This window comes from Crateriforma spongiae (genome assembly GCF_012290005.1).
Lineage (GTDB): Bacteria > Planctomycetota > Planctomycetia > Pirellulales > Pirellulaceae > Crateriforma > Crateriforma spongiae.
Genome location: NZ_JAAXMS010000001.1, coordinates 403,701 through 519,043 on the forward strand (window position 1 = coordinate 403,701; position 115,343 = coordinate 519,043).

The window sequence follows — 115,343 nt, forward strand, 5'->3', positions numbered from 1 at the left end:
GCCCGTCGGTCCACGCCGTCGGTTGACTGAGGGTGAACCCGATTGCCGGCCGGCACGTGGGGAAATTCCCGTCGTCTGGGCGTCGTTCGCGGGGCAAAAATCGGCAAAAACAAAGGAAAAATGAACTGGTCCGCTCAGTCAACTTGACATCGAGCGGACGGATTTCTTACGCCGCATTCTTGTGTTCCGTCGGATACGACGGACAAGAAATCAATATCGATGCGGTGAACCGATCGCACTCGAAGGGAGACAGGATGCTCCGTGGAACATTTGCGTCGGCACTGCTGATCTTGATGGTCAGTTCTGCCTGCGCCCAATCATCATTCGTTGCTCATCCCTGCCGCCATCAATCGGCGCAGAAATTGGCGGAAGTATTGCGCCCCTTGTTGCCGCCCCAGTCGGATGCACAAGTGGTTGTGGATTCGGAATCCAACCGTCTGCTGATCAGTGGATCGGAGGATGTTCAGCGAATCGTCCAGGAATTCATGCGCCGTGCGGACTTGCCGTCGTCACAAAAGACGTTGAATTCGACGTTGACCATGTCCCCAAAACCCTCGGCTCAGATCCAACCCATCGCAAAGAATCGATCGCCGCAAGAAGCCTCACAAAGCGTGTTTGTGTCGATTGAACGCGGGCGTTTGGAATCGGTACAGCAGGGCCTGATGCAGATCTTTGGATCCCAGATGCGTCCGTCACAGATCAACGACGGTGTGTCTTGGTTGCTGCAAACTCGCGACCCCCAGCAATCGATCACGCTCCAGTTCGACTTGGTCCGCAGTGGCGTCAAGATTTCGTCATCACCCGGGTTGGTACAACAAGCCGGACGTTTGGTTCAAAAGCTTGCGGAATCACCCGAACTGGATCGTCGAACTCAGGTCTTTCGCATTCGACGCGAAAACCATTCCAGTTTGCGTGAAACCGTCGATGCAATACGTCGCAACGCCGACCGGTCGCCAGTCGCCCCGGCTTCGGGTGATCAAAGTCGGTGGATGATGCCGGCGGGCGTGTGGGGAACGATTCGCCAAGTGGCATTCCAGAACGCACAAACGACACCTCATGGCAACGACGCGCAAGCGTCGGGGCAGTCAAACACCGACGATGCCGATGACGTGCTGCGTCAATTCGAAGGTGTCGAGATTGAATCGCTGCCCGACTTGGATGTGATCATCTTACGAGGCCGTGATCCCGATCTAAAACAATTGGCGGAGGTCATTTCACAACTGGAGCGGATCAGCCAGGAAACGCAGCCGGAAATCAAGGTCATCCCGCTGGCACATGCCTCCAGCGAATCGGTTGCGTCAGTGATCCTGCAGACAAGCCAAGACTTGACCAGCGGTCGGCAAGGCCGGGTATCGGTCACGCCGTTGGTGAAGCCCAACGCGTTGCTGTTGATCGGTTGGGGCGACGCGGTCAATGCGATCATGGACTTGACGCGTCAGTTGGACACGCCCGTTTCAGCCGATTCGCAGTCGGCCGTTTTTCGTATCCAGCACGCAACGGCGCAAACTGTCGGATCAACAATCGAAACGTTCTTGTCCGGGCGGGGCACGATGGGACCGGACGTCAGCATCGCGGTTGATCAACGAACCAATTCGCTGATCGTGTACGCGTCGCCACGCGATCTGCAGGAGGTCGCCAAATTGGTCAAAGACCTGGATCAACCGGGCGGTGACAGCGTGCTGCACACACGCGTGTTTCCGATCACCAATGCATTGGCCGCCGACATTGCGACGTTGTTGCAACAGGCGATCAACGAACAATCCAGCAACTTGGCATTGGAGGTACAGGACGATGGCGGCAAGCGGTTGATCCAATCGGGATCATTGGAACAGGTCAGCATCACACCGAACGTTCGAAATAACACTCTGATCATTGCTTCACCGATCAAGAATTTTCCGCTGTTGGAAGCCCTCATTCGCCAACTGGACATGCCATCGAGTGAAGTGCAACTGAAAATTTTTCAAATCGTCAATGGCGATGCGGCCAGCATGATCCAGACATTGCGGTCGTTGTTGCCGTCGCAAGTCGGCACGAATTCGGTGCCCCAGTTGTCCAGTGCTGAAGGAGAATCGTCATTGGCACCGCTGCGGTTTTCGGTGGATTTGCGTAGCAACAGCATCATTGCCACCGGCAGCGAAGGTGACCTGCGAATTGTTGAAGCTTTACTGTTGCGGCTGGATCAAGCCACCACGCAGCAACGCAAAAGCACGGTGATTCAATTGAAGAATGCGCCGGCCGTCGATGTGGCCGCATCGATCAATCAATACTTGCTGGAACAACGCCAAATCGAAAATGCGGTTCCGGGCGAACGTAATCCATTTCAGGAAATTGAACACGAAGTCATCGTTGTCCCCGAACCGATCGCCAACAAGTTGATTCTGGCAGCGACACCACGCTACTACGACGAAATCAAAGCGTTGATTGACAAGCTGGATGAACAACCGCCACAGGTTTTGATTCAAGTTCTGATCGCCGAAGTCGCTTTGAACAATATCAACGAATTTGGTGTTGAACTGGGCGTGCAAAGTGACGTCTTGTTTGACCGCAGCCTGTTGGGTGATCTGCTGACGACGACCAATTCGAACCAGTTTTCGACCCCCGGTGGTGTGACCACCGTGACCGAGGAAATCATCCAGGCGGCGACCAACGTTCCCGGTTTTTTGTTCAACGATACCAGCCCGCTTGGCAACAGCGGCAGTGCCAAATCGCTGCAATCGGCTGGTGTGGTCGGCGGACAAGGGATCTCCAACTTCGCGGTCGGGCGTGAAAGTTCCGAAGCCGGTTTCGGCGGCCTGGTGTTATCGGCCAGCAGCAGCAACGTCAGCGTGTTGCTGCGGGCGTTGGCTGAAACACGACAAGTTCGCGTGCTCAGTCGTCCGCAAATCCGAACGCTGGACAATCAACCCGCGTTCATCCAAGTCGGGCAACGCGTTCCGCGGATCATCGGTTCGACGGTGAACCAAAACGGGCAATCCAATTCGATCACATTGGAAAACGTTGGTTTGATTCTGGGAGTGACGCCCAGGGTCAGTCCAGACGACATGGTCGTTATGGAAATTGATGCCGAAAGGTCCAAGTTGGGCGAAGAAGCCGATGGTGTTCCCGTGGCCGTCGGCGCCGAAGGCACGGTGATTCGTTCGCCACCGATCGACACGATCACGGCGCAAGCAACCGTCAGCGCGGCCAATGGAGAAACGATCATCCTGGGCGGGCTGATTTCCGAGGACAAGCAATCGATTCGCCGCCGAGTGCCCTACCTGAGCGATATCCCTGTTTTGAAGCATCTGTTTAAATTTGATTCGGATCGCTGGTTTCGCTCGGAATTGTTGGTGATCCTGACGCCCCATGTGATTCGTTCCTCCGACGACAACGAACGTCTGAAGCAAGCGGAATTCGCGCGAATGAGTTGGTGCGAATGTGACGTGTACCGTGTGCATGGCGACATCCACATGTCTGGATTGCAATACAGCGACGTGTTGGATTCGGCACAACCGCCGACGGTGTATCCCGATCTGAATCCATCCGGATCACTGGAGGATGCGATCATTTCGGAAACCGTGATCTCTGATTCCGCGATCTCTGAAACAGCCGTTCCCGAATCCGGTGGTCAGATCCAGGATGCCGTTTTGCAAACACCGGACCTTCAGCCGGTTAACGTCGCGCCAATGGACCCGGATGCCTTTCGATTGGACCCCGCCGATGCTGGCGAGTTGCCCGAGCCGAATTACGAGGTGTTGCCATGAACCAGCAAATGAGACTGTCGGTTCAAACGTTCGCGGCGATCACCCTATGGATGGTCGGCGGCTGTACAACGATACAACCCGACTGGAAATGGCCGGACAAAGACAAGCCCGTGACTCCCGAAGTCGTGATGCCGATCTGGACCGATACGGTATTGCATCAGCCCGGCAAGCCGGGCGTTCGTGGATTCGGTGGACGAGTGTTCTTTTATGAACAGGAAGGCGCCGATCCGATCAAGGTCGATGGATCGCTGACCGTGTACGTCTTTGATGGCGAACAGTTGGATGTCCAGCAAGCCAAACCGCTTCGTAAGTTTGTCTTCACGCCTGAACAACTAGCCAAGCACCACAGCAAGTCAGACCTGGGCGATTCCTACAGCGTCTGGATCCCTTGGGAAAAGGTGGGTGGCCCCAGCAAGGCGTTGTCTTTGATCACGCGTTTCGACGGTCGCAACGGCGGGACGGCGATTTCTGATGCTTCGAACAAATTGTTGCCTGGAATCTCCCCCGCTTTGGCTAAGAAGTCGTCAGATCCGCCGAGCAACGCCCAATCCCCATCGCCCGTGCAACAGGTTTCATTCGAAACCGACACTGTCCAGGCGGCAGACGTTTCGGCAAACGGAAATGCAAACGCGTCGATGGACGATCGCGAAAGCAAGATGAAGACGTATTCGCTCGCCTTGCCCAGCCATTTTCAACGGCATTTGCGAAGCGGGGAAACGGGCCAGTCGGGCGAAAATCCGTCCACGACCGGCGGGCTACAGCGATTGCCGCCGGCCGGTTCTGGTTCGGCAATTCCCATGGCGACGCCCGTGGAAAACACGACTGACGAATCGGTCAACGCGACGGATCAATGGGAATCCCTGACGACGTCGCCGTCACGCGCAGTTGATTCTTTACCGTCGAAATACCCGGCTCGAAAAGCACCAGTGTTTCCGCCATCGACTTTTCAGATTCGGAAGCAACCAATCCGCGCAACGTGGCAGTCCGGCCTTGAACCGACACCTCGATCGGTGATGACGAAGCTAGGCGCACGGTCTGTTGAAGCCGAGACTGCAGAGGGCGAAGCGGCGCCATTCGCTGGTCGCTGACCGAAACCACTGGTTCCAAGACGACATTCAGCTTTGGCAAATACATTTGTCCGCGTCGCGGTGCGGTCAAGGGGCGATTGATGCGTGCCGATCGATCCGGTGGTGGTTGAATTCCCGCGGTTGAAGAAACGATTCGGCCCGATGTCCGGCCTTGTGTGCTGCCGACAAAACTTCCGCCCTCGGTCCGATCGGCCCCGACAAAGCTCGCGCGATCGCGGTTGTCACGCAGGAAACGTTCGGCACCGGTGATCTGACCCACCTCTTCCATCGCGACCGGCGAAGCCTGGCGTGTCAGTGGCTGTCCGAGTTCACGAGGTCGATTGAAAATCTGGGCATCGCAGACCGACATCGAGCCCAGCGAAATCATCAGGCTGGTCAATCCGATCGCGAACGAAGACCGTTCGGTCATGCGTTGTGCAGCCTTCATGTCCTGCTCGGTAAATCCAGGGTGAACTTATAACCACTTCATCGAAAACACACGGCACATCACCAGTTTAACCCGCTTTTTGCAGCGATGATCGCTTGTCGGTGTCTGCGGTGCATCGGTGGTGATAATCGCAACGACTTCAGGCGACGGTGATCCATACGTGTTGCATCATCCGATGCTGCCATCAGACCGTTGACCATCGCGACACACCACAAAATTCATCGACGTTGGCCACCACAATGATCCAGTTTCCGCCCGTATCGCCGACCGAATTTGGCAATCATGCCGGCGTGCCGAACCGCTTGTACCCATTATTCCGAAGGCCCGCTAAAGTAGTCTGGATCAGAATCGGGTTTCTGATCAACGGTCGGCGATCCCCAACGCTGCGAATGGACAGGCAGCGGTTTACACCGACGAAGTGTAAAGTGCCGGCATTCCGGTCATGTTTGTGATTCGGGCGAATGCCTGGCTGAACTACTTGTTTTAGACTGTTCGCGGTGTCCAGGCCTGTGGATTGACAACTCGAGACTTCGGCGTGCTGGATACGTTCATTCGGCATTGAAGATTGGCGTCGTGTTGTTACCGCGTCGCCTACGAACCACGAAAGTGCCCACCATCCAAGAAAGTGCCCACCAACCAAGAAAGTGACGGTGCAATGATTACTCCCTTGGAATCTCCTTCATCCAACGTGGTCGGATTTCAGCTGTCCGGCAAACTACACGACGAAGACTACAAGACCTTCGTGCCGCTGGTGGACGAACACATCGCGAAGAACGAAACGACGCGAATCCTGGCACAGTTTCATGATTTCAGTGGCTGGGATGCGCATGCACTATGGGATGACATCCGTTTTGCCACGACCCATTGCACGTCGATCGAAAAGATCGCCTTGGTCGGTGAAAAGCAGTGGGAAAAGTACATGGCAACGGTGTGTAAGCCGTTCACCATGGCAAAGATCCAGTATTTCGACCAAACAGAAATGGAATCGGCCTGGAATTGGCTCGCCGAATAGCAACCGTCGATCCAGTTGATTTCGTGGGGTGATGTGACGGACGCGTCCGGCGTTTTGTCGGTCGTTTCCAGTGTAAGTTTTTCCTTTTCTTTTTGCCCCGTCTGGTCACGTCGATGCTGGTTGATGGATTTGGACGCAAACATACCTCGTTGCGCATCAGCGTCACCGATCGGTGTAATCTGCGTTGCACCTATTGCATGCCGGCGGTGACGCCGAAGTATCAGGCCAAATCGCTGTTGTTGACCTACGAAGAAATCATCCGCTTCACTCGTGTGGCGGTTGATCTCGGTGTCAACGACGTCCGGGTGACCGGTGGCGAACCATTGGTACGAGCCGACTTGGATCGCTTGATCGCAATGTTGGCGCGGGTTTTGGATCCGTCGCGCATTTCGTTGACAACCAACGGCGTGTTGCTGCAGCAGCAGTTACCACGCTTGACCGAGGCAGGACTGCGTAGCGTTAATGTCAGCTTGGACGCTTTGGACGAGACATCATTCGAGCAGTCAACTCGACGCCGCGGGCTATCAATGGTGCTGGACAGCATTCGCGCGGCGGTCGATGCGGGAATGAAGGTGAAGGTCAACGCGATTGCCAAACGTGACTTCACAGAATCGCAACTGGCCGCCTTTGGACACTTTGCCAACCGCACGAAGTTACCAGTCCGGTTCATCGAGTACATGCCTTTGGATGCCGATGGAAATTGGGACGCAGACAACGTTCTGTCCGGTTCGGAAATCCTTCGTCGCTTGTCGGAGCACTTTGGTCCGCTGCGTCCCCTGCCCCGTCGCCAGGGTGCTCCGGCGGCCGATTACGAAATCGAATCGGGTGGCGGAACGATCGGAATCGTTGCGTCGGTGACCGAGCCATTTTGCCAAGCTTGCAATCGTATTCGCTTGACCGCCGACGGTAAAATTCGCAATTGCCTGTTCGGGGATGATAGTGGCGATGTGCGATCGCTGTTGCGTTCGGGAGCTAATGATCAAGCGATCGCAGATTTATTGAAGTCCGCTGTGGCGGCGAAAAAACGGGGCCACGGCAGCGACGATCTTGTCTTTGTGCGACCGTCCCGGCCGATGTATTCGATCGGCGGGTGACGTTGGTCAGCAAGCTCCGTTGGAAGGAGATCCGACGTTTCACTAATTCGAATCCGCCTGGACGTTGACGGGCGTGACGGCAGCCCGGAATAGCCCGCAGGTCCCTCGGGCGGTTTGGCAGGTGACCAACAAGAACGTCTGATCATCGACCGACATCAAGCAGCAATTCGTCGGTACGTCGGGAACCGGCAAGACGGCCAACTGTTCGCCATCGGGGCCGAACACATACACCCCCGCATCGTTGCCCTTGCCGGCCGTGGCATAGACGTTGCCGAACTGGTCGACGCACATGCCATCGATCCCACGGCGTCCCATTCCGAAATCATAAACGACCTTGCGATTATCCAGCGACCCGTCGCTTTTTCGATCAAACGACAACAATGTCCGGGCTCCCCCGTAATCATTGTTGTTATCAGCGACAAACAAGCGGCTTTCGTCATTGCTGAAGGCCAAGCCGTTGGGACGCTGGACCTGATCTGTCGCAAGAGTCACCTCGCCGTCTTCGACGCGATAAACACCTTCGTGATCCAGTTCGCGATCACTTTGGTCACCGTAACGTGGGTCGGTGAAATACAGCGCACCATCGGAGTCGATGATGACGTCATTGGGGCTATTGAATCGTTTGCCTTCGAAGCGATCAGCGATGACATCGACTTTGCCATCAAAGCTGACCTTCAGCAAAGCCCGGCGACCGCCGCCCTGGCAGGCATAGAAGTACGAAGAATCAATCGACGCTAAGCCGTTAACCCCCGGCAAGTCATCGATCAAGATGGATGTTTGGCCCGTTTGATGATTCCAATGCATGACGCGTCCGGCACGGACATCGGAAAACAGGATATCGCCGTCGGGGGTGACCGTCGGGCCTTCGGTGAACTTGCCTTCGCCCCAAAGCAGTTCCATCGATGGTGATTTACCAAAAAACGCTTCTTGATGACTGGCCGAAAATGCCAACGGGTCTCGCGGCATCGGTTCGGGATTGGGCATCTGGTCCAAGACCGATTGCAAACGAAGTCGCGTGGCGACTCGTTCGTCATCTTCCGTCCCCAGGTTGATCGGTGACTGTTCCAAGGGATCCTGTTCGACGTCAAAAAATTGACCGTCACCGTACAGCTTGTACCGATGGTCCCGGGCAAAACGAGCATGTGAAAACTGGTCCTTGTCCCAACCCGGACGCGGGTCGTAATGGCAAAAGATCCAGTCGCGCCGAGCGGTATCGTCGCCCCTCAAGATCGGCAGAAAACTGACGCCGTCGGTCCGTTTCAGCGATTCCGATTTGCCGGCAGCATCCAAGACCGTTGGTAAGAAATCCGTTGAGTCCACGAGGTGAGGCTTTTCGCCCGGTTGGATCACGCCGGACCAGCGTACGATCAACGGAACATGAGTTCCCGCGTCGGTGGTCAGTCCCTTGCCGCCACGGATCGGTCCGTTGTCCGTGTTCGACGTGATGCTTTGGTGTGTCCCGTTGTCGCTGTAAAAAATGATCAATGTCTGTTCGGCCAAACCGAGTTGGTCGATCTTGTCGACCACGCGACCGACGCATCGGTCGGTGTATTGCACCATGTCGGCGAAATAGTCGGTGCTATCATCATGACGTTTCGATGGGTCTTGCCAGTCGTTGCTGATCGGCGTCGGCGTCATCGGGCCGTGCGGCAATGCCATCGGATAGTACACAAAGAACGGTTGGTCATCCGATTGCTTGCGATCAATGAAATCACAGATGTAATCGACCCAAAGGTCCGGGCCATACTGGCCTGCCGTGTCGGTGCGCATCGCACCGTTTTGTTCAATGACGGGATCGGCGTACCGTGAACCTTTGTCTTCGGTGTGACCGTTGTGCCATAGGCTGTATTCGTCAAATCCGGCATCCTGGCCTCGCATGCCTGTGCCCCGTCGCATCGCGGCACCGGGATAGTCCGGCGGATCATAGCTGTACAACTGCCACTTGCCCGCGATGCAGGTTTGATAGCCCGCATCGCTCATGTAGTGACCGATCGTCTGGCTATTGCGATCCAGGATTCCAAACGCTTGCCAGTTGCGGTTGTTGTACAAACCGGTCATCAATTGGACGCGAGTATTCGTACACAGTGGCTGGGCATGAGCGTTGGAAAAACGAATACCCTGACCGGCCAGTTCATCCAGGTTGGGCGTTGCATAACTAGTGCCGCCGTACGAACCCAAGCACTCGACGCCCAGGTCGTCGGCCATGATGAGGACGATGTTGGGCCGTGCCGGACCGGCGGCATCTGCTGTCGCCGCAAAGAGAAGAAGCAAAGCCAAGCCGCGCAGGACCGCGGAGAACGGGCCATTGGGAATGCAGCGACGCAACACAGAAACTTTCATCAAGTCAAACCGATGTTGTGCAAGGAATGTTCGACCGCAATCGGGCGAAAGCGGGGCAACAGACTAGCACAAACCGGTGTTGACCGTGTCGTCTAGCGATGGCGCAGGCGTTCGGAGATATGAAGGCCACTACGCGGTGCATGCCCCTGGTGATGACCGCACCACGCAGGGTCTTGCAGGGCTTCGCAGAGTCTTGCAGGGCCGTGGGGGGGCTTCGCAGGGCCGGGGACCATTGTCGAATGATCCCGGCTGACGGACTTGTTCTGATCAGCGGGTGACCAGGAAACGATGGTTCATGATCTCGTGAACGTTGACCGGGAATCGGTCGCGATCGCGTGTCCCCAGCCATTGGCGATAATACTGTTCCAGTGCCGCGATCACGTCGTGGCGGTTCACGATGCCGACGAATTCCTCACCCTCGGCGATGATCAGATGCCGAAACGGATGATGAAGGAACATCGACGCCAGCGTGAACAGATCCACATCACGCGATACGCAGATAGGATGCTTTTGCATGATCGTCTGGGCATCGGTTCGCGGACAGGGATCACCGTAAAAGATTTCGTTGACCAAGTATTCCAGACAGGTTTGTTCGGTCACCAAGCCCAACAGGATCTTTCGATTTCCGTCGTCTCGTACAACCGGCGCGATGCACTGACGATGTTCCAACAGAAATGACGTGATTTCATCCAATCCCATATCCGGTCGGATGACACGGACGTTGGGCATCATTAGCGAAACCGCTGTGGGGGCGTTGGCGGGAACGGCACGTTCGGTATCACTGGCATGGGGCGCGAAGCTGGAACGGTTCATGGTGACCACTCCTGGAAGATTTTGGGGCGTTGCCGATGGACGTTGCACACATCCAGGTGCGACCATCGTGCCAGTCAGGCTGCACACTCTCTCGACGCGTCACCAAGTCGCTGGCGAATTCCCAATACCTTGCGAACACACGCGAATCGGGACCGTGCGTGTTGTTCGTTTTGGAAGACAGTTGGACCCGTGGTTACATTCGGCGCGCCCATGGTGCGTCCAGCAGGGCCAAATCCAACACGCTTGTGTGCGAAACCGCCCGTGTTGCGATGGCGGGACAACTCTGCTTGATCCGATGTTCCCGTCTTGGGCCGTCAGATCAGCAGATAGACCAAGCTCTGTGCGGCGACGATCCGCAACACCATGGTCAACGGATACACCGCGGCATAGGCGGTCGCGCAGGCATCATGGTCCGCTTGCGAACTGGCAAACGCCAGCGCCGGCGGGTCCGTCATGCTGCCGGCAAAGACGCCGCAAATCGTCAGATAGTTGATCTTCAGCAGTTTTCTTGCCAATGCACCGACACCAAGAAGCGGCAGCATCGTCACGAAGATTCCCGCCAGCATCCACTTCAGCCCGCTGGCCGTCAAAGCGATCGAAAAGAAAGTTTCGCCGGCCGACAGGCCCGCGCTGGCCAAGAACAGGATGATGCCCAATTCACGTAGCGATAGGTTGGCCGAATAGGGGATGTACCAAACCAGCCCGCCCAGGCGTCCGATCAAGCTGAAACTGATCGCGGCGATCAGCGGTCCGCCTGCCAAACCCAGCTTCACTGGAAACGGCAACCCAGGGATTTGGATCGGAATCATGCCCAGCAATACGCCGACAGCGATCCCCAGAAACACCGGGGCGAATTGCGTTTCGTTAATTGCTTTGACCGAATTGCCGAGCAGTTTGGAAACGCGATCGACCGCTTCTTCATCACCAACCAAGTGCGCGATATCGCCATAGTGAAAACGCGTCGATCCACGAGCGGTCATTTCCACCCCGCCCCGGCGAATCCGAGTCACCGAAACGGCGTACAAGTGGTCCAGTGACAAGTCACGAAGCGATTGGTTGATGACCGATGGCTCGGTGACGAATACCTTGCGAAAGCGAACATCGCTTTCTTGTTGAGTCAGGTCGACATCGACCGCGTGTCCGATCAAAGGTTCGAATCGGTTCAAATCGTTTTCGGTCCCCACGACCGAAACGATGTCGCCGGGATTCAAACGAGTTTCATCGTTGGCCACCAAAACCTCATCACGATCGGACGGACGGATGCGCGAAATCCGGACGCCGGTTTCTTCCACACCGGGAATTTCCCCGAATGGCATTGAAGACAAACGCTGATTGTCGACTTCGATACAGCGACGGTGGATCGCTTGAGTCTTGGAACTGTTTTCGGCATCCATTTGTCGGACTTCATCGTCCACCTTGACTTTGAACACCCGTCGCAAAATCAGCATGCTGGCGATGATTCCCGCGATGCCGCCGGGATAAGCCACCGCGTAAGCGGATGCCAGCGTTCCCACGTCCGCGCCTTCAATCCCGTTTTGTTCGATCAGTGAGTTGGCCGCTCCCTGTGCGGCACCCAGGGATGGTGTATTGGTCGTTGCACCGCTGAACAAACCCGGTGCGGCCAGCGGGATCAGGTCCAAAATGTAGTGAAACGCGATCACCAGCGACGCACCCAACACCACGATGCACAACGCCATCGCGTTTAGGACCAGGCCCTGATCACGCCACAGTTGGATGATCCCCGGTCCCAACTGTAATCCGATCGTGAAGACGAACAGTACAAGCCCGAATTCTTTGACGAAGTGGGCGATGTCGTGATCAATGGTGCCGCCGAAGTGGCCGACCACGATCCCGGCAAACAGCACGCCGGCCGATCCGATACCGATCCCGCGAAACGTGATGCCACCAATGCAGATGCCGATCATCGCGACGAACGACAGAATCAAAATGGCCGTAGCGATCGAAGACAAAATGCGGGCTCCACCGACAAGAATTCGCAAGCGAATCGGGATCGAGAAAGCGGCGATTGTAGTGATTCACGCGTGTGCGAAAATGGACCACCCCCGAACGCCGACGCCCGTTCGCCGGTGGGGACGGTTCTTTGCAGTTAGCCTGCCGCAATGGAAGATCCGACGCTGAAAAGCAATGGTTGACCGAACCTGGATTTTGCCGCGCTGCCGCAGCGAACGGCGTTTCGGTGCCCATGGTTGGTGATGAAGCGGTTAGGCTGGTCGAACTTGATGGCTTCTAATTCCGCTTTGATTCCCCGGTTTGTCGATGTTGGTCATGATTCGAAATCTGGCTTCGCTCCGCGCCACCGCCGCGCTGCTGTGCGGTTTTCTGTTTGCGGGAAATCTGTGGGCCGAACATCGGGTGCTGTTGCAGGGCGATGGGCGGTTGGTCATCGTCGAACCCGATGGCAGCCTATCCTGGCAGATGCCTTGGGGAGCGATCCACGACATTCATCGCTTGGAAAATGGACGGATTCTGACCCGTCGTGGGAAAGCCGAGGTCGTGGAAATCGATCCCGATTCACGCCAAGTCGTCTGGTCCTATGACTCCGCCGCGGCGAATGGCAACGCGGGAAAGCGTGTGGAAGTCCATGCGTTTGAGCGGCTGCCCGGTGGTCATACGATGATCGCCGAGTCGGGAACGGCGCGCATCGTCGAGGTGAATCGTGAAGGTGAAATCCAACGCGAAATTCCGTTGGTCGTCGATCATCCCAATGCCCACAGCGATACCCGACTGGTTCGCCGAACGCCCGACGACGATTACTTGGTCGCCCATGAAGCCGACGGCAAAGTCAGGCAGTATGACCGGGAAACCGGTGAAGTGGTTTGGGATTACTCGGTTCCTCTGTTCGGCAAACAGCCGGCCAAGGGACATGGCCCGGATGCGTTCGGCAACCGACTGTTCGCCGCGCTGCGTCTGCCCGACGGGAACACCTTGATCGCCACCGGAAACGGACACGGCGTCATCGAAGTCACGCCCGACAAGGAAATCGTCTGGGAATTGCACCAGGACGATTTACCCGGCATTCGCCTGGCCTGGGTCACCACGTTGGAAGTCCTGCCGAGTGGGCATTTGGTGATTGGCAATTGTCACGCAGGACCGGGCCAGCCGTTGTTGGTCCAGATCGACCGCGAAACTAAGGAAGTCGTTTGGACATTGGACCGTTTTGACGACTTCGGCAACGCGGTATCCAATTCGCAACTGCTGGACCTTGCCGGCCAAACGATTCGTTAAGCCGGTTGGGGCATCGCTCGAACCGGTGGAACATTTCGACGGGGCAAAGGCTATTGCCCGACACGACGCCATCGATGCGTTTGTGTGGTTCCGTCAGGACGACTGTGAATTTCGGTAAATGCGGAAGAATCGACCCGGTAAATGTATCCCAGATTTTGAAGTAGGCCTTGAGGAACCTGGATTCCTTTTCGCGGTCCAGCGGTGAACTCCATCGTGGCGATGCTGAATCGTTTGTCGTCGCCTGCTTTTTGCACAGAAATTGTGGCCCGGTGTGATTCGTCGACAGCGCCCTCGGCGTTGTAGCGTGTCAGCGTTTCGTGGTTGCCGTCGATCTGCTTGATGACCCAACCGCCGTTGCCCCGTTCCAAACGCCAGACGCCTTGAAGCTCAGCCAACAACTCGGGATCGGACTTCGCGGCTTCCGACTCTTCTGCAACGCTCGGCACGCGATCCAAGATCACGCGTTCATCCGGAATAGGTGTTTCATTCGCCAGACCGTCCGACTGTGACAGAATCAGCTTGTCGTCATCGAGTTCCATCTGCAAACGAAGCGTCATCGCTTGACCGCGATTGGTGACCCCGGTGGCCAACGTTTCGCACGTGTTTTCTGAGATCTCCGTAGGGCCATCCATGCGACCTTCGATGCCATGAAACCATGAGTGCAACCTGTTGGTCGGTTCTTCAACGCGAACAATCCCATGGGTCAGCAAAATCGCCTTTCCCTGCCCACCGATCTTGTAGCGCGTTGAGATGGAAACGAAGGATCCCATTCCGCCCTGTTCGACGATGACGGTCATCTTGCCGGCCGGACCACCGTTGGGCGTCACGTCGCCGGACCAAGTTCCCATGAACGGTGCGAGCGATTTCGCCAAGTCCACCTTGGAAGCCGTTTCCGCATGAAGGAAAGATGGAAGCAATAACAATGCCCAGGCAACGGTAAGGGCACAGGCGGTCAACTTTCGCATGACATTTCCTTGGTGATCCGGGTGAAGTACCTACTCGAACCATCGCGTCGGGGTCGATCCGACCTGCCGACACGCTGGTTCTAGTGGGTGGTTCTCGGTTGGCTTATGTTAGCTGCTTCCGCTGGCGCTATCAACGCAGCGTGGGGGGGGCGATAACTCCAACGGCAAGTTGCCAAATTCGACTGGCCCGAAGGAGGGCAAGCCAAGCGAAACTCTCCTCCATCCGTGTTGTGTGATCAGATAAAAAAATACCCTTCGGCCACCATGCGGTGCTGCCGGAGGGTATGAACGAAGAATGTGACGAATCCGGGGAAGGTACCGAAGTCGGTAACTCAGAAAGGAAGCTCCACGGTCTCTCTTGACGATCGAGTTCCCATAGCGCCCCAGACACCGTAAGCCGATGGTTGTCCGCCATACGCGGGAGGAGCGTTTTGATTGCCGGTGTCGATTCCTTCACTGATGAACTGAACCGCACCGTCTCCCATCACCACATGGCAACCGCCAGGGTGGCGACTGCTGGCCGATGATATCCCTTGCGAGGCATCGTTTCCTGCGAAGCAGTTAAACGAATTCGGTGGTTTGATCGTCTGGAACGACGTGTATTGAATTCGGCCATCGGCCCAACGGCCCCCTCGAATCTGGTTTCCGGTTCCCATGTTTCCGGCGAATGCGGAATTTGGAAGCCAAAACTCGGGGCGAAGCGGATCGACACCACCATTGCAATACGAGGGATCCGTCAATACATCCGTTCCCACATTCAAACGCAATTCGGAAATGATCTCGTTTTGCCCGACGGTAGTGGCGATCTCACCCATTGCAATGGTATTCGATAAGCCGTCCACGCAATCACGCATTCGGGTTCGGTGGCGTGACCAAAACATGCCGCGATTGCGTTCTTTTGCCAACGACGACCAACTGCTGCTTTCGCCTGTGCCACGCGATTTAATGTTAGCCCCAGACGAATTGATGTCGCCGCTTTGATAGACACCTCGTTCGTTTCTGCCGCCGGAGTGTACCAATTGGATGTTGTCACCCACGCAGAACGCAAAGTTGGATCTGCCAAGCGCGGGGCTGCCGACGCCTGTGTCACTCGGGCATCGAAGTGTCGAAACGTTCGTCATCCATGGCGGATAAGAGGTCCACCACGGACCAGGGCCCATCGCAGGGAAATCATATCCCGGATCCCATACTCCGTCTTGATTGCGGTCATAGGGATTGCTGATGGTGTCCCACAGTGGTTGCTGCTCAATAAAGGGAGTCAACGCAACAAGCCCACTGAGATACAACCGCTGCGTTACCCGAGAATCAGCGGTGTGAGTGTAGTGGCTTCCGCCCATTTGTTGCGGAAAGCTCTTGAATGTCGAATGGTAATTGTGAAGTGCAATTCCCATCTGTTTGAAATTATTGCTGCAAGCCATTCGCCGGGCGGCTTCGCGAGCGGATTGAACTGCTGGTAAAAGCAAGCCGACAAGCACCCCAATGATCGCAATGACGACCAACAATTCGACGAGCGTAAAACCGCTCCGGCGCAGAGAATTCCTCATGATGAACCCCTTATAAATTGGAAGATGTGTCAATGATCAGATGGGGCTATTGGTCCATCTCGGCGATGTTTCTGGCCTCTTCGGCAAGTTGTTCTTCGGTCAGATCCCCGGGGGCGACCGTTGCTTGTTCAGTGCTGCCACCAGAACAACCTAGGGAGAACAGCGTCAGCAGTGACAAGAGTACGAAGGCAGTAGCGGGTTTGAATGATGGCATCGAAACTCCGAATCAATGAGGAAAACGAAACAGGAACAATGGTGGTTCAGCAAAGTCGGTCTCGCATCTCTGGCGGGACGAAGTTGATCGGTTCGATCGGATGAAATGTCATTCAATAAGATTGGTGGGTTTTGATGAGGCTCTGCTGATCTTTGGACTCCCAGTGGGAACTCAAACCGCGCCATAGGGCGTTCAACGCCGGTGCCTCGGCCGAAACTAATTTCACCGCAACATGGCATTCGCCAGAGCGCGTACGCGAACGCGCCATCGAGTTTGACTGGTCGCCAATGAGGTGGACCTTTGACATGGTGCCTGTATCTTTGGGCGATGTTGGGGGGGCGTGCTGCCCTAACGGCAGGTTCTTCACTGTAAGGCAGCCAGGATGTGAATGCAGCTCAATCCATTGTCAAAATAATGGTAGAAATTTGTCGCACCCGCTTGACAAGGAGGCTTGTTGGCGCGCGGTCGTGGTGGCCGGGATGCGATGTCATCTGTCTGCAGGAACACGACGATTCTGCTGGCTCGTGACAGTCTTGCTGGTGCACGGGGGGATCTATCGCATACTGCTTTTGCGATGAAGACATAAAAAAAGCCGACGTCCTTCAAGACGTCGGCCACGCGATGTTGGCACATCGATATGTGTATGAGATGAGGGAGGTCGGGCTGAGATTACTTTGGATAAATCTGTTTCCAGTCATGCTTCATGTCGACCACGGTCCATCCTTGTTTGGGGGCGTCGTCCAAAGCCTTGTCCAATTTGCCGATTGCGGATTGGCGATCGTAGGCCCATTCACGATCGGCGTCCGTATGGTGCACGATCAGGCCGAAACTGGGCGAATGGTCCATGGTGGCGTACTGCAGCATTTGCCAATCCCCGTCGCTGTTGCCGGCGGCGAAAATGGGACGGCGTCCGATATGGGAGTGAATCCCGATGGGCTTGCCTTCTTTGTCATCGATAAAGTCGATATCGGACATGCGCAGGATCGCGGGCTTGCCGTCACGAAGCTGATACTTGGTTTTGATGCTGCTGCCGACCACTTGTTCCGGCGGAATGCCATAGGTTTCCATGGTCCAGGGACGCATGAAATCAATACCGCCGCCGGAGACGATAAAGGTTTTGAATCCGTTGGACCGCAGGTAGGTCAGCAATTCAAGCATCGGTTGATAGACCATGTCTTTGTAGAGGCGACCCGTCTTGGGGTGTTTGGCCGTCTGGATCCAATCATAGGCAAGAGCCTCAAATTCGGCCGACGTCATTCCGGCGTGAGTGGTGGCCATGATTTTCAGCAGGGACTCTTTACCACCGGCCATGACGGTCTTCATGTCGCCTTCGAGGACCGCTTGGAATGGCTGAGTGTGCTTCCAATCGGGATGCTTCGGAGCCATGGCTTTGACACGATCAAACGCAAAAGCCAATTGGAAGTAGAACGGCTGTTCCGACCACAGTGTTCCGTCGTTATCGAAGGTGGCGATGCGCAGGGCCGGTTCGACGAAATCGGTGCTATCAGGATCTGTCACTCGCTGAACAAAGCTCGTGATCGACGTTTTGGTGTCGGTGTCATTCCAGGACGGAAGCGGATCGTCAGCCGATACGGCATGAGGACCGATCGAACGGATCGCCACGACCAGGGCAAGGGCGATGTGCAATGGAGTCAATTTCATGGAAGTGATTGATCGCAAAAAGAGTGAGTTGTCGAGGCGAACCAGTTTACCCGAAAGAAGTTGCAAGCATCCAACAAAACAGGCCACCCAAGAACCGACGACCTGTTTGCTGGCGGACCATTGATGATCGGGTTCGGCCTTTCTGTCCCGATCTGTGTTTCAAAGGCGGCTTTGCTAAGTTAGCTCTGCGACGTATTCACAGACACGAGTATTGGCAAGGAAAGCCGATCAATGAGTCGTGTCTCATCAACGCTGGTGTACCAATCATCTCGCCAAGTGCATCATTGGCTTTGATAGCGACGGTGTGCGTCCAGAACGTGATGTCTGAATCGTTGTCGACACAAGGCCCGGGCCGAGTTGACTGCCTGCTGTGGTTTTTGTTTGCAGCACGCGAGGCTTTTCGAGTCAGATTCGGGTAACGGATTTAGGGCTCGAAAACGGGATGGATCCTTGGTGGACACAAAGTGTTCGGGGGTCACGCCCACTCGGTTCTTGGGCGGAAAGCCAACCACGATCAGCTTGCAGCATTAAACATCGCGCGGAGCTTGAAGGTTTAGACGCCGCTACAGCAAATGCTCGGTCGCAAGGTTGAGTGCCGTTTCGACGGGGATTTCTCTGTCGCTAGCCTTGCCGAAATCTTGTCACCGAGAATTCAGTAGGCCGAAACGAAAAAACGCCGCAAAGCACTTGGCTTTGCGACGTTTGTCGGAAAGTGGAGCTGAGGAGATTCGAACTCCCGACCTCTGCATTGCGAACGCAGCGCTCTCCCAGCTGAGCTACAACCCCGAATCAACTAATATTGTGCCGGATCGGCTTGTGGCGGTCCAGTGCCGGCGCGGCAAATCTAGCGGGCTTCTGGTTGAGTCCAGACCACCAGCAGTGTCTTGAACATGATTTTCAGGTCCAACCAGATCGACCAGGATCGGATGTATTGGTGGTCAAAGTGCACGCGTTTTTCCATCTTGTCGATGGTTTCCGTTTCACCGCGGCATCCGTTGACTTGCGCCAATCCTGTGATCCCCGGCTTGATCTTGTGTCGCAGCATGTAGCCGCGGATTTGGCCGCGGTATTGTTCGTTGTGCGCCGTGGCATGGGGACGCGGGCCGACCAGGGACATGCTGCCGTCGATGACATTGAACAATTGCGGCAATTCGTCCAGGCTGGTTTTCCGTAGGATCCCGCCCAGCGGCGTGATCCGAGGATCGTCTTTGGTGGCTTGCTTGACCACCGGGCCGTTGTCACAGGTCCGCATGCTGCGGAATTTCCAGACCAAGATTTCCTTGCCGTCCAAGCCGTATCGTTTTTGGCGAAAGAAGACCGGGCCTCGCGATGTCACTTTCACCGCAATCGCAATCAACGTCATGGGCACCGCGGCACATAGCAGCGCGGCACAGGCGACGGTGACATCGAACAGTCGTTTCGCGATGCCGTCGACACCGAACAGCGGGTTTTCAAAAACGCTGACCGCCGGAAGACCGCCCATGTTGGTCCAGCGGGAATGCAAGAGTTCAAACACAAAGAAGTCGGGCACGATGTAGACCGATGCCGTGGTATCGCTTAGCTGATCCAGAAGACCGCGGATTCGGGCTTCGGCCCGCATCGGCAACGTGATCAGGACGGTATCGATTTCGCCAGCCTTGGCTGCGGCGACCAATGCATCCAATCCGCCGTGAAGCGGGTGATCGGCCGACAGTGGTTGCTCCGATTCGGGACCGGATGCATCCATCGGCTTGGCGTCTTTGTCGGTGTCGTCCGGACGCACATGTTTTCGGTCGTCATAAAAGCCGACCATGCGAAAACCGATCGACGGATCTTGTTCTATGTTGTGTGCGGTGCGCAGCCCCAATTGATTGAAGCCGGCAATCGCCACACGCCGCACGCCGATCCCGCGACGGTTCATCGCGTTTTGCACCAACCGGATCGACATTCGAAAGAACCCGATCATTGACGGCGCGACGATGATCCATGCCAGGATCACCGAGCGAGCGAATTCTTGGCCGTAACGTGTTGCAAAGGCGATCATCGACATGACCAAGACGGTCAGCGTCCATGTCACCGCCAAGCCCGACATTTCGTTGTCGGCGGACCCCGATCCGAACTTGCGTTGCAGCCCCGTCAGCTGCGACAGCAGCAAAAACACGACGGTCGCGATCATCCCCGCAATGACGACCTTGTCATCGATGACACCCTTGACGGCCCACTTGACAAGTGCGGCAGACAAAACGATGGCGATCGCATCGAACGTCGGTTGTAGAAAATCCCACCAGTGACGGTGTGCCCGAATCGAACTCATCGAATGAAACCGGAGATTATTGGCTTGGGTCGAGTCAATGCACCGGAGATTCGGATGCGTCTGTAACAGATGCATCGAAACAGATGTTTCCCCCCGGCGACGCGCAACCCTAGCTTGCCTGTGGCGGCAACCAATCCAATCCCAGGTCCAACCACATGGCGCGGTGGGTCAATGCACCACTGCTGATTCGGTCCACGCCGGTCGCAGCGATTTCGCCGATCGTGTCGATCCTGACGTTCCCCGATGCTTCCAGCTGAACGGAAGGGTTCAACTGGTTACGCATCGCGACCGCCTGACGCAACTGGTCCAGGGTGAAGTTGTCGACCAGGACGATATCGGGGCCGGCCGGCAAGACTGCTTGCAACTGATCCAAGCGATCGACTTCGATTTCGACGATGTCGGGGGCTGGCAACTGGTTGATGCGTCCGGAGCGCCACTGCAGTGCTTTGCGCACCGCGTCAGCGGGATCCAGTGGCGTACCCGGACCGCCACCCAAAGCAAGGTGGTTGTCTTTGATCAAAAAACCGTCGAACAGTCCGGTGCGATGGTTTTGGCCGCCGCCCATTCGAACGGCGTACTTTTCCAGGCGACGCCATCCCGGTGTTGTCTTGCGTGTGTCATAAACTTTTGCGTGGTGGCCTTCGATGGCTTGGACAAATTCGCGGGTCTTGGTTGCGATCCCGCACAGCTTGCACAGGATGTTCAGGACGACGCGTTCGCTGGTCAACAAATCACGTGCGTTGCCTGACAACGTCACGATCTTTTGTCCTGGGACCAGCGGTTGTCCGTCTTTGATGTGACACTCGTGATCGATGTCGGCATCAAATTCATCCAAGATCCAGGGGACCAACACCATTCCGGCAGCGACCCCGGGGGCACGCGGGACGATGGAGCATTGACCGCATGTTTCTTCGCCGATCAGACAGACCGTGGTCCAGTCGACCGATCGGCCCAGATCCTCGGCGATTGCCAGTCGGACCAGTTGCCGCAGATCGTTTTCCATCGTCTCATCGGGCACGACCGCCGCGTACTCCGGTGCAACCGGTGGGTTTTTGCCTTCACCGGCGTCGGTTGGATTGCTGGGGGCGTCGTCGGACATCACGTCGGCCTGGTCGAATGGGGATCGGAGGGGGCGGCAGTTTGAAAGCTAGCAAATGCCCCAAAAATTTCGCGTGAAATACTTGCCGTATCGCGGGATGGTGAATCGAGAGTTCGTCGCTCAGGCGATACAATGATGCGACCGATTGGCGTCAGGGGCTTGCTTTGCGGACGGCAATTCGGCACTTGGCTACGGAGTGGGCATCGTGCGGCAGAATCATCTTGACGAATCGAACCGTGTTCGCGAAGTGGCGGAAGATCCGCTCGCGAATGAAAGCGTCATCGATGAAAAGATAACGCCTCCGCTGGCCACCGATCCGGTCCGCCGCCAATTGACCGTGATGCTGGTTTTGCTGGCGGCGACGTTGACCGCGGCCTGGTGCTTTCGACCGCAGTCCCCTGCCCCGGTTGGTGACACGTCCCGAGCGTCGAATGCGCCGGCTTGGCCGGACGAGAAAACCCAGCGAACGGGGCTGGTCATTGATTTAAACGAGGCGCCGCTGCGGGAGCTGAATTTGTTGCCGGGGGTCGGTCCCGTTCTGGCCGGCCGCATTTTGTCGGATCGTCAGGCTCGCGGGCCATTTTCCGATTTGAACGATCTGGCGCGGGTGTCCGGGATTGGTCCCAAGACAATTGAGCGGATTCGCCCCTATGCTGTCGCTCAGGCGGCGTCTGGTTCGGCAACTGCCGATTCTCCTGTGCCCGACGGCTTCGTCGCCGCCCATCCTTAGTTGTCATCGGTGATGGAACAACTTGCGGGTCAGCGGGTACGCTGGGCATCCCGTGGGTAGAGTTTTTCGGCGTTCGGCCGAAACGCTTCGTTGGGATTTTTGGGCCCTTCACGCCCGCACGCCCTGGTTCGATCCATTGCCGTCAATCCAAAGCGTCTGATGACCACTGATTCGTCGACCGATTCCACTGCCAAGCTGCCCCGCGCCGATTTCCATTTGGCGTGTCCTTTCCCGCCGGCCGGTGATCAACCGCAAGCGATCGAGAAGCTGACGCGAGGGTTTGAAAGTGGTCGAGATTCGCAGGTTCTGTTGGGAGCGACGGGCACGGGGAAGACTTACACCATGGCCAACGTGATTGCCAACGTCGGCCGGCCTGCGATCGTCTTGAGTCACAACAAAACGCTGGCGGCCCAGTTGTATGCCGAGTTCAAGGAGTTTTTTCCTGAGAACGCGGTCCACTACTTCGTCAGCTACTACGACTATTACCAACCCGAGGCCTACATCCCCCAACGTGACGTCTACATCGAAAAGGATGCGTCGATCAATGAGGAGATCGATCGTTTGCGGCTGGCGACGACCAGTTCGCTGGTCAGCCGCCGGGATGTTGTGATCGTCGCCTCGGTCAGCAGTATCTACGGCTTGGGTTCGCCGGAAGATTACAAGCAACTGATCGTGGGATTGCGTGTCGGTGAAAACACGCGACGCGATCATCTGCTGTTGAAGCTGGTCGACATCCAGTACGACCGCAACGACGTCGCCTTTGAACGTGGCAAGTTTCGAGTGCGGGGCGATTCGATCGAGCTGTGGCCCAGCTATGAAGAATTCGCCTATCGCATTGAAATGTGGGGCGATGAAATCGAAAAGATCAGCATCATCAAGCCAGTCAGCGGCGAAGTCATCAAGGTCGTTGATCAGCTTTATATCTATCCGGCCAAGCACTTTGTGATGCCGGAGGATCGCATTCAACGCGCATTGCGTGTGATTCGCGAAGAGCTGGCGCAACAGTTGGAGACGTTTCAAAAGCAGGGCAAGCTGTTGGAAGCCCAGCGGTTGTCAGCCCGGACCAAGTTCGATTTGGAAATGTTGGCCGAAGTTGGGCATTGCCCAGGGATCGAAAACTACAGCCGCCCGTTGTCGGGCAAGCCACCGGGGGCGACCCCCGATACGTTGTACGATTTCTTTCCCAAGGACTTCATCACCTTTATCGACGAATCGCACGTGACCGTTCCTCAAGTTCGGGCGATGTATGCCGGCGACCGCAGCCGCAAGTTGACGCTGGTGGATCACGGATTTCGGTTGCCCAGTGCGCTGGACAACCGGCCGCTGAAGTTCGAGGAATGGGAACAGCGGAATCACCAGATTTGTTTCGTCAGCGCGACGCCGGCCGAATATGAACTGGGGCGAACCCGCGGCGAGGTGGTCGAACAAATCATTCGGCCGACTGGATTGTTGGATCCGGTGGTCGAGGTGGTTTCCGCTCGCGGCCAGGTTGCTCATTTGTTGGAGGAAATTCGCGACCGAGCGGCCAAGAACGAACGTGTCTTGGTGACGGCGTTGACCAAACGCCTGGCCGAAGACCTTTCCACATTCTTGCAAGAACAGAACGTGCGGTGTCGATGGCTGCACAGTGAATTGAACGCGTTCGAACGCGTGGATTTGTTGCAGGAGCTTCGCAGCGGCGTGTTCGATTGTCTGGTCGGCGTGAACTTGTTGCGCGAAGGCTTGGATTTGCCCGAGGTTTCCTTGGTCGCGATTTTGGATGCCGACAAAGAAGGTTTCCTGCGCAGCGAGACATCGCTGGTTCAAACGATCGGTCGTGCCGCTCGGAATGCCAATTCAAAGGTCATTTTGTACGCCGACAAAGTCACCGAAGCGATGCAGCTTGCGATCGACGAAACGGAACGACGCCGCAAATTGCAGATCGAATACAACCGCGAGCATGGGATTGTCCCCAAGACCGTTTTGAAAACGATCCGGCCGGGAATCGAATCCGAAGCGGCCAAGCACCGCAGAACCACGGCGGCGGCCAAAGAGGAAGAAGAAGCCGTTTACATCACGATCGAGTATGTCGACGCGCTGGAGCAAGAGATGCTGGCGGCAGCGGAAGACTTGGAATTCGAGCGTGCCGCGGCGTTGCGGGATCGCGTGATGCAGCTGAAAGACAACATCGGAAAACCGCTGTCGGAGATCGAACAGGATTCGTCCGGTTCGGGCAATGTCGGACGTCAGCGGAAACGTCGCAAAGGTCAACGCCAAGGATCGGGCCGGACAAAGGTGCCGCGGCCCAAGCGTGGATGATGGTTTGCGAATCGTTCCAACCGATGCATCGCAGTGACGCATCGTTTGGATTTTCATCCCATTGGATTAACGACCGACCAAACGGAATTCGATCGCCGACGACAGGATGAATCCGTCGTCGGTGCCCAGTTGGCCGTTTTGATAGCTGGCCATGTCCGACAGGAACTCAAACTTCATCATCGGGCGTGCCGCAACGCCGAAGAAGCAAGCTTCGGTACGCAGGGCGACCGAATAGGTGGTCGTGAATTCATCGATCGTTTCGACCGGCCCGGCTGCGGGCGTGAAGGTGCCGTTCAGGTCATACAGCCCCAGGCCAAAATCGATCCAAAACGGACGGTGACCGAACATGGATTCGAATCCAGCGACGACTTTACCGCCCGTGTAGTCGTTTTCCAGGTTGGTGCCGGCGAAGTCTTGGTCGAAGGTCATTTGGCTGAATCCGCCACCGGCCGAAAGGTCGGCAAAGCTGAATTCCCACGTGTCACGCAGCAAACCTTCGTAGCCGAACAGGCTGGTATCGCCCGCGTCGCCGTAAAAGATCGAACCTTCGATGCTGGTGCGATAGCCGTCAAAGCGGTGATGACCACGCAGGCGGGCCAAGAACCCGTAGTCGTCTTGGTCATCGCTTGCCGCGCCGACTTCATAGGTCGGAAGGAACGGGGCCCAGCTGCCGACGGAGCCACTGATTTCGCTGCCATCGACGGCGGCGGCTTGGCGTACGTCGGCGCTGCAGCAGGCGATCGCGATCGCCAAGCCGGCCAACAGTTTGAATGTTTTCAGTTTCACGGCCCTGGGTTCTCCATGGACAGACAACGGATACGACGGGAGGTAAGTTCGCCATCGGCATCACGCTGACCAGAGCGACAAAAAATCCCGTACCCTCCGTTCAGGGCAGACGAATTGAGCGCCACCTGCATTGGCCACGAAAACGGTATCGGTCGCGGCGACTTTAGCGTTCGCGAAAGGAGGCTCAGCCGCACCGACTGGACGGACCGCTGGCAATAATCGAAGCCGCTAAGAAATCGGCGGCAAGGAGTTTCGATCCCGAGTGCTCAAGATCTGGGGGCGGGGCCGGTTCCGAGGAGTCAGGTGCGACTTAGGATGCTGGCGACCGCAGAGCCTTCCGACGTGTGGGCCAAACACAGAACGTCGCCATCGGGTGAACCGAAGGCATCGCCGCGGCCCGCGTCGGCCAACCAGCAGGCACCCGTCGCAATGGCAAACGATCCACTGGCCGCACCGGTGTGTCCGATCAATCGCATCGGCTGGATTCTGGGGCAATCCGCCAGATGGCCTTTCAGTGCATCGTTTTCTGCGCTGTCCATCGACGGATCACCCATCGCATGGCTGACCACGCCGCCGATGTCTGATTCGGTGCGACCCGCCTTAGACAAGGCCGCGTCGATGGCGTTGCGAATCGCCGTGGACGAACCACGCCCGGCTGATACGCAACGCTTGCTGGTGCGGGCACGCTGCTTCATGGAATCCGCTGGGCTGAACCGCGACGCGATTCCCGAGATACGGACGATCGGTTCGGCGTTGCGTTTGGCCATGCTGTCGGCGGTTTCCAGGGTGAAGGCGACACTGCCTTCGCCGCCGATGACCCCGGCGTTGCAGCGCAGCGGGTCACAGGGAAACGTCACCGCGGATTCCGGCGCAAAAGCGGGCAGATCGTGCCGGTACAACAAGCGGGTGGAATTGATTCGCGTCCCGGCAGCGCCACAGATGACCAAATCCGCGATGCCACGATTCAGACAAGACATCGATTCGATCACCGCCGCCGGTCCCGAGACATCCCCCAAGACCAAGGTATTGTTGGGGCCCTGGGCGTTGATCGCGATTCCGATTTGGCATGCCGGCATATTCGGCAGGTACTTCAGCATCCACAGCGGCATGATCCCTTTCATTGCCGAGCGGCCGAAATCGGCTTCGCGGATCTGACCGTCTTCGTCGCGGCAGTCTTCGACGGCCTTGATCATTTCGTTGGGCGAACCGTACAGCATTTCGCTGCCAAAGACGGTTGCCACACGATCCGACGCAATGTCACCGTCATCGTCGGCGGGCAACCGATCGGACCAACCTGAATCATCCATCGCCAATTGGGATGCCGCGAAAGCCGTTTGGATTTCGCGGCACATGACCTTCAACGCTTTTCGCGGACGCACGTATTGTTTGGCGTCAAAGCCGGTCACCGGGGCACCGATCCAGAACGGCTGTTGGGCCTGATCGGGCGTGGGTTTGGCACCGTCATCTTCACGTTCAATCAGAGACCGGATTCCGGAGCGTCCGGTGGTCAAACCGGTCCAAAAGTCCGACCGTCCCAGTCCGACCGGCGAAATGATTCCGATGCCGGTGATGAATACGTCAGACTGTGGCATAAACGAAAGCGGACGGCGGCGTGTTTGCGGCGGACGGGCGACGAGCAAGGATTCCGGCGACGGCACCGGCGGGCAACGGCGGGGATGCGATAGTCCAGCCGTTGGGCCCGATTATGGTTGCAGATGGGGCCGATGCCTAGGCAAGCCGTCGTTTAAACATCGACACTGCGGTCGTACAGACGCAGGGTTTTGCGGCGACGGGCTCCACCCCGTTCGATCGTGTTTCGCGACAGCGAATTAGATTCCAGCACCCAGCTGAACTCACCAATTTCGATGCCGTATTCCAATGCGTCTGGCAAAATTCGGGCCAGCGTCACCAGGCCCAGACCCCATTTTTGATAGGTCGGCAGGACGTTTGTGCTGATCACCCGCAATCGTTTGATGTTTTTTCGCTGGGTCAGCAGGCTGAGCCAGCCCAGTGGGAACAGCTTGCCGCCGATCCGCCGGATGATCGGGTTGTAATCCAGCAAACCGAAGCCGGCACCGACCGGTTCCCCGTCGATTTCAGCGATACTGGTCAATTCGGGCACGATCAGGTGTTTCAAGCCCGCGGCCTGATGATTGATCTCCGCTTCGCTCATCGGCACGTAGCCCCAGGTCCGCTGCAGCGACAGATTGTAGATTTCCAAAAAGGATCGGACGTCTTTGGCAAAACGTTTCCGATCCAAGGGACGACAGGCCACATCGAATCGATTGGTGGCTTCTTGAATGACGAATGCCAACTTGGGATCCAAGTCATTCAGTTCATCCATGTGGGCGTCGTAACAGAACATGTCTTGGCATTTGATAAAGCCGAACGCTTCGATCAAATCGCCATAGAAGGTCTGGTTGTAGGGAATCAAGAACGTCGGCGGCGTATCGAATCCGTCGACCAGCAGACCGCATTCATAATTCAGGCTCGGGTGCACCGGGCCGCGGACGTCGGTCAATCCTTTTTCTTTCAACCACCGGCAGGCCGCGGCCAACAGTGCGTCGCTGGCTTCTTGATCGTTCTCGCACTCATAGAAACCGAAAAATCCCAGCTTGTCGTCGTGGTAACGGTTGTGGGCATGGTTGGCGATGGCGACCACACGTCCGACCACGCGATCACCGCGGCGGGCCAGGAACGCTTGGGAATCGGCATCCAGATAAAACGGGTGAGGCTTGAAGTTCACCAGTTCTTTTCGCACCGACCACAGCGGCGGAACCCAATTCGGGTCGTTTTGGTACAGCCGTTTTTCCAGTGCCAAAAATTCTTTTCGGTCACGGCGGGATGTGACGGCGTCGCAGCGGATCGGTTGGGTCATGGATGGATTCGGTCGACGTGGATGCGATAGCGATACGTGGGCGAAATCAGGGCGGGAAACGCCACGAGGCGGCACGGTGACGGTTGGCCCGGCATCGGATTGGTCTAAACTTTCGGCCAAAACATAACAGACCCACCCCCGGACGTTTCAGCGGTGACTTCATCGACGCGACCAATCCTGCGCAGCCCCGCCAATCCCACCATTCGGCGTTTGGTGCGGCTTCGTGACAACCGCCGTCGCCGCCAAGCCGGACGATTTTTGATCGATGGTTGGCGTGAAACGGCGGCCGCGGTGCAGTCTGGACTATGCCCCGAAGCGATCTATGTTTCGGCGAATCAAGGATCTCGTTCGGGAAAACAGGCGGATGCCGCCGCCTCGGAGATGGTCTCCGCGACAGGCGAAGCGGCATGGTCCGATTGGCTGCCCGGCGACGAGTTTGACCAGGACGCTCGAACGGTCTTGAAGGCCACGCCGATCATCCAGCCGGTCAGTCCGGCGGTCATGAGCCGGATCAGTTACGGGCAGAACGCTCGCGGTGCGGTTGCCGAGTTTATGCAACCGGATTGGTCGCTGTCGCGTCTGGATCTTCCGGCCAGCCCGCTGCTGTTGGTGCTGGATTCGATCGAAAAGCCGGGGAACCTGGGGGCCGTTTTTCGATCCGCTGACGCGGCCGGGGTCGATGCGATCCTGATCACCGGCGATTCCGTCGATCCCTTCAACGCCAATGCGATCCGGTCCAGCTTGGGGACGCTGTTCACCGTGCCCGCCGCGGTGGCCGATCGTGACCAAGTCGCAGAATTTTTGAATTCGCGGAACATCGTCGCGTACGCGGCCCGGGTCGAAGGCGCCGAATTGTTGTGGGAATGCGATCTGACGGGGCCCGTGGCGGTCGTTTTGGGCAGCGAGGCGAAGGGGCTGGGGAGCCACTGGCGGTCATGCGGCGGGCGTCCGGTGCGCGGGATTCGGATCCCCATGTCTGGGAGTGCCGACAGTCTGAATTTGTCGATTTCAGCGGCTGTGATTGCATTTGAGGCCGCACGACGGCGTCAATCCGAATGACCAAACCCGCTGTGGCAATCAGCACCAAACTTCGCATCGACAGAATCGTTAATGTCGCGGTCGGGTGGTTCCGATAACACAAGCATCCGAGTCCGTCGCCGCGCCGACGCATGCCCAGTGGCCTGCTGACTTCGCGACCGATCGGGTTCAAGGTTTTTTGCGCCGGGGGGGTGCAGAGGCCAAGACGCTTCAATGCAAGGATGCGCAGGTGGGTGACCGTCGACTCCAAAGCGGCCAACGAAAGAATCCCGAAAACGTGCAACGATTCCGGCGCCGCCGGCGTCTGTTCGCGTTGTTGATGACTGCCGGGGTTTCTGCCACTGCCTGGATGCCAGCGGCCGTCGCACAGCAGCCGTCGGCCGCACCGATCCGCACGAATCCGTTTGTGCAGACACAGCCGATCCATCAAGCGGCCGTCCATCAAACGTCCGGCCGATCCGAATCCGCCGTGTTGCTCAAGCCGATGGGTTCCGTTGTCGGGCTGCGACCGATCGATGCGGCGTCGAAGCATCAGGCCGCATCTGCGCAGCTGTCAGTCCAGGCCCCGCAGCCGTCGCCCATCCGAACCAACCCGCTGCTGCGTTCGACCAACCTGGGCGCCCGTCAATTGCACGAGGTCACCGCAGGTGACGCTACGAAAGTCGACGCCGACAGTCGAGCCTACTTCAACCAACCACCGACTTTCGCCGGACACGTCGCTGCCGGTCAGGTGGTTGCACCGGAGTCTGTTGCGCCCAACGTCGATCGCATTCGCCAGACGGCCGCTGATACGGTCGTCGGTTCGGCACAGCCGTATTCGTTCTCTCTGGCGGATGTCCCCGAACGTTCCACCGATCCCGAGGTGAAAAGCGAATCATCGAATGGAGACATGGTCGCCGATGCCGATGACGCAGGCCGCATCGGTGAAGCGATCGAGTTTTCGCTGTCGGATTCGTCCGACGAAATGACAGTGGAGCCTGCCAAGGGACCGACAGACCAAGCGGATCAAGAATCGTCGACGATGCAGGCACGGCCCGCACTGAGCAAGGCCGGATTAGCGGCGGCACCAAGAATCGACTTGGCCGAAGTTCCGCCAATGACTTTGGACAGCAAGCCCGAACAAGTTGACGTACCGGAAGCGGTTGCTGAGCAGACCGAAACACCGGTCGCTTCCCAAGAACAGTTTGCTGATCCGGCATCGGTCAGCCCCGCGACCGGCCACGCCGGTCATACCGCTGACGCGCAGATGCGTGCCGACATGGACGTTTCAGATGCGCCCGAGGTGGATGAGACGCGCTCGTCGGTCGACACGGAAAGCTTGGCGGCGGAGCAACGCCAACTGCCCGCGCCACAGCCGATGGAACCGCCTGCGGCCCGACCAGAGGAAGCCACACCGCTGGCCGACCCGATGGAAGCCGAACCGGTTGTCGCGTCGGAAGTGCCCAAGGCTCCGACGAATCTAGATCCTGCCGTCCAATGGCGTCCGCCGGTTGCCGTTGCAGCGGCACCGGCATCGTTCCGGCCGGCATCCGATATTGACGCCAGCATTGTTCGCACGGCGCCGGACCCGATCCGGGTTGATCAGCAGTCGGACGACACCGCGGAGCAAGACGACACGGCGGATCCGTCCGAAAACGTCGCGGCCGACATTCCGACACCGATGCCGGAAGCCGAGTCAGTGGCGGAGACCGAAGCGATGACGGCCCAAACGCCCAAGCTGCCTCCGCTACCTCGCGGTCCCCAGACGCTTCACTGGAAAACACCCGTGCAAAAAGTTTCGGCTCGGTTGACCCCCGAGACCGGGGCGACTGATGCCGCCGAAGCCGCCCAGCAACTGCGGGCCACATCGGCAACGCCGTTGTACATGACACGTGCCCAGGTTCGGTCGCTGACCATCCGCGGCCAGCTGCACAAGGTCAGTGTCAACGACAAAGGCGTATGCCAGGCCGTCGCGGCAGGGCCCAGCCAAATCAAGTTGATCGGTGCCAGCAATGGTGTCACCCAAATGACCGTGTGGGCATCGCCAGTCGGCAGCGATTCGGTGGTCTCGCGTGAATTCGAAGTTCACGTGACTGCACCGGTTGAAGCTTCGCACGACCCGGCAAGTGAAAAAATGTCGGTGCTAAGCCAAGCGATTCGGCACGCCTTTCCGACCGCGGACGTGACGGTGCAACTGTTGGCTGATGAATTGATTGTCAGCGGACACTGCCCGAGCGAAGAAGCGGCCAAGAAAATCATTCGTATGGTTCGGAAGACTTGTTTGATTCCCGTCAGGGATGAATTGGTCGTCCGTTGATTGGTGTGGTTCGACGCGTCGAACCACACAACGTGTTTCCTTTCACCATCCTTAGTCTTTCCAGCCACGCGGTCAGCGCAGTAGCCGCGATTAAAGTCTACGAGGTTTGATCATGAAGATCCAAGCGATCCGCCAGGGCATCGGCCGCAGGCTTCGCCAGCTGGCAGCCCTTAGCAGCATCTTGATGCTGGGCGTTTCAGCCGAAGCGCAGCAGCCGGCCAGTGATGCTGGTCAAACCGGAACGACGACGGCGTCCAACGCCGGCGATTTGACCGGGGGCATCACATTTCACAACGGTCAGCTGATCAATGGCGGCCAAGCGTTTCAGGTCGTCGACCCGTCACAATTGGGACTGTTGAATTCGCAGGTTCGCAACGCCGGCGGTGACTCCGTCGAATCGTTGGTCGACCAGCGAATCGCCCAAGTCAGCAACTGCCAGAGCTGCCAAACCGGCGGCGTCTATCAAGGCGGTGGCAACTATGTGCCGGGTGTCGCATCGGGATTCAGCACCGCCTGTCCGACTTGCGAACCGTATCGGTACGGCTATGTCGACTTGCTGTACATGAAGCGTTTCGACGACAAACGATACACGCTTAGCCAAAACTACTTCGTCGGTGAATTCGATTGGGAACTGGCCCCACGAATCACCTTCGGTGCGGTACCCGATTGCGTTCACGGTTGGGAAGGCAGCTTCACCGGACCGCTGGAATGGGATCGTTCGGCTGGCATCACCGGAACCGGACTTTCGTCACTGTTCATTGCCGGGTTGCCAATCGCGTCGACCCAATTGAGTGCCTTCAACGACAACGCCGTCTATCAGCAACAAGACCAAGCATCGGAGTACTGGTCGTTCGAGGCCAGCCGCACGATCATGGGCTGGCAAGTTGCCAAAATCTTGTACGGGATTCGATACATCGATTTCCAAGACGGATACCGTTTCATTTCGCAAAACGGTGCGGGCGACGTCGGCGTGTTCCAAAGCAACACCGAGAACAAGTTGATCGGTGGCCAAGTCGGACTGGACATGTTCTATCCGGTTTGCAACCACGTCGTCGCCGACTTCCGCGGACGTGCCGGTGTATACGCCAACTTTGTTGACTTGGATTATCGTCTGCAGAATGCCGGTGCCACGGTTCTGTTCAACGGTGACGATGACGAAGACATCGCCGGTGTGTTCGAACTGGGGTCGGGCATCCGATTCAATCTGGGCGAAATGTTGTCGCTGCGTGCCGGATCGGAACTGTGGTACCTGACCGGGATCGCAACGGCCACCGAGCAGTTCAACCAAGTGGTCCGTCCCAACGACGGTCGCACGGTCCGGATCAATGACGACGTGGTCACTGTTGGTCTGACGTTGTCAGCCGAAGTCAAATATTGATCCCGGCTTTAATCGAACGGGCGTACGGCCGAATCGACCGCCCGACGGATGGTGAATCCGATCAACAAACAAGGCATCGCGGGTGAATCCCACGATGCCTTGTTTGCGTTTGATTGCGATGATGGGACGCCGAATCGCGGTCGACGGTGTCGCTAGATTGCTTCGATATGCAGGCTGCGTTTGCGACGTTCCTTGCGGCGGACGTCATCGATCAGGCCGGCAACTTCTTGGACCTTTTCGATGCCGATCATTTTTAGTTCGGGGTGGGTCCGATCGCTGCTGGTGATCACGATAGTGCCCACGCCCAGAGCGCGTTCGACCGGGCCTTGGCTGTAGCTGACATCGTCAATGTCGATGACTTCGATCCGGTCGGTACGTCGGGTCAGGATTCCGATCTGGTGGATGAACCGCTGGGTGGTCAGCTGGTAATGAAAGCCCAAGCGGCGGCTGGCGTACCACAGACCGACGATCACCCACAGCACCGCGATGATGCCCAGGGCAATGGGGAACGTCAGTTGGGGCATCATGATCGCGGCGATGATCAGGGCGACGGTCACGACGACCAATAGAAACCACGAGCCGATCATGGCTTTGGCGCTGTAGCCGCCGGCCCACAGTTCTTCCTCGTGCTCGAAATCGTCCAGGGATCCCTGTTTCGATTCCACTTCCCTGCGGAACTGGTCCGCCGGCGATTCTTGACGGGCCGGTTCGGAGGCTGCCGCGGCCGGAGCGGGATCGGCCGGAGGGGCACTGTCGGGCGATGATGCCTGCTCGGGGGCTGTCGGGGACGTGGATTCGTCGGGGCGGTTTTCGTCAGACATGCGATCGTTGGCTCTGGGGATGACGCGGTCGGTAACTATCGATGCGAATTTTGGCGGGCCTGGATTGCCGCGGGGGGCCCGATTCCATTCGCCCGGCTGCTCGCAACCTTGGGGCGAAGCCGATAATCTAACGAACTGGGACGCACGACGAAGCCCGACGTTGTGGGTCAAGATCGACGTTCAAACTTCTGCCAACGGATTGCCCATGCGTTGCCCGTTTTGTCACGTGGACAACGATCGCGTGGTGGACACGCGTTCGGTGGATGACGGTTACCAGGTGCGGCGAAAGCGAGTTTGCAGCAACTGTCACCGGCGATTCGTCACGCTGGAAACGATGCAGCAGTTGGGGGTTCGCGTGGTCAAACGCGAACAGACCCGCGAACCCTTCGATCGGGAAAAGATTCGCCGCGGGATCGAACGGGCGTGTTCGAAAAGGCCGATCACCAGTTCGCGAATCGAAAAATGCGTTCAGGGCATCGAAGCGGACATCTATGCGTCGTTCGATTCGGAGATCCCGGCTGAAAAAATAGGCGACATTGTTTTGGCGCACCTGGCCGATCTGGATCCGGTCGCGTTCATCCGTTTTGCCAGCGTGTATCGCGAATTTGACGATGCTGACGATTTTCTGCATGCCATTTCTGAGGTCATCGGCCAAGGCGTAGGAAGACCGGATTGAGCTTGTCCTTTCGGCCGAAGAAGGACTAAGAATCGATCCCGGATTTCGGATCGACCGCTGAGGCACACGTTTTGATGGCGTGTTGTCGTTCGGCGACGATCGGTGACCTAGGGTTGTGTGGACCGAGCCGCCGCCGGTGTCGGTTTGCTGACCGGTATCGTTGGCCGACCGCGACACGCATGCCCTTGGGCCGCGTGTTCTTTCTTCCCCCCCCAATCAATGGCAATCCGCAATGGTACGGACACGTTTTCTGATTCCAACGTTGTTGCTGGTGTCTTTGACCGTGATGGTTCCGGCCAGGTTTGTCCAAGCGCAAACGGGAAAACAGCGCGGCGCGACCTTTGGGGGATTGGCCGGCGCGATTGCCGGCGGAATCATCGGCGACCACAACGATGAAGCCGGTGCCGGTGCGGCGATCGGTGGTGTCGTGGGAGCGGTCGCGGGTGGAATCCTGGGCGACGCGGCCGACAAAGAACAGGCGGCTCGTCAGCAACAATACCTGTATCAACAACAGCAACAGCAGGTTGCCCGGACGGTCGGCGCGGTGTCGATCACCGACGTCATCAACATGACGCGCAGCGGCCTGGGCGATTCGGTCATCATCAACCAAATCCACAGCCGCGGCGTTCAACATCAAATTCAAGTGTCCGACATCATCGCGATGCACCAGCAAGGTGTTCGCGAAAGCGTGATCTCCGCGATGCAACAAGCCACTGTCGGCAGCCCCGCCGTCGTGCAGCCCGAACCGGCGCCGGTCGTGGTTCAGCAACCGACGGTGATTCATGAAACGCACGTCCTGCCGGCATACCCGGTTCGGCGCTACTACGGTCCACACTATTATTCGCCGCGGCCGTACCACTATCACCGCCCGCGTGGGACCAGTGTTCGCATCGGATTCTGATCCGATCCGCGATTGTCGTCCTTGCTGCTTCGCCGGCGGGTCCGTCGGTGACGGCTTGACCGCTCCGGAAGTCGCCCAGCACTATAGGTGCGTCATCGAATCGGGATTGACCGATTCGACGGCAACCGATCGGTTGCCGATTGTGCCCAGAAGTGCGAAGGACGCGGCTTGAGAATCTTATTGACCAACGATGATGGCGTTTTTGCGCCGGGGTTGGCGGCGTTGGAACAGCAGCTTCGGCATTTGGGCGAAGTCGTGATTGTGGCCCCCGCAACGGAACAAAGTGGGGTCGGCCATTCGATCACCTATCTGACGCCTTTGGTGTGCAAAGCGATTCATCGCGAAGGCCGGCACTGGGCGTGGGCGGTGGACGGTTCGCCGGCAGATTGTGTCAAGCTGGCGGTTGCCGAACTGCTGAAGGACAACCCGGTGGATCTGGTCGTCAGCGGGATCAACAGCGGCCTGAACGCGGGCATCAACGTTTTGTACAGCGGCACCGTGGCGGCGGCGATCGAAGGAGCGTTCTTTGGCATCACCAGCGTGGCGGTTTCGCTGGAGCACGACGACGACGCTGATTTTCAAAGCGCCGCGGTGATCGCACGGAACGTCATCGGTGGCATCGTCAAGCAGCCGCGTTCCCAGGGTGGGCTGTTCAACTTGAACGTCCCGACGGCGGCGACCGAAACGCCACGGGATGTGAAGATTGTTCCGATGGGCTTGGAGCAATACGGACGGACGTACGAAAAGCGGACGGATCCCGGCGGGCGCGGGTACTACTGGGCTCTGTGGTCGGAATCGGAAAGCCAGCCGCCGGAAATGACCGACGTCAGCCAATTGCGTGATGGCAATGTCACGCTGACGCCGCTGCATTTTGATCTGACCCGATCCGAGATGTTGGATCCGATGCGGGACTGGAATTTGAAGGGCTGATTTCCTTGCCCCTTTTCCGGCGGCGACGGGCGAGATACCCTTTTTCGCACTGTTTCTGACTGATTATTCCGCCGAAAGATCCCCGGGGAAACGACCGATGAGCGTCGCTTCGACTGACATTCAAACGCTGGCCGTCGACACGATTCGAACGCTCAGCATGGACGCCGTCCAAACCGCAAACAGCGGGCACCCGGGAACGCCGATGGCGCTTGCCCCGATCGCCTATCAGCTGTATCAGCACACGATGGACTACGACCCGGCCCAGCCGGCTTGGCCCAACCGCGATCGTTTCGTGCTGTCTTGCGGTCACGCTTCGATGTTGCTTTACAGCTCGCTGCATTTGATCGGCGTCAAAGCCCTGGACGACAACGGCCAGCCCACCGACCGACTGGCCGTCACCCTGGACGACATCAAGTCGTTTCGTCAGATCGGCAGCGTCTGCGCCGGTCACCCGGAATTCGGCGAAGCCGCCGGAATCGAAACCACCACCGGACCGCTGGGCGCTGGTGTCAGCAACAGCGTTGGCATGGCGATGGCCGCCAAGTGGTTGGCCGCGACCTACAACACCGATTCCGCCACACTGTTTGACTACAACACGTACGCCCTGTGCAGCGACGGGGACCTGATGGAAGGGGTCGCGTGCGAAGCGGCATCGGTGGCCGGCCACCTGAAGCTGGACAACCTGTGCTGGATCTACGATGACAACGGCATCACCATCGAAGGGGAAACCGATCTGGCATTCAGCGAAAACGTCGGTCAACGTTTCGAAGGCTTGGGATGGAACGTCGTCCACGTCGATGATGCCAACGACTTGGCGGCACTGGGCAAGGCGATCGATAACTTTAAGGCCTGTAACGACAAGCCGACGATCATCATCGTCAAAAGCATCATCGGTTACGGTGCACCCAACAAACAAAATACGCACGGTGCCCACGGCGCCCCGTTGGGTTGGGACGAAGTCGCACTGGCGAAGCAAAGCTATGGGTTCCCGCCGGAGGAAAAGTTCTACATTCCCGATGGTGTTCAGCAACACTTTGCCGAAGGTGTCGGTGAACGTGGAAAGAAGGCTTTCGATGCGTGGAACGAAATTTGGGCCAAGTACCAGAAAGACCACCCGGAAAAGGCGGCTGAGTTGACGGCCATGTTCGCCGGCAAGTTGCCCGAGGGCTGGGACAAAGACATCCCCGTGTTCCCGGCCGACGAAAAAGGCGATGCGACACGGAACAGCAGTGGAAAGGTTTTGAACGCCGTCGCCGCAAATATCCCGTTCATGATCGGCGGATCCGCCGACCTGGCACCCAGCAACAAGTCGGATCTGAAGTTCGACGGTGCTGGGAATTTCCAGTCCGGCAGCTACGGTGGACGCAACCTGCACTTCGGCATCCGCGAGCATGCGATGGCCGGAATCACCAACGGTTTGTCGCTGTCAGGATTGCGATCTTATGCCGCCACTTTCTTCGTCTTCTCGGATTACATGCGTGGCGGCATGCGTTTGTCGTCCATCATGCATCAACCGGTGATCTATATCCTGACGCATGATTCCATCGGTGTGGGGGAAGACGGTCCGACGCACCAACCGGTCGAACACCTTTCGGCTTGCCGCGCGATTCCCGGACTGTTGGTTTTCCGTCCCGGCGATTCCAACGAAGTTGCAGAGTGTTATCGCACCGCACTGTCGATCGATGATCACCCGTCCGCATTCGTGCTGTCGCGTCAAAACATGCCGACGTTGGATCGTGACGTCTACGCCGACGTCAGTGGGTGTGCCAAAGGTGGCTACGTTCTGTCGGATTGCGACGGCACACCCGACGTGATCCTGATGGGCAGCGGCAGTGAATTGAACTTGTGCGTGGATGCCGCCAAGACGCTGACCGAACAAGGCAAAAAGGTTCGCATCGTCAGCATGCCGTGCATGGATCTGTTCCAGGAACAGGACCAAAGTTACATCGACGAAGTGTTGCCGCCCGCTGTCACCAATCGCGTCGCCGTGGAAGCCGGGATTCGCATGAGCTGGGATCGATGGATCGGATCGGCTGGCAAATTCGTGGGGATGGAAAGCTACGGTGCCAGCGGTCCTTACGCGGCCGTCTATGAACATTTTGGCATCAATGCCGAAGCGGTCGTCAACGCCGCGTCGGCCTGATTTCGGTCCGTCGTTGTGCGGCACCGATAACGAACAATGACAAACGGCCTCGATCCAAGATCGAGGCCGTTTGGCGTTAACGGAGATGCTGTGGATTCACGCACATGTCATCCGCATTGAATTGTTTTGGCGTTGTGATCAGCTGGGCCAATCCGGGTCGGTGATCTGACGTACCATCTCGGCTAGTTCCGCTTGGGTGTCCAGCAAGCGATGCCATGCGCCGAGTTGCAGGTTCACGTCTTGCCCGGAATCGTCGTGCTTGGCCGATTCGATCAAGCGGTGCAGACGTTCTTGCAAGTAATCCAAGACTTCGCAGATCTGCGCTTTCTGGCCAGGGGACAAATCTTTGGGGACGTTGGGCAGTTCGCGAACCTGCATCATTTCCGCAGGGATCGGTGAATTGGTGCCCTGCAATTCCACCCGCATTGAACTGTCGGACGATCCCATTTCACGTTTGACGGTGGGACCATCGGTGCCCATGGCGGCCAAGCGTGCTGCGATTTGTTCTTCCGAACCCACCAGCATCAAGCTGCGGCCGACCGCGATCAGATCGCCATGGCGCAATATTTTCAACTGGCATTCAACACCGTTGACCTTTGTACCGTTGGTGCTGTCCAAATCCGTCAGCACCAAACGGTCGTTGTCACGTTGGATTTTCAGGTGACAGCGGCTGACCCTTTCGTCATTCAATTGAATGTCGTTGCCTTCTTCGCGACCAATCGTCATCGGCAGCTGTACTTCTTCGTACACCCGGCCGCGATCTGCGCCGTGAAGAATTTTGATCGTTACACCCGACATGGGTTGGACTCCAGGCTGGACGGCACGCTTGAATGGTGACGAGAAATGGTCCGAAGGTAGGCGATTTGGCTGCATCCTGGCGACCCGGACGTTGGAACAAGGCTTTTGATTATAGGTCAACGCGTCGCAGCTTGTTTATCCCCGCAACGGTTGGGCAGCCCTGCGGTCACCCTTTTGAGCATACTTGCCCGATTCGGTTGTCGACCGGACTGAATGTTCACCAAACCTTTCCCACGACAGCCTCTTAGCCTATTGGACTTGCGCGATAACGCATTTCAGGTACTCACTTTCCGGACAGGACGCCGCTACCGGGTGGTCGGGTGCGGCGCCGCGGGTTTGCAGCAGAATCAAATCACGGCGGCGGCGTTTTCCGACGTCCGTCAACATGTCGTGGAAATCGGCCACCGAAACTCGTCCCGAACAGCTGCACGTGACCAAAATGCCACCGGGAGGAAGCAAATCGAGCGCCAGTGCATTCAGGCGGGCGTAAGCACGCATCGCCGACGCGACTTGGTGCCTTGAGCCGGCGAACCGCGGCGGATCCAAAATGACCGCGTCGAATTGTTCAGACTCGCTGGCCAATTCCTTCAATGCATCAAAGCAGTCGGCTTGCCGAAAGGTGACGTTGGACAGCGAATTTCGCTCGACGTTTTCGGCGGCCTGCTGCAATGCCGCTTCACTGGAATCGATCCCCAAGACTTCAGCAGCGCCCGAAACGGCAGCGACCAGTCCGAAGCCGCCGTGGTAACAACAGACGTCCAAAACCCGTCGTCCTGTCAGATAGCGTGCCGCCTGGGCGTGGTTCAACGCTTGGTCCAAATAGCCGCCGGTTTTTTGGCCATGACGCAGGTCGACGCTCAGGTTCAGCCCGTTTTGTCGATATTGAACCGGCTCTGCGAAGGGATCCTCGGTTTCGCCTTCGTCGGCAGCCCAGCGTCCATTGAACCAGGTGTCGATCGGTTCGGTGCCTTCCAACCGCGCAGTTCGCTGGTCGACCTGTACTTTGATGGCTCGGCATCCCGTCGCCTGCATCAGATGATTGACGATCGTGTCACGAAAACGCCAGATTCCTGCGGCGGTGAATTGAACACTGAGACAATCGGCATAGCGGTCGACAATCAAACCGCTCAGCAAATCGCTTTCGCTGAAAACCAGCCGCTCCGCCTGGTCGTCACCCGCACGATGCTGGGAATCCAAACGCCGGCGATCGATCGCCGCATCGATCCGCTCGGCCCACAGTGAATCGTCCAACGAAAGATCGGGATCAAAGCTGTACAGACGAACCCGAAGCTTGCTGTCAGGGTTGGCCAGGCCCCGCGCCAGCCAGTTGCCATCATGGTCGGTCAGATCCACGATCTGGCCACAGGCGAACTCGGTATCCGCGGCCGCCAGGGCGTGGGCGTGGACCCAGGGGTGACGGGCGTAAAACGGAAAATGGCGATTGGGTTTGACGCGCAAGGCGACCGTGGATGCAGGCATGCGATGAAATGAGGCAGCAACGAGGTTTTTGAAGCGAAAATGGGGGTTTTAACAAGTCCGGGTGATTCAATTGCCCAGCCGCTTTGGACGTCTCGTCAGCGGCGCGAAAGGACGGCAAAATGACGGCAATCCTAATGTTTCAACACGCAATGATCCGATTCGGAAGTTCCCGGATAGCGATATCGGCGCCGCCGGCCCACGAGCATCAGGCCGGCGCCAACGCTGTGACGGACGTTCCCCGCTGATCGTTGGTCGACGAACCACGTCGAAACTTATTTTCGGCTTCAGATGCCTTCGTTGACCACCCGATACATTGGTGGAGAATTGCGACACCTCGAGACTTCGTAGAAAGGTCCAACCATGACTCATGTTGTTGCCGAACCGTGCAAAGGCTGTAAGTACACCGATTGTGTCGTCGTCTGCCCGGTGGAATGTTTCTACGAGGGTGACGACATGTTGTACATCCACCCAGAAGAATGCATTGACTGTGAAGCCTGTGTTCCGGAATGTCCGGTCGAGGCGATCTTCCACGAAGACAATCTTCCCGATGAGTGGAAGAGCTACTTGGAATTGAACGCCACCAAGTCGGAAGAGTGCGAAGTCATTACCGAAAAGAAAGCACCGCTGGCCGATCAGTGATCGGCACGTCGACAACGCCGACGGCCCGCGAGGGCATCGTCGCGGTGTTTGCTGGTCGGTGAACCCGACGACCATCGAAAGAAAGGCGGCCTGACCCAGGCCGCCTTTCGCGTTGCTTGTCAAAAATTGATCTCAGCAGCCATGTCGATACTGGACCGCACACCGTCCCGGATTGCCGCGGTGCAATTGGCGTCGCCAGTCTGTCGCGTCTGAGGGCTGAGAACGCCAGATGGCTACGAGGCCGCGGGCATGCTGACAAACGTTTTCCATGATTCGTACCGCGGATCATCGATCGGTCCCGACCAGAGTGGATGAAACCGCGGCTTCACCGGTTTGGTCAGCAGCTTCATGTTCGCTTGTTTGGGCGTTCGCCCACCTTTGCGACTGTTGCACCGAAGACAGCAGCATACAACGTTTTCCCACGTCGTCGGACCGCCGTGGGAACGAGGGACGACATGGTCCAAGCTTAATTTGTGTGTCGGTTCGTTCTTGCCACAGTATTGGCACCGGTGGTCGTCGCGCGTGAACAGGTTTTTGCGATTGAACCGAACGGTCTGTGCCGGCATTCGATCGAATCGCGTCAGCCGGACGATGCGTGGAACCATCAGTTCAAAACCGACGGCTTGAAGGTAATCTTCGCCGGCTTGCTTGTCGGTGGATGCCAATCGGCTAAGTTCGCACCAGCTGTCAAAGTCGTAGCTGACGAACTGTTCTTCGTCATTGCTGATGACTTCGGCGCACTGCCGGTAAAGAAGTGTCAACGCGCGACGCACGTTGACCACGCGAATGGCCATATAGAATCGGTTGAGTACCAACACGTTGGTGTCGAGCACACTGTGGGTCATCGTCGCCCTGCTCCATGCGAATGCTTGCTTGGTGAAAAGGCCGTGCGCCACGGCTGCCGCGAACCATCGGCGTCGTGGCTTCCCCGCACAACTTGTTTGCCAGTTTACCGGTTGCCGAAGCCGGCAACCATCAAATTGGGACGGTGGGAAAGGTGGACCCGTCAGCCCCGGCTCGGCTACGGTGCCGACGGGGGGAATTCCCGGGCCGCCCGCATAGGTCAGACGGATCCCGTGGTTTCCGGGTTCGTTTTGGCAAACAGTGGACGAACCAAACGAACAATAGGATGGCGGCAACGGGAGACAGTGTCGCACAATTTTGGCCGTAAGGCGGGGATGGCCACCGGACCGGAGTTTGCAGCCAGTAATTCCGGCGTCGCCGATTCGCGGAAAAGCGTTCGGCGATGCTGGATCAAATCGGCCGGTCTTCGATACGGTCTCGCCGTCGACATGCTCCATCACCAGACTTCAGATCAGCGAAGATTCACCAGATGATTTCGGAACTTTCACTGCTGGCAGCACCAGACACCGCATGGTGGCAGGCTCCGTGGATCGCGGCTTCCGGAGCAGCAGTGTTGGCGATCGGCATGGTGATCGCTGTGGCTCTAAGTTGGGCGTTGAATTTGATCGCACTGCCGGGCAATTGGATCGCCGTAGGCTTGATGGCGATATACGCTTGGTTGGGACCCGGTGACGGGCGTCTGGGGATGGGAGCGACGCCTGTGGTGTTGGCGTTTGTGTTGGCAGCGATCGGCGAGGGCTTGGAATTTTTGGCCGGTGCTGCGGGGGCCAGGCGTGCCGGGGCCAGTCGACGGGCAACGGTCTATGCGCTGGGCGGATCGATGCTGGGTGCGTTTTTGGGGGCGGTGGTCGGTTTGCCGATCCCCATCTTGGGCCCGGTCCTGGCGGCGTTGCTTTTCGGCGGCGCCGGTGCCACGGTCGGTGCGATCTACGCGGAAAAGACCGACGGTCGGCCCTGGCGTGAAAGCTGGTTGATCGGAAAGTCGGCGTTTTGGGGACGCACACTTGGGACCGCCGGCAAGGCGGGCGTGGGGGCTTTGATCGTGGTCGTGGCTTTCATCGCGGTGCTGGTCTAAGCGATCAGCAACGATTCAGCAACAAAGCAATCACGCCATCAATAGAAAACGCGAAATGATCAGGCAGTCCCGGTTACGGATTGCCTTCACCCGCATCGGCCTGGACCAAGGCTTCAACAGTGGCACGCAGGTTTTGGTCGCCAAAAAGGATTTTTCGAACGATTCCCTGACGGTCCAGGATCACGGTCATTGGTCGTCCACCCATTCCGAATTGACGGGCGACCGGACTGACCTTTACGGATTCATCGGCGTTCTGTTGCAGTGCCACGGTCGGCAATTCAAGCCCCGCCTGTGCCATCCATCCGCGCACATCATCGCCGGACGGATCCAGGTTCATGCCGACCACCGAAACGTCGTCGGGGAACTCCGATTCAAGTTTTTGTAGCGTCGGGATCAGCTGGAGCGAATCCTGAAAACGCGTGGACCAAAATGGCATCAAGACGACTTGCCCCTGCAACTGCTCCATGCGATCCACCGTTCCGTAAATCGAACGCAGGGGTACGTCGATGGGTTGGCCGATTTTTTCGGCCCGCGCGTCGCGTAGTTCCAAGGCCAGTTGAACGTCTTGCCCCATAGCGGATGTGTCATCGGCAAAACGCTGTTCCAAGATCTCGTAAGTGATGTCAGCCAATTCCGGCTGGTTGCCAGATTCGAACTGCAATGTGGTTCCGCATAGGTAACGGACCGACAACAAATCAGGAGCTTCACGCAGCAGCGTTTCCACGGCTTCGCGCCACCGCGTCGGATTGATCGTTTGCCCTTCAATGGCCTTGGCCACCAGTTGGTCGATCGCATCGAATTTCACGTTGCCCGCGTACTGTGCGGCCATGGCACTGACGTTCGGATCCGATGAAGCGCCGAACTTATCCAGAATCATCCGGCGGACTTCGTCGGATTCGGCGGGATGGTCCAGCTTGGCCAGCCACTGTCTCGCTTGGGCCATCGCGACGATGGCCATGACGTTTCGATCCGAAGTGATTTCGATCAATTCCCGGTTCAACTGGACCAGGTCATCAGCCGCCTGCTCATCACCATTTTGCAAACGTTCCAGGCCAAAGCCGATCAGCACCAGTTGGCTGTCCACTTTCAAATCATCGGATTCGGAGCGGACGTATTCGCTGGCCAGGTCTTCCAGTAACTCCGCCGATCGTAGGTCACCCAGCTGTGCCAAGTGTGATAGGCCCTGCAGTTCGGCGCGTTTACCCAGGGTCATTTGTTCGGGGGTTGCGTCGGGATGCGAGGCCAACCGCCTGGCCGCTTGCAACTTGGCATCGGCAATCTTCTTGGCCTGTGCCAGGCGTTCCTGTTGCGACGCGTCGCTTTGCATCGTCAACGCCATTTCCATCTCTCGGTCGGCAGTCGCCAACAGAACGGCCAGACGATCGGGGGAAAGGTTCGCCTTGAGCTGCTCCGTCGCCTGACTCGGCGGTGTAGCCAGTTCCAGCTCGGGTGGTTCGGCCAACTGATCCAACAAGTCACCGCCGCCTTGTTTGGTGGGCGAAGGTGCCATGGCCGTGTCTGAAATCGGCGCTGCGACCGGATTGTTATTGGGTTGGCCGGTGGGTGAAGGTCGACCGGCGAAATCCGATTCATCTTCTTGCGGCAGCGGGGGCGTTGGCTGACCATCGCTGTCGGCAACGTCGGTTTCGGACGATGAATTGCAGCCGGCCAGAATTGCCAGTCCCAGCAACGCGGCGGCCGCGAACGATCGTGGCAAGCGAAACGACGATGTGGGGGGCGCGACGAGGTGGTTCCACATTCTGAACAAATTAGTCATCCCAATGGACCCGCGAGGAATCGAAGATGGGACCTTCGACGCACGTTCGTTTGTAGTCCCAAGGTTGGTTTGGATCGTCCTGTCGAATTTTTGCAACGCAGGAAAAACAGATGCCGATGCCGCATGCCATGGGGGTTTCCATGCTGACCTGACAATCGACCTCGTGTTGATCACAGACTTCGGAAACTCGCTGCATCATGATTTCCGGTCCACACGTCACCACACGCGTTGTGCCGGAGTCCTGCAGCTCGGTCAATCGCATGGCCAAGACATCCGGCACCCGTCCGGTTTGTCCCGTCGAACCGTCGTCGGTGCAAACGGTGACTTCAAAGCCGGCTGTGCGAAACGCGTCGACCCCCGCCAACAAGTCAGCGGTTCGTGCCCCGTAAATAATTTCGACGTGTTTTGCCCAGCCATGGTCTCGGCCGAAATCGGTGGTCCCCATCGCTTCTTTTCCAAGCAACAGCATCGGAGTCTGGCCGATGCCGCCGGCCGTCATGATCAAGCGGTCACACGGGCGAGCGGCAAAGCCGTTGCCGAGCGGTCCCCAAACGTCCATCGGGGTTCCCACCGGTGCGGATGCCAAAGCGCGTGTTAACGTGCCTTTGCGGAGGTAGATCAGTTCGATGAACCGTGGGGAACCCGAATCGTCGTTGATGATGTCCCAAACGGCGAAGGCGCGTCCGATCAGCGGAGCGTCATGCTGGGCCATTCGGATCATCACAAACTGGCCAGGGATCACGGCCCTGGCAATCTCCGGTGCATCGATTCGGCACAGGAAAGTGTCCCGAGCGACGCAGCGATTGGTCACCAGCGGTGATCGCAATTGCACGAGGTTGTCGGCGTAGTGATCGGCGTGCAGCGAAGTCATGGCGTCATGCAAATCCGGAAAGGGAACAAATTTAGCGACGGCGACGTTTTTTGGTATTGGCGGCTTTCGGGCCGGTGGATCGGTTGCCAGCACGTTTCTTGGTGCCACGTTTTGCTGCGCGACCTTGGGAACCGGTGCGACTCGATCCGGATCGAGATACCGCCGATCGCTTGGCTGCCTTTTTCCGCGACGGCTTTTTGGAACGCTTGGCGGGCCGTCCCTCCGGTGCGTCGGCTGGTTCGGGCGCATCACCGCCAATGACAGCGCCGATTCGGCGATGCGACGACGGCAGGGGGAAAGATGAATCAGACCGCTCGTCTCGGCGTCTACGCTCAGGATCGGGCGTGCGTCCGGACCGTTTCGCGGCCGCTTTTTTGGCCGCCGGTCTCGTTGACTTGGATCGCGTGCCGTCGTTGCCGCTGCGCTGTCGCGGTTTCTTTCCACCCTTTCGCCGACCGGGACGCGTCGACGTGTCGTCATCGCCACCGGGTTGAACGGACGCGTACAGTTTGGCGACTTCGTCGTGCCGCAGCGCGCGATACGCTCCGGCGGGAACATCGCCCAGACGCAACGGGCCGATCGCGATCCGACGAAGCTTTTGAACCTTGTGGCCCAGCCTGGCAAGGATCCGGCGGATCTCTCGGTTCTTTCCTTCTCGCAGTACGATTTCCAATTCCGTGGATCGTCCCCGCGTCTTCAATAGCTTGGCACCCTCGACGCGGACCATCCCCTCCGCGATATGAATGCCGCGACGCATCTGTTTCATGGTTTCGCCGTCAACTTTGCCGGCGACGGTGACGCGATAGATCTTGCGAACACCGAACTTGGGGTGGGCCAATTGTTGGGCCAGATCGCCATCGTTGGTCAGCAGGATCAGGCCTTCGCTGTTGCGATCCAATCGGCCGACCGGAAAGACACGTTCGTCGGGTGGCACCAAGTCGATCACTCGGGGACGTCCCTGTGGGTCGCGGTTGGTCGTGACGACGCCGGTCGGTTTATGAACGGCATAATACACATGTCGTGACGGCCGGATCGGCGAATCGTCCACCAGGATGGTGTCCGACTTGGTGTCTGCCGTGCTGCCCAGTTGTGTCACGGTTTGCCCGTTGACGATGACCCGTCCCTCTTGAATCAAATCCTCGCATTGCCGACGGCTGCCGAACCCGGCGGCCGCCAAGATGCGTTGCAGCCGTTGCGGACCCGATGAGGCTGAATTCTGGGAGGGGCGTTTGGCTGATTTGGCGCGCTTGGGCATGCTTGTGTTATCCGCGGACGATTCAATGCAACGTGCCAACGTACCAAATAGCCGCCGATTTGTTAGGCCAACCCATCGCCCAGCGGTGCGTGCGGCAAACGCGTCATTCAGGGAAGGGATTGTCGAATCAGGTCCGCGCCGATCTTGCTGTCACGGTGTTCGTCGTCGATCGATTCATCAAAAAAGTGAAAGCGGGCTAGGTCGGCATCTCGGTCGTCGGATTCGGTAAGGCTCGCCAGCATGTCGTCCCATTGTGTTTGTTTGGATTGGGAAAGTCCGTGGTACCAAAGCACGTACTGGCTAAGTTCGCGTTCCCGCAGGACGACGTCGCCAAAAAACCGAGTCTGTTGCGACGCGTCCGCGACGCTCCATGCCGCCATTGCGATTGGTGGCAACGGGGATCCGGAAATTCCTAGCGACCAAAAAACATGTCCTTGGTCGGCTTCCCAAATTCCATTGGTCCAGTGTGGCGGTGCATCCAAAAACAAATGCACTTCGGCGACTTCGTTGCCCGGTCCGAACAGATGGGGCGATGTCGCCGCCAACAAACGCTCGGTGACCAATCCCATGGGCGTCGGTTGTTGGTCGTCGGCGGCATCGGGGTGGTCATGTCGCCATTGGGTCACGCTTTCACGATATTCGTCGCTGTCACGAACATACGATTCCAATGATCGACGCATGGCCTTGGGGTCCGATGCGAACTGTAACGCTTTGGCCTGTTGCGGGGTCAACTCAAGCTTTCGCTGCAGGCACTGGACCAGTTGATCACTGGCCTGTTCCGCGGTCGTTGGCCAAGCAAGCCGAGCCAACCGTGGTGCATCCGATGGCCGAATGTAATCGCGTTCCAACAGAAACTGAATCGCCATGGTAGCCAGCCAAGTCGGATCCGTTTGTGGGACAATCTGGTTGGTCGCCTCCGCGGTCCAAAGCGACAAGATCAAGGATCGTGCATCGTTCCGAAAGTCCCCGTTGAACCAAAGCATCACCTGGTCACGGCATGCGGCATCGTCGATTTGTTCTTCCAGCCAACCGCCGATCAGATCGGCCCAGGTGTCGAATGCTTCATAGCGTTGCTGCAGGTTGTCAGCGACGTCAACCGATCCGCGAAAACGCTCGAGGTAGGCGAAGTGGTCGCCCAGGGATGTCGCAAGGTGCTGGTAGTTTCCGTGACCACCGACGTCTTGCGGCATCGCGCCGGCAAAGTCACCGCTGAATCGATAGCCGTCGTCGGTGTATTCCAGCGGGCTATCAGGATACGCTTGGTGAAGCCGTCGCAGTTCCGCTTCGCCAATGTCTTTTAACGGTTGTCGTTTGGAATCGATTTCGTGAACGATGGTGATGTCGCGATGCATCGTGTCGCCGTTCGGGCGAAGACTCACCAGATACACTTTGCGCGAACATCCGGTGATCACAACGAACGCCAGGGCCAACCACGCGTAAAAGCATGCCGTTTGAACGGACGTTCTGCGACACAACATGGATGCCACCCTGGGTCACGCGGAATCAGGTCTGCATGATGGGACGGCTAGGTCGCAACGTGATCGGACCGTTCATTTGGACATCCAATCATGCGTCCACTGGTGCAGTATCGAATGACCGAGCGATGCACGGACCGGCGGACCGTACCGTTCCCCACGATTCCTTCAGTGTAGAGAATTCGGGCGCGGTGGCGGGAAAAACATCAGGCCGCCGGCCAATGGAAAGCCGAAATCAAAACGCGTTAGCGAAACCGTGCTTAGCGGCCCAGCCAGGGCATCAGATCAGGCACCAGGCGGTTGCGGACTGGTTCAGCCAGCGGCTTTTGATAGCTGGGCGGACGCGCGCCGGCATCAGAAGGTCCAATATCCGCTTGGGGATAGGGATCGTGGACGACCGCACTGGCCTGTTGCTGGCCGATTGGGCCGGCGGCGGGCAACCAACCACGGCCACGGCAGCCCAGCGAAACCAGGCAAACGGCGACACCTGCGATAAAGGCGACTTGGCGTTGGCTGGCGGTCATGGGGCGATCCTGACGGTGGCTTGGGAAGGTGCGGACTGCGTCGGCCGAATGCTGTGCCGTTGGGTTGCGTCGAAATTCACCCCCGCAACGGTCGTCCCGCTGCCGTTTCGGAGCGTACGAAGTTTTGGCTGTTGCCGCCAAGGTGAATCGTCGCTTCGGACAGACGATCCGTTCTTCATCATCGATCGGTTCCCCATTGGCTTTGCCACAGCCTTCCCCGCGGCAAATCGGTGGGATCGGTGAATCGGGATTCCGGTCAGACCGTTTCGTCGGGCAATCCCATTGCCAACAGCAGCGACGATTCGGTGGGCTCGACCTGACATTCCGCGCAAGACGCCGGAATCAGCAGGCTTTGCCCGGTCCGCAATTCCCGTTCTTCGTCACCGCATTGCAGCACCACCGTGCCGTGCGGAACGGTCAGGATGACGCATCGGCCGTTGCCACCGATCGGTCGCCGGCCGATGCTGAGTGCTCGCAGTGTGAACTTGTCGCACTGAACCAATGATTGCCAGCCTTCGGCCGAAGGGTCGACCGATGACGGTTTGGCCGGACCGGCCTGGTAGTCGGAAACCGCCAGCGATGGTTCGATGTGCAGCGGACGTGCGTTGCCTTGGGCGTCGACCCGGTTCCAATCAAACAGGCGAAACGTGGTGTCGCTGGATTGCTGGATTTCCGCAATGATCAGCCCTTCACCCAATGCGTGGACGGTGCCCGCGGGGATGAATACGCAGTCACCCGGGGTGGGATGAAACGAGTGCAGGACCTGTTCGGTTTGTCCGGCCTCGACTGCCTCGGCCAGTGTTTGCCGATCCACCCCCTCCTTTAGCCCGGCGTAAATCAGGCTTTCCGGCTCGGCCGCCACGACATACCAGGCTTCTGTTTTGCCCAGGTCCGGCGGATCCATTTGGCGGGCATACGCATCGTCCGGATGGACTTGGACCGAAAGAACGCGGTTGCAATCCAGGTACTTCAACAACAGCGGAAAACGCCCGCCGCTGGCACCGGTTTGCCCGACCTGTTTTTCCCAATCCGACCCCAACAGCCATTCGGGGCGTTCGGCCAGGATTTGCGCCAGCGATTGTCCCTTCAGCGGACCGGCGTCAACGATGCTCTGGTCATCACCGTGGTCAACGATTTCCCAGCTTTCGGCATAGTCCTGTTCAGGCCCCAGTGGTTTCCCCAGCATTTCGCCCAACCGACGGCCGCCCCATAACGTGCGTTTCAGTACGGGCGTGAAGGACAGCGGGTAGCCGTCGATGGATGGTTCGGCGGAAATACTCATGGAATTTGGTTCTGCGTCGTTGCGGTTCTGGAGGGTGAAAGCGGCGATACGGCCAAAGTTGCACAATCCCTACAAACGAAACGACCGGCCAGGCCCGTCGTCACTGGCTTGATTTTCGGGTCAGTTGGTACACTGGGGAAGCGGTCGAGCGATGATTTTAGATCTCCGCATGCCCCGATCTCGGGTCTGCGATTCGAATCGGCCCTTCCCCCTACGATGCGGTTTGGTCCGCATTGGTCATCCGCCCAAACTTTCCCCGCCCCAGCGATCGCTTCGTGGACCGAATCTCCACCCCCAACGACGACCTGTTCGAAAACTCCACGATGACTTTCGGAGAACATCTCCGTGAGTTGCAGCAGGCGTTGACCAAAGCGTGCATTTGGTTGGGAATCGGCGTGGCGATCGGGCTGTTCTTCGCCAACCAGGTGGTGGCCTACATCAAAACACCGCTGGAACAGGCGATCCATCAGTATCACGCCGAACGTGGAATGGCACTGCTGGGGGTCGAAGACACCAAGGCGGACGAGTTGAAGCCGCTTCGCGATGCCTTCGCCGCCGGTGCCTGGGTGGTGGAAGAAGTCGTTCCGGTTCCGGGCGACTTGCAGGATGCTCTTTCACAGTTGCGGTCAGAAGACACCACCGATGCGGATTCAGACACGTCCAACGACGCCGTCCCAGATCCAGAAGCCGGTGAGGCGGCAATTTCGCCCGATGCGATCGAACGTTTGGCGGAACTAGCCGACCAATCACCCCAGTTTCAATTGCGCAAGTCACAGACCAACGTCAGTTCGTTTGAAATGACCGAAGGTTTCATGATTTGGTTCAAAGCGGCGCTGGTGATTGGTGCGGTGGTTTCGTCGCCGTTCGTCTTCTATCACCTGTGGACTTTTGTCGCCGCGGGACTGCACGCGCACGAGCGACGTTACGTTTATTTGTACCTGCCGGTCAGTGTCGGACTTTTCGTCAGCGGCGTGTTGATGGCATTTTACGTGGTGCTGCAGTACGTGATCCATTTTCTGTTGCAGTTCAACGAAAGCATGGACGTGGCCTTTGAACCGCGGCTGAACTATTACGTCAGTTTTGTGTTGCTGTTGCCGCTGGGATTTGGCATCGCGTTTCAATTGCCGCTGGTCATGCTGTTTTTGCAGCGAATCGGTCTTTTGGAAACGGAGGCCTACACGAGCAGTTGGCGAGTCGCCGTGGTGGTCATCTTCGTGATTTCGATGTTGGTCACGCCGGCCGATTGGACCAGCATGGTTCTGTTGGCAATTCCGTTGCTGTTCCTTTATCTGCTGGGCATCGGCATGTGCATGTTCCTGCCACGTGGACGTGGTCTGGGCAGCGATGCCTACGACCCGGTGTCCTAAACGACCCGGTGTCCTAAACGACCCGGTGTCCTAACAAACGAACGGGTGTCCTAGCCAACGATCGGCGTCACCGATCTCTGCGACAGGCTTTGAGCAAGTTCGCGACGTCGAATCGTGCCCTTCATCGTCAACGATCCGTCGGCCTGTGTCGGTGGCGGCCAGACACGGAAAAACTGCTTGGGACGGGCGTAATTTGGAAGATCGCCCAGTGGTTCCAACAGGCTTTCAAGCGTCAACGAATCGTTCGGCTGATCGGTCACAATCCAGGCCACCAAGACGCCGTCTTCTTGACCCACCATGGCATGCCGGATCGGCGGGATCGATTCCAGTCGACGTTCCACATCAGTGGGTTGAATCTTGTGTCCGCAATCCAGAACGATCGCATCATCGCAGCGGCCTAGGATTTTCAATTGCCCCGACGTCGGGTCCACTGCAACAGCGTCACCGGTGTCCAGCCATCCATCGGGATCGATACGCAGGGCCGTCGCGGGGGCATCGTCGATGTAACCGGACATCACGGCGGGACCACGGACGAACAGTCGCCCGTCAATCACGCGATGCTGCCAGTGCCGGGTGACGGGGCCGACCAAACCAGGCCTTGCATCGGAGACCGTTGCGCTGGCGATCACCGGTCCGGTTTCCGTCAATCCGTATCCATGAATGACCGTCACGCCACGCTCGGTCCAGCGATGAAATGTCGCTTCGTCCAGACCCGCGCCGCCGCACCCCAGCACCCGCAAACGGCTTTGCCCATTGGAATCAGGGGCTTGGTTCAACCAGCGTTTGGCAAGGACCGGAACAAGGTTCACATGAGTCGGATGCACCGCCGCCGCCACGCGTTGCAAGCCTTCACCGCCACGGCTGATCGCCAGGGTGCAGCCACTGATCAGCCATGTGCCGACATCGCAGGTTCGTGCGTATGCATGACAGAACGGCAGCACCGTCAATCGCACATCATCGATACTATGCGGAACTGCTTCCAGTTTGTCCTGTGCATTGATCAGCAAGGCGCGATTCGACAGCCGGACACCCTGCGGCCGTGCTGTCGTGCCGCTGGTCCAAAGCACGACCGCGTCGTCATCTGCCGATGACGGACGGGAGGGATAGAGAGCTGCCGGCGGTGCGTCAACGCCGTCATGGCGGATCGGAACATCGCTCGATTCGACCCATTGCCCGGCGGCACGCCGGATCAGATCGTGGGCCATCGCCTGGGAAAGATGTCCGTCGATCGGAACATCGACGCGGCCGGTCCGCAAGCAAGCCATCCAGATCAGCAAATCACTCAGCGAATTAGTGCTGGTGTGGACGATGCGTTGTCCGCTGGCGATTCCGAAATTCTGATCCAACCAAGCGGCCACTCGGCCGGTCATGTTGTTCAGTTCAGACCAATTCAACGAAACAAGCCCCGAACCGGGCCCCGGATCATAGACCAGGGCGACGCGTCGGGGCTGTCGTTGAACATGGCCGGCAAACACCGTCCAAAAATGGTCTTGCACCATCAAACAATTGAAGTGAACCGGTATCGGTCGCCAGGTGTTTTTGATTCGGCACCCGGTTTGCCGAAGGGGCCGTAAAAAAACGCGGCCCGGCAGGTTCGGACCGCGTTGATTTTTTTGAATGTTGCTCGGGTGAGCCGATCAGGCGGTTGCGCCCATCGCTTGACGCAGCTTGGCACCGTTTCCGGCTTGACCAAAGCTGGTCATACGGGCGACACAGACTTCCTTCATCGCGGCGCGGGCCGGCTTCAGGTAGGCACGCGGATCGAATGCCGACGGATCTTCGCTGAAAACTTTGCGGATCGCGCCGGTGATGGCCATACGGCAATCGGTGTCGACATTGATCTTACGAACACCGCTCTTGATACCGCGTTGGATTTCTTCGACCGGCACGCCGTAGGTTTGCTTCATTTCCCCGCCGTACTTGTTGATGATGTCCTGCAATTCTTGCGGAACGCTGCTGCTGCCGTGCATCACCAGGTGAGTGTTGGGCAACTTGGCGTGGATTTCTTCAATCCGCTTCATCGCCAAAACTTCGCCGGTGGGTTTCTTGGTGAACTTGTACGCACCGTGGCTGGTGCCGATGGCAACGGCCAATGCGTCGACGTTGGTTTCTTCGACGAAGCGGGCGGCTTCCTCGGGATCGGTCAGCAATTGGTCACGGGACAGAGTGCCGACGGCGCCGTGTCCGTCTTCTTGTTCGCCGCCGCCGCTTTCCAGCGATCCCAGGCAACCCAATTCGCCTTCGACGCTGACGCCCTTGGCGTGAGCCAGCTTGACCACTTCGGCGGTGACTTTGACGTTGTAGTCATAGTCGGCCGGGGTCTTTCCGTCTTCTTCCAGCGATCCGTCCATCATGACGCTGGTGAATCCGTTTTCGATCGCCGACTGGCAGGTTTCCGGGCTGTTGCCGTGGTCCTGGTGCATGACGGTCGGGATGTGCGGATACAGCTCGGTGGCGGCCAGCATCAGGTGACGCAGGTAAGCGTCTTGGCTGTACGCCCGGGCACCGCGTGACGCCTGGATGATCACCGGCGAATCGGTTTCTTCGGCGGCCTCCATGATCGCCTGAATCTGTTCCATATTGTTGACGTTGAATGCGGCGACGCCATAGTCGTTTTCTGCGGCGTGGTCCAAAACAACACGAAGGGGCACCAGTGCCATGGGTCAAAGTCCTGTGGTTCGATTGTGCGGCGGTTAAGGAGACGAAGGCCGATTATCCGACAGTGCGGTTTTGAAGCAAGAGGCCGCGATCAAGTGTCCCACCGCCGCACGGTCGCACATGTCGGCCGAAAGTCGGGGGCGTTCGACCGGCTACCCGATTTGCCGGCGAACGTCAGGGTTGATCGCGTAAGGCCTGCTGACCGGCTTGAAGCGTGCGAACGATCGCGTCGACATCATACGTGCACCCGCCCCAAGTGCCGCCGCCGACCTGCTGTAACGCCGCCCACAGCCGGGTGTCATCGGGCACATCCGGGTCCACTAATAGCTCCGGATGGGGTGTACGCCGCCGCAATGCGTCCTCAACCGGAATGCCGTCGTGGGTCTGGACCAACTGGACGCTGCCCTGAAGCGTTCGGGTGTCGACTTTGATTTCGATCGTGTCACCGTCTCGGACCTTGCTGATCGGGCCACCCGCCAAGGCCTCAGGCCCGACGTGGCCGATGCACGCGCCCGTGCTGACCCCGGAGAACCTTGCGTCGGTGATCAGTGCGACATCTTTTCCGAAAGAAAGATATTTTAGCGCCGACGTGATCTGATAGGTCTCCTCCATTCCGCAGCCCAGCGGTCCGCGGCCGATCAGCACCATGACGTCTCCGGGGCGAATCTCCTGGACCGACGGATCGGCACTGTTGCCTTTGACCGCTGCGATCGCATCGCGTTCGGACGTGAACACGCGTGCGGGACCGCGTTTGTGATAAACGCCGTCTTGGACCACATCGGGGGCGATCGCCGTGGCTTTGATGACCGAGCCCTCCGGGCACAGGTTGCCTTCGGGAAAGCAAACGGTGCTGGTCAGTCCTCGGGCGGTCGCGCGGTTCGGCGGCATGATGACATCGTCGGGGGACACGCCGTCGGCTTCGACCAGACGCTCGCGGCACGCCTTGCGTCGATCGCTGGTATGCCAGCGGTCCAGGACCTCATCCCAGGTCAGTCCAGAAACGGTTCGAGCTTGGGATTTCAACAGGCCCAGTTCCCTCAGATGCCACGCCACTTCGGGCACGCCGCCGGCCAAGAAGAACCGAACGGTCGGATGTCCCACCGGTCCGTTGGGCAAACAATCCACCAAGCGGGTGACTTGGGCGTTGACGCGGCGGAAATCATCGGCGGTCGGGCGAGGCAAACCGGCCGCTGCGGCGATCGCCGGAATGTGCAGCAATAGATTCGTACTGCCCCCGACCGCCGCATGCATCAGCATGGCGTTTTCGATCGCGTCTTCGGTCAGACTGTCTGCCAGCGATAGGCCATCGCGTTTCATCGCCATCGCGGCATCCGCCGAATCGCGGCACATCTGAAGCCAAATTGGTTGGCCGCTCGGACACAACGCCGCGTGAGGGATGGTCATGCCAAGAGCTTCGGCGACCACTTGCGCGGTGGCGGCGGTTCCCAGGAATTGACAGCCGCCACCTGGTGTACCGCAGGCTCGACAGCCTTCCAGTGACGCCTGTTCCAGACTGATTTCGCCGCGAGCGTACCTCGCACCGATGGTTTGAACTTTTCCCGCGTCTTCGCCTTCGGTGGCCGGCAACGTGACGCCGCCGGGGACCAAAACGTTGTGCAGTTTTTTGGTCCCCGCCAGCGCCATCATCATGGCGGGCAACCCCTTGTCGCAGGTGGCAATGCCGATCACGCCCCGCCGACGAGGCAGCGATCGGATCAGCCGCCGCATCACCATCGCGGCATCGTTCCGATAGGGCAGCGAATCGAACATTCCCCGGGTGCCCTGGGATCGGCCGTCGCAGGGGTCGCTAACAAAGGCGGCAAACGGGACACCATCGGCCGAGGTGACTTGCTCCGCCGCCGCGGCGACCATCAGCCCGACTTCCCAGTGACCGGTGTGGTAGCCCAGTGCCAGGGGCGTGCCGTCCGGATTACGAACCCCGCCTTGGGTGCTGAGGATCAAATATTGGTCGCCCAAGACACGGCGTGGATCAAACCCCATGCCCACGCTTTGGGTCAGCCCGAAAAGGTCCCCGCTGCTCCATTGCCGAAGCATTTCGTCGGACAACGGCAGGCGACCGGTCGGGCCGGGGGCGTGCGTCAGAAGTGATTCACGGTCGGCGGGGCTGGCAAAGAAATCGGGCGTCGCGTCCGTCATGGTGGGGCTATCAAAGGAAAGGCGATGGAGAGACTGAAACGAGAGGCGAAACACCCCACGGAAGGCATCGAAAAAGTATTTTCGAAATTTGACCAGAAAGTTGGCGGGATCGGGCTTTGAACCGTGCTCTACCTTTCTGACCAATCTGCATGACGTGTCGATTGCCATTGCCGGCGATCGCGTTCGGAGGCGTCAACACGAGTTGACGGAGAAGTCGATGAACGACTGAGCGGCGTTTGCGGAAAGATGAGCGTCGGCCAAGGCATCGTTCAGTGTCTGCCATTTTGGGGCATCTTGGCGGGCCCTGGTCGTTGCCCGCCGAGGCCGTTGGTCTATCAGGTGATCGGGTGGACGAGACGGAAGTGATCAACGGCAACAGTAAGTTGGCTGGCAAACCAGGTGAGGGTTTGAAGCAGGATAGACAAAGTTAGCAAACGACGTGGGACGCGGGAGAAGCGTTCCAAGTCGGCCGGTGGCACAGTTGGCCGGCCCGGCGTGGACGAGTTGATCGTTTCGCCGGGCAGGTTCGGGTCGCGGCGAACGCGGTAGCGGCGGGGGCATCGCTCATCCGCTGGCAATCCATCGGTTCGATGGTCGCTCTTGGAACCGAGGAGCTGTCAGGCGGTTTGGGCCGCGTCGCAACGCGTTCGTCGCGATTCGACAAAACAGCCGAAGAAACGAAGAAGGGTGTGAGATAACGAAGGGGATGGGGTGAGCTGAACGTGGGTGTGGGTGCAGGCGGTCTGTGTACGGATCGTCAATACTTACCGTAGGTTCGGGGCGGATGCTATTCTGCGAAGACGGTTCGCATGTCGGCAGTTCGCTTAAGGTTCCTATGTCATCCCAGCCCAGTGACGATTTACTGGTCGATCGTTTCCGGAACGGAGACGAGCGGGCGGCTGATGATTTATACGAGCGGTACGCTCACCGGCTGATCGGGTTGATCGCCAGTCGGATGAATGAGCGTTTGAGGACGCGGACCGAGCCGGAAGATGTTCTGCAGTCGGTGCTCCGCAGCGTCTTCATGGGCGTCCGTTCGGGACAATACAATGCACCGGAGGGTGCGACGCTGTGGAATTTGATGTCGGTAATCGCGGTTCGTAAGGTCCGCAACCATTACCGCGCCATGCTGACGCAACGCCGCGGGGCCAAGGTTTTCTCGTTGGACGATCCCGAGAGCTGGGACGAAGCCATCGACGATGAATCCTTGCAGTTGTTCGAAACCAGCTTTCGCGAATTGATCGAACCTCTCCGTGCCGACGAACAACAAATTGTGACGCTGCGTTTGCAGATGCACACAGTGGAGGAGATTGCACAGATCATCGGACGAAGCCGACGTTCCGTTGAACGGATCTTGCAAAATTGTCGCTCGCGTCTGACTCAGCAGCTAAGCCAAGCGGATCGAAACGAAACAACGGAATGAGGTTCCGGCCTTCGCCCTTTTGAAAGGCGAACGCCAATGCCGCATCGCCCGTCGGGCGATGCCGGTCCGTGTTGATACCGATCGCTGCGTCTGACAAGCACCATCTGAAATTACAATCGTTCGATTCAACCGACGATTGCTCGGGGCTGGTTTTGCCGCGGGCAAGCACGCAACGTGATGGCCAACGGCGATGGTCCGGCCAATACGTTCAGCGATGCGTGTGCCCCCGCGATCACAAACCAATCAATGACGGATTTTTGATTCACGATACGGATTCAGCCGACATGATGATCGAAGCGAAAGATACCGACAGGCTCGAGGATGCCGTCGCAGCTTTCGAAACGGATTGGACGAACGATTCGATTGATCGAATCGCCGACGTGCTGAAACGTCACTCCCTTGGCGATGATTTGGCCGCCGCGACCGAATTGATCCGCGTCGACATCGAACGTCGATACGGCGCGGGAAACCCATTGGATTTGGCCGACTACCGGTCTGCGTTTCCCCGGCTTTGGCGACACCAGGAATTCGTGTCGCAGATTCATTTCGAAGATCGGCGGTCACGCAGCGTTGCCGGGATGCCGGACGATCCGACAAGGTATCAGGAGCAAACCGACCGTCGCATTGATGATGACGACCCGTCAAGCCGGCAAAGTCCAGGCGATGCTGCGGCATCGACGACGGGACCTTCGGAAGGTCTTCGCCTGAACCTGCGTCGGATCGGATACGAGATCGAAGCACGTTTGGGGCGCGGGGCGTTTAGCGAAGTCTACCTGGCGACGGAAAAGCACCTCGCCGGTCGTTTCGTGGTCTTGAAGATCGTTCGTGACGAGCGGAACGAATCTCAGCGATTGGCAACGCTGCAACACACGAACATCGTGCCCATCTTTTCGGTCCACCGTTTTGATGATTGCACCGTGTTGTGCATGCCCTATGCGGGAAGCTTGACGCTGCAAAAGTTTCTGTCCCAGTCGGACATGCCGGAGGATCGAAATGGCCAGTCGTTGATCGCGACACTGTGCAATCGCAGTGACGAAACGGTTCAGCGGTTCGATGCGGTTGGGACACCTTCGACCGCGACGATCACGCCACAGCAATATGTGAACGATTCTTTCCTGACGCCGCTGGATTGGGCCGCCGATCCAATGGTGGCCGACAAGCCGATCGCCGACCAGTCACCGCTGATTCGGCTGCAGCCAATGGGGCGAGCTGACTTAACGTTGTGGCTGTTTTCCAAGATTGTCGAAGCACTCGTTCACTCGCATGCCCGCGGGATTTTGCACAGCGATCTGAAGCCCGCCAATGTGTTGATCCGAAACGATGGTGAACCGGCGTTGCTGGACTTCAACCTTTCCCAATCGTTTCAAAATCATGGTTCCGCGATCGCCGGTGGTACCCTGCCCTACATGTCACCGGAAACCTATCGGCGGATGATGGGTTGCGATCTGGCCGCGGATCCTCGTGCCGATTTGTGGTCGGTCGGCGTGATGATGTACGAGTTTCTTTGCGGGCGTTTGCCGTTCAAGCCGCCGGAGTCGGCCGCCGCGATCGATTTGGAAGTCGGCGTGCAGCATCGCCGCGGTCCGGTGGTCTGGGATTCGTCGACAAAGGTCCCGCTGGGGCTGCGGTGCATTATCGAAAAATGCTTGGCCTTTGATCCGGCCGATCGTTATAGCGACAGCGAACAGTTGCTGACCGACCTGCGATCCCAAGCCACGGATCGCCCGTTGCAATTCGCAAGTGAACCCTTGCGCGGACGCTGTCACAAATGGTTTCGCCGGCATCCCAAGGCTGTATCGGGCGGCTCGGTTGCGACGTTGGCCGCGCTGACGGCGTTGATGTTGGTGCCTTTGGCTGTTCGATGGCGGAACCAATCGCTGGCACTCGAAGCAAAGTCGCAATTGGTTCAGTTTCAAGATTTGTCTGACCGCTTACTGGCCAGACAAATCGTCGATCCACAACGAACCGATCCGAACTACTTCAACGACCTGGTGCGTCCACTGACTGACCGTGGATTGTTGGTACCCGGTGAACCCACGCGGTGGATTCAAGCGGCGACCACCCGGGAAAGTCAGCTTCAACGAGGTCAGGTGCTGTTCCGGCATCTTGGGCATGCGGCGATCAATGCGGTGGAACGGCTGGACGATGTTCATGGCACCGACAACGCCACCGAAGCCGATGTTGCCCAATTGCAAACTCTGGTCCATGCGTTTCGGGAAACCATTCGGGCGACCGGCGGTGATCCGGATGAATCACGTGCGTACCGCTTCTTGCTGCAAGACCTGCAGCGTTTCACGGAACGTGATGACGTCGACACCAATGAAGATTCCGTCCCGCCGGAAAAGTTGGCGTACGTCAGCGACGACGAAGCGTACTTGGAGGCAGTGCGAGATTTAAAGGACCGGCACTACCGCGAGGCAATTGAATTGCTAACGATGCTTGCGGACAAACAGGCCATCGCATCGTCGTTGCGCTGGACCATGCTTGCGCGAGCCCAGCGAGGCCAACGCGAATTCAAAGACGCACTGCTGTCGTTCACGCAATCCATCGAACGGTCACCCGATTCACCACGTTTGTGGTACTTGCGTGGGCGATGCCAACAAAGCCTGAAAAGGTTCGCCAAAGCCGAATCGGACTACCACCGTGCGTTGCAGTTGGATCCGGCGTTTGTTTCGGCACGCTGGTCACACGCGCAGTGTCTGATGGCTTTGGGTCAGCCCGAAGAAGCCTTGCAGACGCTCAATACAGGGCTTCAGCATCGTCCCGAAAACTTGTCGTTGACGATCTTGCGAAGCCAAGTTCAACGTCAACTTGGGAACACCGACGCTTCCAAAGCCGACTATGCCAAGGCGATCGAGGGGACGCCGGAGAGTTTTGCCGAGTACCTGAATCGAGCCAAATATCGCCAAGGCGATGATTTGGAAGGCAAGTTGGCGGATTTGCTGGAGGCCAAGAAGTTGCGCGCGACTTCACCGGAGGTGCATTATCAGTTGGCAGCGGTCCATACAAAACTGGGTGACTTGGATGCCGCCATCGCATCACTGGACGAAGTCCGCCGGCTGAACCCCAGCGATGAACGTGCGATGGTCGATACCGGCGTATTGTTGGCACGCTCGCAAGAAACCGAGTCGGCGCTGCAAATGATGGATGCCGCACTTCAGCGGCCCAACAGCGGGCGAACGCTGTACCAGGCCGCGTGTATCTGTTCCCTGGTCGGTGACAACACACGCTATCAGCGAGGCGTGTCGCTATTGGCCAGTGCAATTCATTCCGGCTATGGCGTGGACCTGCTTCGCACAGATACCGACTTGGACGCCCTGCGACGTTTTCCCGGCTTTGCGGCCGTGGGGCGGACGGCCGAATTGGTACGTCGGACTCGATACAGCAATCGGAATCAGGGGCAAGACGAACAGGACGTTTGGGATATCACCGACTAGGCATACACAACAATTTTCGTTTTTTGTCCACACCGCAATCGCGGAATGAAAGGAACCACCCTTGCCCGCCCCTAATCGACGACGCCAGATTCAATCACAGTTGTTGGAATCGCGTCGAATGCTTGCCGCGTTCGGAACGCCGTGGCCTGATCCATCCAGCCTGTCCATCAGTTTTGCCCACGACGGTTCGGATATTCACGGGCAAGATAACGAAATCCATTCGCAACTTGACGCTTTGGCCGACCGCCAAGAGTGGCAAGAGTTGGCGCTGCGTGCTTTTCAAACCTGGTCATACGTCGCCGACATTAACGTCGCACTGACGAATGACGCGGGCGCCGACTTCGGAACGCCGGGATTGCAGCAAAATGATCCGCGGTTCGGTGAATTTCGAATCGGATCGATTCCACAGTCCGGCGCTCTAGCCAACACGTTGCCTTTCCAAGTGATGGCGGGAACGCTGTCGGGTGACTTGTTGCTAAACTCCGCCACGAATTTCGCCTATCACGATTGGGCCGGTGGCGCCGCGCCCGATCCCACGCCGCCGGAATCGCCACAACAGTTCGATCTGTTCAGCGTTTTCTTGCACGAAGCGGGCAATGCCCTGGGCATCGAAGACAATGACTTGACGTCGTCGGTCATGTTCCAAAACTACACCGTCCCCAAAGGGATTCTGACGGCCCAAGACATCGCCGATATCCAAGCATTATATGGCCAGCGGTCCGACGACTATGAATCCGCTGACAACGGATCGTTTTTGACGGCAAGCCTGATCGCGAATCCCGCCGGTTTTGATCCAGCAGGTCAGACCATCCGAGTGCGCGGAAGTCTAAAAGACGCGGCGGACGTCGACGTGTATCGGTACGTCCCTTTGTCGTTGTCTGGCGACGTGACGGTGACCCTGCAGGCTCGCGAAATCAGCTTGCTTCAAGGCAAGATTGAACTGCTGAACTTGACCGGAGGCATTTTGGCTTCGGCCGAAGCCGATTCTGTTTTTGACAATGATGTGTCATTGACCCTCGGCGGACTGTCCGCACAACAGCTGGCCTACATTCGTGTGACGGGAGCCGACGGCGATGTCTACAGTGCCGGTGATTATGACTTGGTCATCGATTACCGATCCGATACGGTTCAAGCATCGGACTTGGTGACACCCGCCTACGACAGTTTGGCCGAGCACCTGTGGCAAAACTTTGACTTGATCGATGACGAAGTCGGTGCGACCGATGTGATCGCCGACGCTCTGCCCTTGCCCGTGATGCCTGGCGGGATCCAAAGTCATCGCCAGGAAGTCCTTTCGTCGGTCGGCGGTACCAATAACAGTGGATCCACCGACGTCGATGTCTGGAAAGTGGCCGTACCGGCCAATGTTAGCGGCGCGATGCGGGTTCACCTGTCGCCGATCGGTGGTGATGCTGCGGCAGACTTGAAGATTCAAATTCTGGATGCCAGTGGCGCCACCGTCGGTGCGTCCGGACGCTTAGCAGCGGATGGTACTTGGACATTAGACGTCGACCAGCCCACACCGGGGGCCGAGTACTTTCTGCGGATTTCGGTGGATCCCAGTTCTGCCGTGGATGTCGGCAACTATGTCGCGTCGGCCGAATTCACACCGGCGTTTACCGACGCACACCAGATGTTCTCGCGGACGATCCAACCGGGCGAAGATGAATTCGTCCGCTGGAATTTGCGTGAATCGAAGATGTATCGTTTCGACTTGTCGGCAACGGCAGCATCCGACGATGCCGGTGTTCGACTGACCGTGTACGACGCATTCACCAAAGAAGTCGTTTTGGTTGTCGGGGCAACCGCGGGCGGTTCACGTTCCGTTCACGCGATGTTGGATTCTGGTGACTATATCCTGCGGTTTGCGGCGGTATCGCGCGGTGATGCTCCGGTGCAAGCGGTGGATGCGTCATTGTTCGTTCACGGCTTGTCCGATGATCAAGATCCCGGAAACGGATCCGATCCGGACGAAGGCGATTCAGACTACGATCCCTACTACTATTACGACGACTACGACTACGATTACGACTATTACTACTACTATTACGATCCGTTCGGGTACGACGACTACTACTCGTCCTATTCATCCAATTGAAGGGGGGCGATATGAGCGTGATGAATGGATCGGATGTGGGAGCGTCTGCTGGGCGTGATCGTCGCGGTGGATTTGCAGCAACCTTGCCACAGCATCAGGCTGTGGGGCTCGATCAGTTGATCCAACAACTATCGCAGCAGGCGGTTGCCAGGTATCGCACCCTGCAAGTCAACAGTGGCGACGCTTCGGCGGCTGCGTTGACAGCGACGGCCGTCCACCAGCATGCGTGTCGGAGGCTCCGAAGAGACGCCGAATGCACAACCGCCTTGAACGTTTGTGCCATTGAGCTGTTGAGGCAAGGACACGGACGACGTGCAACGGAACTGTTGCATTCATCTCCGGGATCGCTGCACCACGACGATCATTCGTTGTTGATCGTCGCATTGGCATCGTTGGCCGATGAGGATTTGGCGGCGGCTGAAACGATGCTGATTCGTTCCGTCGATTGCCAGCCCAACCAAGCAATGGCCTGGTTGATTCTGGCGCGGATTTACCGCGATCAGGGGAATGCCGATCGTGCGATTGCGTACTTCGAACGGGGGCTTTTACTGGATCCCGAACACGGCGATGCCGCCATCGATCTGGCGCGGCTGTATGTCGGACGACGGCAGGTTTCGGCGGCCATTTCGACGTTGCGTCCCGCCCTGGCGCGGCATCCTCGTTCGGCCGCATTGAATGAGACGTTTGCGGCGCTGCTGCTGCGACGTGCGGCATGGCTCCGCCGTTTGCGTCGGATCAATGCCGCAACGGAACTGTCAAAAAAGGCACTGCGGCATCTGCGAATCGCAGTTCAGTCACGACCCACCGCCGAATTGTGGGCACGGATCGGAACCGGTGAATTGAGGCGAGAAAACTTCACCGCCGCTCGTCAAGCATTCGAATCAGCGTTGGCACTGAACCCCGATTTTCGACCTGCGGCAACGCGACTGGCAACCTTGGATGTTGATCAAGGCAACATCGACGGAGCACGAAGCCAGTTTGACCGACTGGTACAGCAATCCGATTCGTCGGCGTTAGCACACTTTCGGTATTCTCGAATTCGGAAATTCAAACCAGACGATCAATCGAATCGCTATCTGACCGAATTGCGTCGGCGATTGGCAAAAGCAGACCAGCCGGTGGAACAAACCCAGTGGCTGTATACCATCGCGAAAGTTTGCGATGACTGCGGTGATTTTGATCAGGCCTGGGACGCATATCGACAAGCCAACCAGATCAAAATGCGTCGCATGCGTCCCGATGAATCAGGACGTATGGCTGGCATCGTTGATGATGCCATCGCGGCGTTTGATGCGGACACGTTTCAACATTTTGCTGGGATCGGACACGGTTCTCAGCAGCCGATCTTCATCGTCGGAATGCCGAGATCCGGGACCACTTTGACCGAACAGATCCTAAGCTGCCATTCACTGATCGATGGCGCCGGCGAATTGAAAGATCTGGAACGCCTGCGGTGCCGAATGTTTCGAGCTTGGCACCAACGAATGCAGTCATCGGGATCGTTCCGCGGGCCGGTTCGCGCGGTCAAGTATCACAACGGGTTGCCCTTTGCCCAGGCGGAAGACTTCAAACAGTTTCAGATGGACTACTTGGAACAACTGTCCGTTCATCAAGTTGATGGTCAGTACGTGACCGACAAAATGCCGACCAATTTCATGCATCTCGGTCTGGTCGCCCTCTGTTTTACAAACGCACGCATCATCCACTGTCGGCGAGATCCGATGGACATTCTGGCGTCATCGATGTGCCAGAATTTGACGCCGCCATTTTGTGATCCCGATACCTTGGCCGATTACTACATCCAATATCGTCGGATGATGGATCATTGGCGACGGGTCGTTCCCAACCGATTGGTCGAAGTCGACTACGAAAAACTGGCTTCGGACAGCGAAAGTCAGATTCGTCGTGTGTTCACCGAACTTGAAATCCCTTTCCAAGACGCTTGCTTACGATTTCATGAAAATGACCGATCGGTCCACACGCCGAGCAAATTCCAAGTACGCCAACCGATGTACGCAACATCGATCGGCAAATGGAAACGCTTTGAACGTCAATTGAAGCCGATCGCCGAACGTCTTCAGCAGGCATCGACGGATTGACGCCGATGCCGGCATACTAGTCGCGGCGGTTCAATAGAATGAACAGGTAATACGCCAGCGTCATGACCGATTGCAGGGTCGCCGCCACATAGGTCAGTGCCGCGGCGTTCAATACCTTCGACACGTACGGCAGTTCCGCTTCAGCGATCAAACGCTGGTCGACCAATTGTTGCTTCGCTCGCGCACTGGCATCGAATTCAACCGGCAAATTAATCAGCTGGAAAAATACCACGGCCGAAAACAGGGCCACACCGATCCACGCCAGTGGTTGTGATCCCAACCAGATGCCTCCGATCAGCATCCAAACCCCTGCACCACTGCCGAAGCTGGCTGCGGGAACCGCCAGATTGCGAATCACCAGCGGTGCGTACTGTCGGGCGTCTTGAAACGCGTGACCCGCCTCGTGGCAGGCGACGCCAAGGGCTGCCATGTTGCGTCCGTTGTAGACATCCGCCGACAATCGGACGACTTTGCCACGGGGATCGTAATGATCGCTCAGGTGACCGGGCACCATTTCGATCGGCACACCTTGCAGACCGCCGGAATCAAGCATGCGACGTGCCGCTTCGGCACCGCTCATTCGCGCCGGAACTTCGCTCATGCTGCTGAAGTTCGACTTGACTCGCCACTGGGCGTACAGACCCAAAAGAAACGGCGGCAAAACGAATAGGAAATACAGAAGCATCGGTTTTCAAGTTCCTTGCAGAACGGCTCAGGGCTGGGAGCGGCCAACATGGCAGCAAATGCAATTCAAACCAGTATTGAACGCAATTGGCGGACCAAAGGCTCGAGACTGCTGACCACCGGATCGACGATCATCCAAATTGTTATCGCTGGTGATCCTTCAGTGGTTCGTAGCGATTGTAGCGCTCTTGGCTAGAAAATGCTGCCGGGGGGTATGGTGGGCTCCCGGAATTTGTCCGCCAGTGCCGCTTTCCATTACCGTTGGTGGTCTTGCGATCAGTGAACGCCCGACGGGGCAACGGAAGTGTCAATTTGGTTTGACGCGGCGGGCCGGTCTGCCAGAACTCCCTGCAAGCGTTGCAGCGGCACCTGGGATTGGCCTTCCGCCTGAAGGTCGCGGACCAGCGTCTGAACGGACTCCAGCAAGCTCGATTCGGCATCCAACGGATCGACGGGATCGTCGCCTGAGATTGCCTCCGCCGCCGCCGATGAATCTTGGCGCTGGACATCGTTTTCACAAGCCGGCGTGTCCGTTTCCTCCGGAAGTTCAGCGAAGGTGGTCACACGATTACGCCCAGTGCGTTTGGAGTGATAGAGCGCCTGGTCGGCCTGATCTAGCATCGATTCCACCGAATCGGCTCCCAGTGCGTTGCAGGATACTCCCAAGCTTGCGGTGACCGACAACTGGTCAAAGGTCAGCGATTCGATGGCTTTGCGATAGCGTTGTGCGGCCAACTTTGCCCCCTCAATCGTCTCGAAAGGCATCGCGACACAGAATTCTTCGCCGCCGTAACGGCAAACCAAATCTGATCCCCGTGCCATTTCCAACAAGGCGGATGAAACCGCAATCAGAACCTCGTCGCCCACTGCATGCCCAAAGTTGTCATTGATCGATTTAAAGTGATCGACGTCGACCATCAGGCATCCGATCGAATGGCCATGTCGTTCGGCACCGGACCAGTGGGTTTCCATCTGCTCAAAGAACGAACGCCGATTCAAACAGCCGGTCATCGGATCACGAGTCGCCAGATATTCCAGTTGCTGGTTCTTCTGTTCCAGGCTGGTGACGTCGGCCAGTGAGATCATGTAGCCATGACACTGTTCGCCTTCGATGATACGACTGGCGTTAGGCTGCAAGATGCGTTCGTCTGAATCGCTGGGCGAAAGCCGCAGCAAGTCGGCACTCTCGCGGCCTCCCGATGCCATGGAATCCAACAATTGGGTGAACTTGGCGTCTTCTTTGATGACCCAAGGAAGGTCATCGATGTCTTTCCCAATTAGATCGTTGACTGCCGAGTCACAAAATTCAGCGAACGGTTGATTGGCCATACGAATGCGGCCATCCATATCCGCCACGACAATCCCTTCGGCCATTGTGTCCAACGCTGTGCGGACTCGTTCGGGGACCGCCCGTGATGGGTCCAAATGCCGAAAACATCGACGCAGCAAAAGCAGAAAGCCCAGCAAGTTTCCCAGCGTTGCAAGCAGCGTCACCTGAACCGACCGCAGACCAAAGAAGCCTAGCCAACCTTGGGCGACCAGGGGACGAAACGTGACCTGGACATCGGCAAAGTGCTCGTCGCCTTGGTAAACGGGAACTTCGATCTGCGTCGCGCCGGTTTCCACATCTCCACTGTCGGCCAACCAGTGCATCGGATGGCCCACGGTTTCTGCGATGACTTCGCCATTGTCGGCAACGCAAGCGGCCGACAAAACGTCCGAATCACGCTGGACCAGTGCCGCTAGCGTCACGGCGATCGCATCGGTCTGGTCACGACTGGCCATTTGCGAACACGTCACCGCCACCATTTCCGACAGTTCGGAACGCTGTCGTATGGCTTCGGCGGTTCGGTCACTGATGACACCGCACACTCGCAGCATCAGAAGGACCGTCGCGGTCCACATCGCCATCGCAAAGGCGATTCTGGTGGTGGTTCCAAAACGTTGCATCGGATTAGCGGCCCATTATCAATGCGGATGATCGGCGTGAAAGGTTCGGGCGATGTCGGCCAAGGATTCTTGGTCGGCCATCAAGTCCGAAGGGACGGCGACCGAGGTCAACATGGGAAGAGGATCAAAGCCGACCCAAATCGGCACCGAAGACATCAGTTTGGTCAGCAGGACGCTTCCACGCAGCAGCCAAGCCAATTCGGCGATCGAGAAGCCAGTGGCCACGACGACGGCAGCACCAACCACCATCTCGACATCGGCCGCCGCCGTTTCCCGCTTGGACTGTTGTTGATCCAATTGCGCGAAGACTTGTCGGCTATCGAAGTAAGGCTTCGCGTCGAATGAGCGATTGATAAAGATCGCTGGTTTGTTCGGTTCGTTGTCAGCTTTCGCCGCTTCACCCAGCAGGCCGATTGTGCCTGAAAAATCTTCTTCACCCTCCGCCGCCGCACCCGGTTGGCCGGATTGATGTGAAACCGCGGGAAGGTTGGGAATCGCTACCGCGGGGCCGGAAACCGTGCGTTGCAGGCCCTCCTCCCGCGTTTGGTTCGAACGACGTCGATCATTCAGTCCGGCTTGCTGGGCCGATTCGCGGTCTTGACCGAGCGATGGAAATGGGGGCGCCAAAGGCGTGACAGAGTTCTTCGACTGGCCCTGGCCCCGCAAAAGTGATTGTTCTTGCGACGTATCGTCCGTCTGGTCGCGTTTTTCAGATCGATCTCCCTTGGTCTCGCGACGTTCCGTCGGTTCAAGGCCAGCGGAAGGCTCCAACGCTGGTTCGAAGGCGGGGGATGCCGGCAAGCCGGGCGTCATGTTTCCCGGTGAAGCGTCCGCAAGCAGTGCTGGTGTGGACGTCGTCGGCGGCGATGGCGAAATCGGTGGAGCGGATTGATCGACTGCGTCGGTGGGGCTTTCTGCGGCCGATACAGAATCGATCAACGGATGGTCGTTGTCGGGCATCTCGCTGGCGGAGAACGAAATTAGGTCTGCCGGAAACCACCTTCCGCTGTCGAATTGAATCTCTTCTACATCGTGAACCGTTGTCACGTGTCCGGATACGGTGTCGGTCAACCGAAAGACACGGTCGACCTCGATCCAATCGGCGGTGAACTCCGCATGGTCTCGGGCGATCGTCCAGCGATCCCATCCGTCGCCGGAGAAAACAGCATCCACCAACTGTGATGTTGAATCCGACTGCAAGATGTCGTCATCGTCCGTTCCGATTGTGACATCGATGTCTTCTTGGGAAGATTCGTCCGACACGGCGGTCAGTCGCAAGTGTCCGGACCAATCTGCAAGTTCCTGCAAGCCAAAGATGGACAAGGATTCAAATTGGTCGCGTTGGACGATCCACCCTTCGCCGGACTGTCGCCTCGCACCGTCGACGGTCACTGCGTCTGGTAATCCGTTCAAGACAATGCTTTGCACCTGAGTTTCGTACGTGTCGTCCAGGTCAAGATGCCATTGTGTCTCCGAAAGACGTATCTGTCGGGACATGATGGTCGGTGCGGTGTCATTCAGATTCCATCCGGCCCAGTGAAATGCAAACTGATTGGGGGACAGGGCGTCGATGCGTCCGTGGTGGTAGGGATGCAAATCGGATTCGTTCAAACGAATTTCTTCGCCCATCGTGGTTCCATCACCACGATAAATTTGGGCGTAGAAGCCACTGTTGACGGTTTCGCCCCGGAAGTAAGCGATGACAAAGCCGTCTTTCGCAAAGGGGACGACTTCGGGGCGACCGTCAAAAGAGCCTTGAAAACCGTCGACCAAGATCCACGGCAGCACGTTTCCTTCTGCATCCAGTCGACCGATAGCAGGCCACGACTCATCGCCGATGATTGCTTCACCTGGAAGCACCCAAGATCCATCGCCAAGGATCGCGGTCGGTCCCTCGGGGGCAAAATCAGGGATGGCGAGTTCAATGGTTTCGTCTGCTCGGTCGCTCCAAGCAAGGAAAGCCGACCGTGTGGGCAACGTCGGTTGCGAGGTTGTGACGTCGCTACTGGTCCAGTCGGGATAAGAATTCCACGCGATCACATGATCCGCGGACGGGTGTGTCAATAGTTGCAAGTCACCCAGAAAGGCATTCGCGTCACCTTGCCCGATCATCTCGGCGCTGCCGATCGGTCGGCCATCGGCGGCAATGAATTGCCGATAGACGGTGGACGATGCATGGTCCAACCAGGCTGTCACGTACTGGTCTGCACCAGCGATAATCTGTGCTTCAATTCCGCCCCACGTGTCCGTTGATTGATACAGGCGTTCGGCGGCGCGTGTGGCCTGGCCGTCGCGTGTGAAGTGTTGTGAAAACAGTTCGGTCTCAGTCGCCCATGTCACAACGAACGTGCCATCGCCCTGTGGTGATTGCCGTAAAGAGGCGCCGTTGAGATGGATGTAGGCGGTGGAGGTGTTGGTAACGTCCAATTCGGCCAGCGTCATGACGGCACCGCCGGGCTTGCCGTCGGCCAGCGTTTGTCGAGCCTGCAAGTACCACGGGCCGTTCACCGAACCGTCGACGAAGACGGTGAGCAGTGTCCCATCGTCAAAGGTGATCACCGCGACGTCGGATACTTCGATTTGCCCCAAACCGGTGATGGTTGTTTCCGGTGATTTCAGCGGCGGTTGCGTGGATCTGGAATCAATCCGAACCGATTCGGCAAGTCCGGCACGATCACTGGTCCCGGCGTTTGCCAATTCAACGGGGATCTGAGGGACATTGGTCGACGTATCGGTCGATTCGATTTCAAAATCCCAACCGACATCGCCTGCACGGGGCAGTCGCGATTCCAATCGTTCCAATCTCGGCACGAACCGGTGACGTTGTGTCTTGATTTGTGTTCGTGGTCCCGACACGCGTCGCCCCCCGACACCGATGGCAAAGTGAACAGAAAAATCGGCCTAAGTTGTTTCGTGGGTGCCGCGGTGGGTACGCGTTCACCGACGAAACTTAGGTCAGACTTTCGCATGACGATGGACTCGCCGGTGCACTGTGACGCTGTCGGCCGATCCGTGATCGATCAATCCGTACAAAACGCATGATCGCTACCACAGTCATGGACCGTTGCGACGGGCTTGCGTCTGCAGATCGATGTTCGGGCATGCTCTGGGACGATTCAAAACGGACTTGATGGAATCAGCGGGGAGACCACGGAATTCGGGTGCGGCAAAAAGCCCCTGCAGTTGCATTGTGGTGACCATTGTCGCGTCTTGGCGTTGTAACTACGGTCGAAGTTGAGTTCGAATGCGGTTGGAACAAGACGCAATGCGATCGCAGTGGCGTCGTGTTTCGCCTAACAGTCTCACCGGGACCACGAACCACACACCTTCCTCCCGCCCAGTGTGTCCCTTGACGGAATCAGTCCGATGAAACGAATTCAAACCAATGGTCGCCCCGCCGGCGCGATCCAGAACTCTGCGTTCAACAACCAATGGACTGGCGCGAATGCATCGATCACGTGTGATCGTTTGATGCCCAGTCGGCAAGTGCTGGGGGAATGCACGATGGGTTGCGTATCTCGGCCGGAAACCCATCGCAAATCAGTTGAAGCAACCACACCACCGTGTTTGTTAAGTCGGCAACAGCACACGGTCATCGATCTGCAGGACATTCGTCGAATCGCCTTGATGGTGACACCGCAATGTGTGGGAACACCGATCGATCAAGCATGGGAGGCGGTGTCGACGATCCGCGCGATCATGCTGCAACAACCCGTCGCCATGACGGTTTCGATGCAAACGATCTTCGTCAAATCCGCCGAATTGATTCCGGCCATTCGTCGGCTGTTGGAATCCTATTTCATGGACACCATGCCAGCGACGACCTTCATCGTCCAGCCTCCTGCCGGCGGCCAAGCCCTGGCGATCGAAGCGTGGGCGCTGGGTGGCAAGGATGTTGAAGTTGATTTTCCAACGACTGACATCGTCACGGTCCAGTACAACGACATGCGGTGGATTCACGTGGGCGGAATCGTCGCTCCGGAACACTTCCATGAATCGGCCTACGCCGAAGCCGAGTTTGTCTTCGCTGATCTTGCCGGACGTCTGGATCGCATTGGTGCCACCATGGCTGATGTGCCGAGAGTCTGGTTGTATCAGGACCAGATCGTGGAATTGGAATCCGGCACCGAGCGTTATCGCGAACTCAATCGCGCACGAACGGACTTCTTCGATCAGCAGAACGCCGCCGGTTTCATGAAAATTGGTGATGCCGGCCAAGTCATCTATCCCGCAAGCACGGGAATCGGAATGACCGGTGGCGGGTTGACCATTTCTGCGTTGGGCTTGCAGACCGATCGCGATGACATCGTGATTCGTCCGTTGGAAAACCCGAGTCAGACTTCGGCATTCGATTACGACCAACGCTTTTCGTTGAAGAGCCCCAAGTTTGCTCGGGCCATGGCGATGTCAATTGATGACTACGTCACGACATGGGTTTCAGGAACGGCCAGCATCCTGGAATCGGAAAGCGTTCATCTTGGTGACGCTGAAAAACAGACCGAACAAACCATCGACAATATCCAGCGACTGATCAGTCCGGAAAACATGGAACGTCATGGTTTCCAAGGCGTTCATCCACAACTTGCGGATATCGCCAAGCTTCGTGTGTACGTCAAAAATCCTGAAGACAAACCCGTGTGTGAAGCGGTATGTCGTCGGCGGTTTGGCGATGTTCCGGCCATCTACGCGATTGCCGATGTGTGTCGGCCTGAACTGTTGGTCGAAATCGAAGGTGTGGCCTTCACCAAACGCCAACCGGATCCTGACCGGCACTGAATCCAATACTAGCGTCCATCGAAACACCGTCGTTTGACGCTTTGCATGGTTGCCCCTGAATTGAAAAGGCAATGGGAATGTCATGAGTACCGAATCGATCGTGTCGACCGACATCAGCCCGTTTCAAATTCGAACGAAACCAAGACGCAAGCGTCGGCCCGGACGATGGGCCCTGGTTGTCAGTCATTGGATGTATTCGACGATCGCGTTTCTTTTGGCTCTGGTGCTACTGTTCGTTTGGCTGCAGCGAAGTCCGCTTGATGTGGCGGCGCCCGTAAACCCGGCAGATCAATTCAGCGGTCCGAATCCAGCCGGGCCTGCTGGAAATGCGATCGTGCCCGCGGGATTTCTTAGCGAAGTCACCAAGGGTGGTGGAAAAGCGGATCGAAGCAACCAGAAGTCCTTGGCCCGGTCTTTACCGAAGACGTTGTTCGATGGCAAAACGCTCGATAAAAACGATTCCGAAGCCGCCGACGGTGCAACTGGAAATGCCAAGCCGGCAACAACGTTTGAAATCGTCAATCCGATCGATCGAATGATTCGTGCATCCTTGCAACAGCAAGGGATTCAACCGGCAAGCCGGTGCGATGATGCGACGTATTTGCGGCGAGTCTATTTGGATGTGCTGGGCACTTTGCCGACTTTGCCTGAGGTTCGTACATTCCTGAGCGATTCCGATCCCGAGAAACGATCCAAGCTTGTCGAAGCGGTTTTGCGGCGGCCTGAATATGTGGACTACGCGACCATGCGTTGGTGTGATCGCTTACGAGTGAAGGCAGAGTTTCCCATTAACCTTTGGCCCAATGCGGCCCAGGCCTACCACCATTGGATTCATCGGTCGATCGAAACGAATCAGCCGATGGACCGTTTTGCCCAGGAATTGTTGGTCGCATCGGGAAGCAATTTTCGGTCACCGCCGGCAAACTTCTATCGCGCATTGCAGGGGAACGAACCTGGCGATATTGCCACGGTGGTCGCGTTAACGTTCTTGTGTGAACGCCTTGATGAATGGCCGCAGGCGAAGCGAGAAGGATTCACACAGTTCTTCACCAAGGTCGGATACAAGCCGACAGGCGAATGGAAGGAAGAGATCGTCTATTTCGATTTGCATCAAGCCGACGGTGATTCGCCGCGGGATCTGGAAGCAGTTTTCCCAGATGGAAAGGCTGTGACAATTCCGCCCGATGTCGATCCGCGGTCGGTGTTCGCAGACTGGCTAACGGATCCACGAAACCCCGCTTTTGCAAAAGGGATCGCGAATCGACTTTGGGCACACTTGATGGGACGTGGGATCGTGGAACCGGTCGATCACTTCGGTTCCGATCATCCACCCAGCCATCCGGAGTTGCTGGATTGGCTTGCTAAAGAATTGATCGATTCCGGATATGACATCAAGCATTTGTATCGCTTGATTTTGAATAGTTCGGCCTACGGGCAGTCCTGTGTTCCCAAGGGCGATAGCCAGAAGGCCGAAAAGTGGTTTGCTTGTTACATTCCGCGTCGAATGGATGCTGAAGTTTTGATTGATGCAATCTGTCAAATCACCGGAACCACCGAAACCTACATGAGCATCATTCCGGAACCATATACGTTTCTGCCCAACGATCAACGGGCCATCAGTCTGCCGGACGGAAGCATCTCTAGCAGTTTTTTGGAAATGTTCGGCAGACCCGCTCGTGATACGGGAATGGCGTCGGAACGAAACAATCGCTTAACGGCCGCGCAGACTTTGCACCTGCTGAATTCGAATCACGTTCGTGACAAATTGAAGAAAGGGCCTGCGGCAGCAAAGTTGTACAAAGGGAAAACGCCGGCGCCGCAGCGTTTGAACCAGATTTATATGACAGTACTGTCGCGGCGACCCAGCGACGACGAGGTCATGCTTGGCGAACCCATGTGCCGTTCCGCCAGCAGTAGTCGTGATTTGATCTGGGCGTTGATCAACTGTGATGAGTTTCTGTTTCGGCATTAGTCATGCGGAATCCACCGGACGCCAGCACTGTGATGTCGTTGGTACAGAAAACAACCGTTCGAAAATGAAATGAAAGACTTGCCATGAATCGACATGATCATCGCTACGGTTTGGGGATGGGGCTGACACGTCGGCAGATGTTGCATTCGGGGGTTTTGAATTCTGCGGGATTCATGTTGGCGTCCAGGCTGTACGCTGCATCGGCCAGCGGTGGTGTGCTGCAGGAAAATGCCAAAGCCAAAGCGGTCATACAAGTCTGGCTTGCCGGTGGGCCGTCCCACACGGACACCTTTGATCCGAAGCCGGGTTTGGGTTCCGAATACACGGGGCCGCTAAGTGACGTTTGTGAAACCAACGTGCCGGGGATTCAGATCGGACAATCGTTACCCGAGTTGTCAAAGATTGCCGACAAGTATTCGCTGATCCGCAGCATGACCCATGGTCAGAATGGTCATGAAACAGCATCGTACCTGACGCAAACCGGACGTATGCCCGGGCGAATCGTGCATCCGGCGGCGGGTGCGGTGGTCAACGCCATGACCGATCAAAAGACCGATGGTGGATCATCGAGTTTGATTCCACCCTACGTCGTGCTGACCCGTCCGCAGGGTCGCTTCTCAGAAGCGGGTTTCTTGGGGATCAAATACAAGCCTTTCGCAACCGGCGGTGATCCGAATGCCCAGCGATTCGCGGTCGAAGGCATCGTTGCGCCGGACCTGAACGAAAATCGCCAGTTGCAGCGTCGGGAACTGCTGAGCCAGTTGAATTCGTTGCCCGATCGAATTCAACATTCGACCACGTTGGCGTCGGCAGCCGAATCACGCGATCAAGCCTATGACATGATCCTTGGTGATACCGGCAAGGTGTTTGATCTGAACCAGGAATCGGATGAAGTTCGTCAACGCTATGGTCGCACACGATTCGGTCAATCGTGTTTGGCCGCCCGACGTTTGGTGGAAAACGGATCCAAGTTTGTCACCATCAACGACGGCGGATGGGATACCCACAAAGACCACTTCGGTGTGATGCGACGAAAACTTCCCGATCTGGATCGCGGCTTGTCCGCACTGATCAATGACTTGGATCAACGTGGCATGTTGGATAGCACCATTGTGTGGTGTATCGGAGAGTTTGGCCGGACACCCAAGGTTGCGATGGAATCACCGTGGAACGGCGGGCGACACCATTTCGGCGCCGTGTTTTCCACTCTGGTGGCCGGTGGCGGATTTGTGGGCGGCCAAGTTTTGGGGCAGTCCGATGCCAAGGGCGAAACCGTTGCCGATCGTCCGGTGTATCCGACGGATCTGATCGGAACGATGTACGAATTACTGGGGATCGATCCAGAGGCGACCCTGCCGCATCCCCTGGGATACCCGGTTCGCATCACACCGGGACAAGACGAAGGATTGGATTCGGGAGGCCGGCTTGATGAACTTGTATAGCATTTCCCGCGGATGGGGATTCACTTTGGCCGTCGTCTGGATGGCATCGGCGACGGCGCAGCCGATCCCCAAGAAGCCCCATTTGGCTTACGTCTTTCCGGCCGGCTGCCAACGAGGCCAGACTTGTGAAGTTGTGGTCGGCGGCCAGTACCTGAAGTCCATTGAATCCGCCGCCATCACCGGTGAGGGCGTCACGGTGGAGGTCGTCAGCTACTATCAGCCTTTGACCGATGGCCAATTCAATAGTCTGCGTCGAACCCTGGACACCATTCGCGATCGACTGACCAAGCAACGAGAAGCGAAAGGGTTGAAAGGGAAGCCGCCGGAAGAAGAGGTGATCAAAGAAGCTGGTTTTACTGACGAACAGTTGGAGCAGATGGAACTGTATCGTCAACGTCGGCGTGATCCGCGACGACAACCGAATGAGCAACTAGACGAGCAGATTCGTTTGAAGGTCACCGTGGCGGAGAATGCGGACGTCGGAAAACGACAATTGCGGCTGGCAAAAGATCCGTTGGTGTCCGACCCGATCTGGTTTCATATCGATCGGTATACGGAAGTGGTCGAACATGAGCCCAATGACGACGATCCCGAATACTTGTCTCGGTCGACACCGCTGACCATCAACGGCCAGATCTTCCCTGGCGATCGTGATCGGTTTTCGTTTGACGTTCGCCGTGGTCAGCATCTGGTCATCAAGGCATCCGTTCGCGACGTGATCCCCTACTTGGCCGATGCCGTGCCCGGCTGGTTTCAAGCGGTCATGGATCTACGAGATTCTGATGGAAACGAAGTCGCGTATTCCGATTCGTTTTTCTTTCATCAAGACCCGGTGATCATGCATCGCGTTAGTCGTGACGACACCTACACCCTGACGATTCGGGATTCGGTGTACCGGGGACGGGAAGACTTTGTTTATCGAGTCACGGTGGGCGAAATACCTTTCGTCACCGACTATTTTCCGTTGGGGGCCACAGCTGATTCGGAAGTCACCGTTCGTCTGCGTGGGTGGAATCTGACCAACACGACGGCGACGATCAAAACCAAATCACGACGAAACATCGATGGTCCGCAAATATTCACCGTGCGGCAGAATGATGGAACGAAGGTTTCGTTGCCGCTGCGTGTCGATCTTTGGCCGGACGTCGACGAAGCTGAATCGAACGATTCGCCGGATGAAGCACAGCCCATAAAGCTGCGTACGGCAATCAACGGTCGGATTGATCGGCCCGGGGACATCGATCTTTACCGGTTGCCCGGTGGCGGACGCATTACCGCCGAAGTGTATGCCAGGCGATTAGGATCGCCGTTGGATTCGGTGCTTTCCGTGCTGGACGCCGACGGGAATGTGCTTGCGTTTGCTGATGATTTCGAAGACCGTTCACATGGCCTTTTGACCCACCAGGCGGATTCGCATTTGGAAGTTTCGCTGCCCGCCGGTGGGCCCTACTACCTGCGGTTGATGGACACCCAGCGCAATGGTGGCCCCGAGTATGCCTATCGGTTATGCCTGCGAGCGCCCGAGTCGAGCTTCCAATTGCGAGTGACGCCCGGCACGATTGCCGCGCGACCAGGCCAAGTGGTCCCTATCGACGTGCACGTCATGCGAACCGATGGGTTCGATCAACCGATTCAGTTGCAACTGGTGGACCCGCCCGAGGGTTTAGTCTTGAACGGCGGGATTGTCCCGCCAGGTTTGGACCGCGTGACGGCAACGTTGACGATGCCAGCCAAGCCCGATGCTAAATCCGCCTCGCTGCACATGAAGGGGATTGCGGCACGTCGCGGTCGCGGGCGAACAAACGTCGAATCCGTTGCGGTCGCTTGCGAAGATAGAATGCAGGCGTTCATTTGGCATCATTTGATTCCGTTGGATCAATGGAGCCTGGTGATGACCGGAAAACGTACAGGTTGGATCCCATTCCGTGTTCAGGTGCCACCGGGCCAGCCGATTCCGTTGCTGGCAAGTGGCAAGGTGACTGTTCCCGCAGTCATGCAACAGAAAAATGTACAGCCATCCCAAATTAATCTAGAACCAGTCGATGCACCGGAGGGTATTGCGGCTTCGCTGGTCGATACCGGTCAAGGTCGCCTGGGTTTGGAAATCGATACCACGGCCTGCGATTTGAGCGATGGTGACGCCGGCAACTTGGTCTTTCGGGTCATTCGTGAAATCATGCCACCGAAGACCGAAGCCAACCCGAATCCAAAGATGCGACGCCAAGACATCGGACTTTACCCTGCTCTGCCGTTTGAAATTTCGAAGTCTCGAGCGCGACCCCAACGGCGCGTTGCATCGCGAAACTGATCCATGTGGCGGTCTCGTGACAAAACCGCCAAGACGTCCGGGGGGGCATCTGCCGGCGGCCTGTCAGCAGACGCATGGGGGAAGACCGGGCTACAATGCGAACCAAATTCATTCATCTTGGTTCGTTCGGTTGGTGTTGGCGAATGCTTGGTTGGATTCAATGTCCCCGGTCTGGTGGGGGCCGACTGCGATTCGTGATCTTGGTCGCTTGGCTGGCTTGTCTCGCTTGCCTTGGCGTCTGTTCGGCTGATGATTCAGCGGAAATTCGAGTCTGGCGGGATCAAACCGGTCGCTTTGAAACGAAGGCTATCCTGGTAGAAATCAGGGACGGACGTGTCAAGTTGCGGAAACCGGACGGACGCGTTGTTTGGCCACCGCTTAGTCTGCTAAGTCAACCGGACCAAGACTACGTCGCCAAATGGCAGCAGGCCCAAGAGGCCTCCGACATCTTTGCCGGCGGTGTGATGGAAGGTGATTCACCGGGGCCCGAGGCCGAAGCGACAGCGACAGCGTGGAAACCGGGCGACGAGCCGGTTTCCGTACAGTCTGGGCGGTTGCTGACGGTCCAACCGATGCCACGCCCGAAATTGAGCGAAGCAGACCCACGCTCGGTTTCGATGTCTTCACCACAGGCCGGCCTGACGGTGTTGCCGACCATCGCCGGACTTGCCGATGGAAACATCCCATACTTGCTGGACCCAAAGGGAAGGTTGTCCCTTTTGCGAGTCCAACAGGGCACGTGGGACAAAACAAAATTCTCTCAGGCCGTCTTGGTTGATCACGAGGTCAATCGGGCGAATCCGACCACGCGGTGGGAAGAACCACTTCACTTTTTCAACGCGAACCCGAATCACGGCTTGATCTTGGGCAGGGCCGACGTGGGCAGTTGGGGTGCCACCGGGCAAATGGTGATGCTGCGGTTGGACGGTTCGGGGCAACTGAGTGAATTGCTGCGTTGGTATCCAGAACCTGAGTCCATGGAATCCAAGCCGCGGGTTCGGCAAGTCGAGTTCATCGATGCGGAAATTGTTTTGGCTCGCGTCGGTGACATCGTCCGCGTCTACGACTGGAATGAACGACGCGAAATTTGGCGATTGCCGATTAGTGGCTGGCATCGACCAGCACTAAGTCCCGGCGGTCGATATTTTGCAGCCCAGATTCGTGACGAGATCGCGTTGTTTGAATCCAAGACCGGAAATCAATTGGGCGTGATCAAACGCGACGATGCGGATCCAATTGATTTGGTGTTTCACCCAACGGGATTAAGACTGGCTGCGGTCGGCGGACGCGAAATCGACATCTATGATTTAGCGGATGCGGGCAACGATCGAAGTTTCAGTTTGACCGAACCGATCGACACGTTTTACAGCGATCCCAGTTGGACGGACGAATCACATTTGTTGGTTGGCGGCACTCGGTTGGTGGATACAGACCTCGGACGACAGGTTTGGCAATACGACCTTGGGGGTCGTGGCAACGATAACCGTGCGTTTCAGTCAGGTTTGTTTCGTGGCGTGATCGGCGGTCGAGGCGGTCTGATTGTCTTTCGTCACGCCATTCCCCATGCAACGGTTGCCAAAGCCAAGGCGTCGGTCGACTGGTCGGACATCCAGGTGCTGGGCCCCGGCGATCCGGTGCGTTTGGAGATCAGCGTTTCGGGTCCAACGAACCGATCGAAGGTCGCTGAATTGATGCAAGCCGCGATTGCCAAAGCGGGATGGAAGTTATCGGACACCGCTGACAGCGTGGTGCGTTTCGCAAACTATCGAACCGACGAGCGAACGCATCGATTTCGTTCGGGGCCGTTGAAAGACCAGGAGTTGCCGTATCGCCCGTACGCCACGGTCGTGGACGTGGAAGTCGGCGGGGAAGTCGTCTATCGGGTGGCCGATGTTGGACGAGTGCCGGATGATTTTAAGGTGAGTTTGGATGAAACGCTGAAAGACGCGATCGAACGACAAACGGTGCCGACCTATCGGATGATCGAACGTCTGGATTTGCCGCCGCACATCATCCAGCCCGAATTCCAGCATGGCCTGGGGAAGTCGACCTTGGACGCCGAAGGATTCGTCGATGCGACCGACTTTGTTTCCGGTCTTGTCCAGGCACCTCCGCGTGGTCGCTAAATCGCGACGATGCAGCTAATGCGTGGCAAGCGGACTGAAGCCATCAGTCGCGAGACCCAGGGACGATCTGTAGCGTGATTTCCTCGTCGCCTCGCTGAACGACCATTTCAACAGTCTCACCAATCTTCAATGCTTCGATGGCATAGGTGTAGTCGTATAAGTTTTCGATCGTGCGACCGGCCAGTTTGACAATAATATCGCCACCTTGGACGCCCGCTTTGTCGGCCGGGCCGTCGGTTCCGACGCCACTGAGCTTGACTCCTTTGATGTCGCCCGACGCATAGTCCGGGATGGTGCCCAGATAGGCTGTCAAACGGGCTCTGGGAACCTCTTTCGTTTGTTCGCCTTCATCCAAACGGAATTCCGGTGCGGCATCGGAAACCAAAAATCCACGCGTCAGCAAGCCGAACAGTTGCGCGATATCCGACAGTCCCTCGTAGTTCAATTTGCTCGCAACGTCACGCGGCGTGTGATAGTCCGAGTGGGCACCGGTAAAGCCCGAAAGAATCGGTACGTTTCGTGTGACAAAGGCGGATGCGTCGGTCGGCAGACGTGTGCTGGTTCGGTCCAATTTCAACGTCAAGCCGACGGGGATGTTTCGCCGCTGGACCTCGGCTTCAAAACCGGGAGACGATCCGATGCCCTGAATGATCAGGCTTTCACGCAAACGCCCCACCATATCCAAGTTCAGATAGACCGCGATGCTGTCACGCAGCGAATCCTGGTCGGCATGGGCACCGTGGGCATGCGCGACGTCCACGGTCGTGGAGGTATTCGATTTCGCATGTTCGCCGTGGGGGGCATGTGCGGGTGCATGGTCCGTGTGTGGATCATGTGTATCGGGTGATTCGTACAGATCGGCATAAGCCGAAACAAACGCTTGCGAACCGAACAGCCCCAGTTCTTCGCCGCTCCACGCGGCAATCAACAGCTCACGTTTAGCGTCCAGCTTGCCGCTTCGTTTTTGCGAGGCGAGGTACTGAGCGATTTCCAAGATGGCCGCAACGCCGCTGGCATTGTCGTCGGCCCCAAAGTGAATTTGATCTTCATCATCGCCTGTGGCCAAGCTGTTTCCGGCACCGCCACGACCGAGGTGATCGATGTGGGCTCCCAAAACAACCACAGGGGCTCCCGCGTGGTCGGGGGAATCGGTCGCCAGTCGTGCAATGACATTGCGCCCCGTTCCGGTGGATCGTTTGATGCCGATCTTGGCACTGACTTTAACGCCTTCCAGTGCGTAACCCATCTGCATTGATCCGTCGTCCAGTGCCGTCTGAGCAGCATTCAAGTCTTTACCGGCGCGATCAAACCAAGATGCGGCTATACGGTTGCTGATGCTTGTCACGGCGATGCTGACGCCAGCTTGTGACGCGCTGGAGTCAAAGCGAATCAGGTCGCGTTTCACCTTGCTGTTTGGTCCGGCCACAAAGATCACGCCTTTGGCGCCACGGTCTCGAGCCACGGACGCTTTTCTTTGTGGTGCGCTGTAACGTGCCAATTGCTGTCGTCGATCCGCCGAGATGTTTTGGGGCATGTCACGCAGGATCATCACCCATTTATCATTCACATCCAGATGGACATAGCTGTCGTATTCCTCCACACCGTCGCTGCCAGGAACGGTCATGCCGTAGCCCGCAAAAACAACGTCACCGACATCGAAAGACCCGGTGCCGGAGAAACCAAGAGGCGTCCAGTCTTCGCCCAGACGCAGGGCGTCCTGCTGTTTAGCGGACATTATATTTTCGTCCGTCAATTCGGACCCGGCAGGGAAATCGAAGGACTGGAAAAACGTTCCATCTTCACCGGCCGGTTCGAAACCCAAGTGTTGAAGATAGGCTGCGACGTAGGCAGTGGCTTTTTTTTCACCGATGGTCCCCGTCAAACGACCTTCAAGTTCCGGACGCGTCAAATAATCGACGTGACGGCCCGCGTCGGCTGGTTGAAATTCACCTGATGTGGCGTTGATGTTTTGCCGTGCGGTTGCCACGTCGGATTCAAAGGCTTCGTCATCGCCAGAAACTTTGTTCTTTGTCAGTCCCAGGCGTCGTCGTGCTTCCGCATCATTCCAATTCGCCATGAAGATTTGAGACTGGTTGCCTGACGCACGATTGTTGGTCCAGGCGATGCGGTCTCCGCCGGGCAAGAAGACGGGAAGCCCATCAAAACCGTCGGCATCCGTGACACGCACAGGGTCGCCGTTGCCGTCGGCACGCACCAAGTAAAGCTCGAAGTTGCCGAAGCCGTGTTTGTTTGTCGTGAAAACAAGGTAGTCACCGCTGGGGTGGTAAAACGGTGCCCAGCTCATCACGCCCAAGTCGGTTAGGCGTTGCACATCGGTGCCGTCGGTCCGCATGGTGTAAATCTCGGCCGTCGCACCGTCTTCACCGAACCGTCGCCAGCAGATGCGTTGGCCATCGGGCGAAAAGAAGGGACCGCCGTCATAACCAGGGACATCGGTCAGCCGTCGGACATTCGTTCCGTCGGCATCCATGATGTACAGCTCCATCATGACCGAAGGATCGGTTTCGAACCGCTGTTGCTGTGTGTCGGTCAATTCATTCTGGAAAGCCGATCGGTTGGAGGCAAAAACAATTTGACTGCCATCGGGGCTGAAGCTTGCTTCGGCGTCGTAGCCGAGTTCATGCGTCAGGCGAGTGTACTTTCCATTGGTTGAGTCCCAAATGTACAGTTCGAAATTGGGGTCATAGTCCCAAGAGTATCGGCGGCTTTTCCCCGACGCACGAAAGTCCAATTCGGCCTGTTGTTTCTCTTGGGCTTCCGGATCGTCGTGCGTGCTGGCGAACAGGACTTGTTTGCCGTCAGGATGGATCCAGGCACAGGTGGTTTTTCCAATGCCGGGAGAAACCCTTTCGATATCCCCCGTTCCCAGATCCATCCAGTAAATCTGATAGAAAGGGTTTTTCGGATCACGTTCGCTTTGGAACACCATCTTGGAGGCGTCAGGACTGAAGTAGCCTTCCCCCGCACGACGGCCTTCAAAAGTGATTTGACGCGTTTTGCCCATCAGTGGCGCGTCTTCATCGTTTCCGACGGACGCAGGTCCCTCAGCCGACGCTTTCGCGATTAGCAAGGCCGTTGCGAACGTGACAAAAAGGTGCAGTCGTCGTTTCATGTCGAAAGCGAATATTCAAAATGGGTGTCTAGAAAGTCCGTGTTTCGCGACGTGCATGGCACGACAGAACTGGGACGATTCGTCCGGCATGGCTTCGCGAATTCGTTGGGGCGAAGGTACCGATCACGGACTGATCGCAGCTTCAACAGACATTCAGCCTGATTGACGCGTCAGTGATCAACCGTCGGCCAAACCGTGTGCACCACGCAGCCGAATCATGCCGTCACTCCAGCGGCGAAACAGTTCGGCACGTTCACCGGAATCGTTAAACACACGGGTGTCACTGATTTTGGCACGCAAGTCTTCGCGGACAAGGCCGAACAAGTCATGATAAATTGCTTCGGCGTCCGTCGGGTCATCGGCGGCCGTTTGACGGAATTGGACGGATTCCGGATTAACCCTGGCAGTCGCCTCGAACCGAAAGATCTGTTGCCAGCCGGGACGCTGGACCGCGATCAAACGCACTGACCGCAGCTTGGCCGTGGTTCCGAAATACCCGTGCTCGGTCAGATGTCGGCGGATCGACAACTCCATCTCTCGATCGCCGCACCAGTCGTCCCATCGCTGTCGAATTTGTCGAATGAAGTGGAGCATGTCTCCACTATTGTGATGCCGGCAAGTCGAAGTCGCCGGTCAGATCGCGCCAGACACAGTGGATGTGGTTTGCCGGATTGCCAACCGCGTCGGATTGGGTGTTCACAAACTCGATCAGGAAACTCTTGCCCTGAACACGGTAGTAGTGGCCGATGCCCGGTTCAGTGGCCCCCGCCCACGCAAAGTGGATTTGGTTCCAACCGTTTTCGGCAATCGCGTCACGACGTGTCACCGCAACGGGGTCGGGGACCACATCGATATAGGTGTCAACCAAACGCTGCAGGATCTGTTGTTGGTCGGCATCAAGTTTTTGATAACGAATGCCTTCGGGGGCGGTGACGTCCGCTTGCGCCTCGCCGGCGAAACGAATTTCCGAGAGAGCTTCTTCAGCGATGATCGCTTCGGACCTCTGGGCATCGCTGAGCGAATTGACCAGATCGAACCCCAACTGTTCTTCGTCACGCAGAATCCGCGTCCCTTTGTGCAGGGTGACACTTGGGTCGTCCACCTCGTTCATCAAGGTCGCAGGATTTGATGCCATGAATTGTGGCGTGCTATCGACGATCCTGCCCCCACGGCACACGAAGTTCAAGGAAAGGTGATGGCCTTCGAAGCTCAGGCCCCACGGTTTCTGGTCGTCGGGCTGGCCGAACACCGTGACGTAGTATTTCATCGGGTCGCGTTTCCAATTGCCACCATCGCCTTCCAAGACATGAAGCACTTGTTCCATGCTTCGGATTTGATCCGCCTTTCGATAGCCGATTTCGCTAAGTGCGGCACGCAATAGACGCAGGGCGCCGGTGCGTTGGGCTTCGGTCATGTCCCCCAGCATCAAACCCTTGCGTGTCTTCATCGGGATGAAGTGCCATTGGACTCGGCGTTCATCGTCGAAGGGGATGACCGCTTGAGAGGACTGTTCTTTGTCCAGTGTCGACAGAAACGCCTTGGCATGCTGATGCATTTGGACGCCGGGCGGATCGCCGACCTTTAGGCCGGACATCACCGACAGTCCGATCAGACACATTGCGAGAATTGCAAGCGGAAAACGTTTCATGCTCGTGGCGGGGGGTAATGAAATGAGCGGGAGGGGAAACTTGACGATGTGCAAGTTTAGCCAATCCGCTCGCCGCCCGCCGGGCTTTGGCCCGGGACCGCTTTGCCAATCCTGAGGTTCAGCCGAAAAGCAGATCGTCGGTGGGTTTGGATTCTTCCAGCCCACTTTCACGTCGAAGCCCGAGCTTTTGCATTGCCAACAGTGACAGATACGCGGGGTTCAGCAACACGTATCGACGCCACAAACGCCCCGGTTCCTTGGTCAGTCGGTAAAACCATTCCAGGCCACGGTCCTGCATCCACCGCGGTGCCTGGTCCAGCATTCCGGCGTGAAAGGCGAACGCCGCACCGACCGCGATCAGTGGCATGCCCAGGCGATCTCGCATCTCGTAAGCGAAGATTTCTTGTCGTGGGCATCCCAAGCCGACAAAGCACATCTGGGCCCCGCTGTCGCGAATCTCATTCACCAAGTCGTCTCGTTCCTCAGGTGAAATCTGACGAAATCGTGAGGCGCGGATTCCGGCGATCCGTAATCCATCGAATTTTTCGGTCAGGTTGTCTGCGAACTGCTTCAGCATCTCTTCTGTGGCACCGAACAGAAAGACCGAAACATCTTCCTTGGCCGCTGCCGCACACAGACGCAGAGTCAATTCTGGGCCATAGACACGATCTGGAAGGCTGAGCCCGTGAAGCGAATTCAATGCCCAGCGAACCGGTTGGCCGTCGGGGCAGACAAGATCAAAACGGTTCAGTCGATATCGATGGGTCTTGTCCTGGACACCGGTCATCACGCCGTGGACTGCCAACGCGGTCACCGACATCGGCTGTCGCCGTTTGGCGGATTCGATCACACGGGCGACGGCGGCTTCGTAATCTATGGCGTTGACTTCGATGCCCAGAACGCTTTTCTTGCCAAGGTCGATCATGGTGTCGTTGCCGCGTCCACAACGCGGTCCGGTACGGGGGAATGAAACTCGCTGGATTTGTGCTGTTTTAAGTCAGCTTGCGTGATCGCCGAAACCGTCTCCGGTGCAAGTGAGTGCAACTGGTCGATCATTCTGCGGACTTCGAAGCGGCCTTTCAGACTTTCCAAAGCCCAGCGGACGAATCGAATTTTGTCGTCGCGTGCCATCGACATGCCCGGCAAATAGCTCAGGTCGTCGGCGTCTTCATGCCCGAAAAAATCCGGTGGGTGCAACAACAACGAAATCGACGTTCCGGTCAGCGTTGCCAAACGCACAACCGACGAAAAATACATCTTGGCCGCGGTGACCGAAAAACTGGCCAGGTAACACAGATAGCTCATGTGGATCGGTAGACGCGTCAACGGCATGACGGATACAGGGATCTCCCAAAACTCGGGTGCACTATTTTGCAACCGATGTGGGCGGTTGGGCTTTAGCATCGACCCGAATCCACCGTACAGCTGTTTGGCTTTGTCCTTCTGTTGGCCTTTCAAACCCGTTTTCAGCATGAAGAACCAACGGGCGATCGGTGCGACCGATGTGGGGAAGGATGACGCGTCGTACAGGTAACCCCGTTCTTGTAAGACGTTCAGAACTTCGGGAGGACAGCTGAAACCGGGGCCGCGAAATCCGTACGGTCGGATGCCCAGCAGATTGATGATTCGTTGCTCGGTAGTTGCGATCTCTTCTTCGATCTGATCCGGGGGCATCGTGTGCATCCACGGCAAATGATTCAGGGAATGATTGGCCGGTTCCCACTGAATCGAATCGAACCGCCGAATCGCGTCGCAGTCCGCCTCGTCCGTCAAGTCACGACCGACAAGGAAGACCGTCAGCGGCAGGCTCAGTTCGCCCAGGACATCGACGATTCGGTCGACCGCCATGGGCAGATAACTTGGACGTTTCGTCCAATCATCGCGGCCGGCGGCCCGCAGATAGGCCCAGCGGTTGTCCAGATCCAGTGATAGGCTTGCGACGGGGCGATTCATGGTTGGGGTACCGCCAATTTTGCCGTCATTCGCGAACGCAATTCGGGGTCTGGCAGTCGCCACGGGTCGGCCTTCAACGCATGGATCGCGCGGATCGCACCGGAGGCCGCCCAATGCGGCGTTCGTTCACGCACCGATCGGAATGCCGCCTGACGCATGGCGTTCCAGGCCACGTCATCGGTGTCGAAGTACCGGTCCATCGCCGACGCAATGCTGGCGTCCTGCAAGGGATCGAAACGCCATCCGTTGACGTCGTCTTGCACCAAGGTGGTTACCGCCTGTGCATAAACGCTGCCGATGACCGGAACGCCCGCATGGAACGCTTCGTTGACCACCAGCAACCATTCATCGGCAAGGGTCGGCGAGATCACCGCGTCATGAACTGCCAGTGTCTTTCGAAGCTCGGTCGACGCGACGTTGCCGATCAGGTGGAGCTGCAGATTGTCTGGCGTGACCATCGATTCCAGCGCATCACGCTTGGGGCCTTCGCCGGCAAACGTCAATTCGATGTGCCGATTGGGATTCTGGCGGCAGTACGCGACCAGTTGTTCCGCCAGCGGGACGACGCCCTTTCGGTCACTCAATTGGCCGATGCACAACAGCTTGCCCAACTGACGCCCGCCATCCGATGCTGTCCTGTGGGGCGGATCGACCGCGAACACGCGATCGTCGGCGGCGTAGGGCAACGGAAAGAGTTTCGGCCCTGGTACCAACAAGCGATCTCGCAGATAGCGAAGGCACGATGGTCCGTTGTACGTGACCGCGTCGGCTTGACGGATCAGTCGACGACGCAGTACCCGTCGCATCCATCCGCGTCCCTGTTCGGAATGTTCCGACATGTAGGTGCATAGGATCAGCTTTGCATCGGGGTTTTTTCGACAGTACTGCGCGGCGCCGACGCTGCGGGCGCCCAATTCCAGTGACATCACGATATCGGGCTTTAGCCGGCGAAGCTGAGCCTGGGTGTCGGTGGGAAAGTGCACGTAAAGGTCGTCAACGAAACCGGAGGTGTGCTTCCACGGTCGCCGGAGCATGAAGTTCTTTTGAACGTTGACGTTCAGCCCCGACCAATCCAATTGAAAGTCGCGATTCGGTTCGATCGGCGTGCTGAGCAAGACGTGAAATTCACGAACCGATGCTGCGATCGCTTGCAGCACACGCACTTGATAAAGAGGGATGTAGTGCGTCATGAAGACGACCCGCACATCCAACGGTTGATCGACTGAATCGCCCAAAGTGTTTGACACCCGGGGATCCACGGTTGATGGCCGGTCCATGGAAGGATTGGTGTCCATGTGACGGGACGACGAGGCATCGCCGTCGACGCGATCCCTGTCGTCTTGCGTGTCCACTACCGACTACCTCGTCCCAAGATCGGAACGGTGACGGTTTGGGCGATCAGGCGAAGGTCACCCAGCAGTCCGGTGCGATCGACGTAGCGGAGGTCCATCCGCATCCAGTCGTCAAACGTCTCGGCGGCTTCCTTATCGACTTGCCAGTAACAGGTCATGCCCGGTTTGACGTCCAGGCGGCGGCGATGCCAGTGGCTGCAGGCACGGCTTTCATGCCAGGGCAGCGGTCGCGGTCCGACCAGCGACATGTCACCCTTCAGCACGTTCCATAGCTGCGGTAGTTCGTCGATGCAGGTGACACGAAACAGGTGGCCCACACTTGTCACACGGGGATCCCGTTCGATTTTGAAGGCTGGTCCGTCGCGATGGCTTTGTTCGCGAAGCGCCGCCTGTTGGCTTTCGGCGTCCACGATCATCGTACGCAATTTGTAGATCGTAAAAGGCCGTCCGCGATAGCCTTCGCGGGTTTGCGTGAACATCGCCGGACCGGGGCTGGTCAGCTTGACCGCCGCCATGGAGCCCAGAATGATCGGCCCGGTCATAATGAGTCCCACCGAAGCGCCGATCACATCGACGGATCGTTTGAGGGCCGATTGAATCGTCTTGCCCGAAGTCATCGGTGATTCCGTCGACACTTCCACCGGGCCGGCATCGGTTTCCGGAGACCATTGGCGGGTGGTCGGTGTTTCGCCGCGGCGATCGCCATCGCCGGGGTAATCGTCGTCGCTGTCGAAGCCTTCGGGGTCGTGGACCCGCAACGACAGTCGGACATCCAATTGGACGCCATCGAACAGGCGGGTCAGGCGGTCCAAGCAAGCACGGCCGCCCATTTCCGGCGTGTCGACCAAAAGCACGCCGAACTGGTTGCGGTTCAACTGGCCGATTTGATCGGTGATCCGCAGGTTGCGGTTTAACAAACGAATCAATTTCCGGCGGTTGTTCGACCGATCGGCTTCGGCCGTCAATTCCACGTTCAGCAAGCAGAACGGGATGGAACGCCGGGTGGCGCGAATTCGTTCGCGAGTCAATTCGTGATTGAACTGCTGTCGCGTCAGAACGCTTTCACCGTTGCGTCCGCGTCGGACTCGCCGATCGGACCAATACTGAATCAAAGCACCTAGCACTTCGGGACGTCCTTCTGTTGCGGGAATAACGCGGTCGAAGTTGACCCGTCGCGGCCTTCAGCCGTTGGCAAGAAATTCTGGATATTCTCGGGCATCGTCATGGTGATCCGAAGCGAAACCGTCGTTCGATTCCGCTGGTTTCCTGTCATCGAGGCAAGTTTGATTCGGTAGCGGAATGAGAGTTCGTGTTGCTTGCCCCGCTCGTGACCAAGTCGCGTGATTGGGCGACATGCTCCGCATCAATTTGATTTGCCCCATTTGTCCAGCTTGGTGCCGCCACGTCGCCGTGGATCGGATCGATACGAGATTCTGGCCCCGCAAACTCAAGATCAACGGACCGGCCTGTTGCATCGCCTGTGTCACGCAGGAACGCTTGCAGCAGCCCCAGCGACAGGCCCAGAAATGCACCGACGATGGCCAACAGTGCACGGGACGGCGACGATTTTTTCAGGTTCAGCGAAGCGTCTTGGACGATCGAAACGTCCGAAAGGTTTTCGCGGTCCAAGTCGTGGGTGATTCGTGCTTCGTCATAGCGGCGAGTGTGTTCCAGATAATCCCGCTCGGCGATCTTGGCTTCCCAAGCCAACTCGTTCAGCCGGGCCGAATCGCGGTTGAGCCGTTCGACGTCCTCGCGGATTTGCGTCAATTCGGATTCCAAGGCCGCGTGCTTGGCCTTCAGCCCAGCGGCCTTGGCGATCGCGGCGGTATGGGCGGTTTGCAAATCCTGAAAGACCGGATTGATGGCTTCGCGGCTGACCTCGCGACCCTTTTCTTCGCCGTCGACGATTTTCGAATTGGCTTCCATCTTTTCCTTCAGCATCCGGTACCGCGGATGGCTGGGCATGATTTTGGCCAGTTCGTCGTTCTGCTGGACCTGCAGGTCATACAGTTGCGTGCGCATGTCGTCGGCCGACTTGCTGGCGACGCCGCTGGTCTTTTCGACGGGAATCCACTGGTCGACCGTGTCCAGCTGTTTGGCCAGTTCGATCACCGTCCGCTCGGCTTCGGCCAGCTGGCCGGACGTTTCGTCCATGGCGACTTCCACGTTGACGAAGCGTTCGCTGAGTGTCTTTTCGGCGGTGTCGGGATTTAGCCATCCCAGTTCGTTTTTGGCCGCCTGCAGATTCTGTTGCGCTTTGGCCGCTTTTTCGCGACTGTTCTGGACCTGTTGTTCAAAGAATTCAAACGACCCGGTCGCCCGGTGGGCTTCAACGTGATAGAGGGCGTATTGATCCATCGCAGCTTGGGCGATTTGTTGGGCGACAATGGGATCGCTGAACTTCGCCCCGACGCTGACGGTGTACGCATCCCGCGGCATGCTGATCTGCAGCGATTCGTGAACCTTTCGAACGGCGTTTTCCAAGTCGACCTGGGCCTGGCACTGCTCCGCTGTCATGTCGCCCCAGGTTCCGCCGCCTTTGCTGGGCATCGCGCCACGCAGGCGAGCGATCGAACGGTCGATCCAGGTCCGAGGCTGCAGCAGGGTGTCCGCCCCAAGCTGCTGGACGATGCGTTCGGCGATTTCACGGCTGCCCAGCATCTCGGCAATGCTGACGACTTCTGAAGTTCGGCTTTCTTGAAGCGACACGCCCGCCGACGGGTTGGCCGTGGGGTCAACGTTCAAAGCCATGCGGCCCAGACGCACATACATCAGCCCGTCACTGCGGTATTGGTTGGGCCAGGCCAACAGCATGGCGACCACGGCGGCGGTGACGACCGTGGCGACCAGGATGACTGAAATCAAGTGGCGGCGGACCGAGCCGATCAGGTCGGCCACGCTCAATGACGCCCAGGAGTTGTTTTGGCGGCGATTCACGTTCACTTACGACGGGATTTTGGGGGAAACGGGGAAAAGATGGCCACCATGCCCTGCGAATTTCACGGGATCGTCGTTGCTGTGGCGATCGTCGCCGTCACGGTCGAACGTTTCGCTTTGCTAATCGAGTCGGCCAAGGACAAACGCGGTGTTTTCCCCGATGGACCGTTGCCGCCCACCTGGAATCCCGACGGCCGGGGGCGTCGCGGATTCACCATGCGACGATGAACAGCCGGAATCCAGGGGGACTGCGGTGGTCCGCAGAAATGACGACGTTTTTCGTGTTGGCAAACAAAACTGCGACAAAAAACCCGGAAAACTCGTTGCCCAGATTACCAAGTCATCGTGATCGTTCCATTTGAAAAAAGCGATGTACAGCTATTTTGTAGTTGCGAGGGGATGGTTTGTAACGAATCCCATCCGAAATTTTCGGGCGTTGCCGAATCCCTGCCCTACACTGCCTTTTCTGGTCCCATCTGGTCCATTAGCCATCGGCCGATGTGGTCCGTTGGAGGTGAACAGGGCGGCAGGCCGCAGTTTTCGTGTCGGCCAGGGATGCCGATGTTGCCGAACTGTGCGGTCCCCGGGCCAGGTTCTGGGCCACGTCCCGAAATGTCCACGCATTTGGGGGTGATCGATCCCCAGCGGGAAGTCTGCCAGCCCAGTCGCCCTTCGGCGGGGCAAAGTTCGGAACCGTTCAGAAATTGAGTCTGGTGTTTGGCCGTCTGGCGGCAAGGAAAGACGAAAGGTGATAGAAACCGGCGCCCGGTGTCACCGTGAAGGGTTTCGGTCGTCTTGTCGTGTCGACCGGCTTTTCGGCAGAACCGGGTTTCAAGAGAAGCGAGGACAGTTTTGGCACTGCAACGGGTTTTGGAGCCGGAGATCGGTGAGTCGGCCGAAGATGCGAATCTTTATCATGCGATGGACCATACCGCCGTCAATCAGCAATTCGTCGACGATCTGTTCAGCGGCGGTCCGGTCGGGCCCCGAGTGATCGACTTGGGCTGTGGCCCGGGCGAAATTCCAATCTTGATTTGTCGCAATGCCGACAAGCTGGGCGTGGATGTGGAGGTCATGGGAATTGATAGCGATGTGGACATGTTGGACATCGCCAAACGCGAACTCGAAATTGAAGGCGTCATCGATCGCGTCACCTTGCAGCATGCCGACATCAAAGACCTGGCCTGTCTCGAAGACGGTCTGGTTCACACCGCGGTTTCAAACACGGTGGCGCATCATTTGGCCGAGCCGCAGTTGTTATTGGCGGCGGCAAAGCGATTGGCTGGCGATGCTGGCCGTGTGTTCGTGCGTGACTTGTACCGTCCCGAGGACGAGGCGACTGTGGAAGCGTTGATTCGTGCCCACGCGGACGGTGAACCGCCGTCGGCCCAGCAGTTGTACCGCCAGTCGCTGCACGCGGCATTGACGCTTGAAGAAGTCCGGGCAATCGTCGACGATTTGGGGATGGACGCCGCGTCAGTGAAAATGACCAGCGACCGACACTGGACTTTGGATTGGCGCGGGACGGCATGAAAGAATACTTGGATTTGCTTCGTGACGTCTTGGACAATGGGAACGATCGAACGGACCGTACGGGGGTGGGCACCCGCGGCGTGTTCGGACGTCAGGTTCGCTTCGATTTGGCTGACGGGTTTCCGTTATTGACGACCAAGAAGCTGCATCTCAGGTCAATTATCTACGAACTCCTCTGGTTCCTGCGGGGCGACACCAACACGCGGTGGTTGAACGAACACGGCGTTTCGATCTGGGACGAATGGGCCGACGAAAACGGTGATTTGGGCCCGGTGTATGGTCATCAGTGGCGATGTTGGCCGGCGGCTGACGGGCAGACCGTTGACCAGATCGCTTGGGTCCAAAACGAGATTCGCAACAATCCGTATTCCCGTCGGCTGATCGTTTCGGCTTGGAACGTTGGGGAGGTGTCGCAAATGGCGCTACCGCCTTGTCACTTGCTGTTCCAATTCTATGTGGAGGCGGATCGCCTTTCGTGTCAGCTGTATCAGCGTAGTGCGGACTTGTTTCTGGGCGTTCCGTTTAACATCGCAAGCTACAGCTTGCTGTTGTTGATGATGGCTCGCGTGACCGGGTTACAGCCGGGAGAGTTTGTGCACACCTTCGGCGATCTGCATCTGTATCAAAATCACTTCGATCAGGCGCGTTTGCAATTGGAACGTCAGCCGCGCCCACGGCCTCGCATGGAATTGAAATCGCATCCGGCGTCGATCGACGAGTTTCAATTCGAAGATTTCTGCCTGAGCGATTATGACCCCCATCCGCACATCAAGGCCCCGGTGGCGGTTTGATGGGGGCGAACGAAGCAGCCGATGTCCGGTCAGGCGATGCAAGGGAAGCGGGCGACGCGGTCCGGCGCCGGATCGCCGTGGTGGCGGCAACGCCCGACGGGGTGATCGGATCCGGCGGCGACCTGCCGTGGCGGCTTCGCCGTGACCTTCAACGGTTCAAACGCACGACGATGGGTGGGGTTTTGGTCATGGGACGTAAGACGTTCGATTCAATCGGGCGTCCCTTGCCCGGTCGCCAGACCGTCGTGATCACCGCCCAGCCAGATTGGTCGGCCCCTGGGGTGGCGGTCGCTCCGGGGCCCAGCGAAGCGTTGCGGCAGGCGGATCAGCTGGTCGCGCCCGGTGATTCCAAAGGCGGTCCAGGACTGGAGGATGATTCACGACGCCGTCCCGTTTTTGTGGTCGGGGGCGCGACGATCTACCAGGCTTTGCTGCCCGAGTGCGATGAATTGTGGTTGACCACCGTACTTTCAAGAATCAGCGGGGACGTTCATCTGTCGGTGGACCGATCGCAGTGGCGTGCGGTGGAAACCGTCCGGTATCCTGCCAGCGTCGATGATCAGATGCCCACCGAATTTCATCGCTTGGTCCGCCGCTAGCGGGGCCGAAAGCCGGGGGATGGCCAAAATCGGAGGGGTTAAAGAAGCCATCGGGAAAATTCCTGGAATTTTGAGGACTCGTCCCCATTGAGCAAAAATGGGACCAGCCGCTATAAAGCTGGATTCTTGGCGGACGGGAATGTCGGGTTCCGATGGACGGATGCCCCATTTCCCGCGAAGTGCCGATTCGTCGCCTCACGCCGTCCCCCCACGTAAGGTCAACCCAGGAGCCGTGTTATGCCCCGTTTGATGGGCGTTGACATCCCGAACGATAAGCAAATCCAGTACTCGCTGACGTACCTTTACGGCGTCGGATTCAATTCCGCACGTGAGGTCTGCGAAAAGCTGGGCATTGATCCGACGCTTCCCGCCAGTGATCTGGATGACGAGCAGCTGAGCCGTATTTCGGCGTTGTTGGAACGTGACTACGTGGTCGAAGGACCGTTGCGTCGTCAGGTCGCCCAGAACATCGGACGCTTGCGAGAGATCAAGAGTTACCGTGGCATGCGTCACCGACTGAGTCTGCCGGTGCGTGGCCAACGAACGAAGACCAACGCTCGAACCCGTAAGGGGCCGCGTAAAACGGTCGCCGGAAAGAAGGGCGTCAAGGACCTTCGGTAATTGTCCCTGGATTGTCGGTCGCTGGTGTTCAAAGGGACGGCGTTCCGCCCCCTTTCGTACCGTCGATTGTGATGAATCAGCGGCAACTTGGCGAACAATGGCCCGAAACGCAGCGTGTCGGGTGCCCTGGGGGGGCGTCCAATTCCGATTAGGTTGCGACAGGCGGGTTTGCCGATTTCTCCGTCAGGGCTTCGGCGATGAGGCCAATGACGGAGCAGCCATTTCCGGCCAGCCGACCATTTGTATGCCGACCGGAATTTGTGCGGCGATTGCCATGGAAGTTGTCGTCGGTTCAGGGCAATTGAGCCCTTGGCGATGGACGGATTGGCCGGTCGAGTGAACGGTTTACAGTCGACTCGGCGAGCAAGCACACGAACAAGCAAACAAATAAGAAATCGAATCGAAGCGAGTCTTGCGTCACCGGCCGTCAGTTGATTGGCGGTTTGGTCCAGAGCCTTTCGATTCCTGTTAACGAACATCCCGAAATTTAGACATCCGATTTTTGTCGATTGAGGCCGAGTGATGGCAAAGACAAACAAAAAGAAGCGAGTCCGACGCAACGTCAGCAATGGCATCGCGCACGTCAACGCGACGTTCAACAATACGACGGTGACCATCACCGATCCCAAGGGGGACACGTTGTGCTGGGCGAGTGCCGGAACCAGTGGGTTCAAAGGCAGCCGCAAGAGCACGCCGTTCGCCGGTCAGTGTGCCGCCCAACAGGCCGCAGAAAAGGCCACGAAGTTCGGCATGCGTGACGTCGAGGTTCGTGTCAAAGGCCCGGGAAGCGGACGCGAAAGCGCGATCACCGCGTTGCAGGCTGCTGGGCTGAATGTCAAGCAAATCGAAGACGTGACGCCCATCCCGCACAACGGATGCCGTCCCCGCAAGAAACGCCGCGTCTGATCCGATAGACCGCGGCTGGCTGTGGTTCCGCAATCCGAGATTGTCTGCCGATTCGCATCGAACGGATGCCGGTCGGACGCTTCGGTGGATCGGAACGCCCGATTTCGGCTTCTTCCATTTGGATATCCCGATGATCGGAAACCGCAGCGTGGGTTGGATCGCATTTTGGGCAGCCTGACTGGTTGCTCACCGCACCAACGGCCCGCCACGTGTCACAGCGTTGATCGCGAAAGATCATGAAAAGACGGTCGGTCCGGGTGGCCACCGAATTGACCCGTCTTCCCGTTCCCTTCGCCGAATTCACCAAACATTCCAGAGAGTCAAATCACCTATGTCGATGCACATCCGTTGGCGTGGTATGGAATTGCCCAGCAACGTCGAAGTCGATCGTGACACCCTGTCGGCGACCTACGGCAAATTCACTGCCGAGCCGTTCGAGCGTGGGTTCGGTGCCAGCGTTGGAAATAGCCTGCGACGGGTTTTGTTGAGCAGCCTGATGGGCAGCGCCGTTACGCAGATCAAAATCCGTGGCGCGCAGCACGAGTTCACGAGCATTCCCGGTGTGTTGGAAGACATCACCGAGATCGTTCTGAACGTCAAAAGCTTGATCGTCCGCAACCACACCGAATCGACTCGAGTCATCACGGTTGAACGCAGCACCGCTGGTGTGATCACCGGTGCCGACATCGAAACCGATTCGGAAGTCGACATCATCAACAAAGATCACGTGTTGGCGACGCTGACCGAAGACGCTCCGTTCATGATGGAAATGGTCGTCGAAAATGGTCGCGGCTATGTTCCCAGCAGTGAACACAGCAGCATCGATCATGAAATCGGCATCATTCCGATTGACGCCGTCTTCAGCCCGATCACCCGAGTCCGCTATGAAGTGGAAGAAACTCGTGTCGGTCAAAAGACCAACTTCGACAAGCTGAACTTGGAAATCTGGACCGACGGCACGGTTTCGCCCGAAATGTCGCTGATCGAAGCGGCGAAAATCCTGCGGAAACACCTCAACCCGTTCGTGCAGTATCGCGAATTGGGACCCAGTATCTTCAGCGCCGCCCGCGGCGGTGCCGGATCGCCCGAGGCCCAGTTGGAAGCCAAGCTGAACATGACGCTGGCCGACCTGCGGCTTTCGGTCCGAGCGAACAATTGCTTGGAAAGCGAAAACATTGCGACGGTTCGCGACCTGGTTCAGCGGACCGAAGATTCCCTGTTGGAAGTGCGTAACTTTGGCGACACGACTTTGAACGAAGTCCGCGAAAAGTTGGCGCAGTACGGACTGCATTTGGGAATGAGGGTTCCCAGCCAACCGCTGTTTTAGTCACACTGGTCCAACGATCACTCATTGAAAGCTTTATTACGGATTCACTGAAATGCGTCACCGCCGAAAAGGTCGCGTTCTGGGTCGGGCTCCCAGCCACCGCAAAGCATTGCTGAAAAACTTGGTCAGCGCCCTGTTTCTGACCGAACGGGATGCAACGTACGACGACAATGCGCCGAAGAACCCTGGCCAAATTGTGACCACGCTGCACAAGGCCAAGGAAATGCGCCCGTTGGTCGAAAAGTGCATCACGATCGCGAAGAAGTCGATCCCGCACGCTGAAGAAGCCGAGAAGTATGCGACCGATGCCGATCGTGGCACGGATGCTTACAAGCAATGGCGCAAGAGCGACGATTGGCAAAAGTGGGCTGCCGCACGTGCCCCCGTGGTCGCCGCACAGCGCCGCGTTTTGCAGTTGATCGGCGACCGTCAAGCGGTGGCGATCCTGTTCGACACGATTGCACCACGCTATGTCGATCGCCCCGGTGGCTACACTCGAATCGTCCGTCTGGCAACGCCTCGCTTGGGCGACGCTGGTTTGCGTGCGGTTCTGCAGTTGGTCGGTGAAGACGAACGTCGTAATCGTCGCGCCGAACGACCGGCGTTTGAATCGGACGTGCCGGAAGATGATTCCAACAACGGCCCCGAAGCCAGCGGTGACGACGCGGACAAGAAAGAAGAAACCGTTGCGGCCGGCGACGCTAGCTGACACGACGCTGCGATAGCACCGCCAGTCAGCGGTATCAACACAAGCCGGGTTGCGATTTTACAAGATCGCATCTCGGCTTTTTTCGTGGCTAATTTTGGTCCTGAGTTCCACCGCTGCGGTGGCAACGGATTGGGAAGATCAGATGCGGCGTCCCTGGCTGCGACGCCAGGCGCGAATCTGTTTTTCGACGCCGATCGCTTCGGTCAATGCTGACCAGGTTGCGGCGACCGTCGCCAAGGCTTGTGCCGGTTTCGTATCGCCCGCGACGCAAGCGTGAATCGAGGCATCAAGAGCGTCGTAGTAGGCACAACCTTGAATCAGCTGAGTGGTCGGACGAACGATCGCCGACGACAGCTGGTCACGCCGAATTTGCTGATAGGGATCCGGTAGCGATTCGCCACCGTCGATTGAGTCTGCAATCCGAGTGACGTCCAAGCCGGCCAATTGATTGCGGACCGAGCCAATCCCTTCACCACCGGCCAGCCATTGCAGGAACTGCTTCGCTGATTTTGATTGCCGGCACGACTTCGGCAGGATCCCCAACGAAGTCCACGGTGAAAGCAGGGTCGGGCCGACATCGGATGAAACTGTCTGGTCACCCTCAGACTGCATCGAATCGGATACCGTCGACGGCAGTGGTCGCAGGTCCAATGACGAAGTATCACCCGCCGACGCCGGCAGAACTCCGATTCCACCATCCAAGGTTCCCTCGGCGATCGCCGTTCCGATTTCGCGGGCCGTCAGCGTCGGCTTGGCGTAATGCTGGGCCGCCGCTTTCATCGATTCGAGCGCCGCGGTACAGACGTCGCTATCGATAGTCGGCTGAAAGGTTTCGCGATCAAACAACCAGTTGGCTTCCACGGTTCCTGCGATCCGACGCAGATAACTCTCACCGCATTGGCCACGGCCGATTGGTTCGGCAACCCGGTTGGCGTGCTGTGACGCGTAATCGGAAAAGGCATCCCAGTTTTCAATCGGTTCGGTTGCGACGTCGACCATCAGCACCGGAACGTCGCTGCCCAAGGGGACCGCAAAATCACTCGCCGCATAGCTGGCCGCTCCGACCCGAAGCGAAGTCAGTACGGGGCCTAACGACTCATTCAGGTTCGCTTGCCAAGCGTCCTGAATTTCGCTGATCAAGTCGCCGGCATACAGATCGGCAACACACAACAATGGCACCACCAAAACGTCGGCACGACGCGATGCCGCCAAAACGGTGGGGCCCAATTCCGTGATCGATTGTTCGTCGCGACGAACCCATTGAACCTTTAATGGGACCTCAGCGACCGCACCCCAATTCCGCTGCAACACCTCCGATGGATCATCGTGGCCGACCCAAACGACACGCAGCGGGACATCGGTTCGGACCGAGGACGCCGTGTCGGAGCTTGTTTCGTCAGGTTCGGAGCATCCCGTCACTGCGACCGCGCCCAACCCCAAGCCCCCGGTGACGAAAGCCCGGCGCGAAACACATGATTCGGGGCGTCGGCGGGCATTCGATCGGTTCGGCATGACGAAAGATTCGGAGTTTTGAAACAGTGGGATCAACACGACGTAGGGCACGAGGCGTGGCAGCGGGGCTGCAACAAACACACCAGCAACAAATGCGAAGCGACGAGTGAAGCATCTGCCATCCATCGCGAAGGATAGTCGCAGTCAGACCCTGGCCTGACGACTTTCGTCGCGCGGCGTCTGCTAAGCGAGTCGATACGCATTATATTGCGGACCAGTTCGACGCATCGGGCACGGAAGATCCATGTTTGTCAGGAAGATCGACGTTCGCCGGCGTCCTTTTCAAACCGCACTACGAATCATCACAGCATCATGGCTTTCTATCTTGGAATTGACGTCGGGACGAGTGGCACCAAGACCTTGTTGGTCGACGAGGCGGGCAATGTCGTCGCCGAAAGTGATGCGTCGTATCCCTTGGAACAGCCCCGACCGGGTTGGACCCAACAGGACCCGGACGATTGGTGGAAAGCAACGGTGAAGACGGTTCGTGCGGTGATCAAGAAAAGCAAGGTCGCCGCGTCGGATGTCAAAGCCATTGGTTTGAGCGGCCAGATGCACGGCAGTGTCTTTCTGGACAAAGACGACAATGTGATTCGGCCCGCTCTGTTGTGGAACGACCAACGCACGGCAGCGGAATGTGATGAGATCACTGAAAATGCGGGCGGGCGATCTGCTTTGATCAAAATGGTGGCGAATCCGGCATTGACCGGTTTTCAAGCCCCCAAAATCCTGTGGATGCGAAACAACGAGAAGCGAAATTTCGCCAAGTTGGCCAAGGTTTTACTGCCCAAGGACGAGATCCGACGCCGGTTGATAGGTGATTACGTCACCGAAGTCAGTGATGCCAGTGGCACCCTGCTATTGGATGTGGTGCGGCGAAACTGGTCAAAGAAGTTATTGGGCAAACTGGATTTAGACCCGGATCTGTTGCCTCGCGTGGTCGAAAGCGAAGAGGTTACCGGACAGTTGACTTCCGAAGCTGCCAAGGCCCTTGGTTTGACCACGGATTGCAAAGTGGTCGGTGGCGCGGGCGATTGCGCGGCCGGTGCGGTTGGAAACGGGGTGGTGAAAAAGGGCGTGCTTAGTACGTCCATTGGCACCAGTGGTGTCATGTTTGTGCACAGCGATGAACCGCAGTACGACGCGGCCGGTCGGCTGCACACGTTTTGTCATGCGGTGCGTGGCAAATGGCACATGATGGGCGTCAATTTGACCAGCGGCGGTTCGTTGCAGTGGTGGGTCGAAAATGTCATTCAAGGACTAGCCGGTGTCAGCGGAAAGGACGTCTACAAAGCGGTCACCGAAGAAGCCAAGAAGATCGATGCGGGCAGCGAAGGCTTGGTGTTTCTGCCGTACTTGAATGGCGAGCGTACGCCTCACGCGGATCCTGATGTTCGCGGATCGTTTGTCGGTCTGGGGATGAACCACAATCGTGGTGCGATGACGCGTGCCGTGATGGAGGGAATCACGTTCGCGTTGCGTGACAGTTTGGAAATCATTGAGTCGCTGGACGTGCCTGTCCGCCAAATTCGCGTTTCTGGTGGCGGCAGCAAGAATCCGTTCTGGCGTCAGATGCAAGCGGATGTCTTTGGTCGCAAGGTCACCACGCTGAAGGTCGAACAGGGGCCGGCGTATGGTGTGGCACTGCTGGCAATGGTCGGTGATGGTCTGCACCGCAACATCGAATCCGCGTGCAAAGCCAATATCTTGGTCGCCGAAGAAACGAAAGCGGATCGCGCAGCCGCCAAGCGATACAACGCTCTGTTTCCCGTTCATCGCGACCTTTACGGTCAGTTAAAAGAATCGACTCAAGCGTTGGCTGAGTATCGCGAAACGTTTCTGTAGGCCTCGGCTGTAATCATTACCGTCGCCCTAACCCGCATTGTCGGAATCCCGACCGAGCGCTTGTCAGGTATTTGGCAACAGAATTCGTTGCCAGACCAAGTTCAGTGACCGATGGACTGATAGCTGGTTATCCATACCCAATGCATCGGTTTTGAAATCACTGTTATGACTTCCGGTCTTGATCCCGTCATCGCACAGGTGCTGCAGGCTCGTCAGGCATCGACGAACCAGCAGGTCGCTACCGCGGTTGCCGCAAAGCAACTGGATGCGACGAAGCAGACCGGCGATGCGATCAACCAAATGCTGGAAACCATTGCGACGGCACAAAAACAGATCGCCCAGGGTTATCTGGACGTGAAGGTTTGATGCCGCCGGTGTGCGTCGCGTTGTCTTCGTAGACGCGGTTCAGTGAGCCAGTCTTGAGTAGGCGGACAGGCCTTATTGAGTTTAGTAACCGGACCTGTAAGCGAGGAACGAACCGGCGAAAAACGCGGTCTTTCGCTCACGCGTCCGGTTGCCATTGGTCGCAAAAATCCCGTAAGCCAGCCTAATAGTCGCTGCGTGAAAAGTAGACGCAGCCGATCGTCAGCATGACCAGTGTGAAAGCCGCACAGCTGACCACCGGTCGAACAATCGGGTATCGCACGACCTGTTCGTCATCGCGATTGGGCCCACCCGGTATTTCTGCGGTATCGCTGCCGCCGATGATCGCTGCGACGGTTCCGCCCAATTCGCCGGTCTGTGGAATGATCGTTCGCAGGGGAGTGATCACGTAGCGGTCGACCAGACGCCACGTCGACATGTCCGGCCGAACAGCTTTGGTGCTCTGCATGGTCCGCAAGTCGATCCATTCCAGTCGATCAATGTGGTGTGAAAGAATGACCTGATTGGGTTGGTCAGTACGGCTGATTGATACCACTTCGCGAAACGGAAGCGTTTGTGTTTTGAATGTTGGCTCGTCTCCGGCGAAGTCGACTTCGATCACCCCCGCCTGTGCGTCGGCGTTCACAAAGGCGAATCGATGACCGTCGTTATTTTGGGTTTCCAAACCGATGACTTTGACTAAGTCCCACTCGGATTCCAGACCGTGTGTAGGTTGGGCTTCGATCGGCCTCAAATCGCGGCTATCAAAGAACTGCAATGGCTCGTTTAGGCGAGAAACCAGCAAGACGTCACCACTAATCGCGATCCGGGCATTGGCGGACGCTTCACCGTCGGCTTCAGTGGACGCGACCAGATCCCAAGGGCCGTCGGTTGAATCACTGGGGTTTGCCAGTTGGAAAATGCGGCCCGCGCTGATCAGCCATAGGGATCGGCCGTCATCGGCGACGGCGAACTCGCTGGGGCTGGCGACACTTGCTTTGGCGGGAATGATGGACTGAAAGCGTTCGGTTCCCGCACCCTGCATCGACAACAGCTTGGATAGCCAGTTGGTCATGGACGATTCGGCTTCCGCGTCGTCGGTTGCCTCTGCCTGGTCGTCAACAATGGCATCGATATCAGCGACGAACAGGTCGCCCATGTTCTTGGCGTACAGGTGCCCTGCCCGATCCGATTGAAGATCCACGGTGGAAACGGGCAGCCGAGCCAAGCGTTCCGGTTCCCAATCATTGCGGCGGCGAAAGACCAGCAAGTCCAGTGTGCCAGCGCCGAACGCATTGAACCGACCACCACTGATTCTGGCCGATGCGATCGTCCCTTCATCCATCGATACCGGTGACAGCACCCGATCGCGCCCCATTGCCTGGCTTTCCACGATGTCGACCCATTGATTGGAATCGTTATCGAAACGCTGAAGGCCTTGCCCCCGGGTTTTCACGATGATGTCATCCCGGTCCACCGTCACCGCGATCACTTCGTCAGGACGGCGGACCAGTCCGTCAAACAGTCCACCGACGAAACCGACCACGAACACGATCGCCCCGAACATGCAGGTCACACCAATCGACAAGATGGGAGATCGCCAACGCAATCCGGCCAACACCGACACACTGTAAAAGACCGAAAACAGAAACACGCTGACCGGAATGCACCACAGCAGACGTGCATTCCAGATATCCAAACGCATGCCCGCGATCAACCACAAGCCGATGACTAGTTGGACCACGCAAAGAAAGACAAACGCACAGCCGCCCAGGAACTTCGTCAAAAAAAGCATCGGGCGGCTGATCGGTTTGCTAAGCAGCAAGTGAAGGCTGCCCGGTTGCAGTAGGTCCGGAATCAATGATGCGGTTACCAAGATTCCCAGGAAGACCAAGACGAAACCCAGAAGCAAGTTGATCAGCTGGGGCAAAACAAATTGGTTGATCAACGCCTTGAACTGGCGCTGGTCAATGGTGAAAGACGCGGGGAAATCAAAACCCGCGTACGTCATCAAGATGGATTGGGCGGATCTGGCTTCAAAGACGCCCGGCAAGGCCGTTTCCAAACGCAGTCGGGCCACCCGTCTGCGTTCGGATTCTGTCCAATCGTCGGGTTCGGATTGCTGGCGTTTGATCAATTCGAAGGGGGCCAGCAAATCCTGCCAGGCGACCGGATCATACCAAGACGGATCGTCCAACAAATCGTTGAACGCATCGGCAAAATCGCTTAGCGGGATGCGAACCTCGCTGCCTTCGCCCACCTGACGAAGTTGGTCCTTCAATTCGTCTGGCAATGCATTGGCAATCTTTGCGACGGCCTGTCCGGTCTGTTCGGGCTGGACCAAACCGGTGGCCAACATCGCCTTCAGCTTCGTGCCGGCTGCAAAGTCCTGCCAGCGAAAATCGGTGGTCAGGTCTTCTCGGTATCCGATCGGCGCCAAAGCGAGCAACAGCAGCCAGATGGCGACAAACGCACACCACAACACACGTGACGCCAATGCCGCGTGGAATGAGTCGATCAGAATGGCGGTATACGCTGAAAAGCGGAATGATCGCACCGTTTGGGCTTCCTTTGTCAGTCTTGCGTATCCACACGTCCGACCAATCGCAAGAACGTGTCTTCCAGACTGGGACGATGGGTGGTCAATTCCAACAACCGGATATCGCGGGACCGCAGCCAGTCGACCAATGCGTTGCTGCCATCGTTGCGGTCAACCAACACCGCCAAGCGACAGACCGCGTCGTCTTTCTCCGGTGTAACGTCTTGAGTGTTGAAGCCGGCTTGGCCAAGTGAATCGTTCAAGCGTTGGCAGACTGCGGCAAAATCTGTTTTGTGCGTCGGTGCCTCAGCACCGTCTTGGTAATCCGCCAAACTGACACGCAGATGCAGGGACACATGCGATCCGTCAGCGTCACCACGCAATTCGTCAATGGTGCCAATGCCCTTCACTTCACCGCCCGCCATGATCGCGACACGGCTGCAGACCAATTCGACTTCCTGCAGGATGTGGCTGTTCAAGAAAATTGTTTTTCCGTCATCTCGCAATCGTTCGATCACGCGGCGGACTTCGTTGCGTCCAACGGGGTCCAGCCCGTCGGTCGGTTCATCCAAGATCAGCAGATCGGGATTGTGCATCAAAGCCTGGGCCAGGCCGAGTCGCTGATACATTCCTTTGCTGAACCGGCGGACCGATTCGCGGCTGCGGTTTTCCAGCCCGACCAGCTTCAAAAGAGATTCGCGACGCTGCTGAATCTGGGCTCCCGTCATCCCACTTAGCCGACCGTAATACCACAACGCCGTGCGTGCCGTATGGTGGCGGTCGATTCGCAACGATTCCGGCAGGTAGCCGACGCGGCGGCGGGCGGAAAAGGAATGCACGGGGATGCCGAACAGCTCCGCGGTGCCACCGCTGGGCTGGATGATGCCCAGCAGTGTCTTGATCAACGTCGTTTTGCCGGCGCCGTTGGGGCCCAGCAATCCAAAAACTTCGCCCGCATACGCCTGCAAGGTGACACCACGCAGGGCTTTCACCGGCGTGCGACGCATCACGGAACCGCCGCGATACGATTTCTGCAAATTGGTGACTCGGACGATCGCTGTTCCGGAGGCGCTGGCTGCATCAAAAGCAAGACCGGGCGCATCATTCTGAGATTGGATGTCGATCCTTGGAACGGCCGTGTCGTCGCCCGGCGTCGTTGCTGTCACCAGATATTCCTTTGCGTGAAGTATCGTGACAGACTATCGCACAGCCTCCCGCCTTGTCAGCCGCCGGCCAGCGGTGGCCGTGCGGAGCGACAAAAAACGCCCCAAAGAGTGCCGGCCCGCGGGGGCTTTTTTCGATTCGGAGGCTAAACGCTCAGGTAGCGAAACAGCAGATAAACCAGCGTCAATGCGGACGTCGTCATCAAACCCGCCGCCAGCCAGCGATGCTGAGGCTGCTGCCAACTGGGACGTTCGTAATCGTTTTCGTACAAGTTTCGAAAACGTTCACGCTGATGTTCCGATTCGAACACGCCGTCGTCGATCAGTTCCAACAATCCGAACTGGATCGAGTACTCCATCACCCCATAGATCAGGTGACGGTGGTCGAGCTCGTTGACGCCGACACCTTCGAAGTACCACAACTGGCTGCCGAAGGAGTCGTCAGTTTCAGGGTGATCGTCGATGCACCGCAAATGCACGATTTCGCTACGTGCGGTGCAATATCGCCCACGCATGAGAGCGCGGATGCTGTCTTTTTTAACTTGGCGGACAATCCGTTCGGCAATTTGTCCGCTTCCGAGATCGGCACTCATCCTCGAAGGCTCCATGACGTTACGGGGTTTAAGGCCGCCTAAACACATTATTACGGGGTGGCTGTCCCCAGTCACCGCCGATTTTGCAAATTTGGTGCCTTACGCGCGAAGAATTCTGGAATTCCCGCGTGTGCACGCGTGCACGTGTGTACGGTTGGGCCGTGCTGACACCGAAGTCGGGTGCGCCAAAACAAAGCCAAACGTCAGACGTCCCCACCCACATGTCGGTTGGCGGACCGATGTTGTCGGCGAGGGGACAACACTAAAATCGTCACTCTGGCGCGTGATCTCAAGAACCGAACCCAATTTCCAGCGAGGAACCTGTTGCTTGAGCGTCGATCCCTGAAAGGCCCCGTGGTCCTTGGCGTCGTGATGATCGTGTTGGTGATCATCTTGGCGGCAATGTGGGTGGTGGGAAACATCTTGGGCGCGACCGGTACGCCGGTGTCGCCGACGATGTTTTGGGCGATGTTGGCGACCGGCGGCGTCTTGCTGACATTCGTTCTGGCTGGCGTGATCACCTACCTGACGCTGACGGTCAAAGCATTCAATTTGAATCGCCGTCAGTCGAACTTCATTGATTCGGTGACTCATGAACTAAAGAGTCCCCTGGCGTCTCTGAAGCTGTATCTACAGACGATGACGCGGCGGGCGGTCGATGCCGATCAACAACAGCATTTTCATCGCACGATGCTGGAAGACGTCGAACGCCTCGATTCGCTGATCAATCACTTGCTGGATGCGGCCAGGATTGAGCGAGGTGTCGAACCACAGCCGCCGGCAACCGTTCGTTTGGATCAGCTGTTGGATCAGTTGGCCCAGGCCGCCTGCCTGCGGTATCGCACCGACCCCGGCGTCGTGTCGGTGCGGTCAAACCAAGTCACGGTCAACAGCCAATTGATTCAGCTGGAGATCCTGTTTCGCAATCTGATCGACAATGCGGTCAAGTATGCCGGCGACCCACCGGAGGTCGTGGTCACGGTGTCGACCCAGAACCAAAAAGACGTGATCGTTCGTGTCGCTGATAACGGATGCGGAATTCCGATGGATCAGCGTCGCAAGGTTTTTGGACGCTTCGTTCGGCTTGGCAATGAACTTGAACGCAGCAAGCCGGGAACCGGCTTGGGGTTGTATTTGGTTCGTAACGTCGCGAAGACGCTAGGTGGTGTCGTTCGGGTGAACGATCGCACCGGGGGCGGAACCGAATTTGAAGTCTTGTTGCGGTCCGTCTTGCAGCATGAACAGTCACGATCCAGCGACGATACCGAATCGCCACCGTCGTCACCGCTGGATTTTTCCACAGGCGAAAGTCCGATGAAGCTGCCGACCAATCAGTTCGATCAAAAGGGCGACGGCCAAGAAAACATCAAGCCTGACGAATCGACGGTTCCCCTGACCAAGCCTGGCGGGCCCAGCGGCGGATGAAGCATCGGTCGCAATCGATCCCGCATGCCACGTTGATCCGCTTTTGCAATCCGATCAACAATCGCGTTTGTTTTTCATTTTCACTGATCTCTTTTCATTCACTGATTCATGCGTTTCCACATCCTGGTCGTCGAAGACGAAAAGCATTTGGCTGTCGGGATCAAGTACAACCTTGAAGCAGACAGCTATCGCGTCACCATTGCCGAAGACGGCCAAACGGCGCTGCGGATCATGGAATCGGTCGGCGACAGCGTTGACTTGGTGATCTTGGATTTGATGCTGCCAGGGATGAGTGGCTATACGGTTTGTGAACGCTTGCGGAGTGCCGGTCGCACCTTGCCGATCTTGATGCTGTCGGCTCGAACGTTGGCGGAGGATCGTACACGTGGATTCGACGTCGGTGCGAATCAGTACATGAGCAAGCCGTTTGAGCTGGATGAACTGCTCAGCCGCGTCAAAAACCTGCTGCACACCGGCAACGGCCACCATGTCACCGAGGCACCTAAGCCGCCGCCGCCCGCTTTGCGACAGATCGAATTCGGCCACGTACAAGTTGATTTTGACACGCACGAGTGCCGCGCGGGTGATCGCGATGTTCGCATGACATCCAAAGAGCTTCGGCTGCTGCGTTATTTTGTCGAAAATCCCAACCGAGTCATTAGCAGGGCCGAATTGTTGTCCGAGGTCTGGGAGATGAATGGCAATCTGCAGACGCGAGCGGTCGATCAATTCATCGCGAGACTTCGAAAAATCATCGAAGTCGACAGCGGAAACCCGGTTCATTTGTTGACGGTCCGCGACGCCGGCTATCGCTTCGTGCTGAATCCCGAAGGCAAGGACGAAGCAGAAGGCGGCTAGATTGATCGGCGGGTCTTGCCGGCGCATAAAAAAAGCTCCCGGAAAGCATGAGGTCCTAGGGGGGCGGAGGACAACGCGCTTGGTTCCGGGAGCCGGTGGTTCGTTGTTCGAGGGTCGTCAGCATCCATGCTTCGGTACCGCCCGAACGTCACGGGAAAATCGCACCCTCAACGACCTCCACTCGTCCGTGAGATCAAGCCGTTGAACGTCCGCAGCTAGCCCCGGTATTTCACGTGGCAGCCGGTGCAGGACCGTTTGATTTGCTCGTGCGTCGTGCGGGCGACTTCATTTGTCGCCCCCAACGATGTGCGGAAGATAGGCGGCAGCAATTCGTCGGGTCAAGGTAGATTTTGGACTTCACGAAAAACGCATTCTGTTTTTCGTGATGCGACGATTTCGCCCGGTCGATCCGCCAAGATCAGACTGCCGCCAGGCCTTCGGCGATGGCAACCGGGGCGTCACCATGGGCGGCTGTTTCGTTCGCCAATTTTGCGGCCAGGTTTGCCAAATCTACCAACGTCTGGTCCGGGGAAGATTCCACCACGCCGATCGCCACGGGGTGTCGGTGTTGGTCGTCGGTGGTTCCCAGACGTAAGGACTGTGCGGCGTTACAGACCTGTTTGCCGCGAGCCAGAGCGGTGGCCTGATCCGCCGACGGCATGACCAACAGAATCGTGTGATCGTCGTACCCACCGATTTCGTCCACGTTACGACTACTGGCGCGAACGACCTGCAGCAGCGAACGCATTTTCAGCGGCGATGCCTTGCCCGACAAGCGAATGGCCAAGACCTGAGTTCCGGCCGTCATCGCCCCGCCACGACGTTGCTGGGATAGCTTGGTTTCCAAGTCATCGATGGCCGGCAGCGACGCGACCACGCCGGTGGTCGGTTTGGGCGGTGTGATGGTTGCGGATTCCGCTTTGCTGGTCGCTTGGGCGTTTGCCGGGGTCGCGTTCACCGATGTGGATGTCGGATTGCCACCGGTGATTGCTTCCGCCCCGGCAATTGCCGATGCAGATGAAACGGGCGTTGTGCTGGGGGTGCCGTTGGGATTCGAGGTATCGGACGCGTTCGGCTTTGGACCAAAACCGGTGGGATGGTTCATCGGACGCGGTGTTTTCTGCTGCATCCAATGGCCACAGTTGCGACCGTTTTCCTTGGAGTGATACAACGCTTCGTCGGCACGCTGAAGCCACTGCTGTGTTGTTTCGCCTGGTTCCAGGAATGCAACGCCCAGACAGCTGGTGACCCGCAGGCATTGGTCTTCGAAGATGATTTCCCGCTCGCCGATGGCGGTTCGTGCCTGTTCAAGTATGACCAGCGATTCATCGCGGTCTTGGTTGTCGATCACGATTGCAAATTCTTCGCCGCCGAAACGTGCGACGGTTCCAAACGGCTTCAGCCGGGCGTTCAGAATTGCCGCAGTGTGACGCAGCACTTCATCACCGGCCCGGTGGCCATAGATGTCATTGACCCGCTTGAAGTGATCAAGGTCGATCAGACCCAGTGCCGCGGAACACTTGGCTCCATTCAAATGGTGTTGGGCCAGCGTTTCGTCGAACACACGGCGGTTGGCCAGCATGGTCAGTGGGTCGGTTTGCGCCCGCTTTTCCGCGGTTTCCAGCTGAGCGGATTGCTCTTGAATACGGCGTTGTGCGGAGTTCAGCTGATGCTGCATCTGTTCATTGGCTTCAATCAATTCGTTCACCGAATCGATGATGTCCTGGGGCGTGGCCGAGTCTTGTCGGCCAAGCAAGGAGTGATTGACCGCTTGGACACGGCTTTGGTGTGCGTCGACATCGGCTGCCATCGTGGTGGCGAATCCGCGCAGACGTTCAGCGATTTCCGCCAACCGCCGGGTGGTTTGTTCATTCGTCGACGCGGAATGAGAAGAACGGCCCTTGGATTGGCCGCTCGGATCGTTGTGCGATGGATGGGATTCGTATTCCGAAGGGGGCGATGGCATGATCGAGCGATGCAACGCATGCATCAGCCAGCCGACGACGGCCCCGCCGCAGCCGCAGGTGACGGCAACCAAAATGTCCAGCCCGATGTTGTTCATTATTCGTTTGTCCCATCCACATGTGGTGGCGTCGGCAACTGACGTCGGCCTGATTCGAAACCACCGATGCCCCGTCCGTGGTTAGCGTTGCGATGCCATTTGACGACACTGGCACACATCAAATGTGCGTAGTCGCCCGGCCGTCACAGAGGCCAGCCGTCGCGTGCCGCGGTCACGGATCTGTTGTGGATATAGGTCGCGATCCGGCGAGAGTCAAAACAGTGGTGGGCCACTATCACCGCATGCTTGTGGCGGGATCAGCACCGACATTGAGGCAAAACGGATGAATTTCCGGAAATCCGGACTGGATTTCGGCCATTGGGCCCTGAATTGCTGTTGATTCGGCAAGTGGGGTATTGGCGATATTAGCGGTGACACCAAGTTGCGCCGTTCGCGCGGTGCAACCCTTCGCAGAATCGAAGAAATTCCATTCCGGCGAAACGGTCGCGCCGACCCCGTGGGGAATAGTTGGTTAGTGGTCGACAAGAATCGGGATTGTCGCGAGTCGCAGATTTGGTGCTGACCCCATCGGAATGGTCCAACCGCCAGGTTCCACCGACAAGATTTGCACCAACGGACAAACGTAAGAGGTCGGTTGATGAATCAGAACAATGAAACCGAATTGGCTGTGGCCGCGCTGGCCGCATTGGCCGAGAGCTCGGTATCAGAACTGCGGTTTTTGCGCGTCGATGAAAGCGAAAATTCGCTTCATCTGACCGGGCGTGTGAAGTCTTTCTATCACAAGCAACTGGCGCAAGAATTGGTTCGCCCGCTGGCCGATGGACGCCAAGTGGTCAACCACGTCAATGTCTGTCATCAACCCATGTCGGCTGCGTCCTGAACCGTCCGCTGCTACGGTGCCGACGCCGATCAACGCCGTCGTTTCACGCGGCGGAACATCGGATTTAGCCGAGTCTGTTTCTTCGGCGCTTGCTCGACCGGCTTGGCCGTTTCGACTTGGGGTGACGCGTCATAGCCTTCGATTTGATCGCGAATCAGCTCTCGATTGATTCGCTGCTCGATACTGGTCAGCATCTCTCCCTCACCAGGGACGACGAACGTGAACGCAATGCCGTCGCGTCCCATTCGTCCGGTCCGGCCGACACGGTGAACGTAGTCGTCGCTGTCTTGTGGAAGATCGTAGTTGATGATGTGAGAGATTGTGGAGATATCGATCCCACGGCCGACGACGTCCGTCGCGACCAAGATCCGCAAGTTACCGTCACGCAATTTCTGCAGCACGCGATCGCGTTCCCGCTGTTGCATGTCACCGTGCATGCTGCCGCATTTGTCGAAATCACGGCTCAACTGCCGGTACAGTCGGTCGGTGCCACGTTTGGTCCGACAAAAGATGATCGCCTGCTCGGGATCTTCACGCTTCAGCAAGCGACGCAAGAGTTCACCTTTCTGGTCCTGGGCGACCGTGAAGTAACGCTGTTCGATCGTTTCGACGGCGACTTCTTTCTGGCAACAATCGATGATTTGAGGATCGATCATGTACGATTTGGCCAAACGCTGGACCGCCGGCGGCAATGTCGCGGACAATAGCAGGGTCTGGCGCTGGCGTGGACAACGTCGCAGGATCCGTTCGATCTGTGGGCGAAACCCGATGTCCAACATACGGTCGGCTTCGTCCAGCACCACGCACCAAACTTTGTCGGTCCGAAGAGACTTTCGCTGCAAGTGATCGTGCAGACGCCCGGGGGTGCCCACCACGACTTGGACGCCATTTTGCAACTGGCGAAGTTGTCGGTTGATGTTTTTGCCGCCCGCCAAAACCGCGATTTCGGTCGGCACACCGAACGCCAAACGTTCCAGTTCACGGCCGACTTGATCGGCCAATTCACGGGTGGGGACGACGATGATGGCTTGAGGATCCCGACAGTCTTCCAGGCTGTCCAGTTGCTCCAAGATGGGGATCGAGAACGCGGCGGTCTTGCCCGTTCCCGTCCGTGCCTGGCCGATGACATCCACGCCTTCCAACGCCAATGGGATCAGCGAACCCTGGATGGGTGAAGGTTTGGTGAATCCCGCGCGGGCCACCGCCCGACGCATCAAAGGCGACAAGTCGATATCATCGAACGACTGATAATCGTCGTCGGTTGGAAAGAGGACTTCCGTTTTTTCATCCGTTACGCTGCTCATAAACGCAAAGTCTAACCTTCCATCGGCATTTGCACTACAGATCGATCGTCGTTTCGACGTGGGGTCGCCAGTCTAACCTGCCTTGGATGTCTTGCCGCCCAAGCGACGCAGGACTTCGTCCACGATCACGCTGCACAGCAACGCCATGCCGATGATCACCATCTCCCATTCCTGTGGAATCCCCAGGACCACGATCGCTTTGTAAAGGCAACGCATGACCGCAGCTCCGGCGATCACGCCCAACACGGCACCCTGCCCGCCACGCAGCGAACATCCACCCAGCACGGCCGCCGCGATCGCGTACAGTTCATAGAAATTGCCGCTAGATCCGGGCTGGACCGAGTTCCATTCCAACGTGAACAGAATTCCGGCCAAACCCGCAAGCAGGCTGCAGACGACATAGGCCGCAATCACCAGTCGATCGGTCGACACACCGCTATATCGAGCTGCGGTTTCGTTTTGCCCGGTGGCCAACAGGTGGCGTCCCCAAACCGTGCGGTTCAGCAAGACCCAGCCGACGATGCCCACCAAGACCAACAAGACACCGGTGACCGGAAAGTCCACCCAGACCCACGCGGACCAATCGTCGGTCGCACCGCTGATCCGTCCAATCAGTGGCAACGGAAACTGAAATGCAGTACCCGTGATGGCCGCCTTGAAACCGGGCAAGGCATTTTGAAGCCCGATCTGATCATCGCCCGTCCATACTCTGGCAGCACCCCGATAGATCAGTAGCCCACACAGGGTGACGACGAACGGTTGCAACCGCAGCCAAGTCACCAGAATTCCGTGAATGCAGCCCAGCAGGCCGGCGAATCCCAAGACCAGACTGCAGGCCAACAGTGGCGGCGTGTACGCAATGGTTTCCAGTTGGACTTGGGTACCCACGCTAAGCGAACGGGCCGTGTCTCGCGTTGTCAAAAACGTCGTGCCGTCCGTCTGATGAATGCCCGCCAAACTGACAAAGGATTGCCCCGTGACGCCCGAATAAACCAACCGGTCGCCTTCGTTGACGGTATCGGGCATCGTAGACAGGCGGATCAGCGATAAATCGCTCTCATCGGACGGCCCCAACGTCGCGGCCAACTCGGATCCCTGGCGTACAACCTGGCTCACCGAAGCGGTAAAGTCTGTTGGCTCGTAATGAACGTTGACCACCTGGACCAGCATCACACCACACAGCGCGATCATGGATCCGATCGAAAGATCGATGCCGCCGGTGATGATGACGACCGCAACGCCAAGTGAGATCAGACCATACAGACTGGTATCGCGGATCAATGTTTTCAGATTCGCGGGATCAACAAAGCTGCCGTTGATCAAACTGGCAATCACCATGATCGCCAGCAACAATAAAAAGATTCCGATGTTCTTTGTGGGCCACATTCAACACGCCGCTTGGACACGCAACAGACTTTTCGGCACCGTTTAGGACAACGCCGCTGGCGGGAATTGTACGATCTGTAGTGTTGATTGTGGGCGTTGATCGCCGGCCTCTGAATCCCATTTCCGATTGAATCGTAAACGTAACCCATGCCCTATCGATTGAACTACGGCCGCGGACATCTGGAAATTAGCGTTCCCAGCGAATGTATCGTGACGGAAATTCGAAAGCCCGCGATGCCAGTTTTGCAGGACGCCGATGGGGCGATCGCCGAGGCATTGGACACGCCACGCGGATGCGAGTCGTTGACGCAATTGGCGGGTAAAGCCACGTCTGCTTGTATTGCAATCTGTGACATTACGCGACCGGTTCCCAACGGGCTGTTTTTACAGCCGATGATCCGCCGGATCATGGCCGCCGGCATCGATGCGTCCAACATCACGGTGCTGGTCGCCACAGGTCTGCATCGACCCAATCTGGGCGATGAATTGGAAGAGCTACTGGGTGACGCTTGGGTTCGCCAAAACGTCCAAGTGGTGAATCACGAGGCACGCGATGACCAGCAACATGTGCATGTCGGAACCACACGCAAACGATCCACCGTTGTTCGACTGGATCGCCGCTTCGTCGAAGCTGACTTGAAAATCGTGACCGGACTTGTCGAACCCCATTTCATGGCGGGCTATTCCGGCGGACGGAAGGTTATTGCGCCCGGGTTGGCTCACCAAGAAACAATCACGACTTTCCACAATCATCGGTTCATGTCCGATCCGGCGGCCCGCAATTGCAACTTTGATCAGAACCCATTGCATGAAGACCAGCTGGAAATCTTGCAGATGCTAGGCGACGTGTACGCGTTGAACACGGTCATTGACGAGCAACGCCGATTGTCGTTTGTCAATTTCGGCGAATGTTTGCAAAGCCACGCCGGCGCCGTGCAATTCGTCCAACCTTTCTGCGAAATCGTGGTCCCACGTCGCTTCAAGACGGT

85 protein-coding genes and 1 tRNA gene (1 of these 86 only partly in view) are annotated in these 115,343 nt (G+C 57.6%); 39 read left to right on the top strand and 47 right to left on the bottom strand.

The window, feature by feature from the left end; all coding sequences use genetic code 11:
* The first annotated feature begins 254 nt into the window (after positions 1 to 254).
* Complete coding sequence (locus HFP54_RS01510) at positions 255 to 3,743, top strand: secretin N-terminal domain-containing protein (protein ID WP_168563810.1); 3,489 nt, start codon at positions 255 to 257, stop codon at positions 3,741 to 3,743.
* 44 nt (positions 3,744 to 3,787) lie between these two features.
* Here the strand turns inward: HFP54_RS01510 and HFP54_RS26300 are convergent, their stop codons facing one another.
* Complete coding sequence (locus tag HFP54_RS26300) at positions 3,788 to 4,036, bottom strand: hypothetical protein (protein ID WP_206035951.1); 249 nt, start codon at positions 4,034 to 4,036, stop codon at positions 3,788 to 3,790.
* 541 nt (positions 4,037 to 4,577) lie between these two features.
* A complete protein-coding gene (locus HFP54_RS26305; RefSeq protein WP_146411894.1) occupies positions 4,578 to 5,258 on the bottom strand; it encodes a BON domain-containing protein in 681 nt (226 codons plus the stop codon).
* Between the two features lie 655 nt (positions 5,259 to 5,913).
* Here HFP54_RS26305 and HFP54_RS01525 point away from each other — a divergent pair.
* Complete coding sequence (locus HFP54_RS01525; protein WP_168563812.1) at positions 5,914 to 6,270, top strand: SpoIIAA family protein; 357 nt, start codon at positions 5,914 to 5,916, stop codon at positions 6,268 to 6,270.
* Positions 6,271 to 6,362: 92 nt separating this feature from the next.
* Positions 6,363 to 7,364, top strand: coding sequence for a GTP 3',8-cyclase MoaA (gene moaA, locus HFP54_RS01530; protein ID WP_235951181.1), 1,002 nt, complete (start codon positions 6,363 to 6,365; stop codon positions 7,362 to 7,364).
* A gap of 42 nt (positions 7,365 to 7,406) precedes the next feature.
* Here the strand turns inward: moaA and HFP54_RS01535 are convergent, their stop codons facing one another.
* The 3 genes from HFP54_RS01535 to HFP54_RS01545 form a co-directional block, all read right to left on the bottom strand.
* A complete protein-coding gene (locus tag HFP54_RS01535) occupies positions 7,407 to 9,704 on the bottom strand; it encodes a sulfatase-like hydrolase/transferase (RefSeq protein ID WP_168563814.1) in 2,298 nt (765 codons plus the stop codon).
* 267 nt (positions 9,705 to 9,971) lie between these two features.
* Positions 9,972 to 10,517 carry a CBS domain-containing protein gene (locus HFP54_RS01540; RefSeq protein ID WP_168563815.1) on the bottom strand — a complete coding sequence of 182 codons (546 nt, stop codon included), beginning with the start codon at positions 10,515 to 10,517 and terminating at the stop codon, positions 9,972 to 9,974.
* A gap of 314 nt (positions 10,518 to 10,831) precedes the next feature.
* Positions 10,832 to 12,487, bottom strand: a complete 1,656-nt coding sequence (locus HFP54_RS01545) for a putative transporter (RefSeq protein ID WP_168563816.1) — start codon at positions 12,485 to 12,487, stop codon at positions 10,832 to 10,834.
* A 316-nt stretch (positions 12,488 to 12,803) separates the two neighbouring features.
* On the opposite strand from HFP54_RS01545, the gene HFP54_RS01550 reads away from it, so the two are divergent.
* Entirely contained in the window at positions 12,804 to 13,763 is a 960-nt protein-coding gene (locus tag HFP54_RS01550; RefSeq protein ID WP_168563817.1) for a BamB-related PQQ repeat family beta-propellar protein, read from the top strand.
* Between the two features lie 50 nt (positions 13,764 to 13,813).
* Here the strand turns inward: HFP54_RS01550 and HFP54_RS01555 are convergent, their stop codons facing one another.
* The 7 genes from HFP54_RS01555 to nadC form a co-directional block, all read right to left on the bottom strand.
* Positions 13,814 to 14,728, bottom strand: coding sequence for a hypothetical protein (locus tag HFP54_RS01555; protein ID WP_168563818.1), 915 nt, complete (start codon positions 14,726 to 14,728; stop codon positions 13,814 to 13,816).
* A gap of 332 nt (positions 14,729 to 15,060) precedes the next feature.
* The gene (locus tag HFP54_RS01560; RefSeq protein ID WP_197137583.1) at positions 15,061 to 16,272 is read right to left on the bottom strand and encodes a DUF1559 domain-containing protein; all 1,212 of its coding nucleotides are present in this window, start codon (positions 16,270 to 16,272) and stop codon (positions 15,061 to 15,063) included.
* 46 nt (positions 16,273 to 16,318) lie between these two features.
* The gene (locus tag HFP54_RS01565; protein WP_168563819.1) at positions 16,319 to 16,486 is read right to left on the bottom strand and encodes a hypothetical protein; all 168 of its coding nucleotides are present in this window, start codon (positions 16,484 to 16,486) and stop codon (positions 16,319 to 16,321) included.
* A 669-nt stretch (positions 16,487 to 17,155) separates the two neighbouring features.
* A complete protein-coding gene (locus HFP54_RS01570) occupies positions 17,156 to 18,148 on the bottom strand; it encodes an HAD family hydrolase (RefSeq protein WP_168563820.1) in 993 nt (330 codons plus the stop codon).
* A gap of 713 nt (positions 18,149 to 18,861) precedes the next feature.
* Positions 18,862 to 18,934 (bottom strand) — tRNA-Ala (locus tag HFP54_RS01575).
* A 58-nt stretch (positions 18,935 to 18,992) separates the two neighbouring features.
* Positions 18,993 to 20,441 (bottom strand): undecaprenyl-phosphate glucose phosphotransferase, encoded by a 1,449-nt coding sequence (locus HFP54_RS01580; protein WP_168563821.1) that lies wholly within the window; start codon positions 20,439 to 20,441, stop codon positions 18,993 to 18,995.
* A gap of 109 nt (positions 20,442 to 20,550) precedes the next feature.
* The gene (gene nadC / locus HFP54_RS01585; protein ID WP_168563822.1) at positions 20,551 to 21,540 is read right to left on the bottom strand and encodes a carboxylating nicotinate-nucleotide diphosphorylase; all 990 of its coding nucleotides are present in this window, start codon (positions 21,538 to 21,540) and stop codon (positions 20,551 to 20,553) included.
* Positions 21,541 to 21,745: 205 nt separating this feature from the next.
* Here nadC and HFP54_RS01590 point away from each other — a divergent pair, with 205 nt between their 5' ends.
* Positions 21,746 to 22,270 carry a ComEA family DNA-binding protein gene (locus HFP54_RS01590; RefSeq protein WP_206035952.1) on the top strand — a complete coding sequence of 175 codons (525 nt, stop codon included), beginning with the start codon at positions 21,746 to 21,748 and terminating at the stop codon, positions 22,268 to 22,270.
* 159 nt (positions 22,271 to 22,429) lie between these two features.
* Positions 22,430 to 24,568: an excinuclease ABC subunit UvrB gene (gene uvrB, locus HFP54_RS01595; RefSeq protein ID WP_146411932.1), complete on the top strand. Its 2,139-nt coding sequence runs from the start codon at positions 22,430 to 22,432 to the stop codon at positions 24,566 to 24,568.
* 66 nt (positions 24,569 to 24,634) lie between these two features.
* On the opposite strand, the gene HFP54_RS01600 is transcribed toward uvrB, so the two are convergent.
* The 3 genes from HFP54_RS01600 to HFP54_RS01610 form a co-directional block, all read right to left on the bottom strand.
* A complete protein-coding gene (locus tag HFP54_RS01600; protein WP_145301552.1) occupies positions 24,635 to 25,354 on the bottom strand; it encodes a hypothetical protein in 720 nt (239 codons plus the stop codon).
* Positions 25,355 to 25,653: 299 nt separating this feature from the next.
* Entirely contained in the window at positions 25,654 to 26,946 is a 1,293-nt protein-coding gene (locus HFP54_RS01605) for a beta-ketoacyl synthase N-terminal-like domain-containing protein (protein ID WP_168563823.1), read from the bottom strand.
* Between the two features lie 152 nt (positions 26,947 to 27,098).
* Complete coding sequence (locus HFP54_RS01610; RefSeq protein ID WP_146411936.1) at positions 27,099 to 28,232, bottom strand: N-acetyltransferase; 1,134 nt, start codon at positions 28,230 to 28,232, stop codon at positions 27,099 to 27,101.
* 153 nt (positions 28,233 to 28,385) lie between these two features.
* Between HFP54_RS01610 and HFP54_RS26070 the strand changes: the two genes are divergently transcribed.
* The 3 genes from HFP54_RS26070 (at position 28,386) to HFP54_RS01625 (ending at position 32,944) form a co-directional block, all read left to right on the top strand.
* Positions 28,386 to 29,291 (top strand): TrmH family RNA methyltransferase, encoded by a 906-nt coding sequence (locus tag HFP54_RS26070; RefSeq protein ID WP_168563824.1) that lies wholly within the window; start codon positions 28,386 to 28,388, stop codon positions 29,289 to 29,291.
* Between the two features lie 256 nt (positions 29,292 to 29,547).
* Positions 29,548 to 31,566 (top strand): pilus assembly protein N-terminal domain-containing protein, encoded by a 2,019-nt coding sequence (locus HFP54_RS26075; RefSeq protein ID WP_168563825.1) that lies wholly within the window; start codon positions 29,548 to 29,550, stop codon positions 31,564 to 31,566.
* Positions 31,567 to 31,678: 112 nt separating this feature from the next.
* Positions 31,679 to 32,944, top strand: coding sequence for a hypothetical protein (locus tag HFP54_RS01625; protein WP_146411942.1), 1,266 nt, complete (start codon positions 31,679 to 31,681; stop codon positions 32,942 to 32,944).
* A 152-nt stretch (positions 32,945 to 33,096) separates the two neighbouring features.
* On the opposite strand, the gene HFP54_RS01630 is transcribed toward HFP54_RS01625, so the two are convergent.
* Positions 33,097 to 33,765: a PH domain-containing protein gene (locus tag HFP54_RS01630; protein ID WP_168563826.1), complete on the bottom strand. Its 669-nt coding sequence runs from the start codon at positions 33,763 to 33,765 to the stop codon at positions 33,097 to 33,099.
* A gap of 205 nt (positions 33,766 to 33,970) precedes the next feature.
* On the opposite strand from HFP54_RS01630, the gene nrdR reads away from it, so the two are divergent.
* The 4 genes from nrdR to tkt all read left to right on the top strand — a co-directional run bounded on the left by nrdR (position 33,971) and on the right by tkt (position 38,415).
* A complete protein-coding gene (gene nrdR, locus HFP54_RS01635) occupies positions 33,971 to 34,441 on the top strand; it encodes a transcriptional regulator NrdR (RefSeq protein WP_168563827.1) in 471 nt (156 codons plus the stop codon).
* Between the two features lie 232 nt (positions 34,442 to 34,673).
* Entirely contained in the window at positions 34,674 to 35,342 is a 669-nt protein-coding gene (locus HFP54_RS01640; protein WP_146411947.1) for a YMGG-like glycine zipper-containing protein, read from the top strand.
* A 168-nt stretch (positions 35,343 to 35,510) separates the two neighbouring features.
* On the top strand, positions 35,511 to 36,272 hold the full coding sequence (gene surE / locus HFP54_RS01645) for a 5'/3'-nucleotidase SurE (protein ID WP_146411949.1): 762 nt from the start codon (positions 35,511 to 35,513) through the stop codon (positions 36,270 to 36,272).
* Between the two features lie 97 nt (positions 36,273 to 36,369).
* Positions 36,370 to 38,415 (top strand): transketolase, encoded by a 2,046-nt coding sequence (gene tkt / locus HFP54_RS01650; protein ID WP_168563828.1) that lies wholly within the window; start codon positions 36,370 to 36,372, stop codon positions 38,413 to 38,415.
* A 138-nt stretch (positions 38,416 to 38,553) separates the two neighbouring features.
* On the opposite strand, the gene HFP54_RS01655 is transcribed toward tkt, so the two are convergent.
* Together HFP54_RS01655 and HFP54_RS01660 are read right to left on the bottom strand one after the other, a co-directional pair.
* Positions 38,554 to 39,213, bottom strand: coding sequence for an FHA domain-containing protein (locus HFP54_RS01655; protein ID WP_146411954.1), 660 nt, complete (start codon positions 39,211 to 39,213; stop codon positions 38,554 to 38,556).
* Between the two features lie 249 nt (positions 39,214 to 39,462).
* Positions 39,463 to 40,692 carry a class I SAM-dependent rRNA methyltransferase gene (locus tag HFP54_RS01660; protein ID WP_168563829.1) on the bottom strand — a complete coding sequence of 410 codons (1,230 nt, stop codon included), beginning with the start codon at positions 40,690 to 40,692 and terminating at the stop codon, positions 39,463 to 39,465.
* Positions 40,693 to 41,052: 360 nt separating this feature from the next.
* On the opposite strand from HFP54_RS01660, the gene HFP54_RS01665 reads away from it, so the two are divergent.
* A complete protein-coding gene (locus tag HFP54_RS01665) occupies positions 41,053 to 41,331 on the top strand; it encodes a ferredoxin family protein (RefSeq protein WP_145301512.1) in 279 nt (92 codons plus the stop codon).
* Positions 41,332 to 41,564: 233 nt separating this feature from the next.
* On the opposite strand, the gene HFP54_RS01670 is transcribed toward HFP54_RS01665, so the two are convergent.
* Positions 41,565 to 42,176: an HNH endonuclease gene (locus HFP54_RS01670; RefSeq protein WP_146411958.1), complete on the bottom strand. Its 612-nt coding sequence runs from the start codon at positions 42,174 to 42,176 to the stop codon at positions 41,565 to 41,567.
* A gap of 488 nt (positions 42,177 to 42,664) precedes the next feature.
* On the opposite strand from HFP54_RS01670, the gene HFP54_RS01675 reads away from it, so the two are divergent.
* Entirely contained in the window at positions 42,665 to 43,270 is a 606-nt protein-coding gene (locus HFP54_RS01675; protein ID WP_235951182.1) for a DUF456 family protein, read from the top strand.
* 73 nt (positions 43,271 to 43,343) lie between these two features.
* Here the strand turns inward: HFP54_RS01675 and HFP54_RS01680 are convergent, their stop codons facing one another.
* The 6 genes from HFP54_RS01680 to HFP54_RS01705 all read right to left on the bottom strand — a co-directional run bounded on the left by HFP54_RS01680 (position 43,344) and on the right by HFP54_RS01705 (position 50,454).
* The gene (locus HFP54_RS01680; RefSeq protein WP_168563831.1) at positions 43,344 to 44,987 is read right to left on the bottom strand and encodes a TlpA family protein disulfide reductase; all 1,644 of its coding nucleotides are present in this window, start codon (positions 44,985 to 44,987) and stop codon (positions 43,344 to 43,346) included.
* 52 nt (positions 44,988 to 45,039) lie between these two features.
* Entirely contained in the window at positions 45,040 to 45,918 is an 879-nt protein-coding gene (locus tag HFP54_RS01685) for a dihydroorotate dehydrogenase electron transfer subunit (RefSeq protein WP_168563832.1), read from the bottom strand.
* A gap of 31 nt (positions 45,919 to 45,949) precedes the next feature.
* Positions 45,950 to 47,173: a pseudouridine synthase gene (locus tag HFP54_RS01690; protein ID WP_168563833.1), complete on the bottom strand. Its 1,224-nt coding sequence runs from the start codon at positions 47,171 to 47,173 to the stop codon at positions 45,950 to 45,952.
* Positions 47,174 to 47,280: 107 nt separating this feature from the next.
* The gene (locus HFP54_RS01695; RefSeq protein WP_168563834.1) at positions 47,281 to 48,552 is read right to left on the bottom strand and encodes a hypothetical protein; all 1,272 of its coding nucleotides are present in this window, start codon (positions 48,550 to 48,552) and stop codon (positions 47,281 to 47,283) included.
* A gap of 356 nt (positions 48,553 to 48,908) precedes the next feature.
* Complete coding sequence (locus HFP54_RS01700; protein WP_145301491.1) at positions 48,909 to 49,172, bottom strand: membrane or secreted protein; 264 nt, start codon at positions 49,170 to 49,172, stop codon at positions 48,909 to 48,911.
* 256 nt (positions 49,173 to 49,428) lie between these two features.
* On the bottom strand, positions 49,429 to 50,454 hold the full coding sequence (locus tag HFP54_RS01705; protein WP_206035953.1) for a type I phosphomannose isomerase catalytic subunit: 1,026 nt from the start codon (positions 50,452 to 50,454) through the stop codon (positions 49,429 to 49,431).
* 323 nt (positions 50,455 to 50,777) lie between these two features.
* Between HFP54_RS01705 and tatC the strand changes: the two genes are divergently transcribed.
* Positions 50,778 to 51,821 (top strand): twin-arginine translocase subunit TatC, encoded by a 1,044-nt coding sequence (gene tatC / locus HFP54_RS01710; protein WP_206035954.1) that lies wholly within the window; start codon positions 50,778 to 50,780, stop codon positions 51,819 to 51,821.
* Positions 51,822 to 51,871: 50 nt separating this feature from the next.
* On the opposite strand, the gene HFP54_RS01715 is transcribed toward tatC, so the two are convergent.
* The 3 genes from HFP54_RS01715 to HFP54_RS01725 form a co-directional block, all read right to left on the bottom strand.
* Positions 51,872 to 53,320: a class I adenylate-forming enzyme family protein gene (locus HFP54_RS01715; protein ID WP_168563836.1), complete on the bottom strand. Its 1,449-nt coding sequence runs from the start codon at positions 53,318 to 53,320 to the stop codon at positions 51,872 to 51,874.
* A 138-nt stretch (positions 53,321 to 53,458) separates the two neighbouring features.
* Entirely contained in the window at positions 53,459 to 54,481 is a 1,023-nt protein-coding gene (fba, locus tag HFP54_RS01720) for a class II fructose-bisphosphate aldolase (protein ID WP_146411974.1), read from the bottom strand.
* A gap of 172 nt (positions 54,482 to 54,653) precedes the next feature.
* Positions 54,654 to 56,636, bottom strand: coding sequence for a YjhG/YagF family D-xylonate dehydratase (locus HFP54_RS01725; protein ID WP_168563837.1), 1,983 nt, complete (start codon positions 56,634 to 56,636; stop codon positions 54,654 to 54,656).
* A gap of 784 nt (positions 56,637 to 57,420) precedes the next feature.
* On the opposite strand from HFP54_RS01725, the gene HFP54_RS01730 reads away from it, so the two are divergent.
* Positions 57,421 to 58,059: an RNA polymerase sigma factor gene (locus HFP54_RS01730; RefSeq protein WP_146411977.1), complete on the top strand. Its 639-nt coding sequence runs from the start codon at positions 57,421 to 57,423 to the stop codon at positions 58,057 to 58,059.
* A gap of 125 nt (positions 58,060 to 58,184) precedes the next feature.
* Here the strand turns inward: HFP54_RS01730 and HFP54_RS01735 are convergent, their stop codons facing one another.
* Positions 58,185 to 58,325, bottom strand: coding sequence for a hypothetical protein (locus HFP54_RS01735; protein ID WP_168563838.1), 141 nt, complete (start codon positions 58,323 to 58,325; stop codon positions 58,185 to 58,187).
* An 18-nt stretch (positions 58,326 to 58,343) separates the two neighbouring features.
* Here HFP54_RS01735 and HFP54_RS01740 point away from each other — a divergent pair, with 18 nt between their 5' ends.
* The 3 genes from HFP54_RS01740 (at position 58,344) to HFP54_RS01750 (ending at position 65,693) form a co-directional block, all read left to right on the top strand.
* Positions 58,344 to 61,496 (top strand): serine/threonine-protein kinase, encoded by a 3,153-nt coding sequence (locus HFP54_RS01740; protein WP_168563839.1) that lies wholly within the window; start codon positions 58,344 to 58,346, stop codon positions 61,494 to 61,496.
* A 61-nt stretch (positions 61,497 to 61,557) separates the two neighbouring features.
* Entirely contained in the window at positions 61,558 to 63,594 is a 2,037-nt protein-coding gene (locus HFP54_RS01745; protein ID WP_168563840.1) for a matrixin family metalloprotease, read from the top strand.
* Positions 63,595 to 63,920: 326 nt separating this feature from the next.
* Positions 63,921 to 65,693, top strand: a complete 1,773-nt coding sequence (locus HFP54_RS01750) for a tetratricopeptide repeat-containing sulfotransferase family protein (protein ID WP_168563841.1) — start codon at positions 63,921 to 63,923, stop codon at positions 65,691 to 65,693.
* A gap of 16 nt (positions 65,694 to 65,709) precedes the next feature.
* Here HFP54_RS01750 and HFP54_RS01755 read toward each other — a convergent pair whose 3' ends face one another.
* From HFP54_RS01755 to HFP54_RS01765, 3 genes are all read right to left on the bottom strand, one after another.
* Positions 65,710 to 66,378: a zinc metallopeptidase gene (locus HFP54_RS01755; protein ID WP_145301462.1), complete on the bottom strand. Its 669-nt coding sequence runs from the start codon at positions 66,376 to 66,378 to the stop codon at positions 65,710 to 65,712.
* A 275-nt stretch (positions 66,379 to 66,653) separates the two neighbouring features.
* Entirely contained in the window at positions 66,654 to 68,327 is a 1,674-nt protein-coding gene (locus HFP54_RS01760; RefSeq protein ID WP_168563842.1) for a sensor domain-containing diguanylate cyclase, read from the bottom strand.
* 18 nt (positions 68,328 to 68,345) lie between these two features.
* Positions 68,346 to 71,120 carry a hypothetical protein gene (locus HFP54_RS01765; protein ID WP_168563843.1) on the bottom strand — a complete coding sequence of 925 codons (2,775 nt, stop codon included), beginning with the start codon at positions 71,118 to 71,120 and terminating at the stop codon, positions 68,346 to 68,348.
* Between the two features lie 573 nt (positions 71,121 to 71,693).
* Here HFP54_RS01765 and HFP54_RS01770 point away from each other — a divergent pair.
* The 5 genes from HFP54_RS01770 (at position 71,694) to HFP54_RS01790 (ending at position 80,951) form a co-directional block, all read left to right on the top strand.
* Complete coding sequence (locus HFP54_RS01770; RefSeq protein WP_146411993.1) at positions 71,694 to 73,103, top strand: chorismate transformation FkbO/Hyg5 family protein; 1,410 nt, start codon at positions 71,694 to 71,696, stop codon at positions 73,101 to 73,103.
* A gap of 82 nt (positions 73,104 to 73,185) precedes the next feature.
* Positions 73,186 to 75,075 carry a DUF1553 domain-containing protein gene (locus tag HFP54_RS01775; RefSeq protein WP_168563844.1) on the top strand — a complete coding sequence of 630 codons (1,890 nt, stop codon included), beginning with the start codon at positions 73,186 to 73,188 and terminating at the stop codon, positions 75,073 to 75,075.
* Positions 75,076 to 75,158: 83 nt separating this feature from the next.
* The gene (locus HFP54_RS01780; protein ID WP_146411998.1) at positions 75,159 to 76,517 is read left to right on the top strand and encodes a DUF1501 domain-containing protein; all 1,359 of its coding nucleotides are present in this window, start codon (positions 75,159 to 75,161) and stop codon (positions 76,515 to 76,517) included.
* Positions 76,504 to 78,825, top strand: a complete 2,322-nt coding sequence (locus HFP54_RS01785; RefSeq protein WP_168563845.1) for a peptidase — start codon at positions 76,504 to 76,506, stop codon at positions 78,823 to 78,825. Before HFP54_RS01780 ends, HFP54_RS01785 begins: the two co-directional genes overlap by 14 nt.
* Before the next feature lie 143 nt (positions 78,826 to 78,968).
* Positions 78,969 to 80,951, top strand: a complete 1,983-nt coding sequence (locus HFP54_RS01790) for an SHD1 domain-containing protein (protein WP_168563846.1) — start codon at positions 78,969 to 78,971, stop codon at positions 80,949 to 80,951.
* Between the two features lie 43 nt (positions 80,952 to 80,994).
* On the opposite strand, the gene HFP54_RS01795 is transcribed toward HFP54_RS01790, so the two are convergent.
* From HFP54_RS01795 to HFP54_RS01830, 8 genes are all read right to left on the bottom strand, one after another.
* A complete protein-coding gene (locus tag HFP54_RS01795; protein WP_168563847.1) occupies positions 80,995 to 84,084 on the bottom strand; it encodes a M28 family peptidase in 3,090 nt (1,029 codons plus the stop codon).
* Between the two features lie 177 nt (positions 84,085 to 84,261).
* Positions 84,262 to 84,678: a hypothetical protein gene (locus HFP54_RS01800; protein ID WP_146412006.1), complete on the bottom strand. Its 417-nt coding sequence runs from the start codon at positions 84,676 to 84,678 to the stop codon at positions 84,262 to 84,264.
* A gap of 7 nt (positions 84,679 to 84,685) precedes the next feature.
* Positions 84,686 to 85,732, bottom strand: coding sequence for a DUF3500 domain-containing protein (locus tag HFP54_RS01805; RefSeq protein ID WP_146412008.1), 1,047 nt, complete (start codon positions 85,730 to 85,732; stop codon positions 84,686 to 84,688).
* 118 nt (positions 85,733 to 85,850) lie between these two features.
* A complete protein-coding gene (locus HFP54_RS01810; protein ID WP_168563848.1) occupies positions 85,851 to 86,657 on the bottom strand; it encodes a WecB/TagA/CpsF family glycosyltransferase in 807 nt (268 codons plus the stop codon).
* Complete coding sequence (locus HFP54_RS01815; RefSeq protein WP_168563849.1) at positions 86,654 to 87,685, bottom strand: polysaccharide deacetylase family protein; 1,032 nt, start codon at positions 87,683 to 87,685, stop codon at positions 86,654 to 86,656. Before HFP54_RS01815 ends, HFP54_RS01810 begins: the two co-directional genes overlap by 4 nt.
* Positions 87,682 to 88,932 carry a glycosyltransferase family 4 protein gene (locus HFP54_RS01820; RefSeq protein ID WP_315853827.1) on the bottom strand — a complete coding sequence of 417 codons (1,251 nt, stop codon included), beginning with the start codon at positions 88,930 to 88,932 and terminating at the stop codon, positions 87,682 to 87,684. Before HFP54_RS01820 ends, HFP54_RS01815 begins: the two co-directional genes overlap by 4 nt.
* Before the next feature lie 104 nt (positions 88,933 to 89,036).
* Positions 89,037 to 90,161 (bottom strand): sugar transferase, encoded by a 1,125-nt coding sequence (locus HFP54_RS26080; protein WP_168563851.1) that lies wholly within the window; start codon positions 90,159 to 90,161, stop codon positions 89,037 to 89,039.
* 145 nt (positions 90,162 to 90,306) lie between these two features.
* On the bottom strand, positions 90,307 to 91,977 hold the full coding sequence (locus tag HFP54_RS01830) for a GumC family protein (protein ID WP_168563852.1): 1,671 nt from the start codon (positions 91,975 to 91,977) through the stop codon (positions 90,307 to 90,309).
* A gap of 39 nt (positions 91,978 to 92,016) precedes the next feature.
* On the opposite strand from HFP54_RS01830, the gene HFP54_RS01835 reads away from it, so the two are divergent.
* The 8 genes from HFP54_RS01835 (at position 92,017) to HFP54_RS01870 (ending at position 98,463) form a co-directional block, all read left to right on the top strand.
* A complete protein-coding gene (locus HFP54_RS01835) occupies positions 92,017 to 92,205 on the top strand; it encodes a hypothetical protein (protein ID WP_206035955.1) in 189 nt (62 codons plus the stop codon).
* A gap of 624 nt (positions 92,206 to 92,829) precedes the next feature.
* Positions 92,830 to 93,510, top strand: a complete 681-nt coding sequence (locus HFP54_RS01840) for a class I SAM-dependent methyltransferase (RefSeq protein ID WP_235951183.1) — start codon at positions 92,830 to 92,832, stop codon at positions 93,508 to 93,510.
* Positions 93,507 to 94,301, top strand: a complete 795-nt coding sequence (locus HFP54_RS01845; protein WP_168563854.1) for a thymidylate synthase — start codon at positions 93,507 to 93,509, stop codon at positions 94,299 to 94,301. The genes HFP54_RS01840 and HFP54_RS01845 overlap by 4 nt, the downstream gene beginning before the upstream one ends.
* Complete coding sequence (locus HFP54_RS01850) at positions 94,301 to 94,900, top strand: dihydrofolate reductase (protein ID WP_168563855.1); 600 nt, start codon at positions 94,301 to 94,303, stop codon at positions 94,898 to 94,900. Before HFP54_RS01845 ends, HFP54_RS01850 begins: the two co-directional genes overlap by 1 nt.
* Positions 94,901 to 95,149: 249 nt before the next feature.
* On the top strand, positions 95,150 to 95,521 hold the full coding sequence (gene rpsM, locus HFP54_RS01855) for a 30S ribosomal protein S13 (protein WP_145305062.1): 372 nt from the start codon (positions 95,150 to 95,152) through the stop codon (positions 95,519 to 95,521).
* Positions 95,522 to 96,043: 522 nt separating this feature from the next.
* On the top strand, positions 96,044 to 96,427 hold the full coding sequence (gene rpsK, locus HFP54_RS01860; RefSeq protein WP_145301411.1) for a 30S ribosomal protein S11: 384 nt from the start codon (positions 96,044 to 96,046) through the stop codon (positions 96,425 to 96,427).
* Positions 96,428 to 96,758: 331 nt separating this feature from the next.
* On the top strand, positions 96,759 to 97,754 hold the full coding sequence (locus HFP54_RS01865) for a DNA-directed RNA polymerase subunit alpha (protein WP_146412031.1): 996 nt from the start codon (positions 96,759 to 96,761) through the stop codon (positions 97,752 to 97,754).
* Between the two features lie 52 nt (positions 97,755 to 97,806).
* Positions 97,807 to 98,463 carry a bL17 family ribosomal protein gene (locus HFP54_RS01870; RefSeq protein WP_146412034.1) on the top strand — a complete coding sequence of 219 codons (657 nt, stop codon included), beginning with the start codon at positions 97,807 to 97,809 and terminating at the stop codon, positions 98,461 to 98,463.
* Positions 98,464 to 98,601: 138 nt separating this feature from the next.
* Here the strand turns inward: HFP54_RS01870 and HFP54_RS01875 are convergent, their stop codons facing one another.
* Positions 98,602 to 99,975: a hypothetical protein gene (locus HFP54_RS01875; protein ID WP_168563856.1), complete on the bottom strand. Its 1,374-nt coding sequence runs from the start codon at positions 99,973 to 99,975 to the stop codon at positions 98,602 to 98,604.
* A 312-nt stretch (positions 99,976 to 100,287) separates the two neighbouring features.
* On the opposite strand from HFP54_RS01875, the gene xylB reads away from it, so the two are divergent.
* Both xylB and HFP54_RS01885 read left to right on the top strand, forming a co-directional pair.
* A complete protein-coding gene (gene xylB / locus HFP54_RS01880; RefSeq protein WP_168563857.1) occupies positions 100,288 to 101,820 on the top strand; it encodes a xylulokinase in 1,533 nt (510 codons plus the stop codon).
* A 165-nt stretch (positions 101,821 to 101,985) separates the two neighbouring features.
* Positions 101,986 to 102,186: a putative motility protein gene (locus tag HFP54_RS01885; RefSeq protein WP_146412041.1), complete on the top strand. Its 201-nt coding sequence runs from the start codon at positions 101,986 to 101,988 to the stop codon at positions 102,184 to 102,186.
* Positions 102,187 to 102,367: 181 nt separating this feature from the next.
* Here HFP54_RS01885 and HFP54_RS01890 read toward each other — a convergent pair whose 3' ends face one another.
* From HFP54_RS01890 to HFP54_RS01900, 3 genes are all read right to left on the bottom strand, one after another.
* A complete protein-coding gene (locus HFP54_RS01890) occupies positions 102,368 to 104,740 on the bottom strand; it encodes an ABC transporter permease (protein WP_168563858.1) in 2,373 nt (790 codons plus the stop codon).
* Positions 104,741 to 104,757: 17 nt separating this feature from the next.
* On the bottom strand, positions 104,758 to 105,888 hold the full coding sequence (locus tag HFP54_RS01895; RefSeq protein WP_315853828.1) for an ABC transporter ATP-binding protein: 1,131 nt from the start codon (positions 105,886 to 105,888) through the stop codon (positions 104,758 to 104,760).
* Between the two features lie 143 nt (positions 105,889 to 106,031).
* Positions 106,032 to 106,478 carry a hypothetical protein gene (locus HFP54_RS01900; protein ID WP_168563859.1) on the bottom strand — a complete coding sequence of 149 codons (447 nt, stop codon included), beginning with the start codon at positions 106,476 to 106,478 and terminating at the stop codon, positions 106,032 to 106,034.
* A gap of 324 nt (positions 106,479 to 106,802) precedes the next feature.
* Between HFP54_RS01900 and HFP54_RS01905 the strand changes: the two genes are divergently transcribed.
* Both HFP54_RS01905 and HFP54_RS01910 read left to right on the top strand, forming a co-directional pair.
* Positions 106,803 to 107,903, top strand: a complete 1,101-nt coding sequence (locus HFP54_RS01905; RefSeq protein WP_197136229.1) for a sensor histidine kinase — start codon at positions 106,803 to 106,805, stop codon at positions 107,901 to 107,903.
* Between the two features lie 108 nt (positions 107,904 to 108,011).
* A complete protein-coding gene (locus HFP54_RS01910) occupies positions 108,012 to 108,761 on the top strand; it encodes a response regulator transcription factor (protein ID WP_168563860.1) in 750 nt (249 codons plus the stop codon).
* A 418-nt stretch (positions 108,762 to 109,179) separates the two neighbouring features.
* Here the strand turns inward: HFP54_RS01910 and HFP54_RS01915 are convergent, their stop codons facing one another.
* A complete protein-coding gene (locus HFP54_RS01915; RefSeq protein WP_168563861.1) occupies positions 109,180 to 110,823 on the bottom strand; it encodes a diguanylate cyclase in 1,644 nt (547 codons plus the stop codon).
* Between the two features lie 598 nt (positions 110,824 to 111,421).
* Here HFP54_RS01915 and HFP54_RS01920 point away from each other — a divergent pair.
* Positions 111,422 to 111,664, top strand: a complete 243-nt coding sequence (locus HFP54_RS01920; protein WP_146412053.1) for a BON domain-containing protein — start codon at positions 111,422 to 111,424, stop codon at positions 111,662 to 111,664.
* Positions 111,665 to 111,693: 29 nt separating this feature from the next.
* On the opposite strand, the gene HFP54_RS01925 is transcribed toward HFP54_RS01920, so the two are convergent.
* Both HFP54_RS01925 and HFP54_RS01930 read right to left on the bottom strand, forming a co-directional pair.
* On the bottom strand, positions 111,694 to 112,968 hold the full coding sequence (locus HFP54_RS01925) for a DEAD/DEAH box helicase (RefSeq protein WP_146412056.1): 1,275 nt from the start codon (positions 112,966 to 112,968) through the stop codon (positions 111,694 to 111,696).
* A gap of 72 nt (positions 112,969 to 113,040) precedes the next feature.
* The gene (locus tag HFP54_RS01930; protein ID WP_168563862.1) at positions 113,041 to 114,354 is read right to left on the bottom strand and encodes an ABC transporter permease; all 1,314 of its coding nucleotides are present in this window, start codon (positions 114,352 to 114,354) and stop codon (positions 113,041 to 113,043) included.
* A 147-nt stretch (positions 114,355 to 114,501) separates the two neighbouring features.
* Between HFP54_RS01930 and HFP54_RS01935 the strand changes: the two genes are divergently transcribed.
* Positions 114,502 to 115,343 carry the 5' portion of a nickel-dependent lactate racemase family protein gene (locus tag HFP54_RS01935; protein WP_168563863.1) on the top strand. Its footprint extends 460 nt past the window's final position, so 842 of the gene's 1,302 nt are visible here — the first part of the coding sequence; it begins with the start codon at positions 114,502 to 114,504; its stop codon lies beyond the right edge, outside the window.

Excerpts from the sequence above, each read along its gene's own strand:
- HFP54_RS01900 (WP_168563859.1), bottom strand. The coding sequence starts at position 106,478 with ATGAGTGCCGATCTCGGAAGCGGACAAATTGCCGAACGGATTGTCCGC.
- rpsM (WP_145305062.1), top strand. The coding sequence starts at position 95,150 with ATGGGCGTTGACATCCCGAACGATAAGCAAATCCAGTACTCGCTGACG.
- HFP54_RS01625 (WP_146411942.1), top strand. The coding sequence starts at position 31,679 with ATGAAGATCCAAGCGATCCGCCAGGGCATCGGCCGCAGGCTTCGCCAG.
- tkt (WP_168563828.1), top strand. The coding sequence starts at position 36,370 with ATGAGCGTCGCTTCGACTGACATTCAAACGCTGGCCGTCGACACGATT.
- HFP54_RS01810 (WP_168563848.1), bottom strand. The coding sequence starts at position 86,657 with ATGATCGACCTTGGCAAGAAAAGCGTTCTGGGCATCGAAGTCAACGCC.
- HFP54_RS01630 (WP_168563826.1), bottom strand. The coding sequence starts at position 33,765 with ATGTCTGACGAAAACCGCCCCGACGAATCCACGTCCCCGACAGCCCCC.
- HFP54_RS01815 (WP_168563849.1), bottom strand. The coding sequence starts at position 87,685 with ATGAATCGCCCCGTCGCAAGCCTATCACTGGATCTGGACAACCGCTGG.
- HFP54_RS01690 (WP_168563833.1), bottom strand. The coding sequence starts at position 47,173 with ATGCCCAAGCGCGCCAAATCAGCCAAACGCCCCTCCCAGAATTCAGCC.
- HFP54_RS01875 (WP_168563856.1), bottom strand. The coding sequence starts at position 99,975 with ATGCCGAACCGATCGAATGCCCGCCGACGCCCCGAATCATGTGTTTCG.
- HFP54_RS01805 (WP_146412008.1), bottom strand. The coding sequence starts at position 85,732 with ATGAAACGTTTTCCGCTTGCAATTCTCGCAATGTGTCTGATCGGACTG.
- HFP54_RS01770 (WP_146411993.1), top strand. The coding sequence starts at position 71,694 with ATGAAACGAATTCAAACCAATGGTCGCCCCGCCGGCGCGATCCAGAAC.
- HFP54_RS01555 (WP_168563818.1), bottom strand. The coding sequence starts at position 14,728 with ATGCGAAAGTTGACCGCCTGTGCCCTTACCGTTGCCTGGGCATTGTTA.
- HFP54_RS01675 (WP_235951182.1), top strand. The coding sequence starts at position 42,665 with ATGATTTCGGAACTTTCACTGCTGGCAGCACCAGACACCGCATGGTGG.
- HFP54_RS01730 (WP_146411977.1), top strand. The coding sequence starts at position 57,421 with ATGCTATTCTGCGAAGACGGTTCGCATGTCGGCAGTTCGCTTAAGGTT.
- HFP54_RS01885 (WP_146412041.1), top strand. The coding sequence starts at position 101,986 with ATGACTTCCGGTCTTGATCCCGTCATCGCACAGGTGCTGCAGGCTCGT.
- HFP54_RS01780 (WP_146411998.1), top strand. The coding sequence starts at position 75,159 with ATGAATCGACATGATCATCGCTACGGTTTGGGGATGGGGCTGACACGT.
- HFP54_RS01795 (WP_168563847.1), bottom strand. The coding sequence starts at position 84,084 with ATGAAACGACGACTGCACCTTTTTGTCACGTTCGCAACGGCCTTGCTA.
- HFP54_RS01785 (WP_168563845.1), top strand. The coding sequence starts at position 76,504 with ATGAACTTGTATAGCATTTCCCGCGGATGGGGATTCACTTTGGCCGTC.
- HFP54_RS01755 (WP_145301462.1), bottom strand. The coding sequence starts at position 66,378 with ATGCTTCTGTATTTCCTATTCGTTTTGCCGCCGTTTCTTTTGGGTCTG.
- fba (WP_146411974.1), bottom strand. The coding sequence starts at position 54,481 with ATGGCACTGGTGCCCCTTCGTGTTGTTTTGGACCACGCCGCAGAAAAC.
- HFP54_RS01865 (WP_146412031.1), top strand. The coding sequence starts at position 96,759 with ATGTCGATGCACATCCGTTGGCGTGGTATGGAATTGCCCAGCAACGTC.
- HFP54_RS01565 (WP_168563819.1), bottom strand. The coding sequence starts at position 16,486 with ATGCCATCATTCAAACCCGCTACTGCCTTCGTACTCTTGTCACTGCTG.
- HFP54_RS01610 (WP_146411936.1), bottom strand. The coding sequence starts at position 28,232 with ATGACCCAACCGATCCGCTGCGACGCCGTCACATCCCGCCGTGACCGA.
- HFP54_RS01790 (WP_168563846.1), top strand. The coding sequence starts at position 78,969 with ATGCTTGGTTGGATTCAATGTCCCCGGTCTGGTGGGGGCCGACTGCGA.
- HFP54_RS01870 (WP_146412034.1), top strand. The coding sequence starts at position 97,807 with ATGCGTCACCGCCGAAAAGGTCGCGTTCTGGGTCGGGCTCCCAGCCAC.
- HFP54_RS01845 (WP_168563854.1), top strand. The coding sequence starts at position 93,507 with ATGAAAGAATACTTGGATTTGCTTCGTGACGTCTTGGACAATGGGAAC.
- HFP54_RS01715 (WP_168563836.1), bottom strand. The coding sequence starts at position 53,320 with ATGGTGCAAGACCATTTTTGGACGGTGTTTGCCGGCCATGTTCAACGA.
- HFP54_RS01685 (WP_168563832.1), bottom strand. The coding sequence starts at position 45,918 with ATGACTTCGCTGCACGCCGATCACTACGCCGACAACCTCGTGCAATTG.
- nrdR (WP_168563827.1), top strand. The coding sequence starts at position 33,971 with ATGCGTTGCCCGTTTTGTCACGTGGACAACGATCGCGTGGTGGACACG.
- HFP54_RS01740 (WP_168563839.1), top strand. The coding sequence starts at position 58,344 with ATGATGATCGAAGCGAAAGATACCGACAGGCTCGAGGATGCCGTCGCA.
- HFP54_RS01850 (WP_168563855.1), top strand. The coding sequence starts at position 94,301 with ATGGGGGCGAACGAAGCAGCCGATGTCCGGTCAGGCGATGCAAGGGAA.
- HFP54_RS01570 (WP_168563820.1), bottom strand. The coding sequence starts at position 18,148 with ATGAAATTGACTCCATTGCACATCGCCCTTGCCCTGGTCGTGGCGATC.
- tatC (WP_206035954.1), top strand. The coding sequence starts at position 50,778 with ATGACTTTCGGAGAACATCTCCGTGAGTTGCAGCAGGCGTTGACCAAA.
- HFP54_RS01540 (WP_168563815.1), bottom strand. The coding sequence starts at position 10,517 with ATGAACCGTTCCAGCTTCGCGCCCCATGCCAGTGATACCGAACGTGCC.
- HFP54_RS01670 (WP_146411958.1), bottom strand. The coding sequence starts at position 42,176 with ATGACCCACAGTGTGCTCGACACCAACGTGTTGGTACTCAACCGATTC.
- HFP54_RS01640 (WP_146411947.1), top strand. The coding sequence starts at position 34,674 with ATGGTACGGACACGTTTTCTGATTCCAACGTTGTTGCTGGTGTCTTTG.
- HFP54_RS01800 (WP_146412006.1), bottom strand. The coding sequence starts at position 84,678 with ATGCTCCACTTCATTCGACAAATTCGACAGCGATGGGACGACTGGTGC.
- HFP54_RS01655 (WP_146411954.1), bottom strand. The coding sequence starts at position 39,213 with ATGTCGGGTGTAACGATCAAAATTCTTCACGGCGCAGATCGCGGCCGG.
- HFP54_RS01915 (WP_168563861.1), bottom strand. The coding sequence starts at position 110,823 with ATGAACAACATCGGGCTGGACATTTTGGTTGCCGTCACCTGCGGCTGC.
- HFP54_RS01835 (WP_206035955.1), top strand. The coding sequence starts at position 92,017 with ATGGCCACCATGCCCTGCGAATTTCACGGGATCGTCGTTGCTGTGGCG.
- HFP54_RS01560 (WP_197137583.1), bottom strand. The coding sequence starts at position 16,272 with ATGAGGAATTCTCTGCGCCGGAGCGGTTTTACGCTCGTCGAATTGTTG.
- HFP54_RS26305 (WP_146411894.1), bottom strand. The coding sequence starts at position 5,258 with ATGAAGGCTGCACAACGCATGACCGAACGGTCTTCGTTCGCGATCGGA.
- nadC (WP_168563822.1), bottom strand. The coding sequence starts at position 21,540 with ATGTCCGACGACGCCCCCAGCAATCCAACCGACGCCGGTGAAGGCAAA.
- HFP54_RS01660 (WP_168563829.1), bottom strand. The coding sequence starts at position 40,692 with ATGCCTGCATCCACGGTCGCCTTGCGCGTCAAACCCAATCGCCATTTT.
- HFP54_RS01760 (WP_168563842.1), bottom strand. The coding sequence starts at position 68,327 with ATGCAACGTTTTGGAACCACCACCAGAATCGCCTTTGCGATGGCGATG.
- HFP54_RS01665 (WP_145301512.1), top strand. The coding sequence starts at position 41,053 with ATGACTCATGTTGTTGCCGAACCGTGCAAAGGCTGTAAGTACACCGAT.
- HFP54_RS01700 (WP_145301491.1), bottom strand. The coding sequence starts at position 49,172 with ATGACCGCCAGCCAACGCCAAGTCGCCTTTATCGCAGGTGTCGCCGTT.
- HFP54_RS01910 (WP_168563860.1), top strand. The coding sequence starts at position 108,012 with ATGCGTTTCCACATCCTGGTCGTCGAAGACGAAAAGCATTTGGCTGTC.
- HFP54_RS01525 (WP_168563812.1), top strand. The coding sequence starts at position 5,914 with ATGATTACTCCCTTGGAATCTCCTTCATCCAACGTGGTCGGATTTCAG.
- HFP54_RS01535 (WP_168563814.1), bottom strand. The coding sequence starts at position 9,704 with ATGAAAGTTTCTGTGTTGCGTCGCTGCATTCCCAATGGCCCGTTCTCC.
- HFP54_RS01725 (WP_168563837.1), bottom strand. The coding sequence starts at position 56,636 with ATGACGGACGCGACGCCCGATTTCTTTGCCAGCCCCGCCGACCGTGAA.
- HFP54_RS01580 (WP_168563821.1), bottom strand. The coding sequence starts at position 20,441 with ATGAGTTCGATTCGGGCACACCGTCACTGGTGGGATTTTCTACAACCG.
- HFP54_RS01920 (WP_146412053.1), top strand. The coding sequence starts at position 111,422 with ATGAATCAGAACAATGAAACCGAATTGGCTGTGGCCGCGCTGGCCGCA.
- HFP54_RS01510 (WP_168563810.1), top strand. The coding sequence starts at position 255 with ATGCTCCGTGGAACATTTGCGTCGGCACTGCTGATCTTGATGGTCAGT.
- xylB (WP_168563857.1), top strand. The coding sequence starts at position 100,288 with ATGGCTTTCTATCTTGGAATTGACGTCGGGACGAGTGGCACCAAGACC.
- HFP54_RS01925 (WP_146412056.1), bottom strand. The coding sequence starts at position 112,968 with ATGAGCAGCGTAACGGATGAAAAAACGGAAGTCCTCTTTCCAACCGAC.
- HFP54_RS01550 (WP_168563817.1), top strand. The coding sequence starts at position 12,804 with ATGATTCGAAATCTGGCTTCGCTCCGCGCCACCGCCGCGCTGCTGTGC.
- HFP54_RS01605 (WP_168563823.1), bottom strand. The coding sequence starts at position 26,946 with ATGCCACAGTCTGACGTATTCATCACCGGCATCGGAATCATTTCGCCG.
- HFP54_RS01705 (WP_206035953.1), bottom strand. The coding sequence starts at position 50,454 with ATGAGTATTTCCGCCGAACCATCCATCGACGGCTACCCGCTGTCCTTC.
- rpsK (WP_145301411.1), top strand. The coding sequence starts at position 96,044 with ATGGCAAAGACAAACAAAAAGAAGCGAGTCCGACGCAACGTCAGCAAT.
- HFP54_RS01775 (WP_168563844.1), top strand. The coding sequence starts at position 73,186 with ATGAGTACCGAATCGATCGTGTCGACCGACATCAGCCCGTTTCAAATT.
- HFP54_RS01930 (WP_168563862.1), bottom strand. The coding sequence starts at position 114,354 with ATGTGGCCCACAAAGAACATCGGAATCTTTTTATTGTTGCTGGCGATC.
- uvrB (WP_146411932.1), top strand. The coding sequence starts at position 22,430 with ATGACCACTGATTCGTCGACCGATTCCACTGCCAAGCTGCCCCGCGCC.